This is a genomic window from Thioclava kandeliae (assembly GCF_040297545.1).
GTDB classification, from domain to species: Bacteria; Pseudomonadota; Alphaproteobacteria; order Rhodobacterales; family Rhodobacteraceae; genus Thioclava; species Thioclava kandeliae.
This window is the reverse complement of record NZ_JAYWLC010000005.1, coordinates 111869-222559: the sequence shown is the minus strand read 5'-3', so window position 1 is coordinate 222559 and position 110691 is coordinate 111869. Positions and strand designations below refer to the sequence as shown.

At 63.1% G+C, this 110691-nt stretch carries 117 protein-coding genes, 1 other RNA gene and 2 riboswitches; of the genes, 55 read left to right on the top strand and 63 right to left on the bottom strand.

What is annotated here, in order from left to right:
• Nucleotides 1-152: 152 nt before the first annotated feature.
• The 4 genes from VSX56_RS08845 to VSX56_RS08830 are packed head-to-tail and all read right to left on the bottom strand — an operon-like array spanning nt 153 to nt 2936.
• Nucleotides 153-929, bottom strand: a complete 777-nt coding sequence (locus VSX56_RS08845; protein WP_350936487.1) for an SDR family oxidoreductase — start codon at nt 927-929, stop codon at nt 153-155.
• Nucleotides 930-957: 28 nt separating this feature from the next.
• The gene (locus VSX56_RS08840; RefSeq protein ID WP_350936484.1) at nt 958-1899 is read right to left on the bottom strand and encodes a calcium/sodium antiporter; all 942 of its coding nucleotides are present in this window, start codon (nt 1897-1899) and stop codon (nt 958-960) included.
• Between the two features lie 10 nt (nt 1900-1909).
• The gene (locus VSX56_RS08835) at nt 1910-2095 is read right to left on the bottom strand and encodes a hypothetical protein (protein WP_339114134.1); all 186 of its coding nucleotides are present in this window, start codon (nt 2093-2095) and stop codon (nt 1910-1912) included.
• 1 nt (nt 2096) lies between these two features.
• Nucleotides 2097-2936: a S49 family peptidase gene (locus VSX56_RS08830; RefSeq protein ID WP_339114135.1), complete on the bottom strand. Its 840-nt coding sequence runs from the start codon at nt 2934-2936 to the stop codon at nt 2097-2099.
• Nucleotides 2937-3038: 102 nt separating this feature from the next.
• Here VSX56_RS08830 and fdhD point away from each other — a divergent pair, with 102 nt between their 5' ends.
• On the top strand, nt 3039-3815 hold the full coding sequence (fdhD, locus tag VSX56_RS08825) for a formate dehydrogenase accessory sulfurtransferase FdhD (protein ID WP_350936481.1): 777 nt from the start codon (nt 3039-3041) through the stop codon (nt 3813-3815).
• Here the strand turns inward: fdhD and VSX56_RS08820 are convergent.
• The 4 genes from VSX56_RS08820 to ubiA form a co-directional block, all read right to left on the bottom strand.
• Nucleotides 3808-4350 (bottom strand): GNAT family N-acetyltransferase, encoded by a 543-nt coding sequence (locus VSX56_RS08820; protein ID WP_350936479.1) that lies wholly within the window; start codon nt 4348-4350, stop codon nt 3808-3810. The two genes, fdhD and VSX56_RS08820, sit on opposite strands and share 8 nt — an antisense overlap.
• An 18-nt stretch (nt 4351-4368) precedes the next feature.
• Nucleotides 4369-4683 (bottom strand): hypothetical protein, encoded by a 315-nt coding sequence (locus tag VSX56_RS08815; protein ID WP_350936477.1) that lies wholly within the window; start codon nt 4681-4683, stop codon nt 4369-4371.
• 29 nt (nt 4684-4712) lie between these two features.
• On the bottom strand, nt 4713-6722 hold the full coding sequence (locus tag VSX56_RS08810) for an OmpA family protein (protein WP_350936474.1): 2010 nt from the start codon (nt 6720-6722) through the stop codon (nt 4713-4715).
• 85 nt (nt 6723-6807) lie between these two features.
• Nucleotides 6808-7779: a 4-hydroxybenzoate octaprenyltransferase gene (ubiA, locus tag VSX56_RS08805; protein WP_350936472.1), complete on the bottom strand. Its 972-nt coding sequence runs from the start codon at nt 7777-7779 to the stop codon at nt 6808-6810.
• Between the two features lie 11 nt (nt 7780-7790).
• Here ubiA and VSX56_RS08800 point away from each other — a divergent pair, with 11 nt between their 5' ends.
• Nucleotides 7791-8516 carry a 16S rRNA (uracil(1498)-N(3))-methyltransferase gene (locus VSX56_RS08800; protein WP_339114140.1) on the top strand — a complete coding sequence of 242 codons (726 nt, stop codon included), beginning with the start codon at nt 7791-7793 and terminating at the stop codon, nt 8514-8516.
• 3 nt (nt 8517-8519) lie between these two features.
• On the opposite strand, the gene VSX56_RS08795 is transcribed toward VSX56_RS08800, so the two are convergent.
• On the bottom strand, nt 8520-8918 hold the full coding sequence (locus VSX56_RS08795) for a winged helix-turn-helix transcriptional regulator (protein WP_350936469.1): 399 nt from the start codon (nt 8916-8918) through the stop codon (nt 8520-8522).
• Nucleotides 8919-9018: 100 nt separating this feature from the next.
• Between VSX56_RS08795 and VSX56_RS08790 the strand changes: the two genes are divergently transcribed.
• Nucleotides 9019-9765 carry an SDR family oxidoreductase gene (locus tag VSX56_RS08790; RefSeq protein WP_350936467.1) on the top strand — a complete coding sequence of 249 codons (747 nt, stop codon included), beginning with the start codon at nt 9019-9021 and terminating at the stop codon, nt 9763-9765.
• Here the strand turns inward: VSX56_RS08790 and VSX56_RS08785 are convergent.
• Complete coding sequence (locus tag VSX56_RS08785; protein ID WP_339114143.1) at nt 9762-10169, bottom strand: SRPBCC domain-containing protein; 408 nt, start codon at nt 10167-10169, stop codon at nt 9762-9764. The two genes, VSX56_RS08790 and VSX56_RS08785, sit on opposite strands and share 4 nt — an antisense overlap.
• A 93-nt stretch (nt 10170-10262) precedes the next feature.
• Between VSX56_RS08785 and VSX56_RS08780 the strand changes: the two genes are divergently transcribed.
• Both VSX56_RS08780 and VSX56_RS08775 read left to right on the top strand, forming a co-directional pair.
• Nucleotides 10263-10763, top strand: a complete 501-nt coding sequence (locus VSX56_RS08780) for a hypothetical protein (protein WP_350936464.1) — start codon at nt 10263-10265, stop codon at nt 10761-10763.
• Between the two features lie 78 nt (nt 10764-10841).
• Nucleotides 10842-12212, top strand: coding sequence for a glutamate--cysteine ligase (locus VSX56_RS08775; RefSeq protein WP_339114145.1), 1371 nt, complete (start codon nt 10842-10844; stop codon nt 12210-12212).
• A gap of 87 nt (nt 12213-12299) precedes the next feature.
• Here VSX56_RS08775 and VSX56_RS08770 read toward each other — a convergent pair whose 3' ends face one another.
• From VSX56_RS08770 to VSX56_RS08745, 6 genes are read right to left on the bottom strand one after another with little or no spacing between them, the layout of a single operon-like run.
• Nucleotides 12300-12701 (bottom strand): DUF805 domain-containing protein, encoded by a 402-nt coding sequence (locus VSX56_RS08770; RefSeq protein WP_350936461.1) that lies wholly within the window; start codon nt 12699-12701, stop codon nt 12300-12302.
• 51 nt (nt 12702-12752) lie between these two features.
• On the bottom strand, nt 12753-13364 hold the full coding sequence (gene plsY / locus VSX56_RS08765) for a glycerol-3-phosphate 1-O-acyltransferase PlsY (RefSeq protein WP_339114459.1): 612 nt from the start codon (nt 13362-13364) through the stop codon (nt 12753-12755).
• Between the two features lie 12 nt (nt 13365-13376).
• Nucleotides 13377-14660, bottom strand: coding sequence for a dihydroorotase (gene pyrC / locus VSX56_RS08760; protein ID WP_350936459.1), 1284 nt, complete (start codon nt 14658-14660; stop codon nt 13377-13379).
• A 9-nt stretch (nt 14661-14669) separates the two neighbouring features.
• Entirely contained in the window at nt 14670-15233 is a 564-nt protein-coding gene (locus VSX56_RS08755; protein ID WP_350936456.1) for a hypothetical protein, read from the bottom strand.
• Nucleotides 15230-15667, bottom strand: a complete 438-nt coding sequence (locus VSX56_RS08750; RefSeq protein ID WP_350936454.1) for a hypothetical protein — start codon at nt 15665-15667, stop codon at nt 15230-15232. Before VSX56_RS08750 ends, VSX56_RS08755 begins: the two co-directional genes overlap by 4 nt.
• A complete protein-coding gene (locus tag VSX56_RS08745) occupies nt 15660-16625 on the bottom strand; it encodes an aspartate carbamoyltransferase catalytic subunit (protein ID WP_350936452.1) in 966 nt (321 codons plus the stop codon). Before VSX56_RS08745 ends, VSX56_RS08750 begins: the two co-directional genes overlap by 8 nt.
• A gap of 270 nt (nt 16626-16895) precedes the next feature.
• On the opposite strand from VSX56_RS08745, the gene VSX56_RS08740 reads away from it, so the two are divergent.
• Entirely contained in the window at nt 16896-17591 is a 696-nt protein-coding gene (locus VSX56_RS08740; protein WP_350936450.1) for an outer membrane protein, read from the top strand.
• Between the two features lie 127 nt (nt 17592-17718).
• Here the strand turns inward: VSX56_RS08740 and ettA are convergent, their stop codons facing one another.
• The gene (gene ettA, locus VSX56_RS08735) at nt 17719-19374 is read right to left on the bottom strand and encodes an energy-dependent translational throttle protein EttA (protein ID WP_350936448.1); all 1656 of its coding nucleotides are present in this window, start codon (nt 19372-19374) and stop codon (nt 17719-17721) included.
• A 261-nt stretch (nt 19375-19635) separates the two neighbouring features.
• Between ettA and VSX56_RS08730 the strand changes: the two genes are divergently transcribed.
• The 3 genes from VSX56_RS08730 (at nt 19636) to VSX56_RS08720 (ending at nt 21508) form a co-directional block, all read left to right on the top strand.
• Nucleotides 19636-20178, top strand: coding sequence for a hypothetical protein (locus tag VSX56_RS08730; RefSeq protein ID WP_339114153.1), 543 nt, complete (start codon nt 19636-19638; stop codon nt 20176-20178).
• A gap of 259 nt (nt 20179-20437) precedes the next feature.
• Nucleotides 20438-20647 carry a hypothetical protein gene (locus VSX56_RS08725; protein WP_350936445.1) on the top strand — a complete coding sequence of 70 codons (210 nt, stop codon included), beginning with the start codon at nt 20438-20440 and terminating at the stop codon, nt 20645-20647.
• A gap of 99 nt (nt 20648-20746) precedes the next feature.
• A complete protein-coding gene (locus VSX56_RS08720; protein ID WP_339114155.1) occupies nt 20747-21508 on the top strand; it encodes an ion channel in 762 nt (253 codons plus the stop codon).
• Between the two features lie 6 nt (nt 21509-21514).
• Here VSX56_RS08720 and rimO read toward each other — a convergent pair whose 3' ends face one another.
• The 4 genes from rimO to VSX56_RS08700 all read right to left on the bottom strand — a co-directional run bounded on the left by rimO (nt 21515) and on the right by VSX56_RS08700 (nt 26245).
• A complete protein-coding gene (gene rimO, locus VSX56_RS08715) occupies nt 21515-22909 on the bottom strand; it encodes a 30S ribosomal protein S12 methylthiotransferase RimO (protein WP_350936442.1) in 1395 nt (464 codons plus the stop codon).
• Between the two features lie 131 nt (nt 22910-23040).
• Complete coding sequence (gene argF, locus VSX56_RS08710) at nt 23041-23967, bottom strand: ornithine carbamoyltransferase (RefSeq protein ID WP_339114157.1); 927 nt, start codon at nt 23965-23967, stop codon at nt 23041-23043.
• A 43-nt stretch (nt 23968-24010) separates the two neighbouring features.
• Nucleotides 24011-25192 (bottom strand): aspartate aminotransferase family protein, encoded by a 1182-nt coding sequence (locus VSX56_RS08705; RefSeq protein ID WP_350936439.1) that lies wholly within the window; start codon nt 25190-25192, stop codon nt 24011-24013.
• Nucleotides 25193-25435: 243 nt separating this feature from the next.
• On the bottom strand, nt 25436-26245 hold the full coding sequence (locus VSX56_RS08700; protein WP_339114159.1) for an ABC transporter permease: 810 nt from the start codon (nt 26243-26245) through the stop codon (nt 25436-25438).
• Between the two features lie 274 nt (nt 26246-26519).
• Between VSX56_RS08700 and VSX56_RS08695 the strand changes: the two genes are divergently transcribed.
• Nucleotides 26520-27170 (top strand): GcrA family cell cycle regulator, encoded by a 651-nt coding sequence (locus tag VSX56_RS08695; protein ID WP_339114160.1) that lies wholly within the window; start codon nt 26520-26522, stop codon nt 27168-27170.
• Between the two features lie 74 nt (nt 27171-27244).
• On the opposite strand, the gene VSX56_RS08690 is transcribed toward VSX56_RS08695, so the two are convergent.
• Both VSX56_RS08690 and hemE read right to left on the bottom strand, forming a co-directional pair.
• Nucleotides 27245-27412 carry a hypothetical protein gene (locus tag VSX56_RS08690; protein ID WP_339114161.1) on the bottom strand — a complete coding sequence of 56 codons (168 nt, stop codon included), beginning with the start codon at nt 27410-27412 and terminating at the stop codon, nt 27245-27247.
• 78 nt (nt 27413-27490) lie between these two features.
• Nucleotides 27491-28522, bottom strand: a complete 1032-nt coding sequence (gene hemE / locus VSX56_RS08685; protein WP_350936436.1) for a uroporphyrinogen decarboxylase — start codon at nt 28520-28522, stop codon at nt 27491-27493.
• Between the two features lie 130 nt (nt 28523-28652).
• Between hemE and hemC the strand changes: the two genes are divergently transcribed.
• The 3 genes from hemC to VSX56_RS08670 all read left to right on the top strand — a co-directional run bounded on the left by hemC (nt 28653) and on the right by VSX56_RS08670 (nt 32403).
• Nucleotides 28653-29618, top strand: coding sequence for a hydroxymethylbilane synthase (hemC, locus tag VSX56_RS08680; protein WP_434096019.1), 966 nt, complete (start codon nt 28653-28655; stop codon nt 29616-29618).
• A 30-nt stretch (nt 29619-29648) separates the two neighbouring features.
• Nucleotides 29649-31082, top strand: coding sequence for an FAD-binding oxidoreductase (locus VSX56_RS08675; RefSeq protein WP_350936434.1), 1434 nt, complete (start codon nt 29649-29651; stop codon nt 31080-31082).
• 91 nt (nt 31083-31173) lie between these two features.
• A complete protein-coding gene (locus VSX56_RS08670) occupies nt 31174-32403 on the top strand; it encodes an MFS transporter (protein ID WP_339114164.1) in 1230 nt (409 codons plus the stop codon).
• Here the strand turns inward: VSX56_RS08670 and VSX56_RS08665 are convergent.
• On the bottom strand, nt 32391-32999 hold the full coding sequence (locus VSX56_RS08665) for an arylesterase (protein ID WP_350936431.1): 609 nt from the start codon (nt 32997-32999) through the stop codon (nt 32391-32393). The two genes, VSX56_RS08670 and VSX56_RS08665, sit on opposite strands and share 13 nt — an antisense overlap.
• Nucleotides 33000-33114: 115 nt before the next feature.
• Here VSX56_RS08665 and VSX56_RS08660 point away from each other — a divergent pair, with 115 nt between their 5' ends.
• From VSX56_RS08660 to VSX56_RS08615, 10 genes are all read left to right on the top strand, one after another.
• Nucleotides 33115-33798 (top strand): ABC transporter ATP-binding protein, encoded by a 684-nt coding sequence (locus tag VSX56_RS08660; protein ID WP_350936429.1) that lies wholly within the window; start codon nt 33115-33117, stop codon nt 33796-33798.
• Nucleotides 33795-36302: an ABC transporter permease gene (locus VSX56_RS08655; protein ID WP_350936427.1), complete on the top strand. Its 2508-nt coding sequence runs from the start codon at nt 33795-33797 to the stop codon at nt 36300-36302. Before VSX56_RS08660 ends, VSX56_RS08655 begins: the two co-directional genes overlap by 4 nt.
• A gap of 65 nt (nt 36303-36367) precedes the next feature.
• Nucleotides 36368-36466: riboswitch (TPP riboswitch) on the top strand.
• Between the two features lie 67 nt (nt 36467-36533).
• Nucleotides 36534-37337, top strand: a complete 804-nt coding sequence (gene thiD, locus VSX56_RS08650) for a bifunctional hydroxymethylpyrimidine kinase/phosphomethylpyrimidine kinase (protein ID WP_350936424.1) — start codon at nt 36534-36536, stop codon at nt 37335-37337.
• Nucleotides 37334-38317, top strand: coding sequence for an FAD-dependent oxidoreductase (locus VSX56_RS08645; protein WP_350936422.1), 984 nt, complete (start codon nt 37334-37336; stop codon nt 38315-38317). The genes thiD and VSX56_RS08645 overlap by 4 nt, the downstream gene beginning before the upstream one ends.
• The gene (thiS, locus tag VSX56_RS08640) at nt 38308-38505 is read left to right on the top strand and encodes a sulfur carrier protein ThiS (RefSeq protein WP_350936420.1); all 198 of its coding nucleotides are present in this window, start codon (nt 38308-38310) and stop codon (nt 38503-38505) included. The genes VSX56_RS08645 and thiS overlap by 10 nt, the downstream gene beginning before the upstream one ends.
• A 1-nt stretch (nt 38506) precedes the next feature.
• Nucleotides 38507-39280, top strand: coding sequence for a thiazole synthase (locus VSX56_RS08635; protein WP_350936418.1), 774 nt, complete (start codon nt 38507-38509; stop codon nt 39278-39280).
• Complete coding sequence (locus VSX56_RS08630; RefSeq protein WP_350936415.1) at nt 39277-39870, top strand: thiamine phosphate synthase; 594 nt, start codon at nt 39277-39279, stop codon at nt 39868-39870. Before VSX56_RS08635 ends, VSX56_RS08630 begins: the two co-directional genes overlap by 4 nt.
• Nucleotides 39867-40889, top strand: a complete 1023-nt coding sequence (locus VSX56_RS08625; RefSeq protein WP_350936413.1) for a ThiF family adenylyltransferase — start codon at nt 39867-39869, stop codon at nt 40887-40889. The genes VSX56_RS08630 and VSX56_RS08625 overlap by 4 nt, the downstream gene beginning before the upstream one ends.
• Before the next feature lie 27 nt (nt 40890-40916).
• Nucleotides 40917-42398: an MATE family efflux transporter gene (locus VSX56_RS08620; protein ID WP_350936411.1), complete on the top strand. Its 1482-nt coding sequence runs from the start codon at nt 40917-40919 to the stop codon at nt 42396-42398.
• Nucleotides 42399-42491: 93 nt separating this feature from the next.
• Entirely contained in the window at nt 42492-43382 is an 891-nt protein-coding gene (locus tag VSX56_RS08615; RefSeq protein ID WP_339114175.1) for a LysR family transcriptional regulator, read from the top strand.
• A gap of 71 nt (nt 43383-43453) precedes the next feature.
• Here VSX56_RS08615 and metG read toward each other — a convergent pair whose 3' ends face one another.
• From metG to VSX56_RS08595, 4 genes are all read right to left on the bottom strand, one after another.
• Nucleotides 43454-45163 carry a methionine--tRNA ligase gene (gene metG, locus VSX56_RS08610; RefSeq protein WP_350936408.1) on the bottom strand — a complete coding sequence of 570 codons (1710 nt, stop codon included), beginning with the start codon at nt 45161-45163 and terminating at the stop codon, nt 43454-43456.
• Nucleotides 45164-45248: 85 nt separating this feature from the next.
• Nucleotides 45249-45686 (bottom strand): GNAT family N-acetyltransferase, encoded by a 438-nt coding sequence (locus tag VSX56_RS08605; RefSeq protein ID WP_350936405.1) that lies wholly within the window; start codon nt 45684-45686, stop codon nt 45249-45251.
• A 22-nt stretch (nt 45687-45708) separates the two neighbouring features.
• Nucleotides 45709-46341 carry a LysE family translocator gene (locus tag VSX56_RS08600; protein WP_350936403.1) on the bottom strand — a complete coding sequence of 211 codons (633 nt, stop codon included), beginning with the start codon at nt 46339-46341 and terminating at the stop codon, nt 45709-45711.
• A gap of 97 nt (nt 46342-46438) precedes the next feature.
• Nucleotides 46439-47812 (bottom strand): aminotransferase family protein, encoded by a 1374-nt coding sequence (locus VSX56_RS08595; protein ID WP_339114179.1) that lies wholly within the window; start codon nt 47810-47812, stop codon nt 46439-46441.
• A 189-nt stretch (nt 47813-48001) separates the two neighbouring features.
• On the opposite strand from VSX56_RS08595, the gene VSX56_RS08590 reads away from it, so the two are divergent.
• A complete protein-coding gene (locus VSX56_RS08590; RefSeq protein WP_350936400.1) occupies nt 48002-49447 on the top strand; it encodes an aminotransferase-like domain-containing protein in 1446 nt (481 codons plus the stop codon).
• Between the two features lie 47 nt (nt 49448-49494).
• On the opposite strand, the gene VSX56_RS08585 is transcribed toward VSX56_RS08590, so the two are convergent.
• Nucleotides 49495-51375: a glycoside hydrolase family 15 protein gene (locus VSX56_RS08585; protein WP_350936398.1), complete on the bottom strand. Its 1881-nt coding sequence runs from the start codon at nt 51373-51375 to the stop codon at nt 49495-49497.
• 1 nt (nt 51376) lies between these two features.
• On the bottom strand, nt 51377-52186 hold the full coding sequence (locus VSX56_RS08580) for an SDR family NAD(P)-dependent oxidoreductase (RefSeq protein WP_339114182.1): 810 nt from the start codon (nt 52184-52186) through the stop codon (nt 51377-51379).
• Nucleotides 52187-52317: 131 nt separating this feature from the next.
• On the opposite strand from VSX56_RS08580, the gene VSX56_RS08575 reads away from it, so the two are divergent.
• The 3 genes from VSX56_RS08575 (at nt 52318) to VSX56_RS08565 (ending at nt 55758) form a co-directional block, all read left to right on the top strand.
• The gene (locus VSX56_RS08575; RefSeq protein WP_350936538.1) at nt 52318-52797 is read left to right on the top strand and encodes an Lrp/AsnC family transcriptional regulator; all 480 of its coding nucleotides are present in this window, start codon (nt 52318-52320) and stop codon (nt 52795-52797) included.
• 99 nt (nt 52798-52896) lie between these two features.
• A complete protein-coding gene (locus VSX56_RS08570; protein WP_350936395.1) occupies nt 52897-54366 on the top strand; it encodes an NAD-dependent succinate-semialdehyde dehydrogenase in 1470 nt (489 codons plus the stop codon).
• A 21-nt stretch (nt 54367-54387) separates the two neighbouring features.
• Nucleotides 54388-55758 (top strand): aspartate aminotransferase family protein, encoded by a 1371-nt coding sequence (locus VSX56_RS08565; protein ID WP_350936392.1) that lies wholly within the window; start codon nt 54388-54390, stop codon nt 55756-55758.
• A 71-nt stretch (nt 55759-55829) separates the two neighbouring features.
• Here VSX56_RS08565 and VSX56_RS08560 read toward each other — a convergent pair whose 3' ends face one another.
• Complete coding sequence (locus VSX56_RS08560; protein ID WP_350936390.1) at nt 55830-56528, bottom strand: DUF599 domain-containing protein; 699 nt, start codon at nt 56526-56528, stop codon at nt 55830-55832.
• Between the two features lie 177 nt (nt 56529-56705).
• Between VSX56_RS08560 and VSX56_RS08555 the strand changes: the two genes are divergently transcribed.
• The gene (locus VSX56_RS08555; protein WP_350936388.1) at nt 56706-57497 is read left to right on the top strand and encodes a trypsin-like serine peptidase; all 792 of its coding nucleotides are present in this window, start codon (nt 56706-56708) and stop codon (nt 57495-57497) included.
• A gap of 167 nt (nt 57498-57664) precedes the next feature.
• Nucleotides 57665-58132 (top strand): Hsp20 family protein, encoded by a 468-nt coding sequence (locus tag VSX56_RS08550; protein ID WP_339114187.1) that lies wholly within the window; start codon nt 57665-57667, stop codon nt 58130-58132.
• 51 nt (nt 58133-58183) lie between these two features.
• Here the strand turns inward: VSX56_RS08550 and modC are convergent, their stop codons facing one another.
• The 4 genes from modC to VSX56_RS08530 form a co-directional block, all read right to left on the bottom strand.
• Complete coding sequence (modC, locus tag VSX56_RS08545; RefSeq protein ID WP_350936384.1) at nt 58184-59281, bottom strand: molybdenum ABC transporter ATP-binding protein; 1098 nt, start codon at nt 59279-59281, stop codon at nt 58184-58186.
• A gap of 1 nt (nt 59282) precedes the next feature.
• On the bottom strand, nt 59283-59975 hold the full coding sequence (gene modB / locus VSX56_RS08540; RefSeq protein WP_350936382.1) for a molybdate ABC transporter permease subunit: 693 nt from the start codon (nt 59973-59975) through the stop codon (nt 59283-59285).
• Between the two features lie 4 nt (nt 59976-59979).
• Nucleotides 59980-60720, bottom strand: coding sequence for a molybdate ABC transporter substrate-binding protein (modA, locus tag VSX56_RS08535; RefSeq protein WP_350936380.1), 741 nt, complete (start codon nt 60718-60720; stop codon nt 59980-59982).
• A 65-nt stretch (nt 60721-60785) separates the two neighbouring features.
• On the bottom strand, nt 60786-61130 hold the full coding sequence (locus VSX56_RS08530) for a winged helix-turn-helix domain-containing protein (RefSeq protein WP_350936378.1): 345 nt from the start codon (nt 61128-61130) through the stop codon (nt 60786-60788).
• Between the two features lie 147 nt (nt 61131-61277).
• Between VSX56_RS08530 and VSX56_RS08525 the strand changes: the two genes are divergently transcribed.
• The 4 genes from VSX56_RS08525 (at nt 61278) to VSX56_RS08510 (ending at nt 65708) form a co-directional block, all read left to right on the top strand.
• Nucleotides 61278-62303 carry a glycosyltransferase family 4 protein gene (locus VSX56_RS08525; RefSeq protein ID WP_350936375.1) on the top strand — a complete coding sequence of 342 codons (1026 nt, stop codon included), beginning with the start codon at nt 61278-61280 and terminating at the stop codon, nt 62301-62303.
• On the top strand, nt 62300-62914 hold the full coding sequence (locus VSX56_RS08520) for a glycosyltransferase family 29 protein (RefSeq protein WP_350936373.1): 615 nt from the start codon (nt 62300-62302) through the stop codon (nt 62912-62914). Before VSX56_RS08525 ends, VSX56_RS08520 begins: the two co-directional genes overlap by 4 nt.
• 75 nt (nt 62915-62989) lie before the next feature.
• Entirely contained in the window at nt 62990-64012 is a 1023-nt protein-coding gene (locus tag VSX56_RS08515) for an aspartate-semialdehyde dehydrogenase (protein ID WP_350936371.1), read from the top strand.
• A 148-nt stretch (nt 64013-64160) separates the two neighbouring features.
• On the top strand, nt 64161-65708 hold the full coding sequence (locus VSX56_RS08510) for a DUF4139 domain-containing protein (RefSeq protein ID WP_350936369.1): 1548 nt from the start codon (nt 64161-64163) through the stop codon (nt 65706-65708).
• On the opposite strand, the gene VSX56_RS08505 is transcribed toward VSX56_RS08510, so the two are convergent.
• Both VSX56_RS08505 and VSX56_RS08500 read right to left on the bottom strand, forming a co-directional pair.
• Complete coding sequence (locus tag VSX56_RS08505; RefSeq protein WP_350936367.1) at nt 65665-66390, bottom strand: hypothetical protein; 726 nt, start codon at nt 66388-66390, stop codon at nt 65665-65667. The two genes, VSX56_RS08510 and VSX56_RS08505, sit on opposite strands and share 44 nt — an antisense overlap.
• 68 nt (nt 66391-66458) lie before the next feature.
• Nucleotides 66459-67109: a carbonic anhydrase gene (locus tag VSX56_RS08500; protein ID WP_350936364.1), complete on the bottom strand. Its 651-nt coding sequence runs from the start codon at nt 67107-67109 to the stop codon at nt 66459-66461.
• A 245-nt stretch (nt 67110-67354) separates the two neighbouring features.
• Between VSX56_RS08500 and VSX56_RS08495 the strand changes: the two genes are divergently transcribed.
• The 3 genes from VSX56_RS08495 to VSX56_RS08485 all read left to right on the top strand — a co-directional run bounded on the left by VSX56_RS08495 (nt 67355) and on the right by VSX56_RS08485 (nt 70100).
• A complete protein-coding gene (locus VSX56_RS08495; RefSeq protein WP_339114198.1) occupies nt 67355-67735 on the top strand; it encodes a hypothetical protein in 381 nt (126 codons plus the stop codon).
• Between the two features lie 110 nt (nt 67736-67845).
• A complete protein-coding gene (locus VSX56_RS08490; RefSeq protein ID WP_350936361.1) occupies nt 67846-69246 on the top strand; it encodes a leucyl aminopeptidase family protein in 1401 nt (466 codons plus the stop codon).
• Nucleotides 69243-70100: a C40 family peptidase gene (locus VSX56_RS08485; protein ID WP_350936359.1), complete on the top strand. Its 858-nt coding sequence runs from the start codon at nt 69243-69245 to the stop codon at nt 70098-70100. Before VSX56_RS08490 ends, VSX56_RS08485 begins: the two co-directional genes overlap by 4 nt.
• A gap of 1 nt (nt 70101) precedes the next feature.
• On the opposite strand, the gene VSX56_RS08480 is transcribed toward VSX56_RS08485, so the two are convergent.
• Nucleotides 70102-70440 carry a DUF2794 domain-containing protein gene (locus VSX56_RS08480; protein ID WP_339114201.1) on the bottom strand — a complete coding sequence of 113 codons (339 nt, stop codon included), beginning with the start codon at nt 70438-70440 and terminating at the stop codon, nt 70102-70104.
• Between the two features lie 387 nt (nt 70441-70827).
• Between VSX56_RS08480 and VSX56_RS08475 the strand changes: the two genes are divergently transcribed.
• The gene (locus tag VSX56_RS08475; protein WP_350936357.1) at nt 70828-71262 is read left to right on the top strand and encodes a c-type cytochrome; all 435 of its coding nucleotides are present in this window, start codon (nt 70828-70830) and stop codon (nt 71260-71262) included.
• Nucleotides 71263-71298: 36 nt separating this feature from the next.
• Here the strand turns inward: VSX56_RS08475 and VSX56_RS08470 are convergent, their stop codons facing one another.
• Both VSX56_RS08470 and VSX56_RS08465 read right to left on the bottom strand, forming a co-directional pair.
• On the bottom strand, nt 71299-71586 hold the full coding sequence (locus VSX56_RS08470; protein WP_350936355.1) for an I78 family peptidase inhibitor: 288 nt from the start codon (nt 71584-71586) through the stop codon (nt 71299-71301).
• A complete protein-coding gene (locus tag VSX56_RS08465) occupies nt 71586-71933 on the bottom strand; it encodes a hypothetical protein (protein WP_339114204.1) in 348 nt (115 codons plus the stop codon). The genes VSX56_RS08470 and VSX56_RS08465 overlap by 1 nt, the downstream gene beginning before the upstream one ends.
• Before the next feature lie 73 nt (nt 71934-72006).
• Here VSX56_RS08465 and VSX56_RS08460 point away from each other — a divergent pair, with 73 nt between their 5' ends.
• Nucleotides 72007-73137, top strand: coding sequence for an S-(hydroxymethyl)glutathione dehydrogenase/class III alcohol dehydrogenase (locus tag VSX56_RS08460; RefSeq protein WP_339114205.1), 1131 nt, complete (start codon nt 72007-72009; stop codon nt 73135-73137).
• Between the two features lie 99 nt (nt 73138-73236).
• On the opposite strand, the gene VSX56_RS08455 is transcribed toward VSX56_RS08460, so the two are convergent.
• The 4 genes from VSX56_RS08455 to VSX56_RS08440 form a co-directional block, all read right to left on the bottom strand.
• Nucleotides 73237-73932, bottom strand: a complete 696-nt coding sequence (locus tag VSX56_RS08455) for a thiamine ABC transporter ATP-binding protein (RefSeq protein ID WP_350936351.1) — start codon at nt 73930-73932, stop codon at nt 73237-73239.
• On the bottom strand, nt 73916-75451 hold the full coding sequence (locus tag VSX56_RS08450) for a thiamine/thiamine pyrophosphate ABC transporter permease ThiP (protein WP_350936349.1): 1536 nt from the start codon (nt 75449-75451) through the stop codon (nt 73916-73918). The genes VSX56_RS08455 and VSX56_RS08450 overlap by 17 nt, the downstream gene beginning before the upstream one ends.
• Nucleotides 75430-76416, bottom strand: a complete 987-nt coding sequence (gene thiB / locus VSX56_RS08445) for a thiamine ABC transporter substrate binding subunit (RefSeq protein ID WP_350936347.1) — start codon at nt 76414-76416, stop codon at nt 75430-75432. Before thiB ends, VSX56_RS08450 begins: the two co-directional genes overlap by 22 nt.
• Nucleotides 76417-76455: 39 nt before the next feature.
• Nucleotides 76456-76557, bottom strand: a riboswitch (TPP riboswitch).
• A gap of 66 nt (nt 76558-76623) precedes the next feature.
• Nucleotides 76624-77955, bottom strand: a complete 1332-nt coding sequence (locus VSX56_RS08440; RefSeq protein ID WP_350936344.1) for a dicarboxylate/amino acid:cation symporter — start codon at nt 77953-77955, stop codon at nt 76624-76626.
• A gap of 214 nt (nt 77956-78169) precedes the next feature.
• Between VSX56_RS08440 and aroC the strand changes: the two genes are divergently transcribed.
• A complete protein-coding gene (gene aroC, locus VSX56_RS08435; RefSeq protein ID WP_339114210.1) occupies nt 78170-79273 on the top strand; it encodes a chorismate synthase in 1104 nt (367 codons plus the stop codon).
• A gap of 242 nt (nt 79274-79515) precedes the next feature.
• Nucleotides 79516-80175, top strand: coding sequence for a TetR/AcrR family transcriptional regulator (locus VSX56_RS08430; RefSeq protein WP_339114211.1), 660 nt, complete (start codon nt 79516-79518; stop codon nt 80173-80175).
• On the opposite strand, the gene VSX56_RS08425 is transcribed toward VSX56_RS08430, so the two are convergent.
• From VSX56_RS08425 to VSX56_RS08400, 6 genes are all read right to left on the bottom strand, one after another.
• Nucleotides 80176-80922, bottom strand: coding sequence for an NYN domain-containing protein (locus VSX56_RS08425; RefSeq protein WP_339114212.1), 747 nt, complete (start codon nt 80920-80922; stop codon nt 80176-80178).
• Nucleotides 80923-80994: 72 nt separating this feature from the next.
• A complete protein-coding gene (locus VSX56_RS08420) occupies nt 80995-81807 on the bottom strand; it encodes a cytochrome c1 (protein ID WP_350936341.1) in 813 nt (270 codons plus the stop codon).
• Complete coding sequence (petB, locus tag VSX56_RS08415; protein ID WP_350936339.1) at nt 81804-83129, bottom strand: cytochrome b; 1326 nt, start codon at nt 83127-83129, stop codon at nt 81804-81806. The genes VSX56_RS08420 and petB overlap by 4 nt, the downstream gene beginning before the upstream one ends.
• 11 nt (nt 83130-83140) lie before the next feature.
• Nucleotides 83141-83701, bottom strand: coding sequence for a ubiquinol-cytochrome c reductase iron-sulfur subunit (petA, locus tag VSX56_RS08410; RefSeq protein WP_339114215.1), 561 nt, complete (start codon nt 83699-83701; stop codon nt 83141-83143).
• A 248-nt stretch (nt 83702-83949) separates the two neighbouring features.
• Complete coding sequence (locus VSX56_RS08405) at nt 83950-84663, bottom strand: response regulator (protein WP_339114216.1); 714 nt, start codon at nt 84661-84663, stop codon at nt 83950-83952.
• The gene (locus tag VSX56_RS08400) at nt 84663-85163 is read right to left on the bottom strand and encodes a MarR family winged helix-turn-helix transcriptional regulator (protein WP_339114217.1); all 501 of its coding nucleotides are present in this window, start codon (nt 85161-85163) and stop codon (nt 84663-84665) included. Before VSX56_RS08400 ends, VSX56_RS08405 begins: the two co-directional genes overlap by 1 nt.
• Nucleotides 85164-85313: 150 nt before the next feature.
• Here VSX56_RS08400 and VSX56_RS08395 point away from each other — a divergent pair, with 150 nt between their 5' ends.
• Complete coding sequence (locus tag VSX56_RS08395; protein WP_350936335.1) at nt 85314-86183, top strand: branched-chain amino acid aminotransferase; 870 nt, start codon at nt 85314-85316, stop codon at nt 86181-86183.
• 75 nt (nt 86184-86258) lie between these two features.
• On the opposite strand, the gene VSX56_RS08390 is transcribed toward VSX56_RS08395, so the two are convergent.
• From VSX56_RS08390 to ffs, 11 genes are all read right to left on the bottom strand, one after another.
• The gene (locus VSX56_RS08390) at nt 86259-86453 is read right to left on the bottom strand and encodes a hypothetical protein (RefSeq protein WP_339114219.1); all 195 of its coding nucleotides are present in this window, start codon (nt 86451-86453) and stop codon (nt 86259-86261) included.
• Nucleotides 86454-86558: 105 nt separating this feature from the next.
• Complete coding sequence (locus VSX56_RS08385) at nt 86559-87500, bottom strand: DMT family transporter (protein WP_339114220.1); 942 nt, start codon at nt 87498-87500, stop codon at nt 86559-86561.
• Between the two features lie 29 nt (nt 87501-87529).
• Nucleotides 87530-88600, bottom strand: coding sequence for a tRNA epoxyqueuosine(34) reductase QueG (gene queG / locus VSX56_RS08380; protein ID WP_350936332.1), 1071 nt, complete (start codon nt 88598-88600; stop codon nt 87530-87532).
• Nucleotides 88581-89246 (bottom strand): FtsZ-binding protein FzlA, encoded by a 666-nt coding sequence (gene fzlA, locus VSX56_RS08375; RefSeq protein WP_339114222.1) that lies wholly within the window; start codon nt 89244-89246, stop codon nt 88581-88583. Before fzlA ends, queG begins: the two co-directional genes overlap by 20 nt.
• Nucleotides 89247-89304: 58 nt before the next feature.
• Nucleotides 89305-89661, bottom strand: coding sequence for a TfoX/Sxy family protein (locus tag VSX56_RS08370; protein WP_350936329.1), 357 nt, complete (start codon nt 89659-89661; stop codon nt 89305-89307).
• Nucleotides 89662-90261: a recombination mediator RecR gene (gene recR, locus VSX56_RS08365; protein ID WP_339114224.1), complete on the bottom strand. Its 600-nt coding sequence runs from the start codon at nt 90259-90261 to the stop codon at nt 89662-89664.
• A 4-nt stretch (nt 90262-90265) separates the two neighbouring features.
• Nucleotides 90266-90619: a YbaB/EbfC family nucleoid-associated protein gene (locus VSX56_RS08360; protein WP_339114225.1), complete on the bottom strand. Its 354-nt coding sequence runs from the start codon at nt 90617-90619 to the stop codon at nt 90266-90268.
• Nucleotides 90620-90634: 15 nt separating this feature from the next.
• Nucleotides 90635-92500, bottom strand: a complete 1866-nt coding sequence (locus tag VSX56_RS08355; RefSeq protein WP_350936326.1) for a DNA polymerase III subunit gamma/tau — start codon at nt 92498-92500, stop codon at nt 90635-90637.
• An 82-nt stretch (nt 92501-92582) separates the two neighbouring features.
• On the bottom strand, nt 92583-94517 hold the full coding sequence (locus VSX56_RS08350; protein ID WP_339114227.1) for a MacB family efflux pump subunit: 1935 nt from the start codon (nt 94515-94517) through the stop codon (nt 92583-92585).
• 10 nt (nt 94518-94527) lie between these two features.
• Nucleotides 94528-95739, bottom strand: a complete 1212-nt coding sequence (locus VSX56_RS08345; RefSeq protein WP_350936324.1) for an efflux RND transporter periplasmic adaptor subunit — start codon at nt 95737-95739, stop codon at nt 94528-94530.
• Between the two features lie 164 nt (nt 95740-95903).
• An RNA gene (gene ffs / locus VSX56_RS08340) (signal recognition particle sRNA small type) lies at nt 95904-96002 on the bottom strand.
• A gap of 154 nt (nt 96003-96156) precedes the next feature.
• Here ffs and VSX56_RS08335 point away from each other — a divergent pair.
• From VSX56_RS08335 to VSX56_RS08315, 5 genes are all read left to right on the top strand, one after another.
• Nucleotides 96157-96939 carry an SDR family NAD(P)-dependent oxidoreductase gene (locus VSX56_RS08335; RefSeq protein ID WP_339114229.1) on the top strand — a complete coding sequence of 261 codons (783 nt, stop codon included), beginning with the start codon at nt 96157-96159 and terminating at the stop codon, nt 96937-96939.
• Nucleotides 96940-97000: 61 nt separating this feature from the next.
• A complete protein-coding gene (locus tag VSX56_RS08330) occupies nt 97001-97540 on the top strand; it encodes a hypothetical protein (RefSeq protein ID WP_350936322.1) in 540 nt (179 codons plus the stop codon).
• A gap of 155 nt (nt 97541-97695) precedes the next feature.
• The gene (locus VSX56_RS08325; protein ID WP_339114231.1) at nt 97696-98151 is read left to right on the top strand and encodes a DoxX family protein; all 456 of its coding nucleotides are present in this window, start codon (nt 97696-97698) and stop codon (nt 98149-98151) included.
• Between the two features lie 74 nt (nt 98152-98225).
• Nucleotides 98226-99041, top strand: a complete 816-nt coding sequence (locus VSX56_RS08320; RefSeq protein WP_339114232.1) for a VOC family protein — start codon at nt 98226-98228, stop codon at nt 99039-99041.
• Nucleotides 99031-100008: a glutathione S-transferase family protein gene (locus VSX56_RS08315; RefSeq protein WP_350936319.1), complete on the top strand. Its 978-nt coding sequence runs from the start codon at nt 99031-99033 to the stop codon at nt 100006-100008. The genes VSX56_RS08320 and VSX56_RS08315 overlap by 11 nt, the downstream gene beginning before the upstream one ends.
• A gap of 36 nt (nt 100009-100044) precedes the next feature.
• Here the strand turns inward: VSX56_RS08315 and VSX56_RS08310 are convergent, their stop codons facing one another.
• Complete coding sequence (locus VSX56_RS08310) at nt 100045-102234, bottom strand: primosomal protein N' (protein ID WP_350936317.1); 2190 nt, start codon at nt 102232-102234, stop codon at nt 100045-100047.
• A 150-nt stretch (nt 102235-102384) separates the two neighbouring features.
• Here VSX56_RS08310 and fsa point away from each other — a divergent pair, with 150 nt between their 5' ends.
• The gene (gene fsa / locus VSX56_RS08305) at nt 102385-103038 is read left to right on the top strand and encodes a fructose-6-phosphate aldolase (RefSeq protein ID WP_339114235.1); all 654 of its coding nucleotides are present in this window, start codon (nt 102385-102387) and stop codon (nt 103036-103038) included.
• Nucleotides 103039-103105: 67 nt separating this feature from the next.
• On the opposite strand, the gene VSX56_RS08300 is transcribed toward fsa, so the two are convergent.
• Nucleotides 103106-103420, bottom strand: a complete 315-nt coding sequence (locus tag VSX56_RS08300) for a hypothetical protein (protein ID WP_339114236.1) — start codon at nt 103418-103420, stop codon at nt 103106-103108.
• A gap of 242 nt (nt 103421-103662) precedes the next feature.
• Here VSX56_RS08300 and VSX56_RS08295 point away from each other — a divergent pair, with 242 nt between their 5' ends.
• The 8 genes from VSX56_RS08295 (at nt 103663) to ybgC (ending at nt 110648) form a co-directional block, all read left to right on the top strand.
• The gene (locus VSX56_RS08295) at nt 103663-104379 is read left to right on the top strand and encodes a DUF484 family protein (protein WP_339114237.1); all 717 of its coding nucleotides are present in this window, start codon (nt 103663-103665) and stop codon (nt 104377-104379) included.
• A gap of 3 nt (nt 104380-104382) precedes the next feature.
• Nucleotides 104383-105303, top strand: coding sequence for a tyrosine recombinase XerC (locus tag VSX56_RS08290; RefSeq protein WP_350936314.1), 921 nt, complete (start codon nt 104383-104385; stop codon nt 105301-105303).
• Nucleotides 105304-105470: 167 nt separating this feature from the next.
• Nucleotides 105471-106064: a hypothetical protein gene (locus VSX56_RS08285; RefSeq protein ID WP_350936312.1), complete on the top strand. Its 594-nt coding sequence runs from the start codon at nt 105471-105473 to the stop codon at nt 106062-106064.
• A gap of 177 nt (nt 106065-106241) precedes the next feature.
• Nucleotides 106242-106946 carry a CDP-alcohol phosphatidyltransferase family protein gene (locus VSX56_RS08280; protein WP_350936310.1) on the top strand — a complete coding sequence of 235 codons (705 nt, stop codon included), beginning with the start codon at nt 106242-106244 and terminating at the stop codon, nt 106944-106946.
• A gap of 252 nt (nt 106947-107198) precedes the next feature.
• Complete coding sequence (locus tag VSX56_RS08275; protein WP_339114241.1) at nt 107199-108821, top strand: BCCT family transporter; 1623 nt, start codon at nt 107199-107201, stop codon at nt 108819-108821.
• A gap of 98 nt (nt 108822-108919) precedes the next feature.
• Entirely contained in the window at nt 108920-109474 is a 555-nt protein-coding gene (locus tag VSX56_RS08270; protein WP_350936308.1) for a DUF924 family protein, read from the top strand.
• Nucleotides 109475-109531: 57 nt separating this feature from the next.
• The gene (locus VSX56_RS08265; RefSeq protein WP_339114462.1) at nt 109532-110242 is read left to right on the top strand and encodes a hypothetical protein; all 711 of its coding nucleotides are present in this window, start codon (nt 109532-109534) and stop codon (nt 110240-110242) included.
• 4 nt (nt 110243-110246) lie between these two features.
• Entirely contained in the window at nt 110247-110648 is a 402-nt protein-coding gene (gene ybgC, locus VSX56_RS08260; protein WP_339114243.1) for a tol-pal system-associated acyl-CoA thioesterase, read from the top strand.
• Nucleotides 110649-110691: the final 43 nt, after the last annotated feature.

Below are 110691 nucleotides of genomic sequence, written 5' to 3'. Positions count from 1 at the left end.
GTCATTGCTTTGCCCGTTTTTTGTGCATTTTTGTAGCCATTTGAATCCAAAGGAAAAATAATTTTCCTGCTGTAACAGGCTGAAAAGATTAGGACTTTGGTAACCGTTTGCAGGCGCGGCTCTGGCGAATATTAACGCGGTTTTGCGCGTGATTATTCCGTTCCCAATATGTCCGGCGTCTGCCAGCCCAGATGTTGTCCGCCATCGGTGCAGATCAGCTGTCCGGTGACCGATTTGGCGTCCATCAGATAGGTGAGTGCCGCGCAGATATCCTCGGGGTCGGAGCCGCGTTCGAGGATGGTGGACTGGCGCTGTTTGGTGAAATGCTCGAGCGTCTGGCGCCCGCCCTGCAGCGTCGGCCCCGGTCCGATAGCATTCACGCGGATATCGGGGGCAAGCCCCATGGCCGCCGTGCGGGTCAGTGCCCAGAGCCCCATCTTGGCCAGCGTATAGGTCGAGAATTCCGGCGTCAGCTTTCGCACCCGCTGGTCGATCATATTGATCACCATCGCCTGCGCACGCGGCTCGCCCGCGCTGCGATCCGCCTTGGGGGCCTGTTCGGCAAAGGCCTGCGTCAGCACATAGGGCGCGCGCAGATTGGATTCCATATGCCGGTCCCAGCTCGTGCGGGTGGCCGTGTGGATATTGTCATATTCGAACACGGAGGCATTGTTGACCAGCAGATCGATCGAGGCACCGAGCGCCTTTGCCGCCGCAGGCAGCAGCGGCACCACCTGAGCCTCGTCCAGGAGATCGGCCTGCAGGGTGACCGCGCGCACGCCATGGGCGCGGCAGGCCCGAGCCGTGTCCTCGGCTTCGGCTTCCGAGCCGTGGTAATGGATGGCCACGTTGCAGCCACGGGCTGCCAAAGTCAAAGCCATCGCGCGGCCCAGACGTCTGGCTCCGCCGGTGATCAGGGCATTGTGCATGGTTTTCTCCTCCGGCACGCTTAGGATATCAGGCGACGATTGCCACCACATAGCCGATATAGGCCAGTGTGAACGCGATGCCCGTCATTCGGCCGAGCGATTTCCTGAAGAAGATGAATGGCCCGAGAACGAGGGTCGCTGCAAGCATGACCCAGAGATCGACGCGCAGCATTTCCGGCGGCACCGGCATGGTGCCGAAGAGCCCCGCGATGCCCAGAATGAACAGCAGGTTGAAGATATTGGAGCCGATGACATTGCCCAGAGCGACATCAGCACGGCCCTTGAGGGCGGCCGAGATCGAGGTGGCAAGCTCGGGCAGGGAGGTGCCCACCGCTACCAGCGTCAGCCCGATCACCGCATCCGAGATGCCCATGGCGCTGGCAATATCGGAGGCGCCCGAAACCAGAAGATTGGCGCCGATCGGCAGGCCGATCAGCCCGAGGATGATGTAGACCGCAATGGCGCGACCGGTGATGCTGTCCTCGGCACCTTCCACCTCCTCGTCATCGCGGTCACGGCGATGGCCGAGCGCCTGCAGGATCTGGCGGGTCAGGATCGCGCCGATGGCGACAAGCAGCACCACAGCCTTCCACCATGTGATCGGCCCCGAAAAGGCCAGCGCGATGAACAGCACGGTCGAGCCCAGCATCATCAGATAGCTCTCGCGCGTGTCATGGGTATGGGTATGGATCACAGAGATCAGCGCCGGAAGCCCCAGCACCAGAAGGATATTGGCCGTGTTCGAGCCGATGACATTGCCAAGCGCGATGGAAGGATTGTCATTGAGGACTGCCGTGATCGAGACCAGCAACTCGGGCGCGGACGTGCCGAAGGCCACGACGGTCAAGCTGACGATCAACGCCGGAATGCCGAGCCGGAGCGACAGGTTCACCGCCCCCTTGACCAGCCAGTCGCCTGCGAACACAAGCAGGACAAGTCCCGCGACAACCATTGCGATATCTATCAGCACGAAGGGCTCCTCAGCCTTTTGAAGAATGATGGCCACAAGGGCAACGCCCCGAGCCGATCTTGGGACGCCCGCAATCGGGGCAGCGTGTCTTGCCAAGGCGCTTTGCGCCGGGCAGACCTTTAGGAAGGCGCAGCCTGCCGAACATGGCCAGAACGGCCATGACGAGCAGGAAGATCGCCATCACCTTCAGAAGCATCCTAGAGCCCGTAACGGGCCCGGAGGGCGCGTTCCTCTGCTTCGAGCAATGCCGCGCCGACCGCCTCCTGCGCGATCTGGCTGCCGAAAGAGGCGCCGAAACGCTTGAAGATGGATTTCTTCTGGGTGAAGGGGATCAGCCGGACCTTCTCGCCATAGAGCTCCTTGAGCTTGGGCACCGCATGCGAGAGGCCGTCAATCAGGCCGGTGCCCTCGGCCAGTGCCTGACGGCCCGTCCAGACATCACCGGTGAACAGATCGCGTTCAGTGGTCAGGCGCGTTCCGCGGCGGGCGCGCACATGGTCCTTGAAGCTTTCATGCATGTCTTCCAATAGAGCCTTCAGCCGGTCGATATCTTCGGGCTTTTCAGGACGGAACGGGTCCATGAAGCTTTTCGAGCCGCCCGCCGTATGCACGCGCCGCTCCACGCCATGCTTCCCGATAAACTGGTCGAAGCCGAAACCCGAGGAGATCACCCCGATCGAGCCCACGACCGAGGTCGGATCGGTCCAGATATCATCCGCTGCACAGGCCAGCCAGTAGCCGCCCGACGCGGCCACATCCTCCACGAAGGCATGGACCGGCACGCCGGTTTCATCGGCCAGACGCCGGATCCGGGAAGCGATCAGCGCGCTCTGCACAGGCGATCCGCCGGGCGAGTTGATGATCAGCGCCACTGCCGTGGGTCTGGCCTTGCGGAAGGCGCGCTCGATCAGCGGGCCCACCGAGGCATCCGAGAGCCCCGCAGATCCGGGACGGGAGATGCCGATCGCCCCTTGCAGGCGGATCAGCGCGACGCGCGGCTCTTTGCGCCGCAGGGGGAGAAGGGCTTTGAAATCCATGGTGGGGGATGTAAGTCCTCGGACAGAGCCCTACAAGCAAGCCGCTGTCCTTTTCGTGAAGTTTTCGCATAATCGCCCGCACAGAAGGGCAGGGAGGTCCGCATGATCCAGCCAATCCGTCAGCAGACTCTGGCCATAGGTGCCACCGGAGCCGCAGAGCCGCTGATCGAGCCTTTAATCGAAGAGGTGCCGGTGGCGCTGGTCTTTGACGGGGTGACACAGGCCGTGATGATGGCGACCCCCGCCGATCTGGAGGATTTCCTGCGCGGATTTGCTGTAAGCGAGGGGATCATCGCACAGGGCGAGAGCCTGACCGGCATCGAGATCGTGCCCCAGTCGCGCGGGATCGAGGCGCGGGCATGGTTGCCTGCAAGGGCGGGCGCGGCCTTCCGCGACAGGCGGCGCGCGATGGCGGGGCCGGTAGGATGCGGGCTGTGCGGCATCGACAGTCTTTCACAGGCGCTGCGCGAGGTGCCTCACAGAGCCTACCGGCCTGTGCTGGGGCTTGCCGAGGCAGCGCAGGCGCTCGACGCGCTGCGCGAGGCGCAGGTGCTGCAGGACGAGACCCGCGCCTGCCATGCGGCGGGGCTCTGGGTGGCGGGTGGTTTGCGGCTCTGTCGCGAGGATGTGGGACGCCATAACGCGCTCGACAAGCTGATCGGGGCGGTGGGAGCTGTGCCCGAGGGAGCTGCTATCATCATGACCTCGCGGATCTCGGTGGATCTGGTGCAAAAAGCCGCGATGATTGGGGCGGGCGCGATTGTGTCGCCCTCGGCCCCCACGGGGCTGGCAGTCGAGGAGGCGCGTATGGCGGGGCTCCAGTTGATCGCACGGGCCCGCCACGCGCCCGAGGGTCGGGCTGATTACACCGCTATCTGACCTTGGCATACATCCAGCAATCGCGGGGCGTATCGGAGATGTTCGGATGCAGGAAATAGCGCCGTAACACGCCCTCACGTCTCAGCCCCGCCTTTTCCATCACGCGCGCCGAGGCCGTGTGATCCTTGTCACAAAAGGCCTCCGCACGGAAAATATCAGGATGCGAAAGGGCGTGATCCACCAGCCAGCGCAGCACTTCCGAGGCACAGCCCTGTCCCCAAGCGCTCCGGCGCAGAACATAGCCGTAAGTGACGCGGTGCCGGTGAAGATGCGGGTGGAAGAGCCCCATGAGGTCGCCGGGCGCGCCTTTGGCAAAGACCACCGCCGGAAACCCCGTACCCGCGTCCCACTCCTTGCCGCAATTGGCGAGATAGGCGCGGGTGTCGGCCAGTGCGCCATGCGGGCGCCAACCAACGAAGCGCGTTACTTCGGGGTCTTGGACATAAGCCTCAAAGATCGCAGGCGCATCCTCGGGCTGGACGCGCCGGAGCGCATAGCGATCTGTGGCGAAAGTCTCGGGCAGGCAATAGCGCATGGGATCTGCCCGCGTTCTTTAGCTGTCGAGTTTGGCGCGCAGCTCTTCCGCATCTCGGCGGGCATCGCGCAGACCATCCATGGCGGCGCGTAGCTCCGCTTCGGACTGGTGCAGCTGGTTGGTCAGTTCCGCTTCGCGATGCTCGATATAGGCCAGGGCACGTTCGCGGGTATCCTCGGCCTCGTGCAGGGCATGGGCCATCTGTTCCAACTCGCCCATATCGGCTTTACTCACGCGGGTCAGGCGGTGCAGCAGCCAGCAGGCAAACCATCCCAGGCAGAAGGCGATGAAAAGAATGATGGCTGTGGCAAAAACGAATTCGGTTCTGTTCATATCATAGGGTCCCGCGGGCTTTCATCCGGTCATTTCTTGGAAGTATCGAGATCGGCCGGACGCAGCTTCGGCTTGGCCGGTGATTGCGCCGCAGGGGCCACGGATACCGCGGCATCGGCAGAGGTATCCTGTGTGCCGCCGACCTGATCGGCCTGCGCCTCGCCCTCGGCGGCTTCCTCGACGATGGGAGCCGTCGCGGTGGCGGTCGCTTCGGGCAGGGTCTCGCCGGTATCGAGCGGCTGCTCGTCGAGCAGGGTGAACTCGATCCGGCGGTTTGCCTCACGGCCCGCTTCGGTGCCGTTATCGGCAATCGGCTGGGTCTCGCCAAAGCCTTTGGCCGTCAGGTTGCGCACCGAGACGCCGCGGTCGGCCAGCGCCTGCAAGACGGCATTGGCACGGTCTTGCGACAGCGAGAGGTTCATCTGGTCGCGGCCCTGGCTATCGGTATGGCCATCGACCTCCAGCTTGTAATCCTCGCAGTTCTGGTAGGCTTTGGCGAGGGCGGCGATCGGGGTGGCTCCGGCGGCATCGATCTTGGCCGAGCCCGGCTCGAATGTGATCTTCTGGCTGGCGAGCACATTGTTGAGACGGGTGGCGCATTCCGTGCCCGAGGGCAGGCCCAGAACCGGATCGAGGCGGCGGTCATAGCGCACCGACAGATCGATCCGCGCGGCCTCGCCGAGCGCCTTGGAGAGCGAACGCGAGATCTCGTCGCTGGCCTGTGCATTGCCCGAAATCCCCGAGACGCGCAGGATATCGGGACGCACGGTGATCTGCCCCGTATTCAGCTGGTCGAGCGCGGCAAGCCCCGCCATGGTGCGCACGCCCCAATCGGCGGGCAGGGCGTCATCCACACGGGTGCTGCCCGAGACACCTTTCGAGCCGAACTGCGCGCGGGCATAGTTCTCGATCATGTCGCGCTGGGTCGCATCCTTGACCCGTCCGCCGATCTTGATCTTGCCCGAGGCGTCTCGCGAGGCGGAGAATTGTGCGATCTGCGCCTGTTCCTGTTTGGGTTTCTCATGCACCGATTGCAGCGAGAAGACATCGGGAAGGTTGGTTTCCAGATCCGCCACGGCCTGATCGAACGCGTCATTGCTGACGGAGGCGGGCACATCGAGTGCGATATCGGTATCGGAATAGGTGATCGTGCCCGCGCCCATCTGGCCGACCGCGGCGATGCCCATGGCGGTCGCATCGGCCCAGTCGGTCGAGGGCACGCCCATCCCCACGGTGCAGCCCAGATCGCCGCTGGCACCCGCCGCTTTGGCAGCCGCCAGGATCTTGGTCTTGGCACGGTCGGTATCGGCCGAGCAGGCGTCGAACCGCGCGCCCTGCTCATCCTTGATGAAGCGCAGCGTGAAGGGCGTGATCACCGGACGCGGGGCCGAGATATTGTAGCTCAGGTCCAGCCCGTCGGGTTTGCGGCGGGTGAGCGCCGTCTCGATGTCGGATTTCTCGCGCTTTGAGGAGGTGATCGCAGTGACCGACACTTTGCCTGCCTCGACCGAGATCTTCGAATGCGGCAGGCTGGCGAGTGTGTCCACGGCGAACTGGTAGGCGGTGTTCCAGCCATCCGGCACCGGATAATCGGCCTCGTCGAGCATGTCGACCACCTCGCCGCCCTGCGTGAAGGACGACACTTCGTCCATCAGCGCCTTGCGGTCGGTCGAGCTGGGCACCAGCCCGATCAGCGAGATCCCGTCATCATTGCGCAGGATCTCGAGCGAGAAATCGGGCGCGGTCAGATCGGCGATCTTGGTCACATCGGTATTGTCGCGGATACGGGTCGCATCGACGATCCCCGAGACCACCGCCATGGTGCGCAGGCGTTCGGCCTCCGAGGGGGCGGTGCCGCTGATCTGGACCTGAAGCCCGTCGGTGGCGACCTTGGCCCAGCCATGTCCCGAGGTCTCGAGGGCTACGCGCACCTCGGACTGGGTGCGCTTCTCGATCACAGTGGCCGAGCCACCTGCCACGAGTGCCGCGCAGACAAGTGCGGCACCAAAGGCTGTGGCGGTCAGGATCTTGCTTCGCATAAGGCGGGCTCTCCGGTGTCGTTCAGGTTGCGGGATGCTTACGGGTTAGGGGAGATTCCCGCAATCCGCTTGGGGCGATGAGGGTTTACACAATCGCGCCAGCGGCGAAAAACAGCGCAGCGAACAGACCCGCCTTCTGTGCGCGGCGGAAAAGCCGCAGGCAGAGATCGGGATTGTCGATATCGAGCTGTTTCAGCTGCCAGCCCATATGGCCGGCAAAGACCACGGGCCCCATGAGGGTAATCGCCAGTTTGATGGCCGAAGGATCACTGGGCAGCAGCGCCACCAATACGGCGGCCACCATCAGGAGCGTGGCGATGATCAGGAAGCCCAGCAGATATTGCGGCGTCTTCTCGGCAAAGAGGCGGGCGGTGGATTTTACCCCGATCAGCACATCGTCTTCCTTGTCCTGATGGGCATAGATCGTGTCATAGAAGAGCGTCCAGCTGATCCCGCCAATATAAAGGAGCACGGCAGGCAGCCCGAGGCTGCCGGTATGCGCGGTCCATGCCAGAAGCGCGCCCCAGTTGAACGCAAGCCCCAGAAAGACCTGCGGCCACCAGGTGAAACGCTTCGCGAAGGGATAGATCGCCACAGGCGCCAGCGACAGCACCCCCAGCCAGATGGCGGGCGCATTGAAGGTCAGCAGGATCAGGAGCGAGACCAAGCATTGCACCACGGCCCAGACCAGCGCGCCCTTGGCGGTGATCTGGCCCGAGGGGATCGGGCGCGAGCGGGTGCGCGCCACGGCGCCGTCGAAATGGCGGTCGGTGATGTCGTTCCATGTGCAGCCCGCACCGCGCATCAGGAAGGCGCCGATGGTGCAACCGATGACCAGCCACAGATCCCACCAGACAAATCCGCCCGTTGCATTGGCCGCCAGCGCGATGCCCCAGAAGCAGGGCATCAGCAACAGCCATGTGCCGATCGGGCGGTCGGCGCGGCTGAGCCGCAACAGGGGACGCAGGCGGCGGGGGGCGTGATGATCGACCCAGTTGCCATCATAGGCATCATAGACGATACCGTCTGCCTCTGGAGTTTTCCGCCCACTACTCATAGATTTGCCCCATGCAACGCGCCAAGATACGTCTTCATGTAGATCATCCGCTGGGTCAGGGGCAAGTCATCGCCCTGACCGATAAACAATCGCATTATCTCTTCGGCGTCATGCGCGAAGGGGAGGGCAGCCATATCGCGCTGTTCAACGGCCGCGACGGCGAATGGACCGCCACCGTCACCCGCGCCCATAAGAAGGCCGGAGAACTGACCTGTGTCGAACAGGCCGCCCCCCAGCTCGACCCGCCCGATCTGTGGCTGCTCTTTGCGCCGATCAAGAAAGAGCGGACGGATTTTATCGTCGAAAAGGCGACCGAGCTGGGCTGTGCCCGTATCCTGCCGGTGCAGACCGAATTCACCAATGCGGGCCGGATCAAGCAGGACCGCGCGCAGGCCCATGCGATGGAGGCCGCCGAGCAATGCCTTGGCACTTTCGTGCCGCCCGTCGACGAGATGCAGAGCCTGATGCAGCTTCTGCGCGGGTGGGACGAGACGCGGCGTATCCTCTTCTGCGACGAGAGCCTCGTGGGTCCGGCCGAGACGCTGGCGCAGCTTGCCCCCGGCCCCTGGGCGATCCTCATCGGCCCCGAGGGCGGGTTCTCGCCCGCCGAGCGCGATATGCTGCGCAGCCTCGACTATGTCACGCCGGTCAGCCTCGGCCCGCGCATCCTGCGCGCTGATACCGCCGTCTGCGCGGCAATCACCTTGTGGCAATCGGCGCTGGGGGATTGGGGTTGATCGCTACTCGATCGTGCGGGCCTCGAAATCCTTCCGTGCCCGCTCGATCGTGTCATAGTTCTTTTCCGCCCAGAGCCAGACGCCGCAGAAGGCTTTTGATAGGCCCAGCCCCAACTCGGTCAGCCGGTATTCCACCTTGGGCGGCACGACCGGATAGACCTTGCGGCTCACCAGCCCGTCGCGTTCCATCGCGCGCAGCGTCTGGGTCAGCATTTTCTGGCTGATGCCGGTGCAGGCGCGCGACAGCTCGCCAAAGCGGGCGCAGTCATGCTCGGTCAGGATCTCGATCAGCAGCATCGTCCATTTATCGGCGACGCGTCCGATGATTTCTTCCACCAGCCGGTCCACCGCCGGATCGCAGGGCAGGGCGTTCAACTCGGCGCGGAGTTTGTCGGCGGACATATCCATACTCTCTTTTGGGTAAGTATAATTCTTTTGGGTGCCTTCTTTCGGAAGGATAGCACGGGCCGCATCTTGTCACCAGAACAGGAAAGGACCAACCATGAGTTTTACCAATCGCACCATCCTCATCACCGGCGGTAATTCCGGCATCGGTCAGGCTTTGGCCGAGGCACTGCAGGCCGCGGGCAACCGCATCATCATCACGGGGCGCAAGGCGGAGAGCCTGAACGCCATGCTGAAGCGCAATCCCGATATGGCGGGCTACCAGCTGGATATGACCGACACGCAGGCGCTTTCGGCCTTTGCGCCGCAGGTGCTGGCCGACCATCCCGATCTGGATACGGTGATCCTGAATGCGGGCATCATGGAGCCCGAGGATTACACAAGCGATCCGGTCTCGACCGAAGTGGCCCATCGGGTGATTGCCACCAATCTGACAGCCCCCGTGGAAATGGCGGCAGGTTTTTTGCCGCATCTGCGGGCGCAGCCTCGGGCCGCGCTGGTCACCGTATCCTCGGGGCTGGCTTTCGTGCCCAAAGCCACGACCCCGCTCTATTCAGCCAGCAAGGCCGCGATCCATTCGTGGTCGCAATCGCTGCGCCACCAGCTGCGGGACACATCGGTGCGCGTGCACGAGATCGCGCCGCCGCTGGTGGCGACCGAGCTGACGCCGGGCCAGTCGCAGGTGGCGGCGGCCCTGCCGCTTGACGCTTTCATCTCGGAGGTGGTCGGGCAGATGCAGCGCCCGGATGTGCCCGACGAGATTTTGGTCGAGCGTGTGCATTTCCAGCGCTTTGCCGAGAGCGAGGGCCGGTTTGCAGCAGCCTTTGCCGCCATCAATGGCTAGGCTTCCATATGGCGGCGGAAATTCTCCAAGATCGCCTGCCAGCCCATCTGCTGCATGGCGGGCGGGCTTTGAGTCTCCGGCTCGAAGCGGGTGGTGACGCGGGTGCCCCCCGCCACCGGCTCGAAAGCGGTCACCGCCTCGCGCCCGTCATCAAGGCGGATCGCCAGCAGCCGTTCCGGCGCGATCTCGGTGAAGGTCGCGCCGAAATCGAAGGCGAAGCTGCCGTCTTTCGCGGCCATCTTCGAGACCATCCGCCCGCCGACCCGCAGATCGACCTCGGAATGCGGGCAATGCCAGTCGGGCGAGGCGAAATTCCACTCCATGATCCGGGCGGGCTCTGTATAGCCCGCCCAGACCGCGTCCGGCGCGGCGTTGATGGTCGTCTGAACGGTCAGCTTGTCCATTGGGATCTCCTCGGAACGGGCTTTAGGTGCAAATGGTTGCATTCGGCGGGGAGGCGGGCAAGAGTTTGCGCAAAGAGTGTATCAGGACCTGTCATGATCCGTCCCGAGTTGCGTCGCGCGATTGCGCATCATTCCGAAGTGCTGCTGGCGCTGGTGCCGCTGGCGGCCGGGCTGTGGCTTGTCTGGCTGGGCGGCTGGGTGCTTTTGCCTGTCGGGCTGGCACTGGTGGCAGGGGCTGTCGCCTGGGCGGTGGTGGCGTGGCGCAGGCTGCGCTTTGCGCGTGATGCGGTGGCGCCCGGTATGGTGGAGATCGATGAAGGCCAGATCGGCTATTTCGGGGCGGGGCGGCTGCTGGGCGGACAGGTGGCGCTGCGCGATCTGGCCGAGATCCGGCTCTTGCATCTGAACGGCCGCCATCTCTGGCGGCTCAAGACCGCCGATGGGCAGGCCCTGCTGATCCCCGTCGATGCGGCGGGTGCTGCGCAACTCTATGATGCCTATGCAAGCTTGCCCGGAACCGACATGCGCGCGATTTCTGCGGCATTGGATCGGCGCGTGACCGCACAGGTTTTGTGGAAGCGCTCGTCTGGCTGAGATCGCATTGCGCTTGACTTGACCCGCTATTCGTCACACCTCTTGCCCTCCAAAGGGCCACAAGATTTAGGAGCGTCCATGTCCATTCCGCAGCAGGGCGGTGGCCCGATCGAAGATTTCGCACAGCTTGCCGAATATATGGCCGAGGGCGAAAAGCCCAAGGATGACTGGCGTATCGGCACCGAGCACGAGAAGTTCGGCTATTGCGAGAAGGCCCAGAAGCCGCTGCCCTATGAGGGGCCGTGCTCCATCAAGGCAATGCTGGAAGGCCTGCGCGATACCTATGGCTGGACGCCGGTCGAGGAGCAGGGCAATATCATCGGCCTGACCCATAATGGTGCCAATGTCAGCCTCGAGCCGGGTGGCCAGCTGGAACTGTCGGGCGCGCCTCTGGAGACCATCCACCAGACCTGCGACGAGGTGAACCAGCACCTGCGCGAGGTGCAGAGCATCGCCGACAAGATCGGGGCGCGTTTCATCGGGCTGGGGGCTGCGCCGCAATGGGGCGAGGCCGAGATGCCGATGATGCCCAAGGGCCGCTACCGCCTGATGACCGACTATATGGATAGTGTCGGCACCATGGGCAAAACCATGATGTACCGGACCTGCACTGTTCAGGTGAATCTCGATTTCGCCTCCGAAGCCGACATGGTGCAGAAGATGCGCGTGGCGCTGTCGCTGCAGCCGGTAGCCACGGCGCTGTTTGCCAATTCGCCCTTCCTTGATGGCAAGCCCAACGGGTTCAAATCATGGCGCGCCAATGTCTGGCAGAACCTCGACGAGGCGCGCACCGGCATGCTGCCTTTCGTGTTCGAGGAGGGCTTCGGCTATCAGGCTTGGGTCGATTACGTCCTCGATGTGCCGATGTATTTCGTCTATCGCGATGGCAAATATATCAATGCTCTGGGCCAGTCTTTCCGTGACTTCCTGAAGGGCGAGCTGCCCGCGCTGCCGGGCGAGAAGCCCACGCTTTCGGATTGGGCCGACCATATGACCACCGTCTTCCCCGAGGCGCGGGTGAAGAAATTCATCGAGATGCGCGGGGCCGATGGGGGCCCGTGGCGCCGTCTTTGCGCGCTTCCGGCCTTCTGGGTGGGGCTGACCTATGACCAGTCTGCGCTGGATGCGGCATGGGATCTGGTGAAGGGCTGGGATCACGAGACCCGCGAGGGTCTGCGTCGCGCCGCCGCGAAAGATGCGCTTCAGGGCGAGTATAACGGTATCAAACTTCATGATCTGGCGCGTGAAGCGGTGGCGATCTCGCAATCCGGCCTCAAGGCCCGCGCCAAGCCCGGTGCCGGCGGACTGGTCCCCGACGAGACCCATTTCCTCAACGCGCTGGAAGAAAGCGTCGAGACGGGGCGCGTGCCCGCCGATGAACTTCTGGAAAAATACCACGGCGAATGGCAGGGCGATCTGTCGAAGATCTATCGCGAGTACAGCTACTGATCCTTTGCCCGACCAAAGAATGCACAAAGCGCGGGGGTATCCCCGCGCTTTTTCATTTGCCGATGTTCTGCCCTTTGAGGGGGCCGTTTACTGTGGTTCGGGGCCGAAGCGGTTCGTCCCCTCGCGGGTGCGGCCCAGCATGAAGATGAACAGGATGATCTGGCCGAAAAGCGGCAGGAAATGCAGCAGGAGCCACCAGCCCGTGCGGTCGATATCGTGCAACCGCCGCACCGAGACCGCCAGAAGCGGGATCAGAACCGCCAGCGAGAACAGGAATTCGAGCAGCCCGCCATTGGAGATGAACCACGCATGGCCTTCGCCCGCGCCCATCGAAAGCCCGCCGAAGATCGCGCCGTCCACAAGGCTGAGGAGGAAATTGCCCAAGAGCACAAAGAGCACGAACCACCAGAACTCGGCGCGGCGCGCGCGCCCCGTAAAACGGGCATAGTTCTGGGTAAGGCAGGTTTTTACTGCGGATTGGAATGTCATCGGTCCCTCATAGGTTTCGGGGGCAACGATGGTGGCCCCCGCAAGGTTCCCTCAGCCCTTCTTGCCGATCTTGGGCTCGGTGCCTTGTGCCAGACGCGAGATATTGGCGCGGTGGCGCCAGAAGATCAGCACCGCAAGGATTGCCAGCAGCAGCATCAACTGCCGTTCGCCCATCAGCAGCGCCAGCGGCACGGATAGCGCCGCCGAGACCAGCGCCGAAAGCGAGGAGATGCGCGTGGCCAGAGCCGTCAGCAGCCAGATCCCGCAGGCCGCGAGACCCAGCGGCCAGTAAAGCGCCAGCACCGTGCCGAGGAAAGTGGCCACGCCCTTGCCGCCACGGAATTTCAGCCAGACCGGATAGAGATGGCCCAAGAAGGCAAAGCCCCCCGCCAGCTGTGCGGCCAGTGGATCTGCCATGAAATAACGCACCAGCAGCACCGCAATCGCGCCTTTGCCCGAATCGAGCAGGAGCGTGGCAAGGGCTGCGGGCTTGTTACCCGTGCGCAGCACATTGGTCGCCCCGATATTGCCCGAGCCGATCTGGCGCAGATCGCCCAGACCCAGCATTCGGGTGATCACGATACCGAAGGGGATCGAGCCCAGAAGATATCCCAGCAGGGACACAAGGGCCAGAATGGCCGGGGTCTGTTCGGTCACCGGGATGCTCCTCTTTGATTAGGCGGTCTGGTTGGCGCGGTCGAAGACCTTGGCGCCTGCGACGAAGGTCGTCAGCACCTTGCCCTCCATGCGCTGGCCGTCAAAGGGGGTATTCTTCGATTTCGACTGCAATGTCCACCGGTCGAGCACGAAAGGTGCATTCGGATCGAAGAGCACGAGATCGGCGGGGGCTCCCTCGGCGAGTCGGCCCTGCGGCAGGCCCAGACGTTTGGCAGGGTTGAGCGACATGGCGCGGAAGAGCTGCGGCAGGCTCAGATGGCCCGCGTGATAAAGGCGCATCGCCGCCGGAATGAAGGTCTCGAGCGCCACGGCGCCGGAGGCGGCTTCCTCGAAGGGCAGGCGCTTGGATTCCTCATCGGCGGGCGTGTGCATCGAGCAGATGATATCGATATGGCCATCGGCCACGGCCTCGACCATCGCCAGGCGGTCCTCTTCGGAGCGCAGCGGCGGAGTTACCTTGAAGAAGGTCCGGTAATCGCCCACATCCAGCTCGTTCAACGTCAGGTGGTGGATAGAGATCCCCGCCGTCACATCCAGACCCGCCTGTTTGGCGCGGGTCAGCGCGGGCAGGGAGCGGGCGGTGGTGATCTGGTCGGCATGGTAGCGCACGCCGGTCATCTCGACCAAGGCCAGATCGCGCTCGAGACCCATCCGCTCGGCCATCGGCGAGACACCCGGCAGGCCGCGCAGCGAGGCGAATTTGCCGGAGGTCACGGCCGAGCCCTTGGAAAGCCCCGGCTCCTGCGGATGGCAGACCACCAGCGCGCCCAGCGACCGCGCATAGGTGAAGGCGCGCGAGAGCACCTTGTTATCGGTGCTGACATGGGTCACATCGCCAAAGGCCAGCGCGCCCGCATCCATCAGGAAACCGAGTTCCGTCATTTCGCGGCCCTCGCGGCCCTTGGTCAGCGCCGCCATATGGTGGATGCGAACGGGGGCCTGTGCCGCGCGGCGCGTCACGAATTCCAGCGTCTCGGGATTGTCGATAGCGGGGGTCGTGTCGGGGCGGGCGATCACGGTGGTCACCCCGCCTGCCGCAGCCGCAAGCCCTGCGGTGCGGAAGCTCTCGCGGTGACGCTCGCCCGGCTCGCCGATTTTCACGCCCAGATCCACGATCCCCGGCGCCAGATATTTGCCACCGCAATCGATCACCTCGGCGCCTTTGGGGGCGGACATCTGCCCGATGGCGGCGATCTTGCCGTCATCAATCACCAGATTGCCCGTGGTCTCGGTCAGGGCCTCGGGGTCGATCAGGCGGGCATTTTCAAGAAACAGGGTCATGGGGTCACCTCACTGGCTGTGGCCTGCCCGGATCTGGCGGATCAGGTCGGAGACTTTTTCAGCGTCTGCAATATCGTGGAAATAGGCGGGAACGGCGTCATGGACGGGCATGTCGTCCATGCGCATGGATTGCGGGCGGCGCTGGCGTGTGCCGATCTGCACCGAATGCGGGTCATTGTCATCAAGCCGCCCGGCATCGTCATCGACAAAGAGCGAGAAGCGCGAGAGCTTGGCATTTGTGGCGGGGCCGGTGGCAATATAGGCCGCACGGTCGGTCAGCAGATAGCGCTCGGCATGCGGGTTGCGGCGGATGGCGATGATTTGCCCGATCAGCCAGACGAGCGCGAGCGCCGAGAACACCACGGGCACTTCCAGATCGCGCTGGGTGGTGGCAAAGAAGGCCGTCCAGAGCACCGCGATCGCCAGCAGCACGGCTGGACCCCGCGCCGTGTTATGCAGCACCGATCCCATGCGCATCCCCTGCCAGAGCACGGCCTCATCGGTGGGAATCCGGCCGCTCCACGGGGCATGCAGCCGCGAATGCGGTGTGGTTATGCGCGGGATCGGGCTCATTGCGCGGCATCCCGCCTCTGGCGGGCGGCCTCGATCTGCGCGATGGCTTCTTTCGCATCGGCCAGATGCTCGATGCGGAAGCGGCGACCATCATTATTGATGATCTGCACATCGCCCAGAAACGGGATCAGCTTCTGGATTTCCAGAAGCAGGAGCGAGCGCCCGCGCGGACCGATCAGCCGCCGGTCGGTCAGATACCATGTCACGGAAAACACCCGACGATAGCCCATCGTCACCGCAAAAACCTGCGCGATCAGCACGACCCCCATCAGCGCCAGAAGATTCTGGCCCGAGGTGATCAGGTTGCCGACAAACAGCGCCACTGCGAGCGTGGTCAGCACCCAGAAGATCTGGATCGAGAAAAAGCGCCGCCGATCCGCGCGGAACGCGGCAAGGGGCGTCTCGTCAGGGCTCGTATCGGGCGTGTCAGGCATAGGTGCCTTCACTAAGCGCACGGCCCCGCTCGGCGCGCAGGTTACGTGCCAGAAGGTCCATGCAGGCCTGACGCACGGCCACGCCCATCTCGACCTGTTCTTGAATGACCGAGCGGTTGATATCATCAGCGATGGTGCCGTCGATCTCGACGCCACGGTTCATGGGGCCGGGATGCATGACAATGGCATCGGGCTTGGCATAGGAGAGCTTCTCGGCATCGAGCCCGTAGCGGTGGAAATATTCGCGCTCCGACGGGATGAAGCCGCCATCCATCCGCTCTTTCTGGAGCCGCAGCATCATGACCACATCGGCATCCTGCAGTCCCTGACGCATGTCGTCACAGACCTCGACACCCAGATCGGCCACGCCTGCGGGCATCAGGGTCGGCGGACCTACAAGACGCACACGGTTTTCCATCTTGCCCAGCAGGATCATGTTCGAGCGTGCCACGCGGCTATGGGTGACATCGCCACAGATGGCCACGGTCAGCCGCGAGATGCGGCCTTTCTCGCGGCGGATGGTCAGCGCATCCAGAAGCGCCTGTGTCGGGTGTTCATGCTTGCCATCGCCCGCGTTGAGCACCGCGCATTCGACCTTCTGCGCCAGAAGGTCCACCGCGCCCGAATTCTGGTGGCGCACGACCAGCAGATCGGGATGCATCGCGTTGAGCGTCAGCGCGGTATCGATCAGGGTCTCGCCCTTTTTCACCGAGGAGGTCTGCATCGACATGTTCATCACATCCGCACCCAGACGTTTTCCGGCCAGCTCGAAGCTTGCCTGCGTGCGGGTCGAGTTCTCGAAGAACATGTTGATCTGGGTCATGCCGGCGAGCGCGTCGGTCTTCTTCACCGTGCGGCGGTTCAGGTCGACATATTTCTCGGCCAGATCCAATACGGTCAGAATATCTTCCTGAGAGAGATGCTCGATCCCCAGAAGGTGCCTTTGCCGAAACGCCATTGCAGCCACTCCTTATCCCGCCATGTTGGCGGGCTTATCGCAAATCGGAGCGGCTGCGTCCAGAGTGGATCACGGCCATCGGGTGGCGGGACAGAGCCGTAACGCCCGCCCCGCCGCTTTGCCGCGCCCGTCCCTGCACAGCCGGAGATTGAATATTGCGACATTTCGAGCACAGGATGATAAGCCTTTTGTGGGGGTATCTTCTCTTTTTATAGATTGCGGTTATCGGGCGATGGCCTGCTGGTTTGGAGCAGGCTTGGGAGAGTTTGAATGAAATATGTTATTATTGGTGGTGCCGCGCTGGCCCTGTCCTCGACCGTCGCTTTTGCTGGCGGCTATACGACCCCCGTCGTCGAGGCCGCTCCGGTGGCCACGGCCGTTGTCGCACCGGTCGTTGACTGGTCGGGGGCCTATGTCGGTGGCAATGTGAACTATGGTTCGGCATCCATTGACGCGACCGGTGATCTCGGCGACCTGCTGGAGGCTTTCGGCGCTGACAAAACTCTGGCCGAGCCCGATGGGGCAAGCGCTGCCCTGCGCGCAGGCTATGATTGGCAATTCGGCCAGACGGTGCTCGGACTGGGTGGCGAATACAACTTCGGCAAATACAAATCGGGTCTCGCGAACGGCTATGACGCGTTTGTTGGCGAAGATGTGGATTTCGAGATCAAGAATGTCGCCACGATCTTCGCGCGCGCAGGTTATGCGTTCAACGATAAGTTCATGGCCTACGGCCTGCTTGGCTATAGCTGGGGTAAGCTTGAAGCCTCGGTCGATGGTCTGGGCAGCGAGGAAGAGGATCTTGACGGCGTGACCATCGGTCTGGGTGGCGAGTATCTGATCAACGACAAATGGTCGGCCTATGGCGAATACGCCTACACGGATTTCGGCGATATCGACAATACCGAGGGGAATGTCGAAGCCGATCTGCACCAGATCAAAGCCGGTGTGAGCTACCGCTTCTGATTTTCGGGAGCCTATGGTCAGGGGAGGGCGGTCCATGCGGGCCGCCTTTTCTTTTGGCCCTCGCCAAAAGAAAACCTCCGCATTGATTTGCGGAGGTTTGTGGCATGGTTCGTGAAACCCGTAAAGCTTAACGGCTGAACTTCTTGTGTTTCACGCGCTTGGGCTCGGTGGCATCGGGGCCGAGACGGCGGATCTTGTCGGCCTCGTAATCCTCGAAGTTGCCCTCGAAGAACTCGACATGGCCTTCGCCCTCGAAGGCGAGGATATGCGTGCACAGACGGTCAAGGAAGAAGCGGTCGTGCGAGATGATCACGGCCGAACCCGCAAAATCCTCGATAGCCGCTTCCAGCGCCTGCAGCGTTTCCACGTCGAGGTCGTTGGTCGGTTCGTCGAGCAGAAGCACATTGCCGCCCGATTTCAGCAGCTTGGCCATGTGGACGCGGTTACGTTCCCCGCCCGACAAGAGGCCCACTTTCTTCTGCTGGTCGGCGCCTTTGAAGTTGAACGCCCCGCAATAGGCGCGCGAGGCGATCTGCGCATCGCCCAGCACGATCATCTCGGCACCCTCGGAGATCTCTTCCCAGACGTTCTTGTTGGGGTCGAGCGCATCGCGCGACTGGTCCACATAGGACAGTTTCACGGTCTCGCCGACCTTGATCGTGCCCTCGTCGGGTTGTTCATTGCCGGTCAGCATCTTGATCAGCGTGGATTTACCTGCGCCGTTCGGACCGATGACGCCCATGATGCCGCCCGGCGGCAGCGAGAAGGACAGGTTCTCGATCAGGAGCTTGTCGCCCATGGCTTTGGTCAGGTTCTCGACCTCGAAGACCTTGCCGCCCAGACGCGGGCCGTTCGGGATGACGATCTGCGCCTTGCCCACACGGTCCTTGACGCCCTCGTCGGCCATTTTCTCGTAGGCTGCGATACGCGCCTTGGATTTCGCCTGACGGGCCTTGGCACCGGCGCGGATCCATTCGAGCTCTTTCTCGAGGACCTTCTGCTTGGCCTTGTCCTCGCGGGCTTCCTGCTCCATGCGCTTGGCTTTCTGCTCGAGCCAGCTCGAGTAGTTGCCTTCCCACGGAATGCCGCGGCCGCGTTCCAGCTCGAGGATCCACGAGGTGATATCGTCGAGGAAGTAACGGTCGTGGGTCACGCAGAGGATGGTGCCCTTGTATTCGATCAGGTGCTTTTGCAGCCACGCGATGGTTTCGGCATCGAGGTGGTTGGTCGGCTCGTCGAGCAGCAGCATATCGGGCGCTTCCAAGAGCAGCTTGCACAGCGCCACACGGCGGCGTTCACCGCCCGAAAGGGTCGACACATTGGCATCATCGGGCGGGCAGCGCAGGGCTTCGAGCGCGATATCGACCTGACTGTCGATATCCCACAGGTTCTCCGCGTCGATCTCGTCCTGCAGCTGGGCCATTTCATCGGCGGTCTCGTCCGAATAGTTCATCGCCAGCTCGTTATAGCGCTCGAGCTTGGCGGTTTTGGCGGCCACGCCTTCCATCACGTTCTCGCGCACGGTCTTCTCTTCGTTCAGCTCGGGCTCCTGCGCGAGGTAGCCGACCTTGGCTCCTTTCGCGGCCCAGGCTTCGCCCTGGAAGTCCTTATCCATGCCGGCCATAATCTTCAGCAGCGTGGATTTACCCGCGCCGTTGACGCCGACCACACCGATTTTCACACCGGGCAGGAAGTTGAGGCGGATGTTTTCAAAGCATTTCTTGCCACCGGGATAGGTCTTCGAGACACCATCCATATGGTAGACGAATTGGTAGGAGGCCATGCGAATTCCCTTTGGTTCGAGGCAGGTTTGGCGGCCTTTCTAGTCTGAAATGGCGTTTGATAAAAGAGGGCAAGCGCACCGAAGTAGTTAGCAGGCTTATAAGAGTCAAGGTGCGTTTTCGCACATTAGCCTGCTAACTAACTGCGTTTAACTTACGATCCGAACGTTTATATCAACCTCATGAACTGAACGAGACCCCGGCCGGCATAGCCACATGACTCAGCCAATGACCGAGATCTCTAGGAAAACTGGAGAAATGCTATGAAACTTTCGAAATTTGCCGCCGCCGCCCTGATTGGTCTGACTGCAACTGCCGGTGTGGCGTCCGCCGCGCCGCTGAACTACCCGATGCTTGCCCGTAACGGGATCGACGCGTCGCAATACAGCGACAGCGAGGCCCGCCAGATCAACACCGCTCTGCGCAACGGGGATGTGACCACTGCTCGATACTACATCAACCACGAGGATCGTGCGGTCGAGCATCCGGCCGATGTGAACCCCGGCACGGCACAGCTTGCCGCGCAACTCGGCCTGAACCCGGGCAATTACACCACGGGGGAACTCGAGGCGGTCAGCACGGCGCTGCGCAGTGACAACATGCAGAACGTGGCCTTCGTCGAGGCCCATGATAACCGTATGGTTCCGGGTGCCAAAGGTGTCGTAACCCCGGGCAAGGCGCAGATCGCCGCCCAGCTTGGCGTCAACCCTGCCGACTATACCGATGCCCAACTGAACCTGATGATGTCGAATGTTGTGGGCAATGGCGACTCTGGCCTTATCACCGCGCAACACAACTATAAATAAGCATCTGTGACGGTTGATGTTTCAAGTCGGCCTGCAATATGCAGGCCGACTTTTCCGTGTGATGAATTATCGGGCGAATAAATCGGGTGCCTGCCGCCTGATTGGCCATAATGCGCATCGTTGCCCATCTGCTGTGCAAGCCAGCACAGTGTTTCTAAGCGCGCTTTGGTTCCCTTTTAGGGCTGGTAGGCATATATCAGTTTTATGACAGTTTGAACTGATTGGTTTATTTCAAGTTGTTGATATGAAAGGGTCTGCAATGAAAATGCTGGTGCTATCTTCTGTTCTGGCCACATTCGCTGTGACCTTGTCCGGCCCTGTCATGGCGCAGGATGCGACGCGCAATGCGCAGATCGCTGCGATCCTTAAGGCAGGCGGGATGGAATTCGTTACCCGTGACCTCAAGACGCTCGATTTTGCCGAAGAGGCGCAGGATGCCCAACCTGCCGCGACCGACCAGAATTCCTGAAATCCGTGCCTTTCGGCACAGGGCCGCTAGATCAGATTAAACCTTAAAGCCGCTGTGGAAATCCCCTATGACTGGGGCCACAACCAATAGGCCTGTCTGATGCTCGATACCCTCCGCACTCTCTATGACGGCGATAGCGACCGCGCCCATCGCTTCCGCTATACTCTGCTTGCCTTCGATATCGCCACGGTGGTCTTTGTGATCGCGACCTCCTTCATCGAGCGCACGATGATTGTCACCCTTCTGGATATCGGGATCGGTGTGGTGATCGTCGCCGATTTTGTGGCCCGTTTCGCCATTGCTCCGCGAAAATGGAGGTTCTGGACCCAGACCGCGACACTGGCCGATCTGGTGGCGATGGTGTCCTTTCTCGTGCCGCTGGCGGGGGAGGGGTTGGGCTTCCTGCGGGTCTTGCGCACGCTACGCCTGCTCCACGCCTACCAGACGCTCTCGCGGCTCAGGCAGGACTGGCCGTTTTTCCGCAAGCATCAGGATGTGCTGCTGGCCGCGATCAATCTTGCGGTGTTCCTGTTTGTGATGACGGGGCTCATCTATGTCACGCAGGAAAAGGTCAACGACCAGATCAACAACTATGCCGATGCGCTCTATTTCACCGTGACGACGCTGACCACGACCGGCTTTGGCGATATCACCCCCAAAGGCGAGTGGGGACGGATGATCTCGGTCGCGATCATGATCTTTGGCGTGACGCTCTTCCTGCGGCTGGCGCAGGTGCTGTTCCGGCCCGTCAAGGTGCGGTATGAATGCCCGACCTGCGGGCTGAAGCTGCATGATGCCGATGCCGTCCATTGCAAACATTGCGGCGAGACCGTGCATATCGACACCGAAGGGCAGCTTTGAGGGGGCTCAGACGAGCCGCCCCCAGAGGTCGTAATCGGAGGCCTCGTCCACCTCGACGGTGACCATATCGCCCACGCTCAGGGCCTCGAAGCCCTCGTCGATAAACAGGTTGCCGTCGATCTCGGGCGCGTCGGCGCGGGTGCGGCAGGTGGCGCCCTCTTCGTCGATCTCGTCCACGATCACCTGTTGCAGTGTGCCGACCTTGGCCTGAAGTTTGGCCTCGGAGATCTCCTGCGCCTTCTCCATGAAGCGGTTCCAGCGGTCCTGCTTGACCTCCGCATCCACATGGTCGGGCAGATCGTTCGAGCGTGCCCCATCCACGTTTTCATACTGGAAGCAGCCGACACGGTCGAGTTTTGCCTCGTCCATCCAGTCCAGCAGATACTGGAACTCCTCTTCCGTCTCGCCGGGATAGCCCACGATAAAGGTCGAACGCAGCACGATCTCGGGGCAATCCGCCCGCCATGCGGCGATTTCGTCCAGCGTCTTGGCCGAGGCCGCGGGCCGCGCCATGCGTTTGAGCACATCGGGATGCGCATGCTGGAAGGGGATATCCAGATAGGGCAGGGCCAGTCCCTCCGCCATCAGCGGGATCAGGTCACGCACATGCGGATAGGGGTAGACATAATGCAGACGCAGCCACGCATCGGCGTCCTTCACCATCTTGCCCATCTCGCGGGTCAGGTCGGTGATATGGGCGCGGACCTCGCCGCCTTTCCATGGGCTCAGGTCATGCTTGCGGTCCAGACCATAGGCCGAGGTATCCTGAGAGATCATCAGGATCTCGCGCACACCTGCCTCCAGAAGTTTCTCGGTCTCGCGCAGGATCGCATGCGCCGGACGCGAGGCCAGACGCCCACGCATATCGGGGATGATGCAGAATTTGCACTTGTGGTTACAGCCCTCGGAGATCTTGAGATAGCTGTAATGGCGCGGGGTCAGCTTCACGCCCTGGGCGGGCATCAGGTCGATGAACGGGTCGGGCGAGGGCGGGACCGCGCCATGCACGGCATCGAGCACCTGCTCGAATTGCTGCGGGCCGGTCACTGCCAGCACCTTGGGATGCACGCCGGTAATATAGTCGGGCTCGGCGCCCAGACAGCCGGTGACAATCACCTTGCCGTTTTCCTTCAGCGCCTCGCCAATGGCCTCAAGGCTTTCCGCCTTGGCGCTGTCCAGAAAGCCGCAGGTATTCACGATGACCGCTTCGGCGCCCGTATAGTCGGGGCTGATGGCATAGCCTTCGGCGCGCAGGCGGGTCAGGATCCGCTCGCTATCCACCAGCGCCTTGGGGCAGCCGAGGCTGACCATGCCGATCTTCGGCTGGCCGGGGCGTGCGGGCTCGTCCACGCGGATACGGGGCGCAAGGTCGGGCCGCAGGTTCGGAGGGTTCTGGCTCATGTCGCTTCCCGTGTCATGGTGGCTAATGCGAAGGGCGAGCCAAGGCCCGCCCTTTGTTGTGCTGCAGATACTCCCTTGAGGGGGCATGCTGCAAGTCCTTTGCCCGAAGGCCGGTTTATTCGGGGGCCGGTTTACTTGCCCAAGCAGTAGCGCATGACGGCCTTTTGCGCATGCAGGCGGTTCTCGGCCTCGTCGAAGATCACCGAATGCGGCCCGTCCATGATCTCGCTGGTGGCCTCGTCATTGCGATGCGCGGGCAGGCAATGCATGAAGAGCGCATCGGGATTGGCGTGTTTCATCAGCTCCGCGTTGACCTGATAGGGGCGCAGCTGGTTATGGCGGCGCTCCTTGGCCGATTCGGGGTCATGCATCGAGACCCATGTATCGGTCACGATCAGATCGGCCCCCTCGACGGCCTTCACCGGATCGCGCTCGATCTCGCATTTCACGCCCATATTGCGCGCGAAATCGACCCACTCGCGCTCGGGGTCGAGCGTTTGCGGGCCGGTAAAAGTGAAATCGAAGCCGAACTGGCCTGCCGCATGCATGAAGGAGGCGCAGACATTGTTGCCGTCGCCCGACCAGACCACCTTCTTGCCCTTGATCGGCCCGCGATGCTCCTCGAAGGTCATGATATCGGCCATGATCTGGCAGGGATGGGTGCGGTTGGTCAGGCCGTTGATCACCGGCACGGTGGCATATTCTGCCATCTCCAGAAGGGTCTCTTCCTCGAAGGTGCGGATCATGATCAGGTCCACATAGCGCGACAGCACACGGGCGGTATCGGCAATCGTCTCGCCATGGCCAAGCTGCATGTCCGAGCCCGACAGCACGAGCGTCTGCCCGCCCATCTGGCGCACCCCTACATCGAAGCTCACGCGGGTCCGCGTCGAGGGTTTCTCGAAGATCAGCGCGACCATATGGCCATCCAGCGGCTTTTCCGCATCGGCCATACCCTTGGGCTGGCCGCGGCGGGCATCCTTCATGGCGCGCGCCTGATCGATCATGGCCCGGAGATCGGCCTGCGAGGTTTTATGGATATCAAGGAAATGGTTCATCGGTCTTGCTTTCTGTCTCCCGAAAGGCTCGGGGTCTTTCGGGTCAGTTGCTTTTGGCCTCGAGGCTCTGGGCGGCGCGGTCCAGACGGTTCACCGCCTCGCTCAGATCCTCTTCCGAGATATTCAGTGCGGGCAGCAGGCGCAGCACATTATCGCCTGCGGGCACGCTCAGCAGATGCTGGGCGTAGGCCGCCTGCACCACATCGCCGCAGGGCACCTTGCATTTCAGGCCCAGCATCAGGCCCATGCCGCGCACCTCCTCGAAGATATCGGGATGGGTGGCCACGAGCCCTTCGAGCTTCTGGCGCATGAAGCCCGCCTTGGCGTTGACCGCATCGAGGAAGGCCGGATCATTGACGATCTCGATGACTTTGGCGCCGATCGCGCAGCCCAGCGGGTTGCCGCCATAGGTGGAGCCATGGGTGCCCGCGACCATGCCGGAGGCGGCCTCCTCGGTGGCCAGCACACCGCCCAGCGGGAAACCACCGCCGATGCCCTTGGCCATCATCATGATATCGGGGGTCACTCCCGACCATTCATGCGCAAAGAGCTTGCCGGTCCGCGCCACGCCACATTGAACCTCATCGAAGATCAACAGGATGCCGGTCTCGTCACACAGCGCGCGCAATGCCTTCATATCCGCCTCGGGCAGCGGGCGGATGCCGCCCTCGCCCTGCACGGGCTCGATCCAGATCGCGGCGGTCTTGTCGGTGATGGTCGATTTGATGAGATCCAGATCGCCCCAGGCGATCTGCGTGAAACCGGGCAGCAGGGGGCCAAAGCCCTTCACCATCTTCTCGGCATGGGGCACAGCCGAGATCGCACCGGTCGAGCGGCCATGGAAGGCGCCATCGAAGGTGATGATCTCGGTCCGGTCCACGCCTTTGGAATACCAGTATTTGCGCGCCATCTTGATGGCCAGCTCGGCAGCCTCGGTGCCCGAGTTGGTAAAGAAGACCGTATCGGCAAAGCTGTTATCAACCAGCATATCCGCCAGCTTCTGTTGCAGCGGGATCTGGTAGAGGTTCGACACATGCCACAGTTTCTGCGCCTGATCGGTCAGCGCCTCGACCAGTTCCGGCGCGGCATGGCCCAGCACATTCACCGCGATACCGGCGCCCATATCCAGATATCGGCTGCCATCCTCCGTCTCGAGCCAGCTTCCCGATCCGCGGGTGAAGGCCAGCGGTGCGCGGTTATAGGTGGGCAGGACGGACGGTATCATGGTGCAAACTCCATAAGGGAAGGCCCATTTGGTGCGACGAACCCCGAGGGGTGTCAAGGCTGGGGCCGATTGAAAGCTGTTTTAGGAAGGGGTGTGGCAATTGGCCACGTCAGATCACCCGCCACGGGGCGGATCGGCGCTAATCAGCGACGTCGGATAGGCGAGATATGGTCAAAACCTGTGATCATGCCCCGCCAATTAGCCGCGGATCGCATCGTTGTAAATCTGGATTCGTCATCCGGCTCAGGATTTCAGCCGGAACCCCACGCGGAACCAGTACCATGCCAGTCCCAGCACGATGCAGAGCCAGAGCGCGATGACCCCCACGCCCTGCAAAGGCGAGGCATCCGATGCCCCGATGAAGCCGTAGCGCGCGCCGTCGATTAGGAAAAAGACGGGGTTCCAGTGCGAGAGCGCCTGAAAGAACGGGGGCAGGGCCTCGACCGAATAGAAGGTGCCCGACAGGAAGGAGAGCGGCGTGATGACGAAATTGGTGAAGGCCGCCATCTGGTCGAACTTATTGGCGATGATCGCGGCCAGAAGGCCCAGGCCCCCCATCAGCATGGCACCCAGCACCACAAATAAAAGTGCCCAGAGCGGATGCGCGATCCCCTGACCGATAGAGACAAACAGTCCCGCGCTGATCACCGCCGCGACAAGCAGCGACCGGCCGATTGCACCCGCCAGAAAGCCCACCAGAAGCTCCCACGGGGCCAGCGGCGGCATCAGCGTATCCACGATGTTGCCCTGAATCTTGGCCACCACAAGCGAGGAGGAGGTATTGGCGAAGGCGTTCTGGATTACCGTCATCATAAGGATACCCGGCGCGAGGAAGGCGAGGAAGGGCACCCCCATCACATCGGCGCGTCCCTTGCCGAAGGCCAGCGCGAACACCACCAGAAACAGCCCTGCCGTGATCAGCGGAGCCAGAACAGTCTGCTGCCAGACCGACATGAAGCGGCGGTTCTCGCGATGGGCAAGGCTGTAGAGACCCAGCCAGTTCACGCGCCCGAAGCGTCTGACGCCCATCTCGCTCTTTGCCTGTGCGCTCATCTGTGTCGTCGTCCTTCATCCAATAGGCCTGCCTGCGTCTGCCGCGCGCCCGCAGGCGGGCATTTTGCGTCGGTGCACTACCTAGTGGCCAAAGGGCATTCGGGCAACTAAGGCACACTGCGTCCGGCATCTGCACAAGAACACAGCTTCTCGTGCTCTGGCATCTTGAAAAAGGGGCTATGGCGGGGTAAATCCATGGCTCTTGAACTTCCGGAGCCGGAAAACCCTTGGGCAGCCTCGGGCCCGTCCGGACCGGAACAGCGAAAGGAAACCCATGTCCTGGACCGATGAACGCGTCGAAACTCTGAAAAAGATGTGGTCCGAGGGCCAGTCTGCCAGCCAGATCGCAAAGGAACTGGGTGGGGTGACCCGTAACGCCGTGATCGGCAAAGTTCACCGTCTCGGCCTTTCGAACCGCACGGCCGCCAGCGAGGCCGCGGCCCCTGCCGCCGCAGCGCCTGCCGCGAAACCCGCGCCGGAGCCGAAACCCGAGCCGAAACCCGCCGCTGCCGCACCGGCACGCCCCGCGCCCAAGCCCGCCGCTCCGGCGGCTGCCGCGCGTCCCGCGCCCGAGCCCGCGCCCAAGCCAGAGGCAGAGCCCGTCACGGATGAGGCGGCTGACGAGGTCGTGGCCGCGCCGATGCGCCGCCAGATCATTCCCGCAGGCCAGCCGCTCCCGCCGCAGCCCTCGGCCAACGAGATCAGTCCCGAGGCGCTGGCCCGCGTAGGCGAGATCGAGAAACATGCCAAGAAGCTCACCCTGATGGAGCTGACCGAGCGCACCTGCAAATGGCCGATCGGCGATCCGGCGACCGATGATTTCTGGTTCTGCGGCCTGCCGACCCAATCGGGCAAACCCTATTGCGAGGCGCATGTGGGTGTGGCCTTCCAGCCGATGAGCTCGCGCCGCGACCGCCGCCGCTGAGCCCTGGCGTCCTGTAAAAGAAAAACCCGCAGCCTTCCGGTTGCGGGTTTTTCCATGTCCTGAGCGTGGTGGCTTCAGTTCGCGGTGGCTGCACCCACGGTGCCGCCGACCACGGCGCCTGCAGGGCCTGCCACCAATGCGCCGCCCAGACCGCCGGTCGCCGCGCGCTCGGTCGCGTTATGGCCGCAGGCGGCGAGCAGGGCGAGAACGGCAATCGCAGGGGTCATTTTCACGAGTTTCATCGCAATCATCCTTTCAAATACATTGAAAGCTAGACGCATGAACGCCCAAAAGGTTCCCCCCGCGTTAAAGAGCGTTTCTTACATGCTGCGCACGGTCTCGATCATCAGGGCTACATTCTCGGGATCGGCATCGGGGGTGATGCCATGGCCCAGATTGAAGATATGCGGGCCGTTGCGGAAAGCCTCGACCACGTGGCGGGTCTCCTCGACCAATGCCTGACCGCCGGTGACCATATGGCGCGAGGCCAGATTGCCCTGCACGCAGCCCGAGACCTGCACATGCTCTGCCGCCCATTCGGGGCTGACCGAATTGTCGATGGCCACGCAATCGGCACCGGTTTTCTGGTGGAATCCGATATAGCCCTCGCCCGCTTCGCGCGGGAAGGCGATGACCGGCAGGCCGGGGAAGCGGGCCTTCATCTCTTTGGTGATGCGGGCGGCGGGCTTGACGGCGAACTCCTCGAAATCCGCGTCCTTGAGCGAGCCTGCCCAGCTGTCGAAGAGCTTCACAACCTCGGCACCGGCCTCGACCTGCTTGGACAGATATTCGATGGTCGCATCGGTCAGCAGGTCGATCAGGGCGGCAAATGTGGCGCGGTCCTCGTCTTTCAGCTTATGCGCGGGGCCCTGATCGGGCGTGCCGCGACCGGCGACCATATAGGTGGCCACCGTCCATGGCGCACCGGCAAAGCCGATCAGCGTGGTTTCCTTGGGCAGTTCCTGCGACAGGATTTTCACCGTCTCGTAAACGGGGTTCAGCACCTCGTGGATATCGTCACGGGTCTTCAGCCCGCGCAGCCCCTCGGGGCCGGTAATCGTCGAGAGCCGCGGGCCTTCGCCGGTGACAAACCACAGATCCGCGCCAAGCGCCTGCGGCAAAAGAAGAATATCGGCAAACAGGATCGCCGCATCGAACCCGTAACGGCGGATCGGCTGGAGCGTAACCTCGGCGGCCAGTTCGGGGTTGTAGCACAGCGACAGGAAATCGCCCGCCTTGGCGCGGGTGGCGCGGTATTCCGGCAGGTAACGCCCTGCCTGCCGCATCATCCAGATCGGGGGGGTGGGCAGGCGCTCGCCGCGTAGGGCGCGCAGGATCGTTTTGTCGGCCATCTCGTCACTCCTTGGTTGCGCTCTCTAGAACAAGCTGTGGGGGTTCGTGTCAAGCTATGCGCTGTGCTCAAAGCCCGAGTGGCTTTTGTCATGGGCCTTCTTGCAAGGGCGCACGCGCGGGGCTAAGGCTATGGCCATGACACAGATGCCCTCTCCCGATCAGCCCTTGAAGCTTGGCACCCGCGGCAGCCCGCTGGCACTGGCTCAGGCCTATGAAACCCGTGCCCGCCTGATGGCGGCGCATGACCTCCCCGAAGCCGCCTTCGAGGTGGTGGTGATCAAGACGACCGGCGATGACCGCGCGATGATCGCCTCCGACAAGCCGCTCAAGGAGATCGGCAACAAGGGCCTCTTCACGAAGGAGATCGAGGAGGCGATGCTGGAGGGGCGGATCGATATCGCGATCCACTCGATGAAGGACATGCCGACGGTCCAGCCCGAAGGGCTGATCCTCGACACCTATCTGCCGCGCGAGGATGTGCGCGATGCCTTCGTGTCTCTGAAGGCCGCCGGTATCGGGGATCTGCCCGAGGGCGCTGTCGTGGGCACGTCGAGCCTGCGCCGCCGTGCGCAGCTCCTTTATCGCCGTCCCGATCTAAAGCTCGTCGAGTTCCGCGGCAATGTGCAGACGCGCCGCCAGAAGCTCGCCGATGGGGTGGCAGAGGCCACCTTCCTCGCGATGGCGGGCCTCAACCGTCTGGGCATGACCGAGCTGGCCTCGGGTGCCATCGACCCCGAAGAGATGCTGCCCGCCGTGGCCCAAGGGGCCATCGGGATCGAACGCCGGACGGGTGACGAGCGTGCGGCCATGCTCCTGTCGCCCATCCACGATATTCCTACCGAGCAGCGCCTGAATGCCGAGCGCGCCTTCCTCGCCACTCTTGATGGCTCCTGCGAGACGCCGATTGCGGGTCTTGCGCTGATCGAGGGGTCCGAGATCTGGATGCGTGGCGAGATCCTGCGTCCCGACGGGTCCGAATGCCTGCGCGCCGAGGGCCGTGCCAGCCTGTCGGATGCCGAAGAACTGGGGGTCGATATCGCACGCAAGCTTCTCGATCAGGCACCTGCAGGATTTTTCGACTGGAAGGACGCGTAAGATGCTGCCTCCATCAACGGGACGCGTCTAATGGATAGTAAGATGGTAACGGGGGCGCGCAAGGCCCCCGCTTTCTTGATGGAAACCGGTATGCTGCTTGACCGTCTGCGCGATCTTCTGGGGGCCGATCATGTGCTGACCGGCGCCGATATGGCGGGCTATGGCGACGAATTTACCGGCCATTACCACTGGGCGCCGCTGGCCGTGTTGCGCCCCGCAACCACCGAAGAGGTATCGGGTATCCTGCGGCTGGCCTCCGAGAGCCGCACGCCGGTGGTGCCCGTGTCGGGTGGCACGGGGCTCAATGGCGGGCATGAGGCGCAGGGCCGCCTGATGATTTCGCTGGCCCGCATGAACCGGATCCGCGATTTCAACCCTGCCGCCCGCACCATCTCGGTCGAGGCGGGGGTGATCTTGCAGACCATCCACGAGAATGTGGCCCGCGAGGGGCTGATGTTCCCGCTGAGCTTCGGGGCGAAGGGCTCGGCCATGGTCGGCGGGTTCCTGTCGACCAATGCGGGTGGCTCGAATGTGGTGCGCTATGGCAATGCCCGCGCGCTCTGTCTGGGGCTCGAGGTCGTGATGGCCGATGGAGCGGTGATGAACCTTATGACCGCGCTGCATAAGGACAATACGGGCTATGACCTGCGCGATCTGATGATCGGCGCCGAAGGCACGCTGGGCGTGATCACGGCGGCCGTTTTGCATCTGGTGCCCGAGCCCGCCGCCCGTGCCACGGCGCTTCTGGCGCTGCCCGGTTTCCCGCAGGCGCTAAGCCTGCTGAACCGTCTCCAGACGGGGACGGGCGGTGCGATCGAAGCCTATGAATATCTGCCCGATCTGTTCTTCGACCGGATGGCGAGATACAAGCCCGACTGGACCTGTCCGATTACGCCCGCGCCGGTGAATATCCTGCTGGAGATCGCGACCACCGTGCCCGGCGACAATCCGCAATCGCGGCTCGAGGATCTGCTTGAGGCGCCGCTCGAGGCGGGCGATATCCTCGATGCGGTTGTGGCCTCCTCCGAGGCGCAGCGCAGCTACCTGTGGACCATGCGCGAATCGGCGGCCGAGGTGTCGCTCAACGAGGACCCGCTGGTCGATACCGATGTGTCGCTTCCCCTCGATCTGATCGAGCCATGGTTGAACCGTATGAATGCCGAGGTGTCGCGTCTCGATCCGCAGGCGCGGATGATGGCGATCGGGCATCTGGGCGATGGCAACCTGCATTACACCGTCTATCCCTCGGAGAAAGCTTTCGTCGCGCCGATCCGCGATGCGATCTCGCGCGAGGCGGTGATCATGGGCGGCAGTTTCTCGGCCGAGCATGGGGTGGGTCTGTCGAAGCTGGGGTCGATGGCGAAATACAAGGATCCTGTGGCGCTGCGCACGATGCGCGCGATCAAGGCCGCCCTCGATCCGCTCGGTATCCTCAATCCCGGCAAGACGGTGCCCGAAGCCTGATCTGTGCAGGGCGGCAATGCCCGCCCTGCGGCCAAGGGGATTGCAGCCATGCTCAGGAACGGGCATTGGGGGGACATGCGAAAGGAATCCCATGTCCGTCCTTGCTGCCTATAAACCGCTGGTCAAAGATCCCGCGCTTCTGCTCACCGCCGCCCTTATGGTGCTGTTCGGTGCGCATGTGGCCTCGCTTTTGCCACAGGCCTCGACCATCGCGGTGACGGTCTTCGGGCTGGATGACGGGGCCTACTCGCGCATTCTCGTGGTGGCGTCGGTCATTGCGGTGACAACCTCGGTGGGCTTCGGGATTATCGCCGACCAGCGGGCCAACCGGCGCGCCATCGCGCTGGTCTCGGGCGTGTTCCTGACGCTGGGCTCGGGGCTGATGACCCTGCATCCGGGCCCGGTGACCTTTGTTCTGGCGCATGCGATCTTCGTGCCGCTTTCCTCCACGCTTTTCGGGCAGATGTTCGCGCTGGGGCGGTTGGCAGCCTCGGTCCACCCCAAACGCGAGCGCGAGGCGATCCAGTCGAGTCTGCGCGCGCTCTTCGCGCTGCCATGGCTGGGCGTGCTGCCGATCTGGTCGCTGGCCTTCGGCGCGGGCGTCGATCTGATGACCATCTATCCGGTCTGTCTCTGTCTGGCGCTGGCCGTTCTGGTGCTGACCTTCTTTTTCTGGCCGCGCGACGGGGCAACCCGCTGGCCTGATCCGAAATCCGGCCTGACCTTCCGCCAGTCGCTTCAGGAGATGGGCGATTGGCGCATCCTCGTGCGCGTCGTGGCGCTGGGGGCGATCAATGGCGGCGTGGTGCTCTATCTGGTGCTGATCGGGCTTGTGTTCGCGCAGGTGCCCGGACGGGGGGCGGGCGATGTCTCGCTTTATGCCGCGATTACGGCGGGGCTCGAGGTGCCTTTGATGCTGATGGTGCCCGCGATCTCGATGCGGGTGCCGCGGATCACGCTGATCCTTGTGGGCACCGTGCTCTACTGCGTGCATCTGGCCTTCATTCCGGTGCTGGCGTCGAGCCCGCTTCTCTGGGTGCTGCCGGTTTTCGGAGCCTTGGGAGGCGCGTTCATTCTGACCCAGCCGATGGCTTATCTGCAGGATCTCCTGTCCTCGCGTCCGGGGGCGGGGGCGTCATTGCTGGCGTTGCAAAAGCTCATCGGCGATGTCTCGGGGGCAGCGGTCTTTGCCATCGGCGCAGCTGTGGCGGGCTACGGGTTTGTCGCAATGCTCGGATCCGCCCTGGCGATCCTGGCCGCCATGGCGCTTTTTGTGATGGACCGCCGCACGGGCGGCTATCAGGGGCGTCACTCCACCTGATCGAGCAGATCAAGCACCTGCGGCCCCAGCGCCTCGACCACCAGCGTCACGCCCGCCGCCGAAGGGTGGATGCCATCGCCCTGCAGATATTGCGCGCGTTTGGCATCATCATGCTGCGCCTCGGCCAGCGGGGCCAGAAGGTCGGGCACCAGCACCGCGTCATATTTCGCCGCCAGATCGGGATAGATCGCGGTGAAAGCCGTCTGGTAGGCCGCGCCGTAATTGCCGGGCACCGGCACGCCCGCCAGCAGCACCGGCAGATCCTTGTCGGTCACTGCTTTCAGGATCGCGTCCAGATTGGCCTTCGCCTGATCGGGCGCAAGCCCGCGTAGGATGTCATTGCCGCCAAGCGCCACCATCACCGCATCCACCTCGGGCGTCAGCGACCAGTCGATACGGGCGCGCCCGCCCGCCGTTGTATCGCCCGAAACCCCGCCATTGATAATCGTCACATCCTCGCCATGCGCATTCAGCCATGCCTGAAGCTGCGGCACCAGCCCTTCGCCATCGGGCAGGCCATAGCCTTGGGTCAGGCTATCGCCGAAAGCCAGCAGCGTTTTCTCGGCCGCCTGACCCTGCGCGGGCAGAGCGAGCAAGGCAAGCCCGAGGCCGAGGGCGGTAATTCGTTGGCTGGCGCGGTTGTGATATGTCGCGGGCTGCCTATCTTGAGGTTTACGGGGCAGCAAAGAACGGATGCGGGACAGGATGGACATGGCGGATAGTGTGCTTTCCATGAAGGGTGTGGAGCTGGAACTGGAGGGCAATGCGGGGCCTGTCTCGATCCTGAACGGAATTTCACTGGACGTCCAGCGCGGGCAAAGCCTTGGAATGACGGGACCTTCGGGGTCGGGGAAATCCTCGCTTCTGATGGTGATGGGCGGGCTCGAACGCGTCACATCGGGGTCTGTCTTGGCGCTCGGTCAGGATCTGGGCGCGATGAAGGAAGACGCTCTGGCACGCTTCCGTCGCAATCACATGGGGGTGGTGTTCCAGAATTTCCACCTGCTTCCCACGATGACCGCACTGGAAAACGTGGCGCTTCCTCTGGAGATCGCGGGGACGCGCGATGCCTTTGCCCGCGCCAAGGCTGAGCTGGAGGCCGTGGGGCTTTCCCACCGGATGCACCATCACCCGACAGAGCTATCGGGCGGCGAGCAGCAGCGTGTGGCGCTGGCCCGTGCGCTTGCCCCGCGCCCCGAGATCCTCTTGGCCGACGAGCCCACCGGCAATCTCGATGCCAAGACGGGGGCGCAAATCATGGACCTGCTGTTCGGGCTGCGCGACCATTATGGTGCCACGCTCATTCTGGTCACCCATGCTGCCGATCTGGCCGCGCGCTGTGACCGCGTGGTGGGTCTGCGCGACGGGACCGTTGTCTCGGATAGCCGCGCATGAGCGTGTCATGGACCATCGCGCGGCGCGAGCTGCGCAGCGGCTTGCGCGGCTTCCGCGTGTTTTTCCTGTGTCTGATGCTGGGAGTGGCGGCGATTGCCTCGGTGGGGCTGGTGCGCCATGCGATCCAGTCCGCGCTCCATGATCAGGGGGCGGCCCTTCTGGGGGGCGATGCGCAGCTGGAATTCACCTATCGCCGCGCCACGCCCCTTGAGCGCCAGTGGATCGAGGAGCGCGCCAGCCGCGTCTCCGAGGTAATCGATTTCCGCTCCATGCTGCGTCACGGCGAGGGGGACAGCTTGCAGACCGCGCTCATTCAGGTGAAGGGGGTCGATAGCGCCTATCCGCTTTACGGGACCGTCGAAACCGCGCCCGATCTGCCGCTGGATCAGCTCCGGACCCCGCAGGACGGGATCTATGGCGCCCTGATCGACCCCGTTCTGGCGGACCGGATGGGCTTGAAACCGGGCGATCGGGTCGAGATCGGCGGGGTGGCGTTCCGTATGCTGGCGCGGCTTGCCCGTGCGCCCGACGAGACAGGGGCGGGGATCACGCTCGGCCCGCCGGTGATCGTGGCCACGAAGGCGCTGGAGGGCTCGCGGCTCTTGGATGCGGGGGCACTTTTCGAGAGCGAATACCGCGTGGCGCTGCCCCAAGGCACCGATCTCGATGCGCTGAAGGCCGAGGCCCGCATCCGGTTCAAGGATGCGGGCATGAGCTGGAGCGATCGCAGGCGCGCCTCTCCGGGGGCGGACCGTTTTGTGACGCGACTGGGGAGTTTCCTTGTGCTGGTGGGGCTTGCGGGGCTGACCGTGGGCGGAGTCGGGATCTCGTCCTCGGTCTCGAGCTGGCTCGAACGCAAGGCCGCGACGGTGGCCACCCTGCGCGCCATCGGGGCTACGGGGCGCACGATCCGCTGGGTGTTCTACTGGCAGCTGATCGGGCTGACGGTGCTTGGCATCGTGGCGGGGCTTGCGCTGGCGAGCCTTCTGGTTCTGGGCTTTGGCGGGCTGATCGGGCGGGTCATGCCGATTCCCGTGGATTTGCGTCTGGCGCTTGGCCCGATGGCCGAGGCCGCGATGTATGGCGCGCTGGTCACCGCGATCTTCTCGCTCTGGCCGCTCTCGCGCCTGTCGCAGACGCGTGTGGCGCGCCTCTATCGCTCGCGTTCGCGGGGGCTGCCACCCTTGGGGATGCTGGCGCTGATCGCCGCGCTGCTGGCGGTGTTGGTGGGAGCGTCGATGGCGCTCTCTGGCCTGCCCTGGCTGGCGCTTGGCGCTTTGGGCGGTGTGGCTGGGGCGCTGGGCCTGCTGGCGCTGATGGGCTGGCTGACCAAACGCTTAGCGGCGCGGGTGCAGCGCGTGTTGCGCGGCCAACCTGCGCTGCGCGTAGCGCTTGCGGGGATCTCGGGGCCGGGGTCCGAGGCGCTGCCGGTGGTGCTGTCGCTGGGGCTGGGGTTGTCAGTGCTGTCGGCCATCGGGCAGGTGGATGCGGGGCTGCGCAACGCGATCGCCACCGATCTGCCGAAACAGGCACCGGCCTTCTTCCTGCTCGATATCCAGCCCGATCAGCTCGACCCTTTGAAGGCGCGGATGCAGGCCGATCCGCAGGTCGAGCGGGTCGAGACCACGCCCATGCTGCGCGGTGTGATCACGCAGATCAACGGCAAGCCCGCGCGTGAAGGACGCCCCGATCACTGGGTTCTGCGCGGCGACCGTGGCGTGACCTATGCTGCCACGCCCCGCGAGGAGGTGGTGGCGGGCAAGTTCTGGCCCGAGGATTATACCGGCGCCCCGCAGATCAGCTTTGCGGCCGAAGAGGCGAAAGAGATCGGGCTGAAACTGGGAGATACGCTCACGGTGAATATCCTTGGCCGCGATATCACCGCGCCGATCACCTCCTTCCGGAATGTCGATTTCTCGACGGCTGGGATCGGGTTCGTGATCACCTTCAACCCTTCGGCGCTGGCAGGCGCACCGCATACCCATCTGGCCACACTCTATGCCCCCGAGACAGCCGAGCCCGAGATCCTGCGCACGCTTGCGCAGGCCTTCCCCAATGTCACTGCTGTGCCCGTGCGCGAGGCGATCGGGCGCCTGACCGAGGCGCTGCAGGCGATTGCGCGGGCCACCTCTCTGGCGGCAAGTGTGACGCTGGTTACGGGGGTGATCGTGCTGATCGGGGCCTCGGCCTCGGGCGAGGCGCGCCGCGCATGGGAAGCGGCATTGCTGAAGACACTGGGCGCCAGCCGGACCCGTATCCTGACGGCGTTCCTTTTGCGCGCGCTCATCCTCGGCGGCGTCGCGGGGCTGGTGGCCGTGGGGGCAGGGGCCTTGGCCGGATGGGCGGTGCTCACCCGCGTCATGGATCTGGGCTATGCAATGGCTTGGGGGCCGGCGCTGGCGATCCTGTTCACCGGCATGCTGGCGGCACTCCTGTCGGATCTGTTCTTCGTGATCCGTCCGCTGCGGGTGCGTCCGGCCCGCATCCTGCGGCAGGCCGACTGAACGGGCTAACCGAAGGGGCGCATCGATCCCCCTTGTGCTGGACCGGCCAGAGGTCTAGCCTGACACCAAATCCGTTGGGGTGCCCGCAAGGGCTGAGAGGCGATAGCTAACCCATCGAACCTGATCCGGCTCATACCGGCGTAGGAAACGGAACCGAAGCGATGGGTGCAGTCTCTCTGCGCCCCCTTTCTCCGCCCGCGCCCTTGTGCCGGTGACTTTGGAGGAGGGGATATGGTCGCAAGACTTCTGATTATTGCAGGCTCCGATTCGGGCGGCGGTGCGGGGCTTCAAGCCGATATGAAGGCGGCTTCGGCGCTCGGGGTCTATGCGATGACTGCGGTCACGGCTGTCACCGCGCAGAACACGCGCGGTGTGAGCGCCGTGGCGCTGATGACGCCCGAGATGCTGCGCGCCCAGATCCGTGCCTGTCTGGAGGATATCGGCGCGGATGCGGTGAAAATCGGCATGCTCGGCTCGGCGGATCTGGTGCGGGTGGTGGCCGAGGAACTTGCGGGCTTTGCAGGCCCTGTGGTGCTTGATCCGGTGATGATCGCCAAATCCGGTGATGCGCTTCTGGCAGAGGAGGCGGTGGCCGCGCTGACCACCCAGCTCCTGCCAAGGGCGACGCTCCTGACCCCCAACCTGCCCGAAGCCGCTTGTCTCTTGGGCCTGCCCGAAGCGCAGGAGGCCGATGAGGCACAGGCCCGCGCGCTTCAGGCGCTGGGGCCCGGGGCCGTTCTCCTGAAGGGTGGTCATGCGGCGGGCGAGGTCTGTACCGACCTGCTGCTGGCGGATGCGGCCTATCGTTTCACCGCGCCGCGCATCGCCACCCGCAATGCCCATGGCACGGGCTGTTCGCTGGCCTCTGCGGTGGCGGCGGGGCTGGCCTCGGGGAGGCCGCTGCCTGAGGCGGTGGCGCGCGCCCATGACTGGCTGCAGGGCGCGATCCGTGCGGCCGACAGCCTGCAGATCGGGCAGGGCCATGGGCCGGTGCATCATTTCCACGGGATCTGGTCCGAGGAGGCACTGGTATGAGCGTTGATTTCACCATTCTTGGCGCGGGGGTTGCGGGGCTTGCCACCGCGCATGAGCTGGTCGCGCGTGGTGCGCGGGTGCAGGTCATCGACCCCAATGGCGCGGCTGGTCCGCATGGCTGCAGCTGGTGGGCGGGCGGCATGCTGGCGCCGCATTGCGAAAGCGAGATCAGCGAAGAGGTGATCGTGCGCCATGGTCTGGCGGCGGCCGATTGGTGGGCGCGGGCAGGCGTGCCGGTGACCCGTCGCGGCACGCTGGTGGTCACACTGGCCCGCGACCGGCGCGAGCTGGACCGTTTCGCGCGGCGCACCGACGGGCATCGCTGGCTGGAGGGCGCGGAGATCGCCGCGCTGGAGCCCGATCTGGCCGAGCGCCACGCCCGCGCGCTGTTTTTTGACACCGAGGCCCATATCGATCCGCGTATCGCATTGCGCGGTCTGCGCGACGGGCTGGCGGCGAAGGGGGTCGAGATCCTGCCCGATGCCCCGCATCTGGGGCGGCTCGTGGATTGTCGCGGGCTGGCGGCGCGGGATCTACTGCCCGATCTGCGCGGCGTGCGGGGCGAGATGGTGGTGCTGCGCTGTCCGCAGATCACGCTCAGCCGACCGGTGCGGCTGCTGCATCCGCGCTATCCACTCTATATCGTGCCGCGCGGCGACGGGGTTTTCATGCTTGGCGCCTCTCAACTCGAGGGCGACAGCCGTGGGCCCTCGACCCTGCGCTCCACCGTGGAGCTGCTGAATGCGGCCTTCGCGCTGCATCCCGGTTTTGCCGAGGCCGAGGTGCTGGAACTGGGCGCCGATGCCCGCCCTGCATTTGCCGATAACATCCCCCGCGTGGTGGCCGCGCGAGAGCGCACCCATGTCAACGGGCTCTACCGTCATGGCTATCTGATGTCGCCCGCTTTGGCGGTGACGGCGGCCGATTACCTGATGGAAGGCACCATATCCGAACTGTGCAAGGAGGCCGCATGCGCCTGATCGTCAACGGAACGCCAACCGAGGCGGAAGCAGCTACTCTGGCCGAGGCCCTGATGGCTCTGGGCTATGGCGAGGCGAAAGTCGCCACAGCCGTCAACGAGGTCTTTGTGGCCTCTGCCGCCCGCGCGGGCCACGCGCTGCGCGAGGGCGACCGTCTGGAAATTCTCGCACCCCGTCAGGGAGGGTAACATGCCTGTTTTCTATGGCACCGAAATCGCATCGCGGCTGATGCTGGGCACCTCGCAATATCCCAGCCCCGTGGATCTGTCGCAGGCCTTCGAACGCTCGGGGGCGGGGGTGGCGACCGTCTCCCTGCGCCGCGAGAGCGCGGGCAGTGGCACGGGCGCGGGCTTCTGGGATCTGATCCGCGGGCTGGCGGTGCCGGTCCTGCCCAACACCGCTGGCTGCCATTCGGTGAAGGAGGCGGTGACCACCGCCCATATGGCGCGCGAGGTCTTTGACACCGACTGGATCAAGCTGGAGGTGATCGGCCATCCCGATACGCTCCAGCCCGATCCTTTCGGCCTTGTGGAAGCCACGCGCATTCTGGCGGAGGACGGGTTCAAGGTGTTTCCCTATACCACCGAGGATGGTGTCCTGGGGGGGCGGCTTCTGGAGGCGGGGGCCGAGGTCCTGATGCCATGGGGGGCGCCTATCGGCACGGGGCTCGGGGTGAACAATCCCTACGGGCTGCGAACCCTGCGCGCGCAATTCCCTGATGTGCCGATGATCATCGATGCGGGGCTGGGGCTGCCCAGCCATGCCGCGCAGGCGATGGAGATGGGCTTTGATGCAGTGCTTCTGAATACGGCAGTGGCCAAGGCCGGAGACCCTGCAGCCATGGCCGAAGGCTTTGCCCGCGCGCTCGAGGCAGGGCGGCTGGCCTATGAGGCCGACCCGATGGAGCCGCGCGATATGGCCCAGCCCTCGACGCCGGTGATCGGCATGGCGGTGCTGGCATGATCCCGCGGTTCTATCCGATCTTCGACCATCCCGACTGGCTGCGCCGCGCGCTGCCCTTGGGGGTGAAATTCGTCCAGCTGCGGATCAAGGACCAGCCGCAGGACCGCCTGCGCGAGATGCTGGCTGAGGGCCGCGATCTGTGCCGTGCGCATGGGGCGCAGCTGGTGGTGAATGACCATTGGCAGTTGGCGATCGAGCTGGGTTTTGACTGGCTGCATCTGGGGCAGGAGGATCTGGAGAGTGCCGATCTGATGGCGATCCGTGGCGCGGGGCTGAAGCTGGGCGTCTCCACCCATGACGAGGCCGAGCTGGATCGTGCCCTGACGGTGATCCCCGATTATATCGCGCTGGGGCCTGTCTGGCCGACGATCCTGAAGAAGATGAAATGGCATCAGCAGGGCGTGGAGAAGCTGACCGAGTGGAAGCGGCTCTGCGCAGGGGTGCCCTTGGTGGCGATTGGCGGGTTGTCGGTGGAACGCGCGCCCTTGGCCCTTGCGGCAGGGGCCGATTGCGTGTCGGTGGTGACCGATATCACGCTGAACGCTGACCCCGAGGCGCGGATCGGACAATGGCTGGAGGCCACCGCATGACCCGCTATGCCCGCCAGAGCGCTATTCTGGGTGCGGCCTCGGACCGTTTGCAAAAGGCGCGGGTGCTGGTTGTGGGGGCCGGTGGATTGGCAGCCCCCGTGCTGCAATATCTGGTCGGGGCGGGCGTGGGCCATATCCGTCTGATGGATGCGGATCGGGTGAGCCTGTCGAACCTGCACCGCCAGACGCTGTTCCGTGAGGGGGATCTGGGCGCGCTCAAGGTGGAGGCCGCTGCCCGCCATATGGCTGCGCTCAATGGGGAGGTGCGGATCGCGCCGCAGGCTGAGGCGCTGAGCCCCGCCAATGTGGCGCAGGCGGTGGAAGGCTGCGATCTGGTGCTTGATTGCGCCGATAGTTTTGCGGTCAGCTATATCCTCTCGGATCAGTGTCTTGCGCGGCGCATCCCGCTGATTTCGGCCTCTGTGGTCGAAAGTGCAGGCTATGTGGGGGGCTTTTGTGCGGGGGCGCCTTCGCTCAGGGCGGTGTTCCCCGATCTGCCGCAGCGCATGGGCAGCTGCGCCGAGGACGGGGTGCTGGGGCCGGTCGTGGGGATTATCGGGAGCCTGCAGGCGCAGATGGCGCTGGCGGTTCTGACCGGTCATGGCGAGAGCCCTCTCGGGCGGGTCACCAGCTTTGACGCCACCCATTGGCGCTTTGGTGGCTTTGCCTTCCACAGCGCACCCGAACCCGATTTCGCACCGCGCTTCATTGCGCCCGAGGCACTGAGCGATGCGGATCTGGTTGTCGATCTGCGGCGGCCCGAGGAAGGCCCGCTGGCGCATCCTCAAGCGCATCGCCTGCAGGCCGCGGACCTGCCGGAGATGGCGCGGCAGGCGAGGCATGAACGTCTGGTGCTGGTCTGCCGTTCGGGCCAGCGGGCCTGGGCCGCGGCGGAGGCCGTGCGGCCATATTGGCAGGGCGAGATCGTGCTGGTCGCGATGGGCGCGCGGAATGGTGAAGAGGCTTATAATAATTCTCGGGTTGCAGCCGGTGACATGGAGGTGCCGGGCGCTATCTAGCGGCCTGACGATATGACGGAGCCCCGCATGCCACAGAGCCACAGACCAGATGCCCCGAACCGGCTGACAACGGGGTCGATCCCGTGGCAACTGGCGCTCTTCGCGCTGCCGACGCTGGGTTCGTCGGTGCTGCAATCGGCGGGCGGCTCGATCGACTCGGCCTGGGTCGGCAATCTGATCGGCGAGGCGGCGCTGGCGGCCACGACCAATGGCAACCTGATCATGTTCCTGCTGGTCAGTTTTGTGTTCGGCTTCGGCATGGCCGCGACGATCCTGATCGGGCAGGCCATCGGGCGGGGGGCCTTGGGCGAGGCGCGGCGGATTGTGGGCACGGCGGTTGGATGTTTCCTGCCATTGGCGGTGGTGGTGGCCGGCGCGGGCTATGTGACGGCACCGCATCTGTTGGCGCTTCTGGGCACCGATCCGCAGATCGAGGAACTGGCGCGCAGCTATCTGCAGCTGACCTTTGTCGCCATGCCCGGCATCCTGATGCAGACCATGCTGATGATGGTGCTGCGCGGGTCGGGTGACTCGCTCACGCCGCTCTATTTCATGATCATGGCGGTGGTGCTGGCGGCGGTGCTGAACCCGTGCCTGATCCTCGGGCTGGGGCCATTGCCCGAGCTGGGCATCGGCGGCTCGGCCATTAGCCTCGGGCTGGCGAACTATGTCTCGCTGGTGGCGATGCTGGCCTATATCTATCTGCGCGATCTACCGCTGCGGCTGCGCGGGGCGGAGCTGCGCTTCCTGATCCCCGATGGCGCGCTCCTGCGGCAGATCGTGGCCAAGGGCCTGCCCATCGGCTTGCAGATGGTGGTGGTGACCACCGCCGCGTTGACGGTGCTGCGGCTGATCAATAAAGAGGGGGTCGATACGACCGCCGCCTATGGCGCGGTGCAGCAGATCTGGACCTATGTCCAGATGCCTGCCATGGCGCTCGGGGCCGCTGTCTCGGCGATGGCCGCGCAGAATATTGGGGCGGGACGGTTCGACCGTGTGGCGCGGATCACCGGCATCGGTGTCGTGTTCAATATCGCGCTGACGGGCGGTCTGATCGTCTTGCTTCTTCTGGCCGACCGCTATGCGCTCTCGATCTTCCTGACGGGCGGAGGGGACGCTCTGGAGATCGGTCGGCATGTGCTGCTGGTGGCGACATGGGGCTATGTGGCGTTTGGCGTGTCGCAGGTGGTGTTCGGCACGGTGCGCGCCAATGGCAAGGTGATTCCGCCGCTGATCATTCTGGCGGTCGCGCTCTATCCGGTGCGACTGGGCTTTGTCTGGGCGCTCGGCCCGAGCCTCGGGGCGGATGCGATCTGGTGGAGCTTCCCGGTGGCCTTCAGCGCGACCATGGTCATGGGACTGTTGTATTATCGCTTCGGTCATTGGCGCCCTGCACATTCGGACAGATTGCAAGACCCGCAAAAGCCGCCTATTGCCTCCCCTAGCGACACCCAGCCTGACCCTGCGTCCTGCACGCTTTCGCGCGACATAGGAGCGCATCGCACCTGAACCGCGCAACGGGGGCGGATTCACGAAGACTTGACCTTGCGCTGGCCGTTCCACACGTCCAGTGTGAAGAAAAATAAAACAGATGAGGACTACATGCCGTCGAGCATTCCGAAGACAAACCTCGAACACTGGGCGATCCTGCGTCGCGTGGTCGAATGCGGGAGTTTTGCCGAAGCGGCTGTGAGCCTCGAACGCAGCCAGTCCGCCATCAGTTACTCTGTCTCGAAGCTGCAGGAATCGCTGGGCTTCGCGATCATGGAGATGCAGGGGCGCCGTGCGGTACTGACCGAACATGGCAAACTGCTCCTCGCCGAGGTCTCGCCACTGATCGACGAGCTGGTCTCGGTGGAAACCGCAGCGCGCGCGGAATCGGGCACCGGCCCGCTTCAGGTGCGTCTGCTGGTGGATGCGCTATTCCCCCGCGAATGGCTGGGCGAGGCGCTTTTGAAGCTACAGACCCGATATCCCGACGTTCTGGTGGATGTGCACGAGACCGTGCGTCTGGAAATGTCGGAATTCATGAGCCTTCCCTTCGATCTCGCGGTGGTCCTGCCCGAGTTGTGCCCCGTGCCCGGTCAGCGCATCTGCGAGATGGATTTCGCGCTGGTGGCGCGCAAGGAGCACCCGCTGGCGCAGGCCCATCATAACCTCACGCAGGCCGAGATGGCCCGTCATCTGCGCGTGTTCATCCGCGAGAACCGTCTGGACGGGACCGAGGTGGATCGCCCGCATGGCCGGATCTGGACCGTGTCCTCGCTTGAAAGCGCAGTGGCTGCGGTCGAGCGTGGCATGTGCTTTGGCTGGTTGCCGATGGAGCCCATCGCCTCGAAGCTCGAAAGCGGTGAGCTGGTCACGCTGAATGCGGGTGGTGTCAGCCGTCGCAAGGTGGCGCTGGATCTGGTGTATCGCGATGTCGATCGCGCTAGCGAGCCGGTAAAATTCATGGCGGAATGTCTGGCCACGATCCATCAGGCGAACGCCTGATCGGGCCGAATGCACAAATAGAAACGGCGGGCTGATCGGCCCGCCGTTTTTTCATGTCCGGAGCGTGGGGCTCAGGTGCGGATGCCCGCGAACCGGCTCTGCCAGTCCTCGCGTTGCTCGTCCGAGATCTTGCCGAACAGCACTTCGGGCGTGGTGAAGGCATGGCCTTCGGGCAGGGCGCGCACCGCAGCGGCCACATCATCGGGCCAGCCTTGGTCGGTCGCATGCATGCCTTCCAGCATGGATTTCGCCGCATCGGGGATGAAGGGCGCCGAGAGCACCGCGTAAAGCGGAACGAGGTTGAGCGCGAGACGCGCGATGGCGCCCGCCTGCACCGGATCGGTCTTGAATACCGTCCAGGGTGCCGAGGATTGCAGATATTCGTTGCCCGCAACCCAGATCGCGCGCAGTTCCGCTGCCGCCTTGCGGACCTCCTTGGCCTCCATGAACTTCTCGTAATCACGGATGCGGGTGGTCAGTTCGGCAATCAGTGCCTCGCCTGCCTCTCCCCAATCGCCGCCCTCGGGGATCGCCTCGCCAAACTTGGAGCGGGTGAATTTGGTGATGCGCGAGACGAAGTTGCCCAGAACATCGGCCAGATCCTTGTTCACCGATACCTGGAAATTCTCCCAAGTGAATTCGGCATCTGCTGACTCGGGGGCGTGCGAGAGCAGCCACCAGCGCCAGTAATCCGAGGGCAGGATCTCGAGCGCCTGATCCATGAAGACACCACGCCCGCGCGAAGTCGAGAATTGGCCGCCATCGTAATTGAGGTAGTTGAAGGACTTGATGTAATCCACAAGCTTCCACGGCTCGTCCGAGCCGAGGATCGTGGCGGGGAAGCCGATGGTGTGGAAGGGGACGTTATCTTTGCCCATGAACTGGGTATAGGTCACATCATCCGCGCCCTTGTCGGTGCGCCACCAGCGCTCCCAGTCGCCGCCATTCGCATCGGCCCATTCCTGCGTGCCCGCGATATATTCGATCGGTGCGTCGAACCAGACATAGAAGACCTTGCCCTCCATGCCGCCCCACGGAGCGCCCTCGAATTGTGCGGGAACACCCCAGTTGAGATCCCGGGTGATGCCGCGGTCCTGCAATCCGTCGCCATCGTTGAGCCATTTCTTGGCAATCGAGGTGGTCAGCACCGGCCAGTCGGATTTGCTGTCGATCCACGCTTCGAGCTTGTCCTTCATCTTGGACTGGCACAGGAAGAGGTGTTTGGTCTCGCGCATCTCCAGATCGGTCGAGCCCGAGATCACCGAGCGCGGGTTGATCAGATCGACCGGATCAAGCTGCTTGGTGCAATTGTCGCACTGGTCGCCGCGTGCGCTGTCATAGCCGCAATTGGGGCAGGTGCCCTCGATATAGCGGTCCGGCAGGAAGCGGCCATCGGCGTTGGAATACATCTGCTTTTCCGACACTTCGCGGATCAGCCCCATCTCATGGAGGCGCTTGGCGAAAGCCTGGGTCAGATGGCGGTTCTGCGGGCTGGAAGAGCGGCCGAAATGGTCGAAGCTCAGGCGGAAGCCTTCGGCGATACGGGCCTGCACCTCGTGCATTTCCGCGCAATAGTCTGCCACGGGCTTTCCGGCCTTCTGCGCGGCCAGCTCTGCGGGTGTGCCATGCTCGTCGGTGGCGCAGATGAACATGACCTCATTGCCGCGCGCGCGCTGGTAGCGGGCAAACAGATCCGCCGGAAGCTGCGAGCCGACGAGATTCCCGAGGTGTTTGATGCCGTTGATATAGGGAATCGCCGATGTGACGAGGTGACGTGCCATATATCCGCCTTTCAGATGAGTTTGCGCAGGGTTTAACGCGGGGCGGGGCGTATGGCCAGAGGGATAGCGGCGCGAGGGCCGCGCTTCACGCGGGATTTTTCTCGAAATAGACGCGGTGGAAGCCGTTTTCCTCGCGCTCGTCGATCTTGGTATAGCCAAGGCGGGGATAGATCTCGAGGTTCTCGACCATCGTGGCATTGGTATAGAGCCGCACCGGCTTGCCCAAGGCCTGCGCCGCCGCCTCGCAAAGCCCGATCAGCTTGCGACCCGTGCCACGCCCGCGCACGGCCTGTGTGACCGCGACATTCTCCAGCAGGATATGGTCACCCTCGTCATAGAAGGTGATGAACCCCAGAAGGCTCTCCTCCTCCTCCACATAGACCACGCCACGGGCGATCTGGGCCGCATAATCGGCCCCCATCGGCGCAGGCTCGCGGCCCATACGGGCGATATAGGGGGTATAGGCCTCGATGGCGCAGGCACGGATCGCGGCTTCGTCATGGGGGGTGGCAAGGCGGATCATGCAGGGTCCTCGGAGTGCGGTCTTACGGGGTGAGGCGGCTCTGCGCCAGTTTCAGGCCGAAGCCGATAAAGACCACGCCGGTCACGGCTTTCAGGGCGCGCTGGAATGCGGGGCGGCGGGTGGCGGCCCTAAGCCCGCCAAGCGCCATCACCATGGCCGAGAACCACAGCGCATTGATCGTGGCATGGAGCGTGACCAGCGCGAAGGGCTGGGCGAGGCCATGAACGACAGGCAGGAACTGCGGGAAGGCCGCCAGATAGAAAAGCGAAACCTTGGGATTGAGCGCGTTGGTCAGGAAGCCTTCGATGAAGGCGCGGCGCTTGCGGGTCCGGCGCAGTTCGGGGGTATGGGGCGAGGGTGTGGCCCCACGGGCCGCAGCGATCAGCGATCTGACCCCGAGCCAGACCAGATAGCCCGCACCCAGCAGCTTGAAAATGCTATAGGCCCATGCCGATTGCATCAGCAGCGCCGAGATCCCCAGCACCGACAGCGTCCCATGCAGGTAGAAGGCGGCGACAAAGCCGCAGACCGCCGCAAGCCCCGCCCGTCGCCCCGAAAGCGGCACGATCCGTGCGATCAGCATGCCGTTCGGTCCGGGCGAGATCACCAGAAGCGATGTGACAAGGGCGAAGGTCAGTAGGGTTGCGAGGGTCATCGGGCGCTCCTGAGATGGCGCGAGTATGTCTGCGAAGGGCGCTATAGAAAAGAGGCAGGAGCGTGCCCCTGCCTCTTTCCGGATGGTCACGCAGGGATCAGGCGAGCTTGGCCAGACCGCGGTCGACGGCGTCGATGATGCGGTCGATCTTGGGCTCGTCCACGATCAGCGCGGGGCTGAAGCAGAGCGTGTTGTTCATGCCTTTGAAGGACCGCGAGGTCGCGCCGATCAGCACGCCATCGGCATCGGCCGAGGCCACGACCGATTGCACCAGCTTCTCGGCCAGCGGTTCCTTGGTGGCGCGGTCGGCCACCAGCTCTGCCCCACAGAACAGGCCCTTGCCGCGCACATCGCCGATGACCTTGTGCTTCTCTTTCAACTCTTCGAGACGGGTCATCAGATAACCGCCCATTGCCTTCGTGTTGGCCAGAAGCCCCTCGTCCTCGATGATGCGCATATTCTCCAGCGCCGCAGCAGGGCCCGCCGTGCAGCCGCCGAAGGTCGAGATATCGCGGAAATAGCTCATCTCGTCATCGGGGTCGGTGCGGAATTTCTCGAAGACCTCATCGGTGGTCAGCATACAGGCAATCGCCGCATAGCCCGAGGCCACGCCCTTGGCGCAGGTCACGAAATCGGGGGTGATGCCGTAGTTCTGATAGCCGAACCACTCGCCGGTGCGGCCCATGCCACAGACGACCTCGTCGATATGCAGCAAGATGTCATATTTCTTGCAGATCTCCTGCACGCGCTCCCAATAGCCCTTGGGCGGCACGATGACACCACCGCCTGCGGTGACCGGCTCGAGGCAGAGCGCGCCCACGGTGTCGGGGCCTTCGCGCAGGATGACCTCTTCGATCGCATCCGCGGCCCGTTCGCCGTAATTCTCCACATCCCATTGCGCGCGGTATTCAAGGCAATGCGGCACGGGGATGAACCCCTCGGGGAAGGGGCCATACTGATCGGCGCGCTGGTGCTGGCCACAGGCCGCCAAGGCCGCCAGCGACGAGCCATGGTAATCGCGCTCGCGGTAGAGGATCTTCCATTTCTTGCCGCCGTGATGCTTGTGGGCGATCTGGCGGACCATCTTCCATGCCTTCTCGTTGGCTTCGGTGCCCGAGTTGACATAGTAGAGACGGTTGAGGCCGGGGGTTTTCTCGGTGAGGCGCTGCGCGAATTGCGCCCCGGGGATGGAGCCCACGGAGCCTGCGAAATAGTTGATCTTGATGAGCTGGTCACGGACCGCATTGGCGATGCTCTCGCGGCCATAGCCCACATTTACCGTCCAGACGCCGCCCGAGACGGAATCCAGATATTCGCGCCCGTTCTGGTCCCAGACCGACATGCCCTTGCCCTCGACGATGATACGCGGGTCATTGGTATGCAGCTTGGCATGCTGGAACAGGTGGTGGAAGACATGGGCTTTATCGGCATCGACAGTGGCCTGAATGTCGTTGAGTGCGTGACCGTCCATCAGGGTCCGTCCTTCTTTGGTTTAGTTTGGCTTTGATCTGCGTCGGGTTCACCCAATATCTTTCCGGTCGCGGCTGATAGGGCCAGTTTTCTGCAAGGAATGGTGCCAGTTTCCGAGATGTGATACAGAGTTCGGCACGCGCTTTTGCACTCTGCAGGGCAAGCGTCTGTTTTTTGTGCGGAGACCGCGATGGGTGATGGGCTGAAAGCGTCATTGGGGATCATACTGGATCGGGCGGGTCCGGACCCTTTGCAACGCCAGCTGCGGCAGGGGATCATTGCGGGGATCGAGCAGGGCCGCATGCGTCCGGGCCAGAAGATGCCCGGCTCGCGCAGCCTTGCGCAGGCGCTGGGGATCGCGCGGAACACGGTGACGCTGGTCTATGACGAGCTGGTGGCGCGGGGCTATCTGGACAATCATCCCCGTCGCGGTGCCTTTGTGGCCGCCCGATCGCAGCCCGTGGCGCAATCTCCCGCGCAGGGGGCGATCCACTGGCCGGGCAGGCTGCGGGCAAGGCCTTCGGCGTTCGAGCAGATCCGCAAGATGACGGGTTGGGCCGAGTATCCCTATCCGTTCATCTACGGTCAGGTGGACCCGACGCTGTTTCCGATTCAGGCATGGCGGTCCTGCTCGCGCGATATGATGGGGCGCTCGGCGCTTGACTGGTGGTCGGCGGATCGGGCCATCGAGGATGATCCGATGTTGATCGAGCAGATCCGCACCCGTATCCTGCCGGCGCGCGGGATCTTTGCCAAGCCGGAGGAAATCCTGATCACGCTCGGCGCGCAGGAGGGGCTCTATCTGGCGGCCCGTCTTCTGGCGGGGGAGGGCACGCGGGTCGGGCTCGAGCGGCCCGGCTATCCCGATGCGCGGTTCATCTTCGGGCTGACAGGGGCGGAGGAAGTGGATCTCGGTGTCGATGCCGAGGGGGCCGCGCCTGCGCCGCGCCTCGATCTGGCGGTGCTGACGCCCGCCTCGCATTGCCCGACGATGGCCGTGATGTCTGAGGCCCGCCGCGCCGACTGGCTGGACCGTGCATCAACCGAGGATTTCCTGATCCTCGAGGATGATTACGAGGGCGAGCTGGCTCTGGCCCGTGGCCCCTCGCTGAAATCGCAAGACCGCGCAGGAAGGGTGATCTATCTGGGCACCATGTCCAAAATCCTCGCGCCCGGTGTGCGGCTCGGGTTCATGGTGGCGCCCGAGGGGTTCGTGCATGAGGCGCGCTGGATGCGCAGGCTTTTGCACCGCTCGGCGCCACTGAACAACCAGCGCACCGCGGCGATCTTTCTGGCCGAGGGGCATTATCTTGCGCTGATGCGGCGCCTGCGTGAGGCGCATTCCGAGCGCTGGTATCAGGTGATGGAGCGCCTGCCCAAGGATCTGGGCGGTTTCAGCGCGCCCGATCCCTGCCATGGGGGCTCGAGCCTCTGGCTGGAACTGCCCGAGGGCATGGACAATGCCGCACTCCTGAAAGGCGCGCTGGCGCGTGGGGTAGCCTTCGAGCTGGGCGATCCGTTCACCGGCCCCGAAGGGGCGGGGCGGTTTATCCGTTTGGGCCTCAGCTGTATCCGGACCGAGGCTGTGCGCCCCGGCTTGGCGGCTCTGGGGGCGGTGGCCGACGGTCTGCGCTAGCCGCCGGTCGTGGCCCCCTGCATCCGTCGCAGTTGCGCAACTATATGTTAGTTGCAGTCGCGACGGGCCCCACGCGCTTCCTCGAGCGCGACGGAAGCCGCGATCAGCCCCGCATGGGAGAAGGCTTGCGGGAAATTGCCCAGATGTTCACCGGTGGCCGCATCGATCTCCTCGGGCATCAGACCCAGATCATTGGCCGAGGCCAGAAGACCCGCGATCTGCGCTTCCGCCTCCTCGAGGCGGCCCGCACGGGTCAGGTAATCGGCGGCCCAGAAACCACAGGCCATGAAATGCCCCTCATCGCCGGGCAGGCCGTCGAGCCCCGTGGGGTAGCGCCTGAAATGTGGTCCTTCGGACAGTTCGCGTTTGAGCGTCTTGAAAGTGGCAACCATCTTCGGATCATCGGCTTCGACGATCCCGATCCGTGGCAGAAGCAGCACCGAGGCATCCAGCCAGTCCCGCCCGATCGCGCCGGTAAAGGCGCCGATTTCCGCATTCCATGCTTGTGACAGGACATGCTCGCGAATGCGGCTATGCTCACTGCGGTATCCGGTCGGGTCATCCCGCACAGCTCCCATCTCGATCAGGTCGAGCCACGCGTCGAGCGCCTGCCAGCACATCGCCTTGGAATAGGTGTGATGCTGGCGCGAGCCCGGAATTTCCCACAGCCCGTTATCGGGCAGGGTCCAGTCCAGCATCGCGGCCTGAGCATAGCCCTGCAGGCGGGTCTGTTCCTCCTCCGAGAGTGTGCCCCCATGGCGCACATACATCCGTGCACAGTCCAGAACAGCGCCATAGCCATCCAGTTGCAGCTGGCCCTGCGCGTCATTGCCAATGATAAGGGGCGCCGAGCCGCGATAACCTTCGAGCGCCGTTAACTCGCGCGTGCCCGGATCATGTTCCTTTCCGATAGAGTAGAAGACCCCCAGACGCGGCGCCGAATGGCGAGCGGCCTGCATGAGCCAGCGGAAGAAATTCTCTGCGCATTCCGGTAGATCCAGCGAGAAAAAGGCATGTAGAACAAAGGTTGCATCCCTGATCCAGCAGAAGCGGTAATCATAGTTGCGCGCCCCGCCCATGACCTCGGGCAGACCCGCTGTGGGTGCGGCCAGTAGCGCGCCTGAATTGTTGTAGTGCAAAAGATGCAAAGTGACCGCGCTGCGCATGATGGCCTCACGGAACGGGCCATCGGGTTTGCAGCCGGTATTGACCTGTGTCCAGTAGGCGAGTGTTCGGTCCAACTCGCGGGCAGGCGTGTCGGGGGTGACGGGGCGGGCGTCGGGGCTGGCGCTTGTCAGCATGACAAAGCGCGTCTCTCCCGTCTCGAGCGTGCAGCTGCCTGCCAATGCGCCGGGCGCCACCGGGGCCAGATCGACATCCGAGACAAAACGCAGCCCGTCGGAACCAAACTCCATCTGCCAGCTACCATCCTCGTCCTGCCGGAAATCGGGTAGGGTGGTGCCCCAGTCGAGCATCGGGTTGATCAGCACGCCCAGCTCGGGCTGGCCCTCCAGCGCCTTGACCATCCGCAGCACCTGTCGTTCGCCGCCAACTGACCCATCCCCGCGTTTGCCGATTGGCATGAGATCTGTCACTTCCAGCACGCCCTGCGGCGTGTGGTGCAGCGTGCGCAGCACTGCGCTCTCACCGATATAGCTGCGGGTGGCTTCGCCACAGGTTAGCGGCCCCACAAAGAAGCGCCCGCCACGACGGGCATCGAGCATGCCGGTAAACACCGCATCGCCATCGAAATCTGGGAGGCAGAGGAACTCGATCGCCCCGTCACGCGCCACCAGCGCGGCGCTGAGCGTATCGCCGATCAGGGCGAAATCGCGGATCGGCGGGTAGGCGGTCTCGCGTTCGGGGAGGTCGGCAAGCGCCACATGGCGCGGATCGGACGAGAGCGGGCGGGTGAAGCGGCCCTCCATTTTACGCCCCCTGACCGAGATTGATCGACAGCCCGCCATCAATGGCGAAACTCTGCCCTGTGACATAGTCCGCATCGTCGGAGGCCAGATAGACTGCCATCTTTGCTACTTCCCATGGCTGGCCCGCACGGCCCCAAGGGATATTGCTTTCCATCTCTTTCAGCAGTTCGGGGTCATCCATCGCTTCCTGATTGATAGGGGTAAGGATCATGCCGGGCAGGATGTTATTGGCGGTGATGCGGTGCGGCGCCAGTTCCAGTGCCAGTGTGCGGGTCAGCATCCGCAGCCCGCCCTTTGAGGCATCATAGGCCGAGGTGCCACCGCGCGGCACATTCTCGTGCACCGAGGACACGGTGACGATGCGCCCGCCGCCGCCCGCCGCCTTGCGCATGCGGATGAAGGCGGCCGATGCCATGGCAGGGCCGGTCAGGTTAACGGCGATCACCTTGGACCAGTCTTCGGGGGCCATCTCGTCCAGATCGGCGGGGTCGGGGTCCATGCCGCCATTGTTGACAAGAATATCCGCCGCCCCGAACCGGTCCTCCGCCTTGGCAAAAAGCGCGTCAATATCGTCCTGCTTCGAGAGATCGCATTTAACAATCTCCACAAGGCTGCCATGGGCTGCGGCATGATCGGCGGTTTTTTTGGCGCCGGCCTCATCCGAGCGGTAGGTAATCACCAGATCGGCCCCTTCGAGCGCGAAGCTCTCGGCGATCGCCGCTCCGATCCCCGAAGAGCCACCGGTGACGATGGCGACCCTGCCTTTCAGGCGGTTGGCGGCTTTGGTGGGTTGCGGCGCTGCAGGAGACATGGAAGATCCTTTCCTCGGGCTATCCTCGGGTTGCTTGCAGGAGTAACGGGCGAGACCCGCGCCAAGTTTCCATCACTATGATGTTTTTGCCGGATGCGGTTGGCTCCGGCCTGCGCTAGCATGGCACCATGCTGAAACTTGATGACCGTGATCTTGCCATTCTGACGACACTCGCCCGTGAAGGCCGCATCACCAAGGCGGTTCTGGCCGAGCGTATCAACCTCTCGCCCACTCCTGCCTGGGACCGGCTGAAAAAGCTGGAGGCCGCAGGGCTGATCGAGGGCTATGGCGCGAGGATCGCGCTGAAGAAACTGGGGCCGCATGTGACGGTGTTCGTGGCCGCCGAACTGGCCGACCACAAGGCCGCGACCTTCCGCATTTTCGAGGATGCGGTGCAGCCCATCCCCGAGATCGTGAATGTCTGGGCGCTGGGCGGCGGGTTCGATTATCTGATGCAGATCGTCACCCGCGATATCGACAGCTACCAGCGCCTGATCGACATGCTTCTGGACGGGCGCATCGGGATTGCGCGCTATTTCACCTATATCGTGACCAAGCCGGTGAAGCAGGGGCTGCCGCCTTTCGATCTGCTGGCAGGCCATTCGGACTGAGAGGGCCGGTGCCGCAGTCCGCACGGGCTGCGGATGGCCGATCTTCGGTCTCCCTTGCGGCGGGGGTCAGGCACACTGGACGGGAAAGGAGACCCGCCCATGCTTGATGCTACGATTTCCGACCGTGCGTCCCTGAAAGACCGCCGACTGCTGCGAAGTTTCGCCTATGTCGACGGCAAATGGCAGGCCGGCGCGGAGAACGCCTCTTTTGCGGTCACCGATCCTGCCGACGGGGTCGAACTGGGCCATGTTGCCCGCTTGTCAGGCGCGCAGGCACAGGCCGCGGTGGAGGCGGCAGATCGTGCCTTCGGGTCCTGGTCGCAGACCTTGCCGCAGGAAAGAGCCGGGCTTCTCCGCCGCTGGTTCGAGCTGATCGTCGCGGCCCGCGAAGATCTCGCGCGCCTCATGGTGGCCGAGCAGGGCAAGCCCATCTCGGAAGCGCGCGGCGAGATCGACTATGCCGCGAGTTTCATGGAATTCTACGCCGAGGAGGCCAAGCGCCCCAATGTGGAAAGCGTGACCTCGCATCTGCTCGATGCCGAAATGGAGCTGTGGCTGGAACCCGTGGGGGTGGCGGCGCTGATCACCCCGTGGAATTTCCCCTCGGCCATGCTGACGCGCAAGGCGGCAGCGGCCTTGGCGGCGGGCTGCACCGTGGTGGCGCATCCTTCGGCCGAGACGCCCTATTCGGCGCTGGCCTTGGCGGAGCTGGCCGAGCGGGCGGGCTTTCCGGCGGGCGTCTTCAACGTGGTTACGGGCCATGCGCCCGAGATCGTCACGCCCTGGTGCGAGGACACCCGTGTGCGCGCGCTCAGCTTCACCGGCTCCACCGCCATCGGCAAGCTGCTTTATGCGCAATCGGCACAAACGGTAAAACGGCTGGTGCTGGAACTGGGTGGCCATGCACCGGTGATCGTCTTCAAGGGTGCCGATCTCGACCGCGCCGTGGCCGAGACGCTGAAGGCCAAATTCGCCACTTCGGGGCAGGACTGTCTGGCCGCCAACCGCATCTATGTGGAGCGCCCGATTTATGATGCCTTCTGCGCGAAATTCACCGAGGCCGTCCAGGCGTTGACCGTAGGGCGCGGGATCGACGACCCCGATATCGGCCCGCTGATGAACGCGGGCGCCATCGCCAAGCAGGTCGAGCATCTGGAGGACGCGCTGGCCAAAGGCGCGACACTGGCCACGGGGGGCACGCATGAGGGGCTGTTCTTCCAGCCGACCGTGCTGACCGATGTGCCCGATGACGCCAAGATCATGCGCGAGGAAACTTTCGGCCCCATCGCACCGATCACCCCGTTCGACACCGAGGACGAGGTGATCGCGCGGGCCAACACGGGCGAATACGGGCTTGTGGCCTATATCCACAGCCTCAATCCCAAACGCATCTATCGCGCAAGCCGCGCGCTGCAATTCGGCATGGTGGCGGTGAACCGCACCAAGGTGACCGGCGCGCCCATTCCCTTTGGCGGCATGAAGCAATCCGGTCTTGGCCGCGAGGGCGCGCGCACGGGCATGCAGGAATTCATGGAAATCAAATACCTCTGCCGCGACTGGGGTATCTAACTGAAGACGAAAGGAGGCATTATGCTGACCAATGACCAACTTGCCCGCTGGGACCGCGAGAACTTCTTCCATCCCTCGACTCATCTGGCACAGCATGCCCGTGGCGAGACGCCGACCCGTGTGATCCGCACTGCGAAGGGGGTCTATATCGAGGACCGTGACGGCCGCCAGATGCTCGATGCGTTCGCGGGGCTCTATTGCGTGAATGTGGGCTATGGCCGCCCCGAGATCGCCGATGCGATTGCCGATCAGGCGCGCGAGCTGGCCTATTACCATGCCTATGTGGGGCACGGGACCGAGGCCTCGATCACGCTGGCACAGATGGTCATGGAGCGCGCCCCCAAGGGCATGTCCAAGGTCTATTTCGGGCTGTCCGGCTCGGATGCGAACGAGACCAATATCAAGCTGATCTGGTATTACAACAACATCCTGAACCGTCCCGAGAAGAAGAAGATCATTTCGCGCTGGCGGGGCTATCATGGTTCGGGGGTGATGACCGGCTCGTTGACGGGGCTGTCGGGGTTCCATAACAAATTCGATCTGCCGCGCGCGCCGATCCTGCATACCGAGGCACCCTACTATTTCCGCCGCCCCGAGGGGATCGACACCGAGGAGGCCTTCACCGCCCATTGCGTGGCCGAACTGGAGGCGCTGATCGAACGCGAGGGCGCGGATACGATCGCGGCCTTCATCGGCGAGCCGGTTCTGGGCACCGGCGGTATTGTGCCGCCACCTGCAGGTTACTGGGACGCCATCCAGAAAGTGCTGGCCAAGCATGACGTCCTTTTGGTGGCCGATGAGGTCGTTACGGGCTTCGGGCGGCTGGGCACCATGTTCGGCTCGGATCACTACGGGATGAAACCCGATCTGATCACCATCGCCAAAGGGCTGACCTCGGCCTATGCGCCGCTTTCGGGCTCGATCGTGGGCGACAAGATGTGGAAGGTGCTGGAACAGGGCACGGATGAAAATGGCCCCATCGGTCATGGCTGGACCTATTCGGCCCACCCCATCGGGGCTGCGGCAGGCGTGGCAAACCTCAAGCTGATCGACAGCCTCGGTCTGGTGGAAAATGCCGGTAAAACGGGGGCCTATCTGAACAGGGCGATGAAAGCGGTCTTGGGTGACCACCCCAATGTCGGCGATATCCGTGGCGAGGGCATGCTCTGTGCGGTCGAGTTTGTCGAGGACCGTGACAGCCGCCGGTTCTTCGATGCGAGCGCCAAGACCGGCCCGCAGATCGCCGCCGCGCTGGCCTCCGAAGGGGTGATCGGGCGCGCCATGCCGCAGGGGGATATTCTTGGTTTCGCCCCGCCGCTCTGCCTCAGCGAGGCGGAGGCCGATCTCATCGTCGCCGCCACGAAGAAAGCAGTCACCCAGGTGCTGGGCTGACCCCGAAACGGCCCCCGGGGCCGGTTCGCGATCTGGGCGGGGTCTCGATGGCCCCGCCCGGATCGGTTTCCCTAGCGGGGCGGATTTTCCAGCAGCGCCTCGCGCGAGGCCGAGGCGAATTCCCTGCGCCAGAGCGTCACGGTCGTGATTACCGCTGCCGCAATCAGGGTCTCGGGTCCGAGGAGCCATGCCAGGGAGGCCAGAGCGAAATAGACGTTGCGCAGGCCCCGATTGAAGCTCTTGGCCGCCGAGATATTCACCTTGGCGGCCTGTTCCGCGCGCGGAAAGGCATCGGGATCGTTCGGGTCGTTAGGAATCGCGGCCATTGCGAGCGCGGCATAGGAAAACAGCCTGTGTGACCACACGAATTTCTGGAAGGCCAGTGCCCCGAACAGGACGGCGGTCAGGATCCGCACCTCCCAGAGCAGCGCGGGGGCCTGATCCAGCTCGAGATCCGAGGCCAGCGTGGTCAGCGGGTCGGGATTGCCGATCAGCGCCAGCCCGCCGCCAATCGCGATCAGCGCGGTCGAGGCGAAAAACGTCGTGGATTGCCGCAGCCCGTCCACCATCTGGCTATCAAAGATCCGGTTCTGCCGCCCGACCATCTGTCGCATCCATTCGTGGCGGTAGCGTTCCATCAACTTGCCAACCGAGATCCGGTTCTTGGGCGGGTTCTCGCAGAACCAGCCGATAAAGGCCCAGCACAGCACGAGAAGCGTCAGCGCAAACAGGTCCGCAAGGCCGAGCGGGCCGATCGAGAAGGAAGTCATGAATGGTCTTTCCGCCATAAGCAACAGACGATTCATTCTATCGGGGGGCGCTCGGGCGGTAAACCGTGCCCGCGACCGGCCGGAAGCTTTTCGCACAGGGGTCGCAAAATCGCCGCATTAACTGTGTCTTCTAGGGCCGAGGAAACTGGCCGCGGATGGAACGCGATGATCCGGCATATGACACGACTGGCCGTCATGGTCGCGCTGCTTCTGGCGCTTGCGCTGCCTGCGGGCGTGGCGGCGCAGACAACATTGCGGGCGCTCACCACGGGGGACGCAGGACGCGGCTGGGAGGCCGTGGGGCGCCTCGATTTCGACGATGGCGGTTTTTGCACGGCAAGCCTTGTGGGGGCGGACCTGATCCTGACGGCGGCGCATTGTCTTTATGACAGCGAGACGCGTCAGAAGGTCGATATGAGCAGCGCGCAGTTCCGCATGGGCCTGCGCAATGACCGCGCGATCGTTGTGCGCCGTATCAAGGAGGCCTATCCCCATCCCGACTATGCCTATCAGGGCCCGCACCAGTTCGACCGTGCAGCCGAGGATATGGCCTTGTTGCGGCTCATGCAGCCGGTAAGGATCTCGCCGATCGAACCGTTCCAGCTAGGGGACCGGCCCGCGATCGGGGCCGCTCTTCAGGTTGTCTCCTATGCCGAAGGGCGCGAGAACCTGCCCTCGCTCCAGCAGAGCTGCACGCTTTTGCAGGTCATCGGGGAGCGGATGGTGACGGATTGCGATGTGGATTTCGGGGCCTCCGGGGCGCCGGTTTTCGTTATGAAGAATGGCAGGCCACGGATTGTAGGTATCGTCTCGGCCAAGGGAAAGCTCGGCGACAGGAAAGTGGCTCTGCTCGCCGATGCCGGTGAGATGCACCGTATGCTGACCGATTTGCGCCAGTCGGGTGGCCAGCGCGCGCAGATGGTTGGGGGCGCCAAATTCATTTCGGTAGCCCCGCGCGTGACGCCCTAACCGGTTACGCGCAGGCGGTGGAAAAATCTTGCGGGTGGGAGGCTTGAAACCGCATTTCGGCCTTCCCAGATTGAATGTGTCGGGATGCCGCAACAGGGTCCCGCGCTCCCTTAACCGCCCATGCCCGCACGGGGTGGGCCCTACATCGCTCAATGAGGATGACCATAATGCGTAGTTTCGATCTTTCGCCGCTTTACCGTGCCACCGTCGGTTTCGACCGGATGGCCGACCTGATGGATAGCGTGATGTCCAAGGATGTCGCCCAGCCCAGCTACCCGCCCTACAATATCGAAAAAACCGATGAGAATGCCTATCGCATCACCATCGCTGTCGCTGGCTTTGCCGCCGACGAGCTGAGTGTCGAGATGCGGGATGGCGCGCTGATCGTTGCGGGCCGCAAATCCGAGGAAGCGGGGCAGAAGACCTATCTGCATCGCGGGATCGCCACCCGCGCCTTCGAGCGCCGTTTTGGCTTGGCCGACCATGTCCGCGTGACGGGTGCCAGCAACGAGGATGGCATGCTGCATATCGATCTGGTGCATGAGGTGCCCGAGGCGCTCAAGCCCCGCCGCATCGAGATCACCAATACCGGCTCGGGGCGCGTGTCCCGTGAGGTGATCGATAACGCGCAATAATCTGCGTGACAGGCTCTACGGAGGCGCGGGGAGACCCGCGCCTTTTTGCGTTTAGGCCTTCGGGGTGCGCCGCTCCACAGCCACGGTTTTCAGGATCGCATGGCAGGGGGTGCCCTCACGCAGTTCCAGTGCCTGTGCCGAGCGCGCGGTGATCTTGGCCAGAATCTCCTCCCCGCCACAGCGGATCTGCACCCAGACACGGGCGCGATCGGCGGAGGTCGGGGTGATCTTGCGCACCTCGCCCGCAAGAATGTTGAGCGCCGAGAGCCCTTCAGGGCGCTGGCGTGCGAGGATCACATCACTGGCCTGGATGCGCAGGCGTAGATCGGTGCCCGCAGGGTGCGGGTCGGTCAGATAGAGCGTGCCGCCTGCGCCTTCCGCCCGCGTCATGCCATCGGGGTCCTGACCCGTGACTCGGGCTTCGATGACGGCACCCGCTTCGTCCTGTCCGAAGAGATGGGCCAGATCGGGATCGGCCAACAGGCTCCGCAGGGGGCCGGAGGCGCGGGTTTTGCCCTGTTCGATCAGCACGAGCGTATCGGCCAGCCGCGCGATCTCGGCCACCGAATGGCTGACATAGACAATGGGCAGGCCGGTATCCCGCAAGCGCTCCAGAAATGGCAGGATCTCGGCGCGCCGTGGCGTATCGAGGGCGGCCAGCGGTTCGTCCATCAACAGGATCTGCGGCTTCGATAGCAGCGCCCGCCCGATGGAAACTCGCGCCTTCTCGCCGCCCGACAGGGCGGCCACACGGCGGTCAAGCAGGGGCGCAATCCCCAGCATCTCGATCACCTGATCGAAGGCGGGCCCCTGTGCCCCTTTCGGCGCGCGTTTGGCACCATAGTCCAGATTGCCGCGCACGCCCAGATGCGGGAAGAGCCGCGGGTCCTGAAAGACATAGCCGATGCGACGGCGATGGGCTGGCATATCGATACGGTTTGCGCGGTCGAAGAGCGGAGTGCCGCCCAGTGTGATCCGGCCCTGATCCGGGCGCAAAAGCCCCGAGATCGCGCTGATGACGGTGGATTTTCCCGCGCCCGAAGGGCCGAAGAGGGCGGTCACGCCGGTGGGGGCGGTGAACGCGACGGCCAGATCCAGTTGACCCGCACGGTGGCGCAGAGACACATCCAGCATCGGTGTGTTGTGCATATCAGCTCCCCCTGATCCGCTTGGCGATCATCCGCGACACGGATTCCGACAGAAGCATCGCGGTGACCGCAATCCCGATGGAGATGCCTGCGAGTTTGGCCACCGAGCCTTCGGCGCCGGGCACCTGCAGGAGCGCGTAGATGGCCGAGGGCAGGGTCTGCGTCCGGCCTGGAATATTGGAGACAAAGGTGATGGTGGCACCGAACTCGCCCATCGCCTTGGCGAAAGCGAGGATCAGCCCCGCGATGACCCCCGGTGCGATGAGCGGCAGCGTAATACTGAAGAACACGCCCAGAGGGCGCGCGCCAAGGGTGCGGGCGGCCTGTTCCAGCCCCGGATCGACGGCCTCGATGGCCAGCCAGATCGCGCGGACCATGAGCGGAAGGCCCATGACGGCCGCCGCCAGCGCCGCCCCCGTCCACTGGAAGGCGAAGACCAGCCCGATGGCACGGTCGAGAAAGGCGCCAATGGGGCCGTTACGGCCAAAGGCCAGCAGCAGGATATAACCCGTGACCACCGGCGGCAGGATCAGTGGCAGATGCACCAGCGCATTCAGTCCCCAGACCAGCGGCCCGCGCCCCCGTGCCAGAACGAGCGCCACGATAATGGCCAGTGGCAATGCGCAGAGCACCGCCACCGAGGACACTTTCAGCGAGAGCGCGATCGCCGCCCATTCTTCGGGAGAGAGCATCATGGTGTCAGTGTTTGACGCTAAAGCCCTGCGCCTCGAAGACGCCGACGGCGGTGGGGCTGCTCAGATAATCGAGGAATGCCTTGGCACCCTCGGTATCCGAGCCGGTGGTCAGCAGGGCCACCGGATAGGTGATGGCATCATGGCTGTCTTCGGGAAAGGTAGCGGCGATATGGACGCGCTTTTCGGCATGGGCATCGGTGGCATAGACCACGCCATAAGGGCTCTCGCCCGTGGCCACCAGCGCGAGCGCCGCGCGCACGTTATCGGCCTGCGCCACATGGGAGGAGAGCTGGTCCCAAAGCCCCAGATGGGTCAGCGCCTGTTTGCCATAGATGCCCGCAGGCACGCTATCGACCAGCGCCATCGCCAGAAACCCGTCCTTGCCCAAGGCTTCGGGCAGGTCTTGCGGGGCGGTCTTCACATTGTCATGGGCCACCAGGACCAAAGCGTTGCCCAGAAGGTCATGGCGGCTGCCATCCTTGATAGTGCCGGATGTCTCGACCTGATCCATCCAGTCGGTCGAGGCGGAGATAAACATATCGGCAGGCGCCCCTGCCTCGATCTGGCGGGCGAGTTTGGAGGATCCGGCATAGGAAATGGTCACCGGATCATGATCCTCGGCCCAATCCCGCGCGATCTCGTCGAGCGCGGTCTTCATCGAGGCAGCGGCAAAAATGACCGGTTCTGCCGAGGCGGCCATAGGGGTGAGGCAAGCCACGAGGGCCAGAAGGGGAAGGGCGCGCATGTTCGGGTCTCCGTTATGTTTCGACAAACATAACCCTTTCGGCAGACAGGTCCAGTATGCGGTTGTCAGTGACCCTTGGTCAGAGCCTCGATCCGGGCGATATCTTCGGCGCAGGTCTCGCGCAGACGGGTCTCGATCTGGCGATACAGGCGCAACACCTCCTCGCCGGTGGGGCTGAGTTGCGCTCCGCCACCCTTGGCTCCGCCCCGCGCAGAGAGCACCAGCGGCTCGCGGAAGCCCGCGTTAAGTTCCTCGACCAGCGCCCATGCGCGGCGATAGCTCATCCCCATGCGCCGCCCTGCTGCCGAGATCGAGCCTTCCTCGGTGATGGCCTGCAGGAGGTCGGCCTTGCCTGGCCCCATCATCACCGGATCCCAGTAAAGGCGCAAAGCCAGACGGTTGAGCGACATCGGGGTAGTCCTTTCGTTACGGCAGGCTTGCAGGAGACCCCGTCCGGAAAGACAGTTTCCGGCAAGGGCCGTCACAGCCCGTTAATTGCGGTTTTTCATGCAGCAATTCGCCAAAGACAATAGGCGCGGGACAGGTTAAGAGAAAGCATGGATAAAGAGATCGATGTTATCGCCCCGAACCTCAAGCGCCGTTTGTCCGGTGTGACGGCCACTATTGTGCGGCTTGTGCCCGCGCAGGCGCGCAAGATCGGGATCGTGACAACGGGGCCGGGCCTGCCCGATAGCCTCCCGCATGTGCCCCTGTGGCGTGTACCATTCCTGAGCCGCCGTCGCCGCGTCTGGCATGCGCGGCGTAATGTGGAGATGTTGCTGGGGCTGGCTCTGAAACATCTGTGGTTCATGGATCTTAAGCTGCTGTTCACCTCGGCCAGCCAGCGGAAACATTCGGGCTATACCAAGTGGCTGATCGGCCGGATGGATGCGGTCGTGGCTACCTCGGCGCGCACGGCGGAGTATCTGAGCGTGCCGAATCGGGTGATCCATCACGGGATCGATATCTCGGGCTTTGACCGGGCCGAAAATCGCACGGCCTTGCGGGCGTCGATGAATCTGCCCAGAGGTGTGGTGATCGGCTGTTACGGGCGGGTGCGCCATCAGAAGGGCACCGACGCCTTTGTCGATGCGATGATCGAGGTTCTTCCGTCGCGGCCCAAGGTGTCGGCGCTGGTGATGGGGCGTGCGACCGAGGGGCATTCGGAGTTCCTGACCAAACTGAAGCGCAAGGTCGGGCAGGCGGGGCTGGAGCACCGGATTCTGTTCATGCCCGAGGTCTCCGTTGATAGCATGGCCGACTGGTATCGGGTGCTGGATCTGTATGTCGCGCCGCAACGCTGGGAAGGTTTCGGCCTGACGCCGATCGAGGCCATGGCCTGCCATGTGCCGGTGGTGGCGACCCGCGTGGGCGCCTTCGAGGAGATCGTGACGCCCGAGAGCGGCAAACTCGTCGATCCGGGCGATGTGGCGGGCATGGCCGAGGCTGTGGCGGCCTATCTCGATGATCCTCAGGCGATGGCTGCGGCAGGCGAGGCGGCGCGGCGCAATGTGGAAGAGCGCTTCCAGATCGATGATGAGGCTGATGCGCTGATCGAGGTCTATCGGGGCCTGCTGGCATGACACGGGCGGGGTTCTATCTGGCGCGGTTGCTGCGGCAGGAGGGGCCGCTTGCCGCCATGTCCGTGCCGCAGAGCGGACTGCTGGGGGCGCTTGCGGGGAAATCCGTGGCGCTGGTCGGGAATGCGCGCTCGCTGGCCGAAAACAACCACGGCGCGGCTATCGATGCGCATGACGTGGTGGTGCGGATCAATCGCGCCCCGATGCCGCAGGCGGAAAGCCACGGCACACGGACCGACTGGCTGGCGCTGGCGGTGCGACTGGCCCCGCAGGACCGCGCGCGGATCGGGGCGGGGCGGTATCTGTGGATGAGCCACAAGCGCAAGAGGCTGGACTGGACGACCGCCACAAGCGACGGGTTCTATCTGCACCCGCAGGCCGATTATGCGGATCTGCAAAGCCGGCTTGGCGCACAACCGACGACGGGGGCGATGATGATCGATCTTCTCCTGCGTTCGGAATTGGCGGGGCTCACGCTCTACGGCTTTGATTTCTTTGCGTCTTTGTCGCTTTCGGGGCGCCGGACGGCCCGCGATGTGCCGCATGATTTTACCTCCGAGGCGGATTTTGTGGCAGGGCTGATGGCGCAAGATAACCGCCTTATTCGCCGCTAATTTCGCGAAAACCCTTTAAATTTACAGGCATTCGGGCTATGTCGCACCTCGTCCGAGATACAAGGAGGGCCTAAATTGGGCTATAAAGTCGTCGTTGCTGGCGCCACGGGTAATGTGGGCCGCGAAATGCTGAATATTCTCGCCGAGCGCGAGTTCCCTGCCGATGAGGTTGTTGCTCTGGCGTCGCGCCGGAGCCTTGGTACTGAAGTCAGCTATGGCGACAAGACACTCAAATGTAAGGACATCGAGGGTTTCGACTTCTCGGGTTATGACATTGCGCTCTTCGCCATCGGCTCGGATGCAACCAAGCAATATGCGCCGATCGCGGCGAAAGCCGGTTGTGTTGTCATCGATAACTCCTCGCTCTACCGCTATGATCCGGAGATCCCGCTGGTCGTGCCGGAAGTGAACCCCGAGGCGGTTGACGGCTACACCAAGAAGAACATCATCGCGAACCCGAATTGCTCGACTGCACAGATGGTCGTGGCGCTCAAACCGCTGCATGACCGCGCCAAGATCAAGCGCGTTGTCGTCTCGACCTACCAGTCGGTGTCCGGCTCGGGCAAGGAAGGCATCGACGAGCTGTGGGACCAGACCAAGGGCCTCTACGTCCCCGGTCAGGAAAAAGAGCCGAAGAAATTCACCAAGCAGATCGCCTTCAACGTGATTCCGCATATCGACGTCTTCATGGAAGACGGTTCGACCAAGGAAGAGTGGAAGATGGTCGCCGAGACCAAGAAGATCGTCGATCCGTCGATCAAGGTTACTGCAACCTGCGTGCGTGTGCCGGTCTTTGTGGGCCACTCGGAATCGCTGAATATCGAGTTCGAGGAATTCCTCGACGAGGATGAAGCCCGTGACATCCTGCGCGAGGCCCCCGGTATTCTGGTGGTCGATAAGCGCGAGGATGGCGGCTATGTCACGCCCGTGGAATGCGTGGGCGATTACGCGACCTTCATCTCGCGCATCCGTCAGGACAGCACGATCGAAAACGGTCTGAACCTGTGGTGCGTGTCCGATAACCTGCGTAAGGGTGCGGCGCTCAATGCCGTTCAGATCGCCGAAACGCTGGGTAAACGCTGCCTGAAAAAAGGCTGATCCAGCTTCGATTGAGGTGTCAGAGCGCCCGGGGGAAACCCCGGGCGTTCTGCATTCTGACGGAAACGTCATCGGTCAGGCAGGCCGCGGACTTGCCAGGCGGTGCCTTGCCCCCCACGTTTCACCGGATAGTGAGGGAGGGAAACACATGCGATTGATGATGGCCGGAATGGTCGTGGCTCTGCCGCAGGCGGTATGGGCGCAGGATGTGCTTTATGGCAAGGTGAGCGCTGTGACGCTTTATCCGCAAGGCGCGGAAGTGGTCCGGCAGGTGCGTATTCCGCAAGGCGCGGGGCAGGTGGTGATTGCCGGTCTGCCGCAGAGCATGACACTGGACCGTTTGAGTATTTCGGCGGATCAGGCGCGCCTGAGCGGGGTGCGTCTGGTGGCCGGCAACGGTGCCGATAGTCCGGCGCTTGGCGAGGCGCGGGTGCGGGTCACGCAGCTGACCGAGGCGTTGGCGCAGAAGGAAGACGGGGTCAAGCTGCTGCAGGCCGAGGCCGAGGCCGCGCTGGATCGGGTGGCCTATCTGCGGGGGCTGAACCCGCAGGGGGATGCCCAACAGGCGCTGGATCTGGGCGAGCAAATCGAGGCACGGGCGCTGGTGGCGCGCCGCAATGCGGTCGAGGCGCAGGCCCGCGCCCGTCAGGCCGAAGCGGCGCTCGATCCCGACCGTCGCGCGCTGGCAGAAGCCAGAGCCGATCTCTCTGATCTGGAGGCAAAATCACAGACCGAGAAGCATCTGGAGGCGACCGCAACCGGCGAAGGCGTGCTGACGCTCACGAGCTTTGTCGAGGATGCGGGCTGGGCGCCGGTTTATGATATGCGGCTTGATCGCGAGGCGAAGCAGATCGATCTGACGCGGCTCGTTTCGGTGCATCAATCCAGCGGCGAGGACTGGAGCGGTGTCGACCTGACGCTTTCGACAGCGCGTCCGAATGACCGGATGGATCCGACCGAACTCTGGCCGGATTTGCGACAGATCGGCACTGAAGGGCCTGTCCTGCGCTCGATGGGGGCGGCTGCGCCGATGGCGGAAAGTGCCGCGATGCTGAAGAGCGACCAGCTCGATCCGCAGATGGAAGGGGTGTCTCTGGTCTATCACCTGCCCGAGGCGGTGGATATCCGTGACGGCGCCGAGGCCCTGCGTCTGCGGATGCAGGATGAGCGCCTCGCCTCCGATATCTGGGCCGAGGCCGTACCCTCGCGTGACGAGACCGCCTATCTGGTCGCGGAGGCGACGAATAACGGCGAGGAGCCGATTCTGCCGGGTCGGGCCACGCTCTATGTCGATGGTGCGCTGGTGGGGCAGAGTGATCTGCCGATGACGATGCCGGGTGAGAAGATCACCACAGGCTTCGGCGCGCTCGATGGCGTCACGCTCTCGAATGACGTCACCCGCCAGACCGGTGATCGGGGTGTCATCTCGCGCCGGAACGCGCGCGAGGAGATCACGCGGATGACGGTCGAGAACCATACCGGTCAGGACTGGCCGCTGCGGGTCGTGGGGCAGGTCCCCTATTCCGAGCAGGACGATCTCAAGATCGACTGGACGGCGGAGCCTGCGCCTTCTGAAACCGATCTCGATGACCGGACGGGAGTGCTTGGCTGGCGGTTCGACTTGCCCGCGAAGGCAAGTCGGGAGATCACGGTCACGACGCGATTCGAGTGGCCAGAAGATCAGGTTCTTCGCTGACCGGTTTACGCCGCGAGCGGAACATGGCGCCGCTCAGAACCTCCCTGAGCTCATCGACAGATGATTTCGGGGGGGCTTCTGGCACGGAGACCAGTTTAGGCTTTTCAATCTCTGCGCGAGGCTTCTTGCGCAGGGAATGGAAGACCAGAGCGTGGCTTTCGTCCTCTTCCACGGTTTCGGTTGCAGGCGCAGATACGGACCCGGCCGCCTCCGTCTCGATCTCCGGCATGGGTGCTGCGGCCTTTTGCAGGGGCGTCTTCACCGTTGCGGCGACGGGCTCCGGCGCCTTTTCCGGCACCAGGCCGGGGAAGGGCGACTGGTAGCGGCGCGTCAGCTCGCCCTGATTCTGGCCGATGTCATGAAGCGTGCACAGGAAATCGTTGGACGGGAACTCATGCAGTGCCACGCGGCCTTCGCCATCATGACGTAACACATAGCCCAGACTGCGCAATTGCGCCTGAAGGTCGAGCCAACCGTCTGCAAGATCAAAACACTGGGTAAGCGACGCCTGCTTGCGCAGGCGTTCGGTCACTGATGCGGCCTCTTGCGAAAGAGAAGCCAGGAGCGCGCCACGGATGATATCCGCGGGGGCTTTAGCCTGAGCGCGCGCAGAGAGTTCGATCTGACGGATCATCTCGGCGGGCAGGCGAAGGGTGACGAGGTGTGATGCAATCTGGGTCATGTCGCCAGATTGCATCCCTATCCTTAATCGCGAGTTAAGCGCGCTTAGTCTTTTTTATTAAAATCGCTTCAAACGTTCTCGAAGCCATTCGTGTTGGGGTTGTATTGGCACAGATTGCCGCTGCCGATGTCATGCCACAGTCCGTGCAGCGTCATCTGACCCGATTCGACGGCCGAGGTGACGAAGGGGAACGTCATCAGGTTCTCGAGGCTGACCATGACGGCTTCCTTTTCGAGCGCCGTGATTCGTTCCTCTTCGGGCAGATCCTTGACCCGCTCGAAACCCGGACGCAGCAGGTTCAGCCACGCGCCGACGAAGGAGGTCTTCTCCTCGAGTTCGGGGGCATGCCCCGTGCACATGGAATTGCAGCCTGCGACACCGCCGCATTTGGAGTGACCCAGCACGATCAGATGCGAGACTTTGAGCGCCTGCACGGCATATTCTACCGCCGCCGAGGTGCCGTGATGCTCGCCATCGAGCTCGTAGGGCGGCACGAGATTGGCGATATTGCGGTGAATGAAGAATTCGCCTGAATCCGCGCCGAAGATCGAGGTGACGTGCACGCGCGAATCACAGCACGAGATCACCATCGCGCGCGGGCGCTGACCCTCGTCCGCGAGCTTCTTGTACCAGACCGAATTCTCGGAATAGGTGGTGGCTTTCCAGCCGTGAAAGCGTTGAACCAGAGTAGGCGGCAACAGTTTTACACGTTCCCTCATGATCATCCCCTATATGATTTGCACCTACTTAGACCTGAAAAAACCGGAGTTCGAGCAAAATTCCCGTAATTAGGCAGAGTTTTTCCTAATTATGAAAGCATTTCTTGAGACCTATGCGCCAAGGTGAACGCGACCGTGGGGGTCGTTGGGGGCAGGCTTTACCTGCCGTGAAGGGGTCATGGGAGCCATGCGTGTGTTTGCATGGCCGTTACGATGTGACCCGACGCAATGCGGAGGGTGCCAGTTTGGCAAATGTTATGAAGTTGCGCTGCAATGAGTCGGTGCGGATTGAACAGGCCCGGATCGTCGCGCTCTATGCCCAGTTGGGACAGCAGGCGGCAGAACGGTTGATGGCCAGCGCAATCGAGGATCTCGCGATGCACATGGTCGCGATTGATGCTGCTGTCCAGAAAAACGAGCTGGACGCCTTCGACGAGGCCGTGACCGCGCTGATTCCGCTGGCTCGTCAGGTGGGGATGACCAAGCTCGAACAGGTCACGCGCGATCTGCGCGACTGTATGCGCCGGAAGGATATGGTGGCCACGCGGGCTGTCCTGTCGCGGCTGATGCGGATCGGTGACCGCTCCCTGAGCGAGGTCTGGGATCTGGAAGATATGAGCATCTGAGATGCTTTCGCAAAGCCGCGTGATCGGGTGGTGGTGCATGCGGGCTACCCCTTGCGGGTGGCGTGCAGCAGACTAGGCTAGGGATCAACTTAAATGATCCGGAAAGTCAGATGTCCTTGCCTATCTTGCCCGACCGCCCTGCCATGCGTTTTGCCACAGCCGATGCGCCATTGCCGCTTTATGTGACCGAAGGGCCGCTGCCCGAGGCGCTGACGCCGGCACAGGCCGCTTGGGCCAGGGCGCAGGGTTTCAGCGGGGCGCTGGGGCAGGTCTGTGTGCTGCCCTCCGCAGAGGGCGGTATCGCTGCGGCGCTCTTTGGCTGGGGCAGTAATGCCACGCGGGCCCGTAGCCGGTTCCCTCTGGCGCGCGCCGCTCATGCGCTGCCCGAAGGGGTCTGGTCCATCACGGGGCTTGCGGAGGACCAGCTGGAAGAGGCAGCCCTCGGCTGGCTTCTGGCGGGCTATGCCTATGATCTCTATGCCAAAGCCCCGGTTCCCAAGGCGCGGCTCGTCTGTCCCGCAGGGGTGGATGCGGCGCGCCTCGAGGCGATTGCCGCAGGCGAGGCGCTGACCCGTGATCTGATCAACACGCCCGCCAATGATATGGGGCCAGCCGAGCTCGAGCGCGCGATCAAGGATCTCGCCGATTGCCACGGTGCCGAGATCAACTCCATCGTGGGCGAGAAGCTTCTCGAGAGGGGGTTCCCGCTCGTCTACACGGTAGGTCAGGCCAGTCCGCGCGCGCCGCGTCTTGTGGAAATGCGCTGGGGCAGCGAGGGGCCGGAGCTAACGCTTGTCGGCAAGGGGGTCTGCTTTGATACCGGTGGTCTGAACCTCAAGCCCGGTAGCTCGATGGGGTTGATGAAGAAGGATATGGGCGGCGCGGCCACCGTGCTGGGGCTTGCGCATATGATTATGGCGCTGAAACTGCCGCTGCGCTTGCGGGTGCTGGTGCCTGCGGTCGAGAATGCGGTGTCGGGGGATGCGTTCCGTCCGCAGGATATCTATACCTCCCGCAAAGGGCTGACGGTCGAGATCAATAATACCGATGCCGAGGGGCGTCTGGTTCTGGCCGATGCGCTGGCCTATGCCGATGAGGAAAGCCCCGATCTGATCCTGTGCATGGCCACGCTGACCGGTGCGGCCCGTGTGGCGCTGGGGCCGGATGTGCCGCCCTTCTATACCGATGACGAGGCGCTGGCCGCGGCACTGGCGGGAGCGGCCAAGCAGGTCGCCGATCCGCTTTGGCGGATGCCGTTCTGGGAACCCTACGAGGAGAAGATCGAACCGGGGATCGCCGATATCGACAATGCGCCCGCAGGCGGCATGGCAGGCTCTATCACGGCGGCGCTGTTCCTGCGCCGCTTCGTGACCGAAACCGAGCGGTTTGCCCATTTCGATATCTATGGCTGGCAGCCCTCCGCGATGCCGGGCCGTCCGAAGGGCGGGGTGGGTCAGGGCGCGCGCGCCATTCTGGCCAGCTTGCAGGATGTGCTGGGGCTCGGCGCATGACCCCTGCCGGATGTGACCCGCTGGCGGGGCGTGACCGGCGGCTGACGCCCTATTCGGGATCGGTCGCCCTGCGCAGCCTTACGGGGGAGGTCGAGGCGATCAGCTTTACCGACGGGCGGCCCGCGCGGGTGGTCGTGCCGGTGGTCGATCTGTGCGATGCGCCCGAGGGCGCGCGCGACCGGCAGCTTCTGTTCGGTGCTTCGGTGACCGCGGTCGACGAGCGTGCCGGTTGGGCCTTCGTGCAGGCCGAGGCCGATGGCTATTGCGGCTGGGTCGGGCTGCCTGCTCTGGGGGAGGCCAGGGCCGCCACCCATATCGTGCGGGCGCCCGCGACCCATATCTATTGCGAGGCCTCCATCAAGCGTGGCGAGGTCATGGCGCTGTCGATGGGGGCGACGCTGACGGTTCTGCGCGAGGAGGGACCGTTTGCGGTGACCGAGGAGGGGTTCGTGCCCCGACCGCATCTGCGCCCGCTGGACCAACCGGAAAGCGACCCTGCCACTGTGGCCGAGCGCCTGCTGGGGGCGCCCTATCTCTGGGGCGGCAACGGTTATGACGGGATCGATTGTTCGGGGTTGGTGCAGGCGGCGTTTGCGGGCTGCGGGATTGCCTGTCCGGGCGATAGCGACCTGCAATGGAAAAGCTTCGGTCAGGAGCTTCTGGACGAGACTCCGATCCAGCGTGGCGATCTGCTCTTCTGGAAGGGGCATGTGGCGATGGCGGTGAGCGAGACGCAGCTGGTCCATGCCAACGGCCATGCGATGGCGGTGAGCCACGAGCCGATCCAGGAGACGATGGCGCGGATCGAAGCTGCGGGCGAGGGGGCCTATCTCGGGCGCAAGCGGCGCCTGTAATTCAGTCGATCGGGCGGATCAGCTTGCGCTCAAGCACTTGCAGCACCTGCGCAAGGTCGTGACCGCGCTTGAGGATCCGCCCGTCCATCCCGATGACCGAATACATTCCCTGTTTGTTGCGCAGGGCGGGACGTTTCTCTATCCGGTAGATCGGAAATTCCGCCGCCCGCCGGAACACCGAGAAAATCGCGACATCCCTGAGGAAGCTCATCCCGTAATCGCGCCATTCGCCCGCGGCGACCATGCGCCCGTAGACGGACAGGATCACCGAAAGCTCGCGGCGGTCAAAGGCGATTTGGGGCGTGCCTCCCGGAAGAGGCGGCATATTCTGCACTGTCATGGACCCAGCCTGCCACTAGTTTGAATTTTACGCAATCGTCACGCCAAAAGGAACGCGAGCTGCGAACAGCATCGTGAACAGGCCCTAAACGGCCTTAATCAATTCACGGTTTAGCCGTGATCCAAACGTGAAATGACCTTAATCCTCCCCACATGCCGCCCTGATCTGCTGTCAGAAATAGCGATAGCGAAAGCAAACGCTCTGCTCCGGTGTCGCACGCAACAGCCCCCACCCAGTCGGCGATGCCGGAGCAGTTTTCCCCCTAGCGATGACACCGGATGCGATTGAAGCTCTCAGCTTTTGCGTGGGTGATGGACCGATTGTGATGTCGCCCTCGCGCAGGGGTGAGCTATCTTGATCTCACGGGATTTCAGAAAAGGAGCGGATATGCACCATTACATCAAAGCCCCTGTCGCCATTCTTACAGTGATCGGATCGGTTGCGATTGCCAATGCCGATGCGGCCGACCCCACCGTGAAAGCGTGGCAGGACGGTATGCACGAGCTGCGCCAGTCCAGCAACATCCTCGGGGACATGGCCAAGAAGAAATCCGATTTCAATGCCGATATCGCGGGCTCGGCCGCGCAGGCGATGCAGGAAGAGGCCAAGAAGCTGCCGGAGCTGTTCAAGACCAAGGCCGAGGATCCCGAATCGGATGCCAAATCCGGTATTTGGAACAATTGGGAGGAATTTACCTCGCACGCCAAGGATCTGGAAATGGCCGCCGCGGATATGGATACGTCCAGCCTCGCGGGCGTGCAGGCGGGCATGAAAGCCGTAGGCGGCGCCTGTGCGGCCTGCCACAAGGAATTCAAGGACTGAAACGCGAAACGGCCCCGGAGGTCCGGGGCCGCTTTTCTAGCCGCAAAGCAGTGCGGTGATGGTGCCCGCCGCATCCGTTTGGATCCTTAGCCGCTCGGGACGGAAATCCATCGTCTGCAGACTGCCGGGAGCCTCGACGCGGTGCGATTCAGGCCAGTCGGCCTGATCGAAGCGCGCAAGCGGCGCACCGATGCGGTCCTGCAACCGGTCCGCCCCGCATTGCGCGGGCGGCAGATCACCGGGCGCCTCTGGCTGTGGCGCGGGGCTCTGACAGGCCGTCAGCGCCAGAAGCCCTGCGATCCCCCAGAGGGTATTGCGGCGCATCAGCCGCAATCCACGTTATAGACATTGCCCATCTCGTCGAGGCGGAACACGATCCGGTGGGGCTGGTAGATCTGGTCCTCGACCCCGCGCCAGCGGACGACGCGATATTTCTTGTCGCCCAGCGGCAGGCCGGCGATGGCGCTTTCGGGCTGGCCCAGAATATAGGAATATTCCTTGGCTCCGCACAGGTCGGGCTCGCGCTCGTTCAGGCCGTCTGCGGTATCGGCCGCGCCAATCATCGCTTGTGCTGATTCGGGGAGAATGGGGGTCGGGGCCAGCTCTTGCTGCGAAGGCTGGCAGGCAGCCAGTAGGGCAATGGCTGCGAAGGCGTAAACTCGGGTCAACATGTCGCTCTCTTGCTTGTGTTTGATCGCATTGTGCCTCAGGTTCGGACAAAATTCCATATGACGGAGAAGTCCGATGAGAACCCGTGCTGCAGTTGCACTAGAAGCAGGTAAGCCCTTGGAAATCATGGAGGTCGAACTCGACGCTCCGAAGAAGGGCGAGGTGCTGATCGAAATCAAGGCCACGGGGCTTTGTCACACGGATGCCTTCACGCTGTCGGGCGCGGACCCCGAGGGGCTTTTCCCGTCGATTCTCGGCCATGAGGGTGCAGGGGTCGTGATCGAGGTGGGCGAGGGTGTCACCACGCTGAAACCCGGCGATCATGTGATCCCACTCTACACGCCCGAATGCCGTGAATGCCCCTCCTGCCGCTCGGGCAAGACCAACCTGTGCACCGCGATCCGCAACACCCAGGGTCAGGGCCTGATGCCCGATGGCACCACGCGCTTCCATATGCTCGATGGCACGCCGATCTATCACTATATGGGCTGCTCGACCTTCGCCAACCACACCGTGATGCCCGAGATCGCGCTGGCCAAGGTGCGTGAGGACGCGCCTTTCGAGAAGATCTGCTATATCGGCTGCGGCGTGACCACCGGCATCGGTGCCGTGATCAATACCGCAGGCGTCGAGATCGGCTCGACCGCGGCGGTATTTGGCTTGGGCGGGATCGGTCTGAACGTCATTCAGGGTCTGCGGATGGCCGGGGCCGATATGATCATCGGTGTCGATCTGAATGACGACAAAGCCGAGATGGCGAAGAAATTCGGCATGACCCATTTCGTGAACCCCTCGAAGATCGAAGGCAGCGTGGTGCAGGAGATCGTGAACCTCACCAAGAAGGGCGATGACCAGATCGGCGGCGTGGATTACTCCTTCGATGCGACGGGCAACGTGAAGGTCATGCGTGATGCTCTGGAATGCTCGCATCGCGGCTGGGGGGTGTCGGTGATCATCGGCGTGGCACCGGCAGGCGCCGAGATCTCGACCCGTCCGTTCCAGCTGGTCACGGGCCGCGTCTGGAAGGGCACCGCCTTCGGGGGCGCCAAGGGCCGGACCGATGTCCCGAAATTCGTCGACTGGTATATGGATGGCAAGATCGAGATCGATCCGATGATCACCCACGAGCTGGCGCTCGAGGAGATCAATCACGGCTTCGACCTGATGCATGAGGGCAAATCGATCCGCGCGGTCGTGAAATACTGACGCCGGTCTATCTGGCAGACGGGGAGGGGGCGCTCGCGCCCCCTCTTTGCGTTTCACGCAAATTCACCCCCTGAGGATATTTTGGGGACGCTGGAAGGATCAGCAGCCCAGATAGGCGCGCAAGGCGGCAGGAGGGTCGGCCAGCAGCGCGCCCGTGTCTTGCGGGGCTTCGGCGCTGCCATCGGCCACAAGGATGGTCTGCGGGCAGATCGCTTTGGCATCCTCGGGGTCATGGGTAACCATAAGAAGGGTGAAGCGGTGCTCTGCCGCAAGGGTGCGGGTCAGGGCCAGCATTTCGGATTTCAGAGCAGGACCCAAGGCCGAGAAGGCTTCATCCAGCAGCAGGAGCGGGCGTTTGCGCAAGAGTGCACGGGCCAGCGCTGCGCGGCTTTGCTGGCCGCCTGACAGCTCGGCGGGCCTGCGCGGACCGAGCCCCGCAAGCCCCGTGGCCTCGAGCACGGTCTCGATCCGCGCCCGGTCTGCGGCCGAGAGGTTCAGCCGCGGGGAGATGCCGAGACCGAGATTTTGCGCGATGGTGAGATGGGGAAAGAGGTTCTGGTCCTGAAAGAGGATCGAGAGCGGGCGTTTGCCCGTGGGCTGGGCGGCCAGATCCTGCCCCTGCCAGAGGATACGCCCGCTTTCGAGAGGGAATAGCCCCGCGATGGCGGCCAGCAGGGTGGATTTGCCCGCCCCCGACGGTCCGATCAGCGCCGTATGCTGGCCTGCCCCGATTGTGAGGTCGGCGCACAGGCTCCAGTCGTCCTGATGCAGGGTGATGTTATCGAGGGCCAGCATGATGTCCGATCCGGTCGAAAAGGGCGAAAAGCCCGAAGGTGAGGGTAAGAAGCAGGGTCGCGGCGGCGGCGGCCTGATCGAGGCGGTAGCTGCCCATCAGCTGGAAGATGGCCAAGGGCAGGGTGCGGGTCTGGCCATCGGAAAACAGCGTGATCACGCCGAGATCCCCCATCGAGAAAGCACAGGCAAGCCCCGCCGAAAAGCCCAGAGGGCGGGCGAGGCGCGGCAGGGTAAGGAACCGCAGCTTGGCTGCGCCGCCCATATCGAGCGATGTGGCGAGTCGGTCGTAATCGGCCTGAAGCGCGTGGATCTCGGGCAGGAGGAGGCGTGTGACGAAAGGCAGCGACAGGGTTGCGTTGACCACCAGCGTGACGGGGATCAGGAGGCTGGTGGGGGCGGCAAAGGGCTGGATCATCAGGAACAGCCCCGTGCCCAGCACCAGACCGGAGGCCGCAAGCGGCAACATGGCCGCGCCTTCCGTCCAGCGGTGGCGTGGTGCGTGAAGGGCGAGCGGCAGGGCCAATGCCAGCGTCAGTGCCGTGGATCCGAGCGCGATGGTGAGCGAGGTCAGCGCGGCCTGCCAGACCATCGGGGGCATCGTGGCCAGCGCGGGAAGCCCGCGCCAGAGGATCAGTGCGATGGGCAGGAGCAGGAACAGGGCCGAGGCCGCGATGACGGTTGCATCGGCCCATTGCGCTAAGCGGGTCGAGGGCGCGAAGAGGGCGGGCCGGTCGAGCCCTGCGCCGAAGGCCGCGGGGGCCGAGAGCTTTGCCCCTATGCCCACGGCCATCAGGCACAGGGCCACCTGCACCAGCGCGAGGCTGGCGGCGCGGCCTGTGTCATAGTCGAAACGGAAAGCCTGATAGATGGCCAGTTCGACCGTCGTGGCCGAGGGGCCACCGCCCAAAGTCAGTGCCACCGCGAAACTGCCCAGACAGACGAGGAAGATCGCCACGAACGCGCCGGGCAGGGTGGCGCGCAGCATCGGGCGTTCGAGATGGCGCCACATCGCGGCCCCGTCGAAATCGAGCGTGGCGGCAAGGCGCAGGCGCTCGGCGGGGATCGATTGCCAGCCCTGCAGCACCATGCGGGTCGCAAGCGGCAGGTTGAAGAACACATGGGCCAGAATGACCCCATGCGCGCCATAGATGGTGAGCGTGGGCAGGCCAATCCCTCCGAGCGCGTGATTGAGGAGCCCGCTGCGGCCGAAGACCGCCAGAAGCCCCAGAATGGCCGCGATCACCGGCAGGATGAAGGGCGCGCCGAGCGCGGTGATCAGCACAGTGCGCCCGACAAACCGCCGTCGCGCCAGCGCCCGCGCCAGCGGCACGGCCAGCGCACAGGAGATCAGCGCCGAGAGCGCCGCCTGCCAGAGGGTGAACCAGAGCGCCTGCAGGTCCGATCCGCGCAAAGCAGTGAGACCGCCCCCATGGAGGGCGGTCGCAAGGATCGGCCCGAGCACCAGAAGCACTGGCACCAGAGTCGCTCCGAAGGCGATCAGCGGAAGGCGGCGAGCCATTCGTCAAGCGCGGGCTGGCGCAGGGCCTCGGCCTCGTCTTCGCTATAGAAGATGGTCTTTGCAGGGCGCGGCAGGTCCGCGAATTCCTTGGGCAGGAAGCCGTCCTTGATGATGGCGGGATAGGACCAGTTCGCGGTGGCGATCATGCTTTGGAAATCATCCGAGAGCACATAATCCATGAATTTCTGTGCCAGTTCGGGATGTTTCGAGCTTTTCAGCTGGGCCACCAACTCGGCCATGAAATAATGGCCCTCGGGGAAGATGGCGGCGGCCTTGGTATCATCGTTCTCGGCGATGATGTGATAGGCGGGGGAGGTGGTGTAGCTCAGCACCATATCCACCTCGCCATCGGTAAAGAGACCATAGCTCTCCGACCAGCCGGGCGTCACGGTCAGCACCTTGGGCTTCAGCTTGGCCCAAGCCTCGGGTGCCTTATCGCCATAGACGGCCTTCACCCATAGCAGCAGAGCGAGCCCCGACACGGAGGAACGCGGGTCCTGAATGGCGATCTTCAGATCATCGGGGGCGTTGAGCAGATCATCGAATGATTTTGGCGGGGTCTTCAGCTTGGTCTTGTCGTAGATGAAGGCGGTTTCCGACCAGTTGAAGGGGACGAAGGTATCATCGGTCCATTTGATCGGCAGGGTCAGGCGCGAGTTATCCTCGTTCGAGGGCGCAAAGAGGCCGGTCTTGCGGGCGCGGGCGGTCTGGTCGGTATTGAGCCCGATCACGACATCCGCCTTGGTGTTCTTGCCCTCCAGCATGATGCGCGAGAGCACATCGCCCGCCACGAATTGCAGATCGCAGCCGCATTGCGCCTCGAAGCCTTTTTCGATCTGCGGGCCGGGGCCCCATTCCGAGGTGAAATAATCGGGCTCATAGACGGTCAGGACGGGTGTGTCCTCGGCCTGTGCAGTGGTTGCCATGCCTGCCAGAAAGGCCAAGCCAATAAGGGATCTTCTCATCTGTGCTCCTCCAGATCCGCAGGAAAGGAGGGCGCAATGGGTGCGTCCCGTGACCTTCCCTCCGCCGGTGCTAACCGGTTCAGGTTCGACGGGTTCGCCAATGGCATCTCAGCCGGATCACCGGCACCCCGAGGTTATGGGCCAGATATATTGCACGGGGCGCGTTCTCAGACAAGGTGTCGCGGGCGCGCGCCCCGTGCAGCGGTGTCAGTGCGGGCGGGCGTATTCGGCCAGCTCTGCCTCGGCGGCGGGGTCGATGCCCAGATCGTCATCGGCGGTGCCGGCAAGCGGGTTCTCGTAGGTCGCCATATCCAGCTGCCCCTCGGTCTTGGCCACGATTGTGGTGACCACAGCATCACCTGTGATGTTCACCGCAGTGCGGATCATATCCATCAGACGGTCAACGCCCAAGATCAGCGCGATGCCCTCGATCGGCAGGCCGACCTGACCCAGAACCATGGTCAGCATCACCAGACCCACACCCGGCACACCGGCGGTGCCGATGGAGGCCAGAACGGCCATGGCGATCACCGTCAGATAGCCGCCGAGCCCCAGATCGATGCCATAGACATTGGCAAGGAACACCGTGGCCACCCCCTGCATGATCGCGGTGCCGTCCATGTTGATGGTGGCGCCGAAGGGAATGCAGAAGGAGGCGACCGAGTTCTTGGCGCCCATGCGTTCCGTCACGCAGCGTAGCGTCACGGGGATGGTGGCATTGGAGGAGGCGGTCGAGAAGGCGAAGATCTGCGCGGGGCGGATCTTCTTCATGAAGGTGATGGGATTAAGCCCCGAGAAGACCTTGAGGATGATCATCAGCGTGACAAACAGATGCAGGAACAGCGCCCCCGTCAGGGTCAACACATAGGTCAGCACCGGCAGGAACAGGTCGATCCCCTGTTCGGCGAAGGTTTTGGTGATCAGGCAGAAGACGCCGATGGGGGCGAAGGCCATGACGATGGAGACGATCTTCATCATCACCTCGTTCATATATTCACAGCCCGCGACAAAGGCTTTGGATTTCTCGCCCAGCATCAGGACGGCCACGCCAAGGATGATCGTATAGAAGATGATCTGCAGCATCTCGCCGCTGGCGAATGCCTGCACCGGATTGGTGGGCACGATACCTGCAAAGACATCCCAGACCGAGGGGGCTTCCTTGGCGGTGACGCCCGAAGTATCCACGCCATCCATCGTGAACCCGTTGCCCGGTCCGACGATTTTGGCGATGAGGATCGCGATGGCAATCGCGATGGCGGTGGTCATGATATAGAGTGCGAAGCTCTTGCCGCCCACACGGCCCAGCACGCGGATATCACCGATGCCCGTGACCCCGCAGATGAGCGAGAAGAACACCAGAGGCACGACGAGCATCTTCAACGCATTGACGAACATCTTGCCGATCATCGCCAGAAGGCCGCCGGTAATATAGGTCGAGATAAAATCCGAGCCGATCTGGTTGAAAATCACACCCAATACGATGCCCGCTCCCATAGCGGTCATAATCTGTGTCGTCAGCGACATGCGTTTGCTGGCCATGCGCCTGATCTCCCTGTTGTGATGGGTCCAGTGTGGCGCGCGGCTCCCGTTCCGCGAGCGCCGAGTGACCCGTGAGCCTGCCTATCATGCGGGGTAACGCACAGATTGCCTAGAGGGGAAGCAGTTGCTACATCGGTGCCAGCCTTTTATGCAGGCTGGAATCGGGCTTTGATGCCCCCAAACCGGATCTGGCGCGTAATCAGGGAGCTGCCCCATGTCGTATAATACTTTCGGACATCTGTTCCGCGTCACCACTTGGGGCGAGAGCCATGGTCCCGCGCTCGGGGCCACCGTCGATGGTTGCCCGCCGGGCATCGAGATTTCGGAAGAGTTCATTCAGGTCTTTCTCGACCGTCGCCGTCCGGGGCAGTCGAAAGAGACCACCCAGCGCAAGGAAGCCGATGCCGTGCGCATCCTTTCGGGCGTTTTCGAGGGGAAAACCACCGGCACACCGATCCAGCTGATGATCGAGAATACCGACCAGCGCTCCAAGGATTATGGCGAGATCGCGCGCCAGTTCCGTCCCGGTCACGCCGATCTGGCCTATTTCCAGAAATACGGCATCCGTGATTACCGCGGCGGCGGACGTTCTTCGGCGCGCGAGACGGCGGCACGGGTCGCGGCAGGCGGTGTGGCGCAGGCCGTGCTGCGCCAGCTGGTGCCCGAGCTGAAGATCACCGGATACATGGTGCAGATGGGGGTGAAGCACATCAACCGCGCCCGTTTCGACGAGAGCCAGATCCTGAAGAATCCCTTCTTCATCCCCGATGCGGATGTGGTCGATGAATGGGCGGATTACCTGCAGGCGATCCGCAAGCAGCATTCCTCGGTCGGTGCCAAGATCGAGGTGACGGCCACGGGCGTGCCTGCAGGGCTCGGCGCGCCGATCTATGCCAAGATGGATACCGATCTGGCAGCGGCGATGATGTCGATCAACGCCGTGAAGGGCGTCGAGATCGGCGAGGGCATGGACGCGGCCAATCTGACCGGTATCGAGAATGCCGACGAGATCGTGATGGGCGAGAACGGGCCGGAATATCTGACCAACCATGCGGGCGGCATCCTTGGCGGGATCACCACCGGACAGCCGGTTATCGTGCGCTTCTCGGTCAAGCCGACCTCGTCGATCCTGACACCGCGCCAGTCTATCAACCTTGATGGCGAGGCCGTGGAAGTGGTGACCAAAGGCCGCCATGACCCCTGCGTGGGCATCCGCGCGGTGCCGGTGGCCGAGGCGATGGCCGCGTGCGTCATTCTCGACCATCTGCTGATGGATCGCGGTCAGACCGGTGGCCTGCGCGGTCGGATCGGCCGCTAGCATTTGCCCGGGACGCGGGCGCCTCGGTTCGCGCGAACCGAGGCTTTAGGTGCTGCAGAGCATGCTGTTTCGGGTGGCCGACTGACCGGATGTGCCACAGAAGAAGGCGGTTGTCCGCAGGCAGGGCGAATCTGCATGCGATTCGTGTCTGTCTTGCGGATGTGCATGGAAAGTAACCTTGCACATGGATCCCCTTTCCCCTCTAAACCGTTCTGTCTATATTGACGGAAAAAGGGTGTCCCATGTCGAATTCCTGTAAAGCGCCAGCTAAGGACGCATGTATCCGCCGCGGACGCAAGTTCGATCAGGTGCTGGAAGGCGCGCGCAAGGTGTTCCTGCGCGACGGGTTCGAGGGGGCTTCGGTCGATGACATCGCGCGCGAGGCGGGCGTCTCCAAGGCGACGCTTTATAGTTACGTGTCGGACAAACGGCTGCTCTTTCTTGTGTTTGCCCAGCAGGAATGCGCGATGCAGGCACAAGCCTCCATGTCTCCTGTAGAGGCGATGGATGCGCCGATCCGCGATGTCCTGACCAGCGCAGCGGAGGAGTTGACCGCCTATATGTTTTCCGATTTCGGCCGCGATATCTTCCGCGTCTGCGTTGCCGAGGCGGACCGTTTCCCCGAGGTCGGGCGGCGGTTTTATGAAACCGGTCATGTCGTCGTGTGCGAAAAGCTGGCGGGGCTGATGCGCCGCGGGGTCGAGCGGGGCGAGCTGGCGATAGAGGATTTCGACTTTGCAGCAGAGCAGTTTCTGGAACTGTGCAAAGCCAATCTCCATGCCAAGATCGTATTCGGCTGCCCCGAGGCGATCTCGGAAGCAGGCCGGCAGCGCACGATCAAAGAGGCGGTCGAGATGTTTCTCGCCCGCTACGGCACCGCTTGCCGGTGCCGCGAGACGTAATCAGGCGCGATCGCGCACCTGCAGGCTGTTGCCCTCGCCCTTTTTCACCTCGAAGCGCCCCGTCTGGCGCAGGAGATCCGACAGCTTTGCCGCGCCATAGGTGCGGGTATCGAAATCGGGATTGGCCTGCATGATGAACTGGCCGATCTGGCCTAGCGAATACCACTCCTCTTCCAGCCCGATCCGTTTCATGGCGGCAGCCACCAGCGGAATGGCCTCCTTGGCACCCGGTTTCTCGGGACGGGCAGGGCGCGGCGCGGCCTCGGCCTGCGGGTCTGCGGGTTGTTCCGGCTCGGGCGTGGTCTCGCCCAGATTCTCCACATAGATGAAGCGTTTGCAGGCATTGCGGAAGGCTTCGGGCGTCTTTTTCTCGCCGATGCCGAACACATCGAGCCCCTGTTCGCGGATTCGCTGTGCAAGGCGGGTGAAATCGCTATCGGACGAGACCAGCACAAAGCCATCGAACCGTCCCGAATGCAGGAAATCCATCGCCGCGATCACCAGCGCGATATCGGAGGCGTTCTTGCCCTTGGTATTGGCGAATTGCTGGTCGGCCACGAGGCCCAGCGTATTGGCCTTCTTGGCCCAGCCGCCCAGACGCTGGGCGGACCAGTCGCCATAGATACGGCGGACGCTGGCCTCACCCAGCCCCGAGATCTCCTCGAAGATCGCCTCGGCATGGGTGGCGGGCATGTTATCGGCGTCGATCAGGACACACAGGCGGGCGGTTCGTTGGTTCTCGGGCATGGCATCCTCTTTTGACCTACCCTATCGCATCCGTGCCAAAAGGAAAATGCGCGCCCCGAGGGACGCGCATCTTTATTCTTCCGGTATATGCTCGCGGTAATCATCCTCGCGGAAACGGTCCTTGTAAGGCGCCCAGAGCCGTTTATTGGCAAGATAGAGCAGGATCGTCAGAAGCGAGAGGATCAGCACCGCCACAAAACCCCATCGCTTGCGGTCCACCAGCTTGGGCTCTGCCGCCCACATCAGGAAGGCCGACACATCGCGGGCCATCTGGTCCACCGTGGCGGGGGTGCCATCCTCGTAGTCGATCATATCCGCCATCAGCGGCGGCGGCATCTGCAGCGCGCCAGTCGGGAAGATATGGTTCTCGTAGAGGACATTGCCCGCCGTTTCGGTTTCCTCACCGGTATAGCCGGTCAGGAGCGAATAGATATATTCGGGGCCCCCCATGCCCTGCACAAGCTGCGCGATCCCCGTGCCATAGGGTCCGTGGAAGCCCGCACGCGATTTGGCCATCAGCGACAGATCGGGCGCACCGGCAGAGGTGTTGGCAGGGAAATGGTCGGTCTCCTTGCCCGCGCGCTCCTCGCCCGTCTCGGCATCGGTCACCGACATCTCGGCGGCATAGGCGCGGACCCAGTCGGGGTTCATGGCCAGTCCGTCCTTGTCCGAGAGCGTGCGCAGCGCCACATATTTCAGCCCGTGGCAGGCCGAGCAGACCTCGCGATAGACTTGGAAGCCGCGGCGTAGCTGTTGCTGGTCATAGGTGCCGAAAGGGCCCTCGAAGCTGAAGGGGATATCGGTGACATGGCCGCCTTCATTGGCATGGGCCGCAAAGCCCAGCCCGAGAGCCGCAATGGCAGAGATCAGAAGGATTTTCATCACAGACCCCTTTCCGCGGCGTCGGGGCCGTAATGGGCGTTGAAATCATCCTCGATGGTGGCGGGCAGGGGCTTTGTTTTCTCGATGCGGCCCAGCACCGGCAGGATCACGAGGAAATAGGCAAACCAGTAGGTCGCGCCGATCAGCGAGATATAGGGGTAGATGCCGCTGGTGGGCATCGCGCCGACCCATGTGAGGACTACGAAGTCGATTGCCAGAAGCCAGAACCAGACCTTGAAGGCCGGACGGAACATGCCTGAGCGGGTCTTGGAGGTGTCGAGCCACGGTGCCAGTACCATTACGATGATCGAGCCGAACATCGCGATCACACCGAAGAATTTGGCATCGATGAAGCCGAAGGTGATCTTGTTGACGAGGATCACCACCCAGACATCTGCCGTAAAGGCGCGCAGGATCGCGTAGAAGGGCAGGAAATACCATTCGGGCACGATATGGGCGGGCGTGGCCAGCGGGTTCGCCTCGATATAGTTGTCGGGATGGCCCAGATAGTTGGGCATGAAGGCCACGACGGCGAAGAAGATCAGCAGCACCAGCGCCAGCGCGAAGAGGTCCTTCATCACGAAATAGGGCCAGAAGGGCAGGGTGTCTTTCTGCGCCTCTTCCTTGGAGGTCCGGCGGACCTCGACACCGGTGGGGTTGTTATTGCCCGTGGTATGGAAGGCCCAGATATGCAGCGCGACCAGCGCTGCAATCACGAAGGGCAGAAGGTAATGCAGCGAGAAGAAGCGATTGAGCGTGGCGTTATCGACCGCAGGTCCGCCCAGAAGCCATTCCTGAATGGACGGCCCGATGCCGGGGATCGCGCCAAACAGGCCAGTGATCACCGTGGCACCCCAGAAGGACATCTGCCCCCAAGGCAGCACATAGCCCATGAAGGCCGTGCCCATCATGCACAGATAGATGATCATGCCGATGATCCAAGTCACCTCGCGGGGTGCTTTATACGACCCGTAATAAAGGCCGCGGAAGATATGGAGATAGACCGCAAAGAAGAAGAGCGAGGCGCCATTGGCATGCAGGTAGCGGATGAAATAGCCGCCATTCACATCGCGCATGATGTGCTCGACAGAGGCGAAAGCGAGGCTGACATGGGGCGTATAATGCATGGCCAGCACGATGCCGGTCACGATCTGCAAGACCAGACAGAAGGCCAGAACGATGCCCCAGATCCACCACCAGTTCAGGTTTTTCGGGGTGGGGATCATGATGGTGTCATAGACGAGGCCGATCACCGGAAGGCGCGAATGCATCCATTTGCCGAACCCCGTCTTGGGGGTGTAGCGATCATGGGGAATGCCGGACATAGGTTCCTCCCTCAGCCCAGTTGAATGGTGGTATCATCGGTGAATTTCGCCACCGGAATGTCGAGATTGCGCGGGGCAGGGCCTTTGCGGATGCGGCCTGCGGTGTCGTAATGCGAGCCGTGGCAGGGGCAGTACCAGCCGCCGAAATCGCCCGAGGCATTGCCGATCGGCACGCAGCCCAAGTGGGTGCATACACCCATCATCACCAGCCACTCGCCTGCCTCGTCCAGAGTGCGGTTCTGGTCGTCGGCATCGGCACCGGGCTTGTTGGCGTTCTCGGCGGAGGTGTCGATCAGATCGCTCATGGGCACGGCGCGGCCCGCCTCGATCTCGGCGGCGGTGCGGCGGCGGATGAAGACGGGCTTGCCCCGCCATTTCACGGTAATCTGCGTGCCCTGCTCGACGCCCGAGATATCGACGAAGATCGACGAGAGCGCCTGAACATCGGCCGAGGGGTTCATCTGGTTGATCAGAGGCCAAGCGGCCGCCCCTGCGGCGACGGCGCCGGTGCTTGCGGTTGCAAAATAAAGGAAGTCCCTACGGGTGCCTTTGTGATCGTCTGAGTGGGACACGCGTTCCTCTCCCTTGCCTAGACTGTGCCGTGCCTGTCTTTTGCCCGCCCTGCCGTCCGACCGAAAGGCCAAAGACTTCTGCCGCGCGGGAGACGCGGCCTCGGGCCTCTGCCTTCGGGCGGGATGCAGGCCAGCGGCCTGACAGACCGATGCCCTTTTACGGGAACATAAAGTTCCGCCTCTAGCATCCGATACACAGGCAAGGCTTTGCCCTGCCTTGATTTAGGTCAAGACAATGTGAAGAGGTCTCAATCGGGGCTGAGCATATAGCCCAGACCCCGCACCGTCTGCAGATAGCGCGGCTCCTTGGGGTCGCGCTCCAGCTTGCGGCGCAGGCGGGTAATCTGGACATCGATGGCGCGGTCGCCCGCTGCCTCGTCGGAGGCGGGCCGGTCGCGGGCCAGTTCCTCGATCAGATCGGTGCGCGAGACTACATCGCCCGGACGGGCGGCAAAGATCTTCATCAGGGCCATCTCGGTCGCGGTCAGACGGACGATCTCCTCGCCATCCCACAACTCCCCCCGGTCCTGATCATAGCGCAGATCGCCCAGATGCAGGAATTTCGGCCCCGAGACGGTCTCGGCGGGCACACGGCGCAGGATCGCATTGATTCTGAGCAGCAGCTCGCGCGGCTCGAACGGCTTGGCCAGATAGTCATCGGCCCCCGCCTCGAGCCCCTCGATCCGGTCGCGGGTCTCGCCACGCGCGGTCAGCAGCAGGATCGGGGTGCGCAGCGTCTTGTGCAGGTCCATGGTCAGGCTGATCCCGTCCTCGCCGGGCATCATGACATCGAGCACGATCAGGTTGAATTCGAGCCCTTCCAGCAGGCGGCGCGCATGGGCGGCATCGCGGGCGGTAGTAACGATAAAACCGTTACGCATCAGGAATTTGCGCAAGAGCGAGCGGATACGCTCATCATCATCGACGATCAGCAGATGGGGCGCTGCGGGATCATAGGCCATCAGCTGTTGTCTTTCATCGTCTGGTATTGCTCTTGCAGCTCGCGGTCCATCATCGCCTCCAGCACCTGACGGAAGCCCGCCACTGCCTGCGGCCCCGCCTGACGGTAGGCCGCACGCATCCGCGCACGCTGCGCATCCGAGATCTCGCGCTCCAGCGCAAGGCCGGTATTGGTCAGATACAGATGGCGCTCGCGCTTGTCCTTGCGGCCCACGCGGTTGTCGACCAGCCCATCCTCGATCAGGGTGCGCAGAACGCGGTTGAGCGACTGTTTCGTCACCCCCAAAACCGACAGCAGCGCCGTCACCGTGAGCCCTGGCTGACGGTTGATGAAATGCAGCGCGCGGTGATGGGCACGACCATAGCCATGCTTGTCGAGAATCCGGTCGGGGTCGGATGTGAAGGCCCGATAGGCGAAAAACATCGCCTCGATCCCTTTGCGCAATTGCTCGTCGGTCAGAAACAGAAGGGTCTCGCCGCCCTGTGATCCGATTTCCGCCATGTCTCACCTCATTTTTTACCGAGTTTACGTCAACGATGTTGACTTTCCAAGGATGGATTGGTAGCGGATCGGCATGTTTTGCGTAATTTTGTGATTTTATGGATCACAATATCGCAACTAATGAAAAGTAAGCTAGGACAGGAGGTTGAAATGGCCGGTGCTTATGATGATCGCGATGGAAAGATCTGGATGGATGGCCAGCTGGTCGACTGGCGCGATGCCAAGGTCCATATCCTGAGCCATGCCATGCATTACGCCTCCTCCGTCTTCGAGGGCGAGCGCTGCTATAATGGCAAGATCTTCAAATGCCGCGCGCATTCGGAGCGTCTGATCGAGTCGGGCCGCCTGATCGATATGGAGATCCCCTATACGCCGGAAGAGCTCGATGCCGCGAAATATGCGGTGCTCGAGGCCAATGGCTGGTCGGATGCCTATGTGCGGGCGGTGGCCTTCCGCGGCGCGGGGCTGGATATGGGCGTATCGGCTGCGCGCAATCCGGTGCAGGTGGCGGTGATCGCATGGGAATGGGGCAACTATTACGGCGATGCCAAATGGGAGGGCGCCAAGCTTGATATCGCGAAATGGGCGCGTCCCGACCCGCGCACCATTCCGGTGCAGGCCAAGGCCTCGGGTCTTTATATGATCTGCACCATGTCCAAACATGCCGCCGAAGCCAAGGGCTGCTCGGATGCGCTGTTCCTCGACTGGCGCGGCAATGTGGCTGAGGCCACCGGCGCCAATATCTTCTTCGTCAAGGATGGCGAGATCCACACGCCGCTGGCGGATTGCTTCCTGAACGGGCTGACCCGCCAGACCATCATCGTCTTGGCGCGCGAGAAGGGGATCACCGTGCATGAGCGCCGGATCAACCCGTTGGAACTGCCCTCGTTCGACGAGTGCTTCCTGACCGGCACGGCCGCCGAGGTGACCCCCGTGGCCCAGATCGGCGAGACCACCTTCACGGTGGGGCCGGTGGCACGGGCGCTCTCGGATGCCTATGAGGCGCTGGTGCGCAGCTGATCGACACTCCCGCAATTGAAAAAAGGCGCATCCTCCCCGATGCGCCTTTTATCTTTGCGTCAACCCGTCTTTGCGTCACACAGTGCCGAGCCCGTGATGGGCGATCCGCATGAAATGCATCACCCGTTGCTGTGCGTTGGATTTGCGCGGGCGCTGCAGAAGGGCGCGGGTATTGCGCGCCATCTGCCCGTCAAGATCGAGCTTCAGGAACCGGCGGCAGCGGCTGTTGTCGGTGCGTGTCGGGATATGGTCCAGAACATGTTTGGTCATAGCAGGGTCCTCCTTCCCCGCCGTGACCATAGCACGAAAAAGGTCCGTATCGGAATTAATTTTCCCGAAGGTTGATCGGCGGGAAACCATGATCGCAAAGAACGCTCAGCCCTGTGGGGTCTGGGCCTTGCGCTGGCGGTCGCGCTGCAGGCCCAGCTGGCGCTCGCGCCAGATGATCAGGATGCCCGCAAAGATGATCACAGCCGCCCCGATCAGTGTCATGCTGGTGGGGATCTCGGAGAAGAAGACGAAGCCGATGATAAGCGCGAAGATCATCGAGGCGTAATCGAAGGGCGCGACGATAGAGGCCGGCGCGAAACGGTAGGCCGAAGTCAGCAGGATCTGTCCCACGCCACCCAGAAGCCCCGCAAGGATCAGGAAGCTGGTGTCGCGCAGGCTTGGCAGGACCCAGCCGAAGGGAATGGTGACCAGCGACAGCACGGTCGAGGTGATGGTGAACCAGAAGACGATGGCCGAGGTCCGCTCGGTCGCCACGATCTTGCGGATGAAGACCTGTGCCAGAGCCGCGCAAAGCGCGCCGGTCAGCGCCATCATCGCCCCGAAGGCCTGTGCATCCGAGGTGTCGCCCAGATCGCCCAGATTGGGGTAGAGCACGATCAGCACACCTGCCAGACCGATGGCCACGGTTGTCAGACGGAACACCCTTACCTCCTCGCCCAGAAACATCGAGGCAAGGATGACCACCAGAAGGGGTGTGGCATAGGTGATAGCGGTCAGCTCGGGCAGGGGCAGGAGACCGAGGGCAGCGAAGTTCAGTGCCATCGCCGCTGTGCCCGCGATCCCGCGCCAGAAATGGCCCAAGGGACTGGCGACCTGAAAGCCCACCCGCAGCTGACCGCGCATGGCCAGCCAGACCACGATCACCGGAATGGCGAAGAAGGACCGGAAGAACACGGTCTCGCCCGCAGGGACCGTATCGGCTGTGGCCTTGATCAGCGAGGACATCACGATAAACGCCAGCACGGAGACGGTCTTGAGGACGATACCTGTCAGAGGAGAAAGCTGGGCGTCGGAACTGTCGGGCATGGGCGCGGTCCTTGGAATACTAAGCTTGGCTAGCACGCTTTCTTCAGCTGTTCCAAGGCCCAATGCGCTGCATCGCTGACAGTTTCATCCGCATCCTGCGTAAGCTCCTGCACCTGCCCGATAAAGTCGCGCCTGCCGGAATTGCCCATCGCGTAAAGCACATTGCGCACCATCCGGTTGCGCCCGATCCGTTTGATGGGCGAGCCGGAAAACCGCTCGCGGAAGGCTGTGTCATCGAGGGCTGCCAGATCGGCCAGATCGGGCGCGCGGTGGGGGCCTTGATAGCGCATCTCGCGCGCCTCGGCGGCAAACTTGTTCCACGGACAGGCGGCCAGACAGTCATCGCAACCATAGATCCTATTGCCCATCATGGCGCGCAGATCATGGGGCACGGGGCCCTTATGCTCGATCGTCAGATAGGAGATGCAGCGACGCGCATCCAGTCGATAGGGTGCGGGGAAGGCATTGGTGGGGCAGGCATTTAGACAGGCGCGGCACGAGCCGCAATGGCCGGTATCGGGCGCATCGGGCGTCAAGGGGATCGTCGTGAAGATCGCCCCCAGAAAGAACCACGATCCCAGATCGCGCCCCAGAAGGTTGGTATGTTTGCCCTGCCAGCCGAGCCCTGCCGCCTGTGCCAAGGGCTTTTCCATCACGGGGGCGGTATCGACAAACACCTTGATCTGCGGATCATCGCCCAGCGTTGCTGCCTCGTCCATCAGCCAGCGGCCCACGCGTTTGAGCCGCTTTTTCACCAGATCATGGTAATCCTTGCCCTGCGCATAGACCGAGATCCCGCCCTGTTCGGGGTGGTTCAGCACCTCCATCGGGTCATGGTCCGGCGTATAGGTCTCGGCCAGCATGATGACCGATCGCGCCTCGGGCCAGAGCGCATCGGGCGCGCCGCGCCAGTTCATGCGCTCTTCCATCCAGCCCATATCGCCGTGATAGCCCGCCTCGACAAAGGCGCGCAGGCGCTCCATCGCCTCGGGGATCGCATCGGGGCGGGTGATGCCCATCTTGGAGAACCCTTCGGCCAGCGCCTGTGCGTTCAGGCGCTCCTTCAGCCGGGCATAGGGATCAGAAGTCAAGCTCGGCATATTGCGGGCTGGGCCGCATCCCCGGAAGCTGGTCGGCCAGAAGCGAGCGGAAGGCGGGGCGCGATTTGATCTTGGCGTACCAGTCCTTCACATTGCGCGAGCGGTTCCAGTCCACATCCGAGATGTAATCGAGGCAGCTCAGATGCGCGGCGGCGGTGAAATCGGCCAGAGACATCATATCGCCCGCAAGCCAGCGGCGCTCGTTGAGGAGCCAGTCCATGTAATCGATATGGTATTTGATCGCGGCCAGGCCCCCCTTGACCGTGCGGCTGTCGGGATAGCCCTCCTTGCGCACCTTCTTCCAGACGCGCTCGTTCATGATGGGGCCGGAGACCTCCGCGTTGAACTTGTCATCGAACCAGCTGCACAGGCGGCGCACCTCGTAGCGGCCCATCGCATCTTGCGGAAGCAGGCGCGGCTCGGGGGCGATCTCGTCGAGGAACTCGCAGATGGCCTGGCTTTCGGTCATCAGCATGCCCTCATAGCGCAGGATCGGCACTTTTCCGGCAGGGTTACGGCGCATCAGATCGTTGGATTTCTCCCAATACCGCTCTTCGACCAGCTCGACTTCCATCCGCTTTTCCGCAAGCGTCAGGCGCACCTTACGGCAATAGGGCGACAGCGTCATATGGTAGAGCCGGTTCATCTTCACCTCTTCTGGCGGTTGGGGGCAGATCCGGTGATACGCGGGAATGCGGGACTGTTCAATCCTTGCCTGATTCGCGGCGTTTTTTCGGTTTTTTCGGTTTGGGGGCGGGGATCGCCTCATGGGCCGTGCGGATCAGCCCCATCAGCCAGTCCCCGTCCTCCCACAGATCGGGGTCGATCCGGTAATAGCCCTGCGCGCCTTTCACAGGGCTGTCCTTGACGGGATCGTGGCCCGTGCCCTCGATATAGGCACCGATTTCGGGCAGGGGGCGCAGGAACAGCGCGTCATTGATCAGGAAGGCCACGCATTTGACATCCGTATAGACGCCATAGCCGCCAAACATCCGCTTCGTATGGACGCGGCCCTCGAGCTGTTCGCGCAGGAACAGCTCGATATCCGGAGAGACGGGCATCTAGAACTTGCGGCGGGCTTTCAGCGCCGCGCCGATGGTGCCGTCATCGAGATAATCCAGCTCACCGCCAATCGGCACGCCCTGCGCCAGCGTGCTGACATTGATCTCGCGCGCCTCCAGCGCCTCGGCGATATAATGGGCGGTGGTCTGCCCCTCGATCGTGGCGTTGAGCGCCAGGATCACCTCGGTCACGTTCTCCGCGCTGATCCGGTCGAGAAGTTTGGGGATGCCCAGTTCGTCGGGGCCTACGCTATCGAGCGCCGAGAGCGTGCCGCCCAGCACATGGTAGCGCCCCTTGAAAGCCTGACCGCGCTCCATGGCCCAAAGATCGGCCACGCTTTCCACGACGCAGATCTCGCCGGTGGCGCGGCGCGGATCGGTGCAGATCTCGCAGATCTCGCCCGTTCCGATATTGCCACAGATGGTGCATTCGCGGGCATGCGCCGCCACCTCGCCCATTGCCCGCGACAGAGGCGCCATCAGCCCCTCGCGCCGCGTGAGCATGTGCAGCACGGCGCGCCGCGCGGACCGCGGCCCGAGCCCCGGCAGGCGGGACATCAGCGCAATCAGCGCCTCGATTTCGTCGCGGGGCCCGGCCATCAGGTCAGATCGGCAGGTTCATATCGGCCGGAAGACCCATATCCTGCAGCATCTTTTTCTGCTCTTCCTGCGCGCGGACCTTGGCACGCGATTGCGCATCCTTGATCGCTGCCATGATCAGGTCCTCGACCACCTCTTTCTCGGAGGCCACGAGGATCGAAGGGTCGATATCGAGGCCAAGAAGATCGCCCGAAACGGCGGCGCGCACCTTCACGAGGCCCATGCCGGCTTCACCGGTGACCTCGATCTTCTGCATCTCTTCCTGCAGGCCCTGCACGCGTTCCTGCATTTCCTTGGCCTGTTTCATCATCTTGGCCATGTCGCCAAGACCGCCCAGGCCGCCCATACCTTTGAACATCGGGGTTCTCCTTTCTCAGTGATCCTCGAAGGGATCCCATTCATCTTCGACTTCGTGCAGGACGGTGTCCTGCATCTCTTGCGCGATCTCCTCCGAAGAGGTGATCTTCTCGAATTTCACGCCCTCGAATGTGGCAAAGATCGCCTGCACCAGAGGGTTGTCCATCGCGGCTTTCTCTGCGATGCGCCGGTCGGCATCGCGCATCTCGGCAATGGTCTCGGCGCCACCCTCGTTGACAACCGACACGCCCCAGCGTTGTCCCGTCCAGTTTTGGAGACGTTGCGCCAGATGGGCGGCCAGCGATGTTGGTGCGCGTTCTGCGGGCTGGAACTCGATGAGGCCCGGGCGATAGCGCACGAGGCGCAACCCGTTTTCCACATCCATCAGCAGCGTCATGTCGCGCATCCGGCGGATCAGGTCGACGACCTTCTCGAATGTGTCGAACCGTGCCAACGCTTCCTCGGCAGAGGGCTGCTGGGCCAGCGCCAGATTGCCTGCGGCCACAATGGGCTGGCCGAAGCGCGCCCGCATCGTGGTGGCATAAGGATGGATCGCCATCACCTGACCATTGCCGGACATGGTCGGTCCGTGCACCGGCCCGCCCGAGGGCGCAGCGCCACCCATGCCACCAGAAGGAGCGCCACCCGCAGGGGCACCTCCGCCCGCGCCACCACCACCCGTGGGGGGCTTTACCCCCGGCCCGTCCTGAATGCGGCGCAAGAGCGCCTCGGGGTCGGGAAGGTCGGCCACATGGGTCACGCGGATCACCGCCATCTCGGCGGCCATCATGGCGTTGGGGGCCGAGGAGACCTCCTCGATAGCCTTCAGGAGCATCTGCCAGAGCCGCGTCAACACCCGCATCGGGATCTTCTCGGCCATGCCCATGCCACGGTCACGCTCGTCGGGGGGGATGGTCGGGTCTTCGGCGGCATCGGGCGTGATCTTGATCACCGAGACCCAATGGGTGATCTCGGCCAGATCGCGCAGGATCGCCATCGGATCGGCGCCATCGGCATATTGCCCCGCGATCTCGGTCAAAGCGCCTGCGGCATCGCCCTTGAGGATCATGTCGAAGAGATCGAGCACACGGCCACGGTCGGCAAGCCCCAGCATTGCACGGACCTGATCGGCGGTGGTCTCGCCCGCGCCATGCGAGATGGCCTGATCCATCAGCGACATCGCATCGCGCGCCGAGCCTTCGGCGGCGCGGGCAATCAGCGCCAGCGCATCGGCGTTGATCTGGGCGTTTTCCTTGGCAGCCACCTTGGTGAGATAGTCGATCATCACCTCCGGCTCGATCCGGCGCAGGTCGAACCGCTGGCAGCGCGAGAGCACGGTGACGGGCACCTTGCGGATCTCGGTCGTGGCAAAGATGAATTTCACATGCGCGGGCGGCTCTTCGAGCGTCTTCAACAGGGCGTTGAAGGCGTTCGTCGAGAGCATGTGGACTTCGTCGATGATATAGACTTTGTAGCGGGCCGAGGCCGCACGGTAATGCACGCTCTCGATGATCTCGCGGATATCATCCACGCCGGTGCGGGAGGCCGCGTCCATCTCCATCACATCGACATGGCGGCCGTCTGTAATCGCGCGGCAATGCTCGCAGACGCCACAGGGTTCGGTAGTGGGGCCGCTTTGGCCATCTGCACCGATACAGTTCAGCCCCTTGGCGATGATCCGCGCGGTGGTGGTTTTGCCAACACCGCGGATGCCCGTCATGACAAAGGCATGCGCGATCCGGTCCGCCGCAAAAGCGTTTTTCAACGTGCGCACCATCGCCTCCTGACCGATCAGATCGGCAAAGGTGGCGGGGCGGTATTTACGGGCCAGAACCTGATAGCCGCCTTTTTCGGGGGCGTCGGTTCCCATCGCGTCTGTCATGACCTCTCCTTTGGTTGGCGCCAATCTAGGGATTGGGCCGCCCGCGGGCAAGGTGCGATGATGTGTTCTCCCTCGTCGCGGGCTATTCGCGTGCGAGCGCCACCACCGGATCAAGCCGCGAGGCCGAACGGGCAGGCAGGTAGCCGAAGACGATCCCGATCAGCGTGGCCGAGGTGAAGGCCGCAGCGATCGTGACCCCCGAATAGACGAGCCGCGTGCTGGGCGAGACAATGGTGATGACCTCACCGATACCAAACGCCAAGGCGACCCCTAGCGCCCCGCCTAATATGCAGACCATCACCGCTTCGATCAGAAATTGCGCTGTGATGTCGGACCGTCGCGCACCCACCGCCTTACGGATGCCGATCTCCTTCGTGCGCTCGGTCACCGAGACCAGCATGATGTTCATCACGCCGATGCCGCCCACGATGAGCGAGATCACTGCAATCGCCGAGATCAAATAGGTTAGCGTTTGCGAGGTGGACTGGATCGTTTCACGAATCGTGTCGGAATTGCGCAGGAAGAAATCGACCGTGCCGTGGCGCTGTTCCAGCAGGTTGTTGATTGCGGTTTCGGCCTGATCCATATCGGCGCCATCCTTCACCTGCACGGTGATCGAATCGACCGTATCGGCGCCGGTCACCCGCACCATCATGGTGGTATAGGGGGTGAAGATCTTGATCGATTGCGGCCCGAAACTCGCGCCCGAGCTTTCCACCACACCGATCACCTCGAGCGGGATACGCCCGATCAGCACGCGCTGACCTATGGGGTTGTCGGTGCCAAAGAAGGTCTCGGCGGCATCCGCATCCAGCACCGCGACCTGCGTGCGGTTGGTGACGTCGCTTTCGTCAAAGACTGCGCCCTTGGTCACCGTATAGGCGCCCAGGTCGAAATAACCCGCCGTCACCCCGTTGACCGAGGCCGAGGCGGTGACATTGCCGTGGATCACATTGGCGGTCTCCGATACTTCGGGCGAGACGCTTTGCGCAACATCGAGGCTTTCGAGCGCGGTTGCGTCCGACCCCACCAGCGTTTCCACCCGGTTGGCGCGCCTGTCGCCGAAGCCCGTGCCCGGACGGATCGAGATGGTGGAGGTGCCGATGGAGGCGATGTTTTCCAGCACCTTCTGTTGCGAGCCATTCCCCAGCGCCACCACGGACACCACGGAGGTGATGCCGATGATGATCCCGAGCATCGTCAGGAAGGACCGCAGCTTATGGGCGGCGATGGACTTCATCGCCATGCGAGCGGCCTCGCGCAACCGGTCCAGCCAGACGCCGAAGCCCCCCGCGCCCTCGGAAGGGGGCGTGATCCGTGCGCCGGTCTGATGCGGCACCTTGCGGGTGTCGTCGATGATGCGCCCGTCGCGGATCTCGATCACGCGTTCGGTCTGGGCGGCGATCTCGGGGTCATGGGTGACGATGATGACCGTATGGCCCTCGGCATGAAGCTCCTGCAAGAGGGCCATCAGCTCTTTGCCCGACTGGCTGTCAAGCGCACCGGTGGGCTCATCTGCCAGGATCACCTCGCCGCCATTCATCAGTGCGCGGGCTACCGAGACCCGCTGTTGCTGCCCGCCCGAAAGCGCACCGGGCCGGTTGCCAAGGCGCTCGCCCAAGCCTAGCCGCGTCAGCAGGTCCTGCGCACGCTTGCGGCGCGCGCCCCGCGACATGCCACGGTAAACGGCGGGGATCTCGGCGTTTTCCACCGCATCGAGTTCGGGCATCAATTGGTAACGCTGGAAGATGAAACCGAAATGCGCCCGACGCAGCTCGGCCAGATCCTCGTCGGCCATCCGGCCCACCTCGGCACCGTCAAAAAGATAGCTGCCCTCATTCGGACGGTCGAGACAGCCGAGAATGTTCATCAGCGTCGATTTGCCCGAGCCCGATTGCCCGATGATAGAGACCATCTCACCCGCTTCGATCTTCAGATCGACGCCATGCAGGACGGTCACTTCCTGATCGCCCGCAGCAAAGCTACGGCGGATATTGTTCAGTTCGATCAATGCCATGAGACGCCCCTTACATGCCCATCATCGGCGGTGGACCACCCGGTCCGCCACGGTCACTGCTGGCGGATGGGGGCGGGCCGGAGGGGGCCTGCATGGCCACGACCTTATCGCCCTCGGTCAACCCGTCGGTGATGGCGGCAGTGGTTTGGTCCTCGAGCCCCACGGTGATCTCGCGCATGGCCGGTTTGCCGTCAGCGCCCATCACCTGCACGCGGTATTTCCCGTCCGGCCCCTTGGGCGGCAGCGACGAGACGGGGAGCGTCAGCGCGTTATCGGCCTCGTCGATGATGATCGTCACATTGGCCGACATGCCGATCCTGAGCAGGCCATCGGGATTGTCCACGGTGAACAGCGCATCGTAATAGATCGCGCTATCGGTATCGATCTCGTCATCATCCTCGATGGAAGACGGCGCGGGCTCGACCTTGTCGAGCGTCGCCTCATAGGTCTGGTCCGGATCGCCCAGAAGCGAGAACTCGACCTTCTGGCCCGCTTTGACATTGATCACATCCGCTTCGGAGATCTCGGCCTTGATCTGCATCTTGTCGAGCTTGGCGAGTTTGACGATGGTCGGCGCATCCTGCGAGGCGTTCACGGTGGTGCCCTCGCCATTGACCACGGCCACGACGGTGCCGTCGATAGGCGCGGTGATCTTGGTGCGGTCGAGATCCAGCTCGGCCGAGGAGACCTCGATCACGGCGCGGGCGCGTTGCGCCTGAAGCGAGACCAGCCCCGCCTTGGCCATCTCGAGCGTGGCCTCGGCTGTTTCAAGATCGGACGTGGCCGAGAGCTTTTGCGAATTCAGCCCCGACTGGCGGGTCACATCCAGCTGCGCGACCTTGATCTCGGCCTGTTTCGAGGTGATCTCGGCGTCGATCTGGTCCAGATCGGCCTTGGCCTGTGCGACGGCATTCTGCTGTTCGAGGCTGTCGATCTGCGCGATCAGATCGCCTTCTTTGACCTCGTCGCCGACTGATACGGCCAGTGTCTCGATTTGGCCCGAGGTCCGCGCGCCGACCGACACCAGATCATCGGCCTCGATCAGGCCGGTCGCCAGCACGGTCTTGCGCACATCACCGCGGCTGACGGCCACAGTCTGGGGCGCGGCTTCCTCGGCGGCATTGCTGCGCGAATGGAACCACGCCAGAAGGCCCGCCGCAATCACGATAACGGCCAGCACTGAAGCGACTTTCACGCGTGTCGATTTCAATTTTTGCGTCATAGGCCCGTCCATCACTCCATGCGTCTTTCACGTTCAACGCCGTATGAGGCAAAATCTGTCTGATGAAATCGTGCATTCACGCAAATATCAGCTGATCCAAGACCATATGGCTTTGGAGACGGTGTGGCGGATGCACCTGAAGACAAGCTGAAGCGGGGAAGAAAAGGTGAGAGACTGGACAGCGACCCAAGCGGGGCTCGTTGCGGCTGCTTCCTTCCGGACCTGACCGGGTTGGCGAGGCGCTCGCCCGCGCCAGCCTCTCGAGGGGGCATATAGAAAATCCGCGTCGCTTTCGCAAGTCTTGTTTTCGATGCTGCTTCAGACGGCGCTCGCGTGCGCGTGATCGGTTCCCTTGGAACAGGGGACGGGGGCGGTGGCGTTGGCCTTCCAACAGCAGTTACTCAGGAGGAATTTCAAATGGATCTGCAGATCAGGGGACGCCGTGCGCTTATTACCGGAGCCTCGGGCGGCATGGGCCGCGAGACCGCCAAGATTCTGGCCGAGGAAATGGTCGATCTGGTGCTGACCGATCTCGATCAGGAGAAGCTCGATGCCGTGGCCGAGCCGCTGGGCGCGAAAGCCGTGGCGGGCGATCTCTCGACGCCCGAAGGTGTCGAGGAATTCATTGGCAAGGTCGGGACCGATTTCGATATCTGGGTTCATGCCACAGGGGTGACGGGGGCCAAAGGTGATCCGCTGCAGATGGCGGAAGAGGACTGGAAAGAAGCGATCGATATCGATTTTCTCTCGGCTGTCCGTCTGGCCCGCCATCTGGGCCCTGCAATGATCAGGGGCGGCTGGGGCCGGATGGTCTTTGTGACCTCGGAAAACGTGGCCCAGCCCTATGCCGATGAAACGGTTTACAACTGTGCGAAATCGGCGCTGCTGAGTTTCTCGAAATCCATCGCGCTTGCGCATTCCTCCAAAGGGCTGATGGCCAATTGCGTGGCGCCTGCCTTCATCGAGACGCCGATGACTGACGGGATGATGGAGAAACGCTCGAAGGAGCTTGGCGTGTCGAAAGACGAGGCGATCCAGAGCTTCCTGAAGGAAGAACGTCCCTTCCTCAAACTGGGGCGTCGCGGCAAGGCCGAAGAGGTGGCCCCCGTGATCGCCATGCTCTGCTCGGAACGCGCAAGCTTTGTGACCGGCGCCAACTGGCGCGTGGATGGTGGCTCGGTGGGCTCCATCGAGGTCTGATGACCCTTGCCACATCTTCTCCGGTCTGGATTGATGCGTTCAGTTCAGGCCGGAGTTTTTTATGCTGATCGACGATATTCTCCCCGATTTCCATTTTCAGGAAACCCATTCGATCCTGATTGATGCGCCCGCCGCCCGTGTGATGGCCGAGGCGCTGGCCTATAAGCCCGAAGATGACGCGTTCTTCCGCGGGGCGATCGCGCTCAGGGAAGCGCCGATACGCGGCTGGGCACGGTTGCGGGGAAGGACCCATGACCGCCCTGCCTTCACTCTGGACAATTTCACGCCACTCGCCCGCAACTCGCAAGAGGCCGTGTTCGGCATGGTCGGGCGGTTCTGGCAGGCTGGCTACGGGCAGGACCCCTTGGCGGATCTGCAGGCCTTCGAGACCTATGACCAAGCGGGCTCCGTCAAACTTGTACTGCACTACCATATCGGAGGTGAGGGCAAAGCCTGTCTGACGACGCGAACGCGCATCTATTGTCTGGATGAGACGGCTCGGGTGAATTTCGCGCGCTACTGGATGGTCATCCGGCCTGTCAGCGGGCTGATCCGGCGGCGGGTGCTCAAGACGATCAAAAGGCGCACATTGGGAACGTAATGTAGATAGTGTTTCTATTTAAAGACCATTTTATTGGCAAAGGACGGAGCGCATATTGGCTTCATCGAAAGGGCCAGCACAAACGGTCCGCAACTTACCGGCCCCGAGCCTCAGGCCTCCTGCCTGAACGCCGCGCCGGGGATGGAGACAAGACAATGGCACATATCGCTTTCAATACCGCAGCCCATGATGCCCCTGCAGCCGACCGTAACCTTGCCCCTTGGGGAATCTTCGGCCTGCGCCTGACGACGGGTGCGCTGTTTGTGACCCACGGGCTGATCAAATATTTCGTTTTCACCCCTGCGGGCACCGCCGGGTATTTCCAGAGCCTCGGTCTGCCGGGCTGGGTTGGTCTGCTGACCATGGCGGCCGAGTTCTTCGGTGGTCTGGCCCTGATCTTTGGTGTGCTGCCGCGCATCGTCTCGGCGCTCTTCGTGCCGGTGCTGCTGGGGGCGGCGATTGCCGCGCATATCCCTAACGGTTTCACCTTCTCGAATGCTGGTGGCGGCTGGGAATATCCGGTGATGTGGGCCGCCGTGATGGGCATGATGGCTCTGCTGGGTGACGGTGCCGCCGCCATCTTCCCGACGCGCCGTCTGTTCCGCCGCTGAATTCTTGGATTGAAGCTTGCGGGGAGCGCATTCCCCGCAACCTGTAACGCCACGCGGGTGGCAGGAGGTTTGAAATGGCAACGAGTGATGCACCGATTGAAATCGGCCATGTCGTTCTGACGGTCCACGACCTGAAATCCGTGGGCGCATTCTATGAAAACGTGCTGGGTCTGGCGCGGCTGTCATCGGACGGCACGGTGGCCCGCTATGGCGCGGATGGCCACGTGCTGGTGGAACTGCGGGCGGATAAGGCGGCCCGCAAGGCCAGCCATCGCGAGGCGGGGCTGTTCCATACGGCCTTCCTGATGCCCTCGCGCCGCGCTCTGGCCGATTGGCTCGATAACGCGGTGGCGCGTCGGGCGCCTTTGCAGGGCGCCTCCGATCACTCGGTGTCCGAGGCGATCTATCTGGCCGATCCGGAAGGCAATGGCGTCGAGGTCTATGTCGACCGTCCGCGCGACAAGTGGATCCGTATGGGCGACCAGATCCATATGGTGACCGAACCGCTGGATCTGCAGGATCTGCACAACCAGCGCTCCGGCAAATGGTCCGGCGCGCCCAAGGGGATGACCATCGGCCATGTGCACCTGCAGGTGGGCGGGCTCGCACCCGCGATGGAGTTCTACGGTGACCGTCTGGGCCTTTCGGTGATGACCGATTATCCCGGTGCGAAGTTCTTCGGCTGGGGGGGCTATCACCACCATATCGCCACCAATATCTGGAACTCCCGGGGGGCAGGGACCGTTTCCCGTCCGGCCACCGGCCTATCGGGGCTGACCCTGCGCGGGGAGGCCAAGGAGATTGACGGGCTCGGTGGCGAGGCCACGCTGGTGGACCCTTGGGGGCTGCCGGTAACATTGCAGACAAAGGAGATGGCCAATGCTCGTTGATGGCAAATGGACTGCCGACTGGCAGCCGGTGCAGAAGGCCGATGACAAGGGCCGCTTCGTGCGGCAGGTCTCGGGGTTCCGCAACTGGATCACGCCCGATGGGGCGGCCGGCCCCACGGGGCAGGGCGGCTATAAGGCCGAAGCCGGGCGCTACCGCCTCTATGTGGCCTATATCTGCCCTTGGGCCTCGCGCACGCTGATCGCACGCAAGCTGAAGAAGCTGGAGGCGTTCATCGAGGTGACAGTGGTCAATCCGCGCCTCGGTGATCAGGGCTGGGAATTCGGCGGCTTCGAGGGGGCGGATAGAGACCCCCTGCATGGCGCGTCCTTTATGCACGAACTCTATACCCGTGCCGATGCGCATTATACCGGCCGCGCGACCGTGCCGGTGCTCTGGGATACAAAGACCGATACTCTGGTCAATAACGAGAGCGCCGATATCGTGCGTATGTTCGACACGGCCTTTGAATGGCTCGCCCCCGAGACCCCGCGCCTGCGCCCCGAGGATATCGAGGCGGATGTCGAGGCCGAGACTGCCCGCATCTATGACGCCTATAATAACGGGGTCTATAAGGCGGGGTTTGCCAGCTCTCAGGCGGCTTATGACGAGGCCGTGGCCGGTGTCTTTGCCGAGATGGACCGGATGGAGACCGTGCTGTCGGATGGCCGGCCGTGGTTCCATGGCGACCGTCTGACCGAGACCGATATCCGCATCTTCGTGACCTCGATCCGCTTTGATGTGGCCTATCACGGGCTCTTCAAGACCAACCTGAAGATGCTGCGCGATTATCCTGCGCTCTATGCGCATATGGTGCGGATGCTGAACCAGCCAGGCGTGGCCGAAACGGTCGATCTCGACCATATCAAGGCAGGCTATTACTCGATCAAGCGTCTCAACCCGCCGCTGATCGTGCCGAAAGGGCCGGAAGACAGCTATCGGCTGTTGGCCGAGGCCCGTTGCCACTGATCTATCGACCCGCCGGGTTTCACATGAAACGCTGCTTCACATGAAACTCTGGGGGTCGATATCGATGGCAAGGCGCACATTATTGGGCAGGCGCACCTGCGCGACCCAACGCGCCAGCGCTGCCTGCAAGGGCGCGCGCTTATCGGCCTTCACCAGAAGCCGAACGCGGTGCCGCCCACGCACCCGCGCCACGGGGGCAGGGGCGGGGCCATAGACTGTCGCCTCGATCTCGCGCAAAGGCCCCGACTGACGCGACAGCGCCTCGCCGATGTCAAATAAGGGTTTCAGATCCGGTCCCGAGAGGATGATGCCTGCCATCCGCCCATAGGGCGGCACATGCTGCGCATGGCGCTGGGCGGCCTCGGCGCGCCAGAAGGCTTCCTCATCCCCACCCAAGATCGCACGGATCACAGGATGCTCTGGCTGATAGGTCTGCAACAGCGCCAGCCCTTCGGTCTCGGCGCGGCCCGCACGGCCCGCGACCTGCCGCATCAGCTGGAAGGTGCGCTCGGCGGCGCGCAGGTCCGACCCCTGCAGCCCCAGATCGGCATCGATCACCCCCACGAGCGACAGTCTTGGGAAGTTATGCCCCTTGGCCACGATCTGCGTGCCGATAATGATATCCGCCCCGCCATTGGCAATATCGGAAATCGCCTCCTTCAGTGCCCGCGCGGTGGTGAACAGATCAGAGGACAGCACCGCCATCCGGCTGTCGGGGAAGCGCTCGCGCACCTCCTCGGCCAGACGCTCGACACCCGGGCCCACAGGGGCCAGTTTCCCTTCGACCTGACAATTGGGGCATTGCGTGGGGATCGGTTTCGTCTCGCCGCATTGATGGCAGACAAGCTGCTTGAGGAACCGGTGCTCCACCATCCGCGCATCGCACTGCTCACAGCCGATCTGGTGCCCGCAGGCCCGACAGATGGTGACCGGCGCATAACCACGACGGTTGAGAAACAGCATCGCCTGCTCGCCACGGCGGACCCGCTCGATCACCGCGCCCACCAGCGTCGGCCCGATCCAGTGTTGGCTCTCGATGGTCTCGTTACGCATATCGATGGGCCGCATCTCCGGCAGCTTCGATGCGCCAAACCGCGCCCCCAGATCGACCCGCGCATATTTGCCGGCCTCGGCATTGGCCCAGGTCTCAAGCGATGGTGTGGCCGAAGCCAACACCACCTGCGCCCCGCAAAGGGAGGCCCGCAACACCGCCATATCGCGGGCGTTATACAAGACACCCTCCTCCTGCTTGTAGGAGGTATCATGTTCCTCATCGACCACGATCAATCCCAGGTCACGGAAGGGCAGGAATAGCGCCGAACGGGCCCCCGCCACCATCTGCACCTCGCCCGTGGCCGTGGCCTTCCACAGCCGCCGCCGCTCGGTCTGGGTCACGCCCGAATGCCATTCGCCCGGCTTCGCCCCGAAGCGCGCCTCCACGCGGGCCAGAAACTCCGAGGACAAGGCGATCTCGGGCAAAAGCACCAGCGCCTGCCGCCCCTGCCGCAGACAATCGGCCACTGCCTCCAGATAGACCTCCGTCTTGCCCGAGCCTGTGACGCCTTTCAGCAGAACCGGTGCAAACCCGCCCGAGCCATCCTCCAACCGTGCAACAGCCGCTTTTTGTGCCTCCGAGAGCACCTTTCCGGGCAAGGACGGATCAAGCCGCTCGAACGGCGCATCGCGGGGCACGTCCGCCTCCACAACCGCCCCCGAGGTCAGCATCCCCTTTACAACGGATGTGGTCACCCCCGCCAAAGCGGCCAATTCACCCAATTGGAACCCCGCTCCACCATGATCGCGCAGAACCTCCAATACCCGCGCCCGCGCATCGGTCATCCGTGGCGGCTCGCCCGCGCCCAGACGGTAGATCTTGCGCAACCCCGGCGCATCGAACAGCCCCGGAGCACGGGTCGCCAGACGCAGCACCTGCGGCAGCGGTGTCATCGTATAGGCGGCCATCCGCATCAGGAACTGCCGCATATCCGCTTTCATCGGCGGCACATCCATCACTTGCAGCACGCGGCGCAATTTGGCTGCGGCAAAATCGCCATCTCCCGCGCCCCAGACCACGCCCAGAACCTTGCGCGGCCCCAAAGGCACCATGACAAAAGCCCTCGCCCAACACCCGCCCTCGGGGGCAAGATAATCCAGCGGCCGCCCTACAGGCTCCGCCGTCAGCACCGAGACCCGCGCCCCGTCCGCAAACCAGTCCTGTCCGCTCATGGCGCGCCTCCTTCCAGCGTCGATAAATATCCCGGGGGGAATTGGCCGCAGGCCAAGGGGGGCAGAGCCCCCGCTGCCCGCCATAACCACCCTTTCGCGACACCACGTTTTGCGCTATCAGTGCCGCGACTGCCCATCTGGAGGACACCAATGAAATTCTTCGTCGACACGGCCGATGTGGCCGCCATCAAGGAACTCAACGATCTCGGTATGGTCGATGGCGTAACCACCAACCCTTCGCTGATCATGAAATCGGGGCGCGATATCCTCGAGGTGACCAAAGAGATCTGCGACATCGTCACCGGCCCGGTCTCGGCCGAGGTGGTCGCCACCGAAGCCAAGGACATGATCGAAGAAGGTCTGAAGCTTGCCAAGATTTCCCCCAATATCGCGATCAAGGTTCCGCTGACCTGGGACGGTCTGACCGCGTGTAAGGCTTTCGCATCCGAAGGCCATATGGTCAATGTCACCCTGTGCTTTACCGCGGCGCAAGCGATCCTTGCGGCCAAAGCCGGTGCGACCTTCATCTCCCCCTTCATCGGTCGTCTGGACGATATCAATCTCGACGGGCTGGAGCTGATCGAGGACATCCGCACCATCTATGACAATTACGAGTTCAAGACCGAGATTCTCGCGGCCTCGATCCGTTCGGTCAACCACATCACCGATTGCGCCAAGATCGGTGCCGATGTCATCACCGCCCCGCCGGCTGTCATCAAGGGTATGGTCAAGCATGTGCTGACCGACAAAGGCCTCGAGCAGTTCATGGCGGACTGGGCCAAGACCGGCCAGAAAATCGTCTGATCACCGGATCGGCATGATCCAGGAAGGGGCCTCGGGGCCCCTTTTTCATATCTGGCGGCGTCAGGTCCTAGGCCTTGACCTGTCGGGCGGTGCGCGGCGTCTCCGTGCCGCCGGATGCTGCGTCCGGCTGGCCGCTCCGCAAAAGCGTCAGAAGCGCATTGCGCAGGGCAGGATGGCGATGGGAAAGGCGCAGGAGCTCCTCGACATCATCATCGATATGCACGCCGAAAACGATATAGGGAAAGTTCAGCCCGTTGGTCTGACAGATCTCTGTCAGGCTGCTGACCGTCGGGTCATTGCCATCCTTCAGGACAGAATGCAGATAGCCCGGCGATTTGCCTGCTTTCAACGAGGCTTGGCGCATCGAAATCCCGATACGCATAAGCTCTTTCTGAAGGCGGGAGCGAATTTCACTCGTCGAGTAACTAAGCATGGTTATTTTATTTAGCTCTTAAATTCACGAAGAGTAAGTCTAATTTTCTTTTATGTTCACTGACATACTCAATGAATCCAATCTAATAGCTCATGACCAGAATTCGTTGGCTGTCTTCGCGTGAACCTCTTGGGAAAAATGCGGAAATTTGGTAGATTAGCTGACAGAGCCGTTTTTAAAGGCATTTTTCCATGACACAAGCCGGTTTGACGCAGCCCTTGCGTGAAAAGATTCTGTCCGACCCCGATCTCATTCTGGATGATCCGGCCCTGATGCAGGTGCTGATCGGTGCCGATGATGTGATCGGGGCGGGGAAGGTTGTCGATCTGCGCTCGGTTGCAATGAGACGGCTCGAGAGCCGTCTGGACCGGCTCGAGGATACCCATCGCTCCGTGATTGCCGCGGCTTACGAAAATCTCGCGGGTACCTATCAGATCCACCGTGCGGTCCTGTCGCTGCTTGCGCCGCTGGAATTCCGAGGTTTTCTGGCGGTTCTGCATGAGGAAGTGGCCGAAATCCTCGAGGTCCAGTCGATCCGGCTGGTGCTCGAGACCCATCAATCCGAGGCCGATCCGGCACTGCGGCATATGGGCAAGGTGCTCTGTCTGGCCGAGCCGGGATTTTCTGCCGAATATATGCGTGACGGACGTCATGCCTCTCAGGATCCGATCCTGCTGCGCAAGACCCCCGAGGCGGGCACACCCGTCCATGATACACGTCCTGACAGCCAGTCCGAAGCGATCCGGTCGGAGGCCGTTCTGGCGCTGGATCTGGGGGCGGGGCGGCTGCCGGCGATGCTGGTGTTGGGGTCGAACGACCCCAACCGGTTCAAGGTTTCGCAAGGCACCGATCTTCTTGGCTTTTTCGGCGCGGTCTTCGAGCGTATGATGCAGAGGTTTCTGGGGTAGGTCATGATTGGTATGTCGGACGGGCTGCGCGATGCGATGCAGCGTTGGCTTTTGCATCTGCGCGGGCTCGAAGGAGCGTCCGAGCAGACGATCATCGCCTATGGCGCGGATCTTCGGGGGTTTCTGGCCTTTATGCACCAGCATCACGGCGAATCGCTGGGCGTTGCGCGGATCGCACGGCTGAGCACCGGCGATATGCGGGCATGGATGGCACATGAGCGGGGGCGGGGGCTTTCGGCGCGCTCTCTGGCGCGCGCGTTGTCTTCGGTGAAAAGCTTCATCCGCTGGCTGTCGGATCGCGAGGGGTTCGACGCGACCGCACCCCTCTCGGCCCGTCCGCCGCGGTTCCAGCGCAAATTGCCCCGTCCGCTGGCCGAGGATGCGGCGGTCGCGATGATCGAGCAGGTCGATCTGCAGGCGCAGGACCCCTGGGTGGCGGCGCGAGACACCGCCGTGCTGACGCTTCTCTATGGTTGCGGGCTGCGGATTTCGGAGGCGCTGTCGCTGACTGGCGCCGATCTTCCTCTGGGCGATAGCCTGACGATCATGGGCAAGGGGCGCAAGGAGCGGATGGTGCCGCTTCTGCCGGTGGCGCGCCAATCGGTCGAAACCTATCTCGGGCTCTGCCCCTTCCCGATGGCACAGGACATGCCGATCTTCCGTGGCAAGCGGGGCGGGGCGCTGAACGGGCGGCTGATTGCGAAGGCGATGGAGCGGGCCCGCATGGCGCTGGGGCTTCCGGCGACGGCCACGCCGCATGCCATGCGCCATAGTTTCGCGACCCATCTCCTGAGCCATGGCGGCGATTTGCGGGCGATTCAGGAGCTTCTGGGCCATGCCAGTCTGGCCACGACGCAGGTCTACACGGCGGTCGATCAGGCGCGGCTTATGGAGGTGTATCGCGCGGCCCATCCGCGCCGCTAATGGAAAGAGCCGGTAACCGGAATTTTCCGGTTATCGTTAGGTAAATTTTTAAATGTAAACCGGCTACCTATCAGAAATGTCAATGGGTTAACCATATTCTGGCAAGGTTTCGTTCATTTTGCGGGCGCAGTTTCTGGAGACGTTTCAAGTTCAGAAAGGAACGCGATATGAACGTATCCACCCTTGCCAGTAGTGCAAGTGTCGCGTCCGCGCTGCAGGCTCTCATGGCCACAAGCAGCACGACGACGGACGATGACGAAAGCACGACTGACGTCGGGGAGACGCAGGCTGCAGCTCCCCCTCCGCCGCCCCCTCCCCCCCCTTCCGGCAGCGGCGCCGATTCCGAATCCATGTTTGTTTCTTTGTTTGGCGATACGAGCGAGGCCTCGTCATCGTCCTCGACGACTAGTTCAACGGTTACACTGAGCGATGATGAAGAGGTCTTCGATCTCGATGGCGATGGTGCCCTCTCCTCGATGGAGCAGGCGGCTTATGACGCGTCGCTCGGCGAGGAAGCGGTCTCGGAGACCGACGGGACGGAGGCTGCGATGATGATGCCCCCGCCGCCTCCGGGGCCGCCGCCGGGTCCGCCACCGTCCGATGAGGATGAAGGCGTCCCGACAGCCCAGTCTGTTATTGAATCACTGGCTGCTACAGCCACCGAGGATGCCGAGACGGCGGATGCGCAGGATGACATGCGCCGTGTTCAGCAGTTTGAGCAACTTCTGGCAGAAACGCTTGGAGGCGTGTTGCAGGGCTGAACCGCGGCCCGAGAGACATGGCTTGAACGGGAAGGGCGGCTCTGCGCTGCCCTTCTTTATATCTGAGGCCGGATGTTTCCGCAGCCCTGTGCGATATGTATCATATCCGTCCTACCGGTCCGCCCCGTGCCATGTCAGCGCTTGAACCACCGCAGTCTTTGCGGCATGACCAAAGACATGATGATAAGAACCAAAGCCCTATCGGTCCATTTCCTTACCGCAACCGGCGCGGTGTTTTCCCTGCTGGCGCTTGATGCCGCGGTCGAACGTAACTGGAGCGTCATGTTCCTGTGGCTCGTCGTGGCGCTGGTCGTTGACGGGATCGATGGCCCCTTGGCACGACGCTATGACGTGAAACATAACGCACCGGTTTTCGATGGCGTGCTGATGGATCTGATTATCGACTATCTCACCTATGTCTTTATCCCCGCCTACGCGCTGTTCAAATCCGACCTGTTGCCGGGCTGGCCGGGCTGGCTCGTGGTGGTGGCGATTACCTATTTCAGCGTGGTGTATTTCTCGGATACACGAATGAAAACAAAGGATAACTCCTTCTCAGGTTTCCCGGGGTGCTGGAATATGGTGGCGATTGTGGTTTTTGCGACGACGCCTTCGCCGCCAGTCATTCTGGTGCTGGTGCTGATCTGCACGATCGCGATGTTCCTGCCGCTGAAGTTCATCCACCCCGTGCGCACACAGCGCTGGCGTAAGCTGTCGCTGCCGGTAGCGCTGGGATGGGTGGTGTTTGCCGCCATTGCCGCCTGGACCGATTTCCAGTCGGGGCCGCTGGTGCATAGCGGTCTGGTGGTGACCTCGCTCTACCTGCTTTTTGTCGGGATCGTTCAACAGCTGGTGCCGATAAAGACCGCCGCTTCTCGCTGAGGCGATCCGGACATAGTCATCTTTTTGCGATCCGTCGGGGAACCCGGCGGATTTTTGCTTGTTCCTATGGTGGAAAGTTTTTGTGAGATAGTCCATAAGCGCCACGAAATGTCGTTTTTGGAATATCCCTTTGCGGACGCGACCCTGTGATGGGTCGGGGCTGTGCGGAAAATCGCGCAGCACGGGCCGTGCGGCGTTCTGGCCGCGGGGCTCACCAGAACGATAAAAGTGAAACGGGACAGGAGAGACTGCATGGCAGAGTCAAGGGATCAGGATGAAGATCTGGGTGTACCCGCGCCCGAGGGCACGGCTGCCCCGATCGATACCGATTACAGCGTCGGTCAGGATAATATCGAAGGCAGTGTCGGGCGGATCGCGTTCGACATCCATAACCCGGTTTTCGCCATCTCCGGCGCGGCTGTCGTTCTTTTCGTGCTGTTTACGTTGGTCTTCCCCGACACCGCGCAGGGCCTCTTCAGCTGGCTCTTCTCGTCGGTGACCGGCGGGTTCGACTGGTTCTTCCTGACGGCGGGCGACATCTTCGTGCTGTTCAGCCTGTTCCTGATCGTCTCGCCTTGGGGCAAGATCCGCTTGGGCGGGTCCGAGGCCACGCCTGATTTCGGTTATCCGGCATGGTTTGCCATGCTCTTTGCCGCAGGCATGGGCATCGGGCTGATGTTCTATGGCGTGGGCGAGCCGCTGACCCATTTCTCGACTTCTTTCGCCGGTGCCGCCGGTGCGCCGCTTGGCGGGGCCGAGGGCGACAACGAGGCCGCCTTCAAGCTGGGTATGGCCGCGACCATCTATCACTGGGCGCTGCATCCTTGGGCGATCTATGCGGTTCTGGCCCTCGCGCTGGCGCTGTTCTCCTATAACAAGGGCCTGCCGCTGACGATCCGCTCGGCCTTCTACCCGATTTTGGGCGAGCGCATCTGGGGCTGGCCGGGCCATGTCATCGATATTCTGGCGGTATTCGCGACGCTCTTCGGTCTGGCGACCTCGCTGGGCCTTGGCGCCACGCAGGCCAATGCCGGTCTGCATGCGGTCTTCGGTATTCCGATCTCGACCACCATCCAGGTGATCCTGATTGCGGCCATCACCGGTGTCGCGTTGATCTCGGTGCTGCGCGGGCTCGAGGGCGGCGTGCAGAAACTCTCCGAGATCAATATGATTCTCGCGCTGGTGCTTCTGCTTTTCGTGCTGTTCACCGGTCCGACGCTGACGCTTCTGGGCGATATCGGCACGGGGCTTGGCGCCTATCTGACCGAGCTTCCGGCGCTGTCGAACCCGTTCGGGCGTGAGGATACCGGCTTTGTTCAGGGCTGGACCTCCTATTACTGGGCATGGTGGATCAGCTGGTCGCCGTTCGTGGGCATGTTCATCGCGCGTGTCTCGCGCGGGCGCACCGTGCGCGAGTTCATCGTCTGCGTGCTGCTGATCCCGTCGCTGGCCTGTGTGGTCTGGATGTCGATCTTTGGCGGTGTCGCGCTGCAACAGGTGATCATGGATGGCTATCAGGGCGCGGTGGATGCCGATATCTCGGTGAAGTTGTTCCGTGTGCTCGATCAGCTGCCGCTGTCGCAGATCACCTCGGTGGTGGGTGTGATCCTCGTGATCGTGTTCTTCGTGACCTCCTCGGATTCGGGCTCGCTGGTGATCGACACGATCACCGCAGGCGGTAAGGTCGATGCGCCGGTCCCGCAACGTGTGTTCTGGGCGACCTTCGAGGGCGTCGTGGCGATTGTGCTGCTACTGGGCGGTGGCCTGTCGGCCCTGCAATCGATGGTCATCTCGACGGGGTTGCCCTTCACCATCGTGCTTCTGGTGATGTGCTATTCCATCGTGAAGGGGCTGCAGGCGGAAAAGAAGGCCTGAGCGAGATCTCCGGACTGTGAAACGGGCGCCTTTCGGGGCGCCCGTTTCCATTTGATCCATGCGTCCTATCTGTGGAGCCCATGCCCGAGGAGGCCCGCATGACCTATGACCACCCCGCAGATGTTCTGGAGTTCTGGTTCGCGCCCGAGCACCGCGAGAGCTGGTTCGAGAAGAACGAGCTGTTCGACGGCCTTATCCGCGACCGGTTCGGGCCGCTACAGGCGCAGGCCACAGAGGGCGCCCTGGCGGCATGGCGCGAGAAGGCCGAAAGCGCTCTGGCGCTGGTGATCCTGCTCGACCAGTTTCCCCGCAATATGTTCCGTGGAACGGGCCATGCTTTTGCCAGCGATGCCCGGGCGCGCGAGGTGGCCGGGCACGCTCTGACGCAGGGATTTGATGCGCAGATAAAGGCGCTCGACCCACAGGCACCGGCCTTTTTCTATCTGCCCTTCATGCATTCCGAGGATCTGGCCGATCAGGACCGCGCCGTAGCGCTTTACGAGGCGGCGGAGGATGAGAACGGGTTGCGCTTTGCCCATGCACATCGCGACATCATCGCGCGGTTCGGGCGTTTCCCGCATCGCAACGCGGCGCTCAAACGCGAGAGCACCAAGGAAGAACTGGCCTTTCTGGAAACACATAAAGGCTTTTGACGCCTTTTTCTCCGTGGGCAGAGGCCCTATGATCGGGCCCAAGACAAGAGGATCATGATGACCGACACCGATAGCCTGACGCCCGAAGAGATCACCGCATTGTTCACCCGCGCGGATGGGCAATACCATTTCGCGCGCTGGGGCCGTCCGATCGTGCCGATCGTGTTCGGGGTGCAGGAAGAGACGCTGCAGATCATGAAGGGCGCGCTGGAGGCGATTGCCGCCCTCTCGGGTCATAAGCTGGCCGAGACCGATCCCGAGATTGGCGCCAATCTGATGATCTTCTTCTTCCGCGACTGGCAGGAGCTGCTGGAGGTGCCCAATCTCGACCATATGCTCCCCGGATTGCAGGATCTGGTCGTCCGGCTTGATGATGCGGGGGCCACCCATTACCGCACCTTCCGCTTCGATGATCAGGGGGCGATCCGCGCCTGTTTCAGCTTCGTGCGGATGGACGAGGCCATGGCCGAGGTGCCCGCCGAGACCATCGCGCTGGGGCAGGCGGTGCAGATGATCCTTGCATGGGGCAACGAGGCCTGGACCGGGCGCTCGCCTCTGGGATTGGCGCGCGGGGCGGCGGTGCTGCGCCCCGAGGTGGCAGCGGTGATTGCCGCGGCCTATGATCCGGTGATGCCTGCCGTGTCCGGGGACGCCTCCCATGCGCTGCGCCTCTTCGCCCGCGCCAACATGATGCGCGAGAAGGCCGAGGCCGCAAGCGCCCGCATGGCGCAGGATATGGCCGAGGCCAAGCTGGCGCCAAAAGGGTAAAGTGATGGCCTTCGCGTTTCCCGTCCGCGTCTATTACGAAGATACCGATCTGGCCGGCATCGTCTACTATGCCAATTACCTGAAATTCATCGAGCGCGGCCGCAGTGAGTGGATCCGCTCGCTGGGTGTCGATCAGGCGCGCATGAAAGCCGAGACGGGCACTGTCTTTGCCGTGCGACGGGTTGAGGCGGATTATCTCAAGCCCGCCAGATTCGATGACGAGCTTGTTGTGATGACGCGGTTGGTCGCCGAGACCGGTGCGCGGATCGTGCTTGCACAGGAGGTGACACGGGCGGGGGAGGTGCTGTTTTCGGCGCAGGTCACGCTTGTCTGCCTTAACGAAACGGGGGCGGCACAGCGGATATCTGCCGAAATACGCCGGAAGCTGGCTCCAAGCCTGCATTGAGTGCGCAATTCGCCCCTAGGTGACGTAGATGTTATGGCGCGCC

Bases quoted from the DNA above. Each gene is read 5' to 3' on its own strand.
- VSX56_RS08525 (WP_350936375.1), top strand. From the start codon at position 61,278: ATGGATAAAGAGATCGATGTTATCGCCCCGAACCTCAAGCGCCGTTTG.
- VSX56_RS08460 (WP_339114205.1), top strand. From the start codon at position 72,007: ATGAGAACCCGTGCTGCAGTTGCACTAGAAGCAGGTAAGCCCTTGGAA.
- VSX56_RS08270 (WP_350936308.1), top strand. From the start codon at position 108,920: ATGACCTATGACCACCCCGCAGATGTTCTGGAGTTCTGGTTCGCGCCC.
- VSX56_RS08845 (WP_350936487.1), bottom strand. From the start codon at position 929: ATGCACAATGCCCTGATCACCGGCGGAGCCAGACGTCTGGGCCGCGCG.
- VSX56_RS08585 (WP_350936398.1), bottom strand. From the start codon at position 51,375: ATGGAGGGCCGCTTCACCCGCCCGCTCTCGTCCGATCCGCGCCATGTG.
- hemC (WP_434096019.1), top strand. From the start codon at position 28,653: ATGGCCATGACACAGATGCCCTCTCCCGATCAGCCCTTGAAGCTTGGC.
- ubiA (WP_350936472.1), bottom strand. From the start codon at position 7,779: ATGAGTAGTGGGCGGAAAACTCCAGAGGCAGACGGTATCGTCTATGAT.
- VSX56_RS08770 (WP_350936461.1), bottom strand. From the start codon at position 12,701: ATGACATTCCAATCCGCAGTAAAAACCTGCCTTACCCAGAACTATGCC.
- pyrC (WP_350936459.1), bottom strand. From the start codon at position 14,660: ATGACCCTGTTTCTTGAAAATGCCCGCCTGATCGACCCCGAGGCCCTG.
- VSX56_RS08530 (WP_350936378.1), bottom strand. From the start codon at position 61,130: ATGTCGCTCAACCGTCTGGCTTTGCGCCTTTACTGGGATCCGGTGATG.
- VSX56_RS08360 (WP_339114225.1), bottom strand. From the start codon at position 90,619: ATGTTCAAAGGTATGGGCGGCCTGGGCGGTCTTGGCGACATGGCCAAG.
- VSX56_RS08795 (WP_350936469.1), bottom strand. From the start codon at position 8,918: ATGTCCGCCGACAAACTCCGCGCCGAGTTGAACGCCCTGCCCTGCGAT.
- VSX56_RS08755 (WP_350936456.1), bottom strand. From the start codon at position 15,233: ATGAGCCCGATCCCGCGCATAACCACACCGCATTCGCGGCTGCATGCC.
- VSX56_RS08280 (WP_350936310.1), top strand. From the start codon at position 106,242: ATGATGATAAGAACCAAAGCCCTATCGGTCCATTTCCTTACCGCAACC.
- VSX56_RS08695 (WP_339114160.1), top strand. From the start codon at position 26,520: ATGTCCTGGACCGATGAACGCGTCGAAACTCTGAAAAAGATGTGGTCC.
- VSX56_RS08740 (WP_350936450.1), top strand. From the start codon at position 16,896: ATGAAATATGTTATTATTGGTGGTGCCGCGCTGGCCCTGTCCTCGACC.
- VSX56_RS08660 (WP_350936429.1), top strand. From the start codon at position 33,115: ATGGCGGATAGTGTGCTTTCCATGAAGGGTGTGGAGCTGGAACTGGAG.
- VSX56_RS08405 (WP_339114216.1), bottom strand. From the start codon at position 84,663: ATGGCCTATGATCCCGCAGCGCCCCATCTGCTGATCGTCGATGATGAT.
- argF (WP_339114157.1), bottom strand. From the start codon at position 23,967: ATGAACCATTTCCTTGATATCCATAAAACCTCGCAGGCCGATCTCCGG.
- VSX56_RS08600 (WP_350936403.1), bottom strand. From the start codon at position 46,341: ATGACCCTCGCAACCCTACTGACCTTCGCCCTTGTCACATCGCTTCTG.
- VSX56_RS08390 (WP_339114219.1), bottom strand. From the start codon at position 86,453: ATGACCAAACATGTTCTGGACCATATCCCGACACGCACCGACAACAGC.
- VSX56_RS08425 (WP_339114212.1), bottom strand. From the start codon at position 80,922: ATGCCCGAGAACCAACGAACCGCCCGCCTGTGTGTCCTGATCGACGCC.
- VSX56_RS08400 (WP_339114217.1), bottom strand. From the start codon at position 85,163: ATGGCGGAAATCGGATCACAGGGCGGCGAGACCCTTCTGTTTCTGACC.
- VSX56_RS08725 (WP_350936445.1), top strand. From the start codon at position 20,438: ATGAAAATGCTGGTGCTATCTTCTGTTCTGGCCACATTCGCTGTGACC.
- VSX56_RS08815 (WP_350936477.1), bottom strand. From the start codon at position 4,683: ATGAACAGAACCGAATTCGTTTTTGCCACAGCCATCATTCTTTTCATC.
- VSX56_RS08500 (WP_350936364.1), bottom strand. From the start codon at position 67,109: ATGAGGGAACGTGTAAAACTGTTGCCGCCTACTCTGGTTCAACGCTTT.
- VSX56_RS08520 (WP_350936373.1), top strand. From the start codon at position 62,300: ATGACACGGGCGGGGTTCTATCTGGCGCGGTTGCTGCGGCAGGAGGGG.
- VSX56_RS08320 (WP_339114232.1), top strand. From the start codon at position 98,226: ATGGCAACGAGTGATGCACCGATTGAAATCGGCCATGTCGTTCTGACG.
- VSX56_RS08595 (WP_339114179.1), bottom strand. From the start codon at position 47,812: ATGGACGGTCACGCACTCAACGACATTCAGGCCACTGTCGATGCCGAT.
- VSX56_RS08355 (WP_350936326.1), bottom strand. From the start codon at position 92,500: ATGACAGACGCGATGGGAACCGACGCCCCCGAAAAAGGCGGCTATCAG.
- VSX56_RS08645 (WP_350936422.1), top strand. From the start codon at position 37,334: ATGAGCGTTGATTTCACCATTCTTGGCGCGGGGGTTGCGGGGCTTGCC.
- VSX56_RS08605 (WP_350936405.1), bottom strand. From the start codon at position 45,686: ATGATCCGCCTTGCCACCCCCCATGACGAAGCCGCGATCCGTGCCTGC.
- thiB (WP_350936347.1), bottom strand. From the start codon at position 76,416: ATGAGAAGATCCCTTATTGGCTTGGCCTTTCTGGCAGGCATGGCAACC.
- VSX56_RS08430 (WP_339114211.1), top strand. From the start codon at position 79,516: ATGTCGAATTCCTGTAAAGCGCCAGCTAAGGACGCATGTATCCGCCGC.
- thiS (WP_350936420.1), top strand. From the start codon at position 38,308: ATGCGCCTGATCGTCAACGGAACGCCAACCGAGGCGGAAGCAGCTACT.
- VSX56_RS08485 (WP_350936359.1), top strand. From the start codon at position 69,243: ATGACCCCTGCCGGATGTGACCCGCTGGCGGGGCGTGACCGGCGGCTG.
- VSX56_RS08440 (WP_350936344.1), bottom strand. From the start codon at position 77,955: ATGGCCAGCAAACGCATGTCGCTGACGACACAGATTATGACCGCTATG.
- VSX56_RS08800 (WP_339114140.1), top strand. From the start codon at position 7,791: ATGCAACGCGCCAAGATACGTCTTCATGTAGATCATCCGCTGGGTCAG.
- VSX56_RS08705 (WP_350936439.1), bottom strand. From the start codon at position 25,192: ATGATACCGTCCGTCCTGCCCACCTATAACCGCGCACCGCTGGCCTTC.
- VSX56_RS08555 (WP_350936388.1), top strand. From the start codon at position 56,706: ATGACACGACTGGCCGTCATGGTCGCGCTGCTTCTGGCGCTTGCGCTG.
- VSX56_RS08490 (WP_350936361.1), top strand. From the start codon at position 67,846: ATGTCCTTGCCTATCTTGCCCGACCGCCCTGCCATGCGTTTTGCCACA.
- VSX56_RS08560 (WP_350936390.1), bottom strand. From the start codon at position 56,528: ATGACTTCCTTCTCGATCGGCCCGCTCGGCCTTGCGGACCTGTTTGCG.
- VSX56_RS08810 (WP_350936474.1), bottom strand. From the start codon at position 6,722: ATGCGAAGCAAGATCCTGACCGCCACAGCCTTTGGTGCCGCACTTGTC.
- VSX56_RS08790 (WP_350936467.1), top strand. From the start codon at position 9,019: ATGAGTTTTACCAATCGCACCATCCTCATCACCGGCGGTAATTCCGGC.
- VSX56_RS08635 (WP_350936418.1), top strand. From the start codon at position 38,507: ATGCCTGTTTTCTATGGCACCGAAATCGCATCGCGGCTGATGCTGGGC.
- VSX56_RS08590 (WP_350936400.1), top strand. From the start codon at position 48,002: ATGGGTGATGGGCTGAAAGCGTCATTGGGGATCATACTGGATCGGGCG.
- VSX56_RS08285 (WP_350936312.1), top strand. From the start codon at position 105,471: ATGAACGTATCCACCCTTGCCAGTAGTGCAAGTGTCGCGTCCGCGCTG.
- VSX56_RS08385 (WP_339114220.1), bottom strand. From the start codon at position 87,500: ATGCCCGACAGTTCCGACGCCCAGCTTTCTCCTCTGACAGGTATCGTC.
- fzlA (WP_339114222.1), bottom strand. From the start codon at position 89,246: ATGAACCGGCTCTACCATATGACGCTGTCGCCCTATTGCCGTAAGGTG.
- VSX56_RS08745 (WP_350936452.1), bottom strand. From the start codon at position 16,625: ATGGCGTTTCGGCAAAGGCACCTTCTGGGGATCGAGCATCTCTCTCAG.
- VSX56_RS08470 (WP_350936355.1), bottom strand. From the start codon at position 71,586: ATGCGCCGCAATACCCTCTGGGGGATCGCAGGGCTTCTGGCGCTGACG.
- VSX56_RS08455 (WP_350936351.1), bottom strand. From the start codon at position 73,932: ATGCTGGCCCTCGATAACATCACCCTGCATCAGGACGACTGGAGCCTG.
- VSX56_RS08565 (WP_350936392.1), top strand. From the start codon at position 54,388: ATGCTGACCAATGACCAACTTGCCCGCTGGGACCGCGAGAACTTCTTC.
- ettA (WP_350936448.1), bottom strand. From the start codon at position 19,374: ATGGCCTCCTACCAATTCGTCTACCATATGGATGGTGTCTCGAAGACC.
- VSX56_RS08330 (WP_350936322.1), top strand. From the start codon at position 97,001: ATGCTGATCGACGATATTCTCCCCGATTTCCATTTTCAGGAAACCCAT.
- modC (WP_350936384.1), bottom strand. From the start codon at position 59,281: ATGCACAACACACCGATGCTGGATGTGTCTCTGCGCCACCGTGCGGGT.
- VSX56_RS08820 (WP_350936479.1), bottom strand. From the start codon at position 4,350: ATGCGCTATTGCCTGCCCGAGACTTTCGCCACAGATCGCTATGCGCTC.
- VSX56_RS08505 (WP_350936367.1), bottom strand. From the start codon at position 66,390: ATGACCCAGATTGCATCACACCTCGTCACCCTTCGCCTGCCCGCCGAG.
- VSX56_RS08480 (WP_339114201.1), bottom strand. From the start codon at position 70,440: ATGACAGTGCAGAATATGCCGCCTCTTCCGGGAGGCACGCCCCAAATC.
- fdhD (WP_350936481.1), top strand. From the start codon at position 3,039: ATGATCCAGCCAATCCGTCAGCAGACTCTGGCCATAGGTGCCACCGGA.
- VSX56_RS08630 (WP_350936415.1), top strand. From the start codon at position 39,277: ATGATCCCGCGGTTCTATCCGATCTTCGACCATCCCGACTGGCTGCGC.
- ybgC (WP_339114243.1), top strand. From the start codon at position 110,247: ATGGCCTTCGCGTTTCCCGTCCGCGTCTATTACGAAGATACCGATCTG.
- VSX56_RS08335 (WP_339114229.1), top strand. From the start codon at position 96,157: ATGGATCTGCAGATCAGGGGACGCCGTGCGCTTATTACCGGAGCCTCG.
- VSX56_RS08675 (WP_350936434.1), top strand. From the start codon at position 29,649: ATGGATAGTAAGATGGTAACGGGGGCGCGCAAGGCCCCCGCTTTCTTG.
- VSX56_RS08300 (WP_339114236.1), bottom strand. From the start codon at position 103,420: ATGCGTATCGGGATTTCGATGCGCCAAGCCTCGTTGAAAGCAGGCAAA.
- VSX56_RS08690 (WP_339114161.1), bottom strand. From the start codon at position 27,412: ATGAAACTCGTGAAAATGACCCCTGCGATTGCCGTTCTCGCCCTGCTC.
- VSX56_RS08475 (WP_350936357.1), top strand. From the start codon at position 70,828: ATGCACCATTACATCAAAGCCCCTGTCGCCATTCTTACAGTGATCGGA.
- VSX56_RS08325 (WP_339114231.1), top strand. From the start codon at position 97,696: ATGGCACATATCGCTTTCAATACCGCAGCCCATGATGCCCCTGCAGCC.
- VSX56_RS08615 (WP_339114175.1), top strand. From the start codon at position 42,492: ATGCCGTCGAGCATTCCGAAGACAAACCTCGAACACTGGGCGATCCTG.
- VSX56_RS08775 (WP_339114145.1), top strand. From the start codon at position 10,842: ATGTCCATTCCGCAGCAGGGCGGTGGCCCGATCGAAGATTTCGCACAG.
- VSX56_RS08310 (WP_350936317.1), bottom strand. From the start codon at position 102,234: ATGAGCGGACAGGACTGGTTTGCGGACGGGGCGCGGGTCTCGGTGCTG.
- VSX56_RS08620 (WP_350936411.1), top strand. From the start codon at position 40,917: ATGCCACAGAGCCACAGACCAGATGCCCCGAACCGGCTGACAACGGGG.
- thiD (WP_350936424.1), top strand. From the start codon at position 36,534: ATGGTCGCAAGACTTCTGATTATTGCAGGCTCCGATTCGGGCGGCGGT.
- VSX56_RS08625 (WP_350936413.1), top strand. From the start codon at position 39,867: ATGACCCGCTATGCCCGCCAGAGCGCTATTCTGGGTGCGGCCTCGGAC.
- VSX56_RS08265 (WP_339114462.1), top strand. From the start codon at position 109,532: ATGACCGACACCGATAGCCTGACGCCCGAAGAGATCACCGCATTGTTC.
- VSX56_RS08720 (WP_339114155.1), top strand. From the start codon at position 20,747: ATGCTCGATACCCTCCGCACTCTCTATGACGGCGATAGCGACCGCGCC.
- modB (WP_350936382.1), bottom strand. From the start codon at position 59,975: ATGATGCTCTCTCCCGAAGAATGGGCGGCGATCGCGCTCTCGCTGAAA.
- VSX56_RS08395 (WP_350936335.1), top strand. From the start codon at position 85,314: ATGGCCGGTGCTTATGATGATCGCGATGGAAAGATCTGGATGGATGGC.
- VSX56_RS08670 (WP_339114164.1), top strand. From the start codon at position 31,174: ATGTCCGTCCTTGCTGCCTATAAACCGCTGGTCAAAGATCCCGCGCTT.
- VSX56_RS08465 (WP_339114204.1), bottom strand. From the start codon at position 71,933: ATGTTGACCCGAGTTTACGCCTTCGCAGCCATTGCCCTACTGGCTGCC.
- VSX56_RS08350 (WP_339114227.1), bottom strand. From the start codon at position 94,517: ATGGCATTGATCGAACTGAACAATATCCGCCGTAGCTTTGCTGCGGGC.
- VSX56_RS08835 (WP_339114134.1), bottom strand. From the start codon at position 2,095: ATGCTTCTGAAGGTGATGGCGATCTTCCTGCTCGTCATGGCCGTTCTG.
- VSX56_RS08510 (WP_350936369.1), top strand. From the start codon at position 64,161: ATGCGATTGATGATGGCCGGAATGGTCGTGGCTCTGCCGCAGGCGGTA.
- VSX56_RS08700 (WP_339114159.1), bottom strand. From the start codon at position 26,245: ATGAGCGCACAGGCAAAGAGCGAGATGGGCGTCAGACGCTTCGGGCGC.
- VSX56_RS08290 (WP_350936314.1), top strand. From the start codon at position 104,383: ATGATTGGTATGTCGGACGGGCTGCGCGATGCGATGCAGCGTTGGCTT.
- VSX56_RS08655 (WP_350936427.1), top strand. From the start codon at position 33,795: ATGAGCGTGTCATGGACCATCGCGCGGCGCGAGCTGCGCAGCGGCTTG.
- petB (WP_350936339.1), bottom strand. From the start codon at position 83,129: ATGTCCGGCATTCCCCATGATCGCTACACCCCCAAGACGGGGTTCGGC.
- hemE (WP_350936436.1), bottom strand. From the start codon at position 28,522: ATGGCCGACAAAACGATCCTGCGCGCCCTACGCGGCGAGCGCCTGCCC.
- fsa (WP_339114235.1), top strand. From the start codon at position 102,385: ATGAAATTCTTCGTCGACACGGCCGATGTGGCCGCCATCAAGGAACTC.
- recR (WP_339114224.1), bottom strand. From the start codon at position 90,261: ATGGCCGGGCCCCGCGACGAAATCGAGGCGCTGATTGCGCTGATGTCC.
- VSX56_RS08570 (WP_350936395.1), top strand. From the start codon at position 52,897: ATGCTTGATGCTACGATTTCCGACCGTGCGTCCCTGAAAGACCGCCGA.
- modA (WP_350936380.1), bottom strand. From the start codon at position 60,720: ATGCGCGCCCTTCCCCTTCTGGCCCTCGTGGCTTGCCTCACCCCTATG.
- VSX56_RS08750 (WP_350936454.1), bottom strand. From the start codon at position 15,667: ATGCCTGACACGCCCGATACGAGCCCTGACGAGACGCCCCTTGCCGCG.
- queG (WP_350936332.1), bottom strand. From the start codon at position 88,600: ATGCCGAGCTTGACTTCTGATCCCTATGCCCGGCTGAAGGAGCGCCTG.
- aroC (WP_339114210.1), top strand. From the start codon at position 78,170: ATGTCGTATAATACTTTCGGACATCTGTTCCGCGTCACCACTTGGGGC.
- VSX56_RS08450 (WP_350936349.1), bottom strand. From the start codon at position 75,451: ATGGCTCGCCGCCTTCCGCTGATCGCCTTCGGAGCGACTCTGGTGCCA.
- rimO (WP_350936442.1), bottom strand. From the start codon at position 22,909: ATGAGCCAGAACCCTCCGAACCTGCGGCCCGACCTTGCGCCCCGTATC.
- VSX56_RS08370 (WP_350936329.1), bottom strand. From the start codon at position 89,661: ATGCCCGTCTCTCCGGATATCGAGCTGTTCCTGCGCGAACAGCTCGAG.
- VSX56_RS08295 (WP_339114237.1), top strand. From the start codon at position 103,663: ATGACACAAGCCGGTTTGACGCAGCCCTTGCGTGAAAAGATTCTGTCC.
- VSX56_RS08345 (WP_350936324.1), bottom strand. From the start codon at position 95,739: ATGACGCAAAAATTGAAATCGACACGCGTGAAAGTCGCTTCAGTGCTG.
- VSX56_RS08780 (WP_350936464.1), top strand. From the start codon at position 10,263: ATGATCCGTCCCGAGTTGCGTCGCGCGATTGCGCATCATTCCGAAGTG.
- metG (WP_350936408.1), bottom strand. From the start codon at position 45,163: ATGGCACGTCACCTCGTCACATCGGCGATTCCCTATATCAACGGCATC.
- VSX56_RS08785 (WP_339114143.1), bottom strand. From the start codon at position 10,169: ATGGACAAGCTGACCGTTCAGACGACCATCAACGCCGCGCCGGACGCG.
- VSX56_RS08830 (WP_339114135.1), bottom strand. From the start codon at position 2,936: ATGGATTTCAAAGCCCTTCTCCCCCTGCGGCGCAAAGAGCCGCGCGTC.
- VSX56_RS08580 (WP_339114182.1), bottom strand. From the start codon at position 52,186: ATGTCTCCTGCAGCGCCGCAACCCACCAAAGCCGCCAACCGCCTGAAA.
- VSX56_RS08315 (WP_350936319.1), top strand. From the start codon at position 99,031: ATGCTCGTTGATGGCAAATGGACTGCCGACTGGCAGCCGGTGCAGAAG.
- VSX56_RS08275 (WP_339114241.1), top strand. From the start codon at position 107,199: ATGGCAGAGTCAAGGGATCAGGATGAAGATCTGGGTGTACCCGCGCCC.
- VSX56_RS08730 (WP_339114153.1), top strand. From the start codon at position 19,636: ATGAAACTTTCGAAATTTGCCGCCGCCGCCCTGATTGGTCTGACTGCA.
- VSX56_RS08550 (WP_339114187.1), top strand. From the start codon at position 57,665: ATGCGTAGTTTCGATCTTTCGCCGCTTTACCGTGCCACCGTCGGTTTC.